Below are 110,919 nucleotides of genomic sequence, written 5' to 3'. Positions count from 1 at the left end.
CGAAGCAGACTAAAATGTACCGCCTTCTTTTCCGTCTTAATTCATATCAGCCAACTGTTTCTGTATTCTATTCATTTCGTGACGACATCCCCCCTACCCGCCTCCCGCACCTCTACCGCCTGGCTTTTCCGTATGGCGTGGCGCGACAGCCGCCGTAGCCGGGCGCGCCTGCTGCTCTTCATGGCCAGCATTATTCTGGGCATCGCGGCCCTGGTGGGCATCAATTCCTTCGGCGACAACCTGGCCCGCAGCATCAATTCGCAGGCCCGGGAGTTGCTCGGGGCCGACCTCGTGCTGAGCGCCAACCAGCCCTTTGATGCCAAGCTAGAACCGGCGCTGGCCCGCCTAGGCACGGCCCGCACGCGGGAAGTTTCGTTTGCCTCGCTGGTGCAGTTCCGGCCGGGCCGGGGCACGCGGCTGGCCCAGGTGCGCGCCCGCGACGGCGGCTTCTTCTACGGCGCCTGGGAAACGCAGCCAGCCAGCGCCGCCGCCCGTTTCGCCGATACCACGGCCGCGCCGGGCGCCCTGGTCGATGACGCGCTGCTGACGCAGTTCGGGGCGAAAATCGGTGATTCGGTGCAGGTGGGCAACGTGGTGCTGCCCATTATTGGGCGGGTGTTGAAGACGCCGGGGCAGTCGGGCATTACCTCGGCGGTGGCGCCGACGGTGTTTCTGCCTTTGGAAGAAGTGACGGCCACCGGGCTGGTGCAGCGCGGCAGCCGGGTGCGCTACACCCGTAGCTACCGGTTTGCGCCGGGCGCCGATGTGGCGGCCACTGTCAAAAACCTGCAAGCCCGGCTGGATGCGGCCGACATTGACACCGATACCGTGGCCGAGCGCCAGCGCCAGACCGGCCGCGCCTTCGCCGACCTCACCCGCTATCTCAGCCTGGTGGCTTTCGTGGCGCTGCTGCTGGGCTGCGTGGGCGTGGCCAGCGCCGTGAACTTGTATGTGCGCGAAAAGCTGGCCGCCGTGGCCGTGCTGCGCTGCCTGGGCGCCAGCGGCCACCAGGCGCTGCTGATTTACCTGATTCAAACGGCCGGCCTGGGCTTCATCGGCGCGGTGCTGGGCGCGGCGTTGGGGGCGGCCGTACAAGTGTTGCTGCCGCGCGTGCTGGGCGACTTTCTGCCCGTTGACATCACGGTGAGCATCTCCTGGGCCGCCATTGGCACGGGGCTGCTCACGGGGCTGCTGATGGCGGTGCTCTTCGCGCTGCTGCCGCTGCTGAGTGTCCGGCGCGTGTCGCCGCTGCGGGTACTGCGCACGGCGTTTGAGGACGACACGGCCGCGCCCGACCCGGTGCGGGGCGTGGTGCTGGGCGTCATCGGCCTGTTCATCCTCGCCTTCGCCTACCAGCAAACCCACGACTGGAAGCTGACGCTGGGCTTCGGGGCGGGGCTGCTGGCGGCGTTTGGGGCGCTGGCGGGGCTGGGCCGCCTGCTGATGGGAGCCGTGCGGCGCTTCTTTCCCGCCGGCTGGGGCTACGTGTGGCGGCAGGGCCTGGCCAATCTGTACCGCCCCCAGAACCAGACGCTCACGCTGGTCACGTCCATCGGGCTGGGCACTTTCCTGCTGGCCACGCTCTTCCTCACCCAGGCCATGCTGCTGGGCCGCGTGCAGATTGCCGGGCAAAAATCGGACGCCAACCTCGTGCTCTTCGACATTCAGCCCGAGCAGCGCGCCGGCGTGGAGGCCCTGCTCACGGCCCAAAAGCTGCCCGTGCTCCAGCGCGTGCCCATCGTAACCATGCGCCTGACGGCCATCAACGGCACGTCGGTTTCCGTTATTAAAAAGGACACGGCGCGCGGCATTCCCGCCTGGGCCCTCACCCGCGAATACCGCGTGACCTACCGCGACTCGCTCAACTCTTCCGAGAAGCTTACCGCCGGCACCGCGCCCCAAATTGGCCCCGATAAAATCCCGCGCATTTCGGTGGAAAGTGGCTACCTCGAACGCGCCAAGCTCCACCTCGGCGACACGCTCGATTTCAACGTGCAGGGCCTGCCGCAGCGCACCATCATCGGCGGCACGCGCGAGATTGACCGCAGCCGGGTGCAGCCCAGTTTCCTGGTCATCTTCCCGGCGGGGGTGCTGGAAGGGGCGCCCCAGTTCCAAGTGGTGCTCACGCACACGCCCAATACCGCCGCGCTGGCCGCGGTGCAACAGCAGCTGGTGCAGCGCTTCCCCAACGTGTCGGCCATCGACCTAGGTTTGATTCTGAACACGCTCAACGACATCGTCGACAAAATCTCTTTCGTCATCCGCTTCATGGCCGGGTTTAGCATCCTCACCGGCTTGCTGGTGCTGAGCAGCTCGGTGGTCATCAGCCGCTACCAGCGCGTGCGCGAAAGCGTGCTGCTGCGCACGCTGGGCGCCAGCCGGGCCCAGATTCTGCGCATCACGCTGGTTGAATATGGCCTGCTGGGGCTGCTGGCGGCGCTGGCCGGCATCGCCCTGGCGGTGCTGGCGGCGTGGGCGCTGGCCGTGTGGGTGTTCGAGGCCAGCTTCGGGCCGGCGGTGGGGCCGCTGCTGGGGCTGGCGGCGCTGGTCACGGCCCTCACGGCGGGCATTGGCCTGCTCAACAGCCGCGACGTGCTGCGCCGCTCGCCGCTGGAGGTGCTGCGGGCCGAGGGGTAGCGGAAAGGCTATTGGGGCCAGGAAAACCAGCGCCTTGCGATTGGTTAGCATCCTGTGTCGCAGCAGAAACCTTATCGGAAAAGGCGCAGTAAAAAACCTCTCACCATCCCGCAAAAGCCATGACTGTTACGAATCCTGAAGAGGAAGCTCAAGTTCGTAAGGCAATTGACGAGCTGACCGAGGCCCTGCGCACCAAAAACGTTGACCAAATCAGCGCCGCCTACGCCCCCGAAACCGTGATGTACGTGCTGGCCCCGCCCCTGCAAAACGTGACGGGCCAGAACGCGCCCGGCGCGGCCGGCGTGCGGGAGTGGCTCGGCAGTTTCCGGGGGCCGCTGGGCTACGACAGCCGCGACCTGCACATGGCCGTGAGCGGCGACCTGGCCCTGGCCTACCGCCTCATCCACATCAGCGGCACCCGCACCGATGGCAACGCCACCGACCTCTGGGTGCGCGAAACCCTGGGCTTCCGCCAATTGGATGGAGCCTGGAAAATTATCCACCAGCACCAGTCGGTGCCCATGTACATGGACGGCAGCAACAAAGCGGCGGTTGACCTCAAGCCCTGACCGCGCCCGACACCTACGTATCACGCTAATTTTCATTCTTATGCACATCATTCTGGGAGCAGATGGCCACGTGGGCTCGGCCACGGCGCAGGCCCTGCTGGACCGGGACGAACCGGTAACGGCAGTATTGCACAGCGACCGAAAAGCGGCCGAATGGCAGCAGCGAGGGGCCCAAGTGGCGGTGGCCGACGTGCACGATGTTGACGCATTGCGCCGGATATTCCGCCAGGGCCGCCGGCTGTTTTTGCTCAACCCACCCGCCGACCCGGCCACCGATGCCGCCACCGAAGAGCGCAAAACCGTGGCCGCCATCGTCGCGGCCCTGGCTGATTCGGGCTTGGAAAAAATAGTGGCCGAATCGACCTACGGCGCGCAGCCCGGCGACCAGCTGGGCGATTTGGGCGTGCTCTACGAGTTGGAGCAGGCGCTGGCGGCGCAGTCCATTCCGGCCAGCATCATCCGGGGCGCCTACTACATGAGCAACTGGGATGCGGCGCTGCAAACCGCCCGGCAGTCCGGCGAAGTCCACACCTTCTACCCGCCGGATTTTAAGCTGCCGATGGTGGCCCCGCAGGACCTGGGCCAGGCGGCCGCCCGCCTGCTGCTCGAACCCGCCACCCAAACCGGTCTGCACTACGTGGAAGGCCCCGCCCGCTACTCCCCGGCCGATGTGGCCGCCGCCTTTGCCGCCGCCTTGCACCGGCCCGTGGTGGCGGTAGAAACCCCGCGTGCCCAGTGGCCGGAGGCACTGCACAAGATGGGCTTCTCCGACAAAGCGGCCGAGTCTTTCGCGGCCATGACAGCCCTCACGCTGGGCGCTGACTTTCCGCCGCTGTCCGCCGTTGAGCAGGGGCCTACCACGCTGCCGCAATACGTGCGGGAGCTGGTGCAGCAACAACCGCCGGAAGCCGGCCACTAACGATAAAAGGCCCGTTTTCCGGTTGGAAACGGGCCTTTTTTATGAAGGAGTTTAAAGAAGACAGCACTCAACTGCCTCACCGCCCCGCGTACAGCATGCGCCGGTAGCCCAGCGTCAGCACGGCCGCCACCACGGCCGCGTACACCAGCAGCGTCTGGCTGATGTGCAGCCAATCGTAGCTAGCATAAACCTGGGGCGCGAAGCGGGGAATGGCGTCGGCATCGGCCGTGGTGAAGGTGCGGTAGGTTTGCTCCGAGGCCATTTTGGGGTAGAAGAAGCGCTGCTGCTGGAGGCGGAACTGGTCCACGTCGAGGCTGAACTGGTTGAACTGGTGCCAGTGCGTGCCCGCCAGCGCCGACAGCACCTCCTGCAGCAGCAGGGCCGGACTGATGAGCTGCCAGCGCCGGATGGCCGCCTGCTGCCGCTCAATCTGGCCGTAGAGTCGGCGCTCGGCCACCCGGGTGGCCTGGTCCTTGATTTCCTGGCTTTTATACACGATGACGCCGTAGCCGTACACCATGCCGGGCGTGACCACCGAGGCTTGCCGAATCTGGGTGCGGGGGCTGCTGAACACGTCCTTCGTGAGCAGTTGCCCGTCCTTCTTGAAGTAGTTGTTGATGGCGTTGCGCTCGTCGGTGCTCAGCGTGATGCGGCTCGGGATGGGGTAGGCCCGGTTAAGGCCGATTTGCAGCAAGTTAGGCACCAGCAAACCCAGCAGAAGCCAGCCGAAAATCAGCGTCATGGCGTTCACGTTGGAGCTGAGCGAGAAGCTGTTGACCCAAAACGCGACCGCAAACCAGAACGCGAAGTACAGCGACACGAACCCCACCAGCCACCACCAGTTGCTGGTAGCCAGGAAGGCCGGCCCAATCAGCAGCGCCAGCACCGGCCCCACTATCAGCCAGAAAAAGCCCGTGAACAACCCATACCGAATGCCGATGCGATAGAGCAGTAGCCGGGCAATGGACTGGTTGCTGGTTTTGAGCAGCACCCAGGTGCCCTGCTCCTTTTCCGATGACAACACATTATAAGTGAATACGATGATGAGCAACGGCAGCAGGTAGATGACCACGAAGGCGAAATCGAACGTGCCCACGAATTGCAGAAAGCCGTTGTCAATTTCGCCCTCATGCACCAGATACTGCTTCTTGTTGATGTACACCTTGTAGTAGAACGGCTGCACCTCGCTCTGCCCCGTAACCAGGGCCTGTAAGGCAAAAGGCTGCTTCACGGCGTATTGCGGGCCTTCGTTGCGGGCCGTGTTGTAGGCAAACGTGGGGTCGTCCCAGATGAAGCCGGGGTAGCGCATCCCGGCGGCCTCGACGCGCCGGATGCGGGTTTTAAGGCTGTCCGTCTGCTCCACGCCGTGGGCCCGAATGCGGCCAATGGTGCGCTGCTGCTGCCGGAGCAGGCTGCTGCCAATCCAGAGCGAAGCCAGCAGCAACGCCAGGATGAGAGAGAAAAGCGTGACCAGCACCCGGTTGCGGTACAGCAGCGTCAGCTCGTGGCGCCACAGCACGCGGGAAATAGAGACAGGCATGTTTTTGATAAGCTATTAGCTCTGTTTTAAGAAAATGGAGAATCAGGCGGTCTGTATCAGGACGATGTAGGGGCGGGGCTTGCCCCCGCCCGCCGTTGAACGGAATCGACCAACGGATGCGAATAGCTGGGCGGGGGCAAGCCCCGCCCCTACATCGTTCTGATAGACCACCCAAAAAAATCAAACCCTCATGCGCCGGTAGGCCAGCAGCATCAGCCCCAGCGCGGCCAGTAGCCAGCCGAGCAGGATGGCCATGGGGGCCGCCGCGTTGCTCAGCCGCCAGCCGAGGCCCGGCGCGGCGTAGGCGAACTGCGGCAGCGTTTTCCAGAAGTCGTTGCTGGCCACGGTGTTCTTTTGGTAGAAGCTGTCCACCAGCACACCCATTCGGCGGCGGTGGGCTTCGGCCTGCTGCGCGAAATCCTGGTGGGTATTCATATCGGTGGCCGTGAGGTGCAGCGAGAAGTCGCGGAAGGCCAGGAAGGGCGAGAGCAGGGCGCTGGCCAGCACCAGGCGGTTCTGGCGGCCCTCGTTGGCCTCGATGGCGTTGTAAGCGTTTTCCATCACCCGGCCATCCGTTTCCTCGAAGTATTCGATGGTGATGGGAATGAAAAACACCGGCAAATCCTCCAGGCGCTTGACGTGGTACTGCTGCATCACGCTGTCGGCCAGGTGCTCGCGGCGGAAGTCCTTGGTGCCCTCGCCCCCCACGCCGTACTGCTTGTCGTGGAAGGTCTGGTCGTCAAACGCCACCGACGACACCGCCGGGTGCACCTGCCGCGCCAGCTGGCTCGCCAGCCGGGGCACCAGGAACACGCCCAGCAGCCAGAAGCCCGTGAGCGCCACCAGCGCCAGCGACGAGCTGCGCGCCAGCAGCGACACCGACACCCCCAAAATGGTGAGCAGCAGCGCGTACAGCACCAGTCCGCCCGCGTAGCAGCCGTACGAGGGCAGCACGCCGCCCGCGCCGGGGTGCGCCAGCAGCAGCGCCAGCGGCACCAGCACCAACACCGCCAGCACGGCCAGCACCAGCAGCCAGCAGGCCAGCAGCTTGCCCGCAAACAGCTGCCGGGCGCTCACCCGCGCGCTCAGCACCATCTTGATGGTGCCGTTTTCCCACTCCTTGGCAAAAATGTTGTGGGTGATGAGGAAGATGAACAGCGGCAGAATGAACTGGGCGAAGTAGCCGATGTTCAGGAAACCGAAGGCGCGCAGCCCCGTGGCGTCGCTCACTTCCCGGAACTTCACCACGCCGCGCTGGTGCGGCTCCAGGTAGAAGGACGTGCCGGTGTAGTTTTCCAGGCCGTTGTCGAGCAGGGCCAGGTCGGCGGTGGGCTTGTAGGCGTAGAAGCCGAAGTGCGCGCCCAGGTGCGGGTTTTTGTCGCCCTGCGTAATGAACTGCTGGTAAGTGGTTTGCTGCGACTCGCGCAGCAGCGCGCTGTGGGTGGTGAAGTACGAGTAGCCGTTGTAGAGGGCCAGGCCCACCAGCACGCCCACGCCTACCAGCAGCCAGGCCACCTTGCTGGTCCGAACGATTTCGCGCAGCTCTTTCTTGATAATCAGGCCAATCATTAGGCGGGCTGGTTAACGGTGGCGAGGTAGAGGTCGGTCAGCGCCGAGTAGGAGGCGTCGGCCGAGCGCAGTTCCTGCTCCAGCACGCCCTGGTGCATGATGCCGATGCGGTGGCCCAGGTTTTTGGCCATCAGCAGGTCGTGGGTGGCCATGAGCGTGCTCACGCCCTGCCCGCTAAGCCGGGTGATAATCTGCGAAAACTCGTTGCTGGCGTGCGGGTCGAGCCCGGAAGTAGGCTCATCCAGAAACAGCGCCTTGGCCTGCTTAGCCAGCGCGATGGCGATGCCCACCTTCTGGCGCATGCCCTTGGAGTAGGAGCCCACGCGCTTATCCAGCGCCTCGGGCTGCAGGCCGGCCGTTTGGGTGAAAGCTGCCAGCTCGGCTCGGCTGTAGGTGAAGCCCGAGAGGCCGCTGAAAAACGCCAGATTTTCCAGCCCCGTCAGCGTGGGGTAAAGGTTCACGATTTCGGGAATGTAGGCCACTAGGTTGCGCGTGGCGTGGTTGTTTACCGATACTTCCACCCCGTCAATCAGCGCCCGCCCGCTGGTGGCCGGAATGAAGCCCAGGAAGATGTTGATGGTGGTCGATTTGCCGGCCCCGTTGGAGCCCAGCAGGCAGTAGATTTCGCCGGCCCGGATTTCCAGGTCCAGGTTGTCGAGGGCGGTGTGGTCGCCGAAGCGCTTGGTGAGTTTTTCTGCTTTCAGCATGTAAAGGGGTTGGTATGTAACAAGTAAGGTTGGTGAACGGTCATGCTGAGCGGAGGCGCAGCCGTAGTCGAAGCATCTCTACCGCAGCAATAATCAAAGCCGCCAGCAACGAAGCGGTAGAGATGCTTCGACTGCGCTCAGCATGACGGCCTTTAAGTCTTCATGACGGCCGTTGTACCCATCAATTAAAAAGCATAGCCCAGCGACAGCCGGCCGTTGATACCCGCCTGCGGCACCCAGTAGTAGAGGCCGCTGCGGAACCAGGGCGTGGCAATCAGCTTCTCATCGAGCAGGTTATTAATCAGCAGATTGACCCGGACGTGCTCCGAATGCCAGCCCACGCCGCCGTCGAGGCGGAAGTAGTTGGGAATGGCGCGCGCAGTGGCCGTCACGAACCGCTCGCCCCGGTCGGCCTGCCACTGGTAGCCCAGCGAAAGCGTGAGGCCGCGCACCAGCCGGGGCGGCAGCTCGTAGTTGAGCCAGGTGTTCTGCACGTGCTTCACGAACATGGGCGTACGGGCGCCCACCAGCAGCGGGTTCAGGTCCTTGTCCACTTTCGAGTCGTTATAGGCGTAGTTTACCACCACGTTCAGGCCCTTCAGCACCTGGCCCACGATGTCCACGTCCACGCCCTGGGCGTGGTTTTCGCCGGCCACCAGGCGGTAGCGGCTGTCGGTGGGGTCGGGGGCGATGATATTGGAGCGGGTGATGTAGTACACCGCCACGGCCGAGGTCCAGCGCCCGTCCAGCCAGTTTTTCTTCACGCCGACTTCGCGGTTGATGCCCTTGAGCGGGTCGATGGACGCGCCCGCGCTGGTCACGCCCGCCTGCGGCACCAGCGTGCGGTCATACAGCCCGTACACCGATAGGCTGGGCAACAGGCTGTAGCTGAGGCCCACGCGGGGCGTCACCACGTTATCGGAGGCGCTGGTGCTCAGGCCCGACACCTCATTCTTAACCCGCACCGAAGTATAGCGGGCCCCCAGCGTCACGCGCAGCTTGTTGCTGAACAAGCCCAGCTCATCGAGCGCGTAGCCCGAGAAGTAGCGGATGGACTGGTCGGTGTTGTGCGTGTCGAGCCCGCCGGGCGAGGTATAGTCGCGGATTTCGGCGCCGTACTGCGGGTTGCGCAGGTCGAGCGGATAGAAGGTGAGGCGGGTCTGGCCGGCCGCGTTCAGGTAGGTGTCGTACTCCACGTAGTTGGCGGCCAGCAGGCTTTTCTGGTTCACGTCCACGCCGGTCAGCAGCTGGTGCGTCACCGGCCCGGTCGTGAACGTGCCGTTCACGAAGGCCTGCTCCGAGAACACCAGCGAGCGGGTGAGGTCGTACTTGGGGTTGCGCAGCAGCACGTTGGGGTCGGCAGCGTTCACGCCCGTCACCCACAGGTAGGTGCCCTCGCTGTCGTGGCGCAGGGCCGAGCCCCGGGCCGTCAGCCGCCAACTCGTGTTGAACTGGTGGGTGAAGGTGAGAAACGCCGACTGGTCGGTGACGTGGTAGGGCCGCAGGTTCTCCTCGGTCAGGGTGAAGTCGGTGGGCAGGCTGGCAAAGCCGTTGGGCGTCATCACGATGGGACTCTGCATGGCGTACTGAAACCGCTGGTACATGTACTCGGCCGAGAGGGCGGTGCGGTCATTGAACCGGTATTTCAGCACCGGAGCCACCAGCAAGCGCCGGTTGTAGTCGTACTTCACGAATGACTTCGTGCTCATGCCCATCGTGTTGAGGCGGTAGAGCAGCTTGCCCGCTTTGTCGAGTTTGCCGTCGAAGTCGGCGGCCAGGCGGTAGAAGTTGTAGCTGCCCAGCATGGCATTCACCGCGTAGCGGGTGGCGCCGGTGGGCTGCTTGGTGGCCACGTTGAAGGTGCCGGCCGGGTCGCCCACGTTGTTCATGAACAGCGACGGCCCCTTCACGAACTCCACCCGCTCGATGATGGCCGCGTCCTCGGGCGTGGGGCCCCGGTAGAGCGGCGTCACGTCCACGCCATTGCGCAGGGTGCTAATCTGCCCGCCGCGCATAAACAGGTTGGGCCCCAGGTTATTGGACACTTCCTGCCGAATCACGCCGCTCACGTTGCGGCTCACCCCGTCGGTGGTGTTGAAGCTGGCCTGGTCGGCAATCACCTCGGGCGTAATCACCTGAATATTCTGCGACAGGTTAATCAGCGGCGTTTGCAACCGCAGCACGCTGGAGACGGAATTGGTGCTGTATTGCTTGTAGTAGCGCCCCTGCACCGTCACCTCGCTCAGTTCTTTGGTCGAGACTTTCCGCACCGTATCGGCGGGCGTGCGAGTGGTCTGGGCTTGGGCCACCTGGGCCGCGCCCAGCACCAGCAAAAGCAGCAACATTTTGCTCCAAAGACACTTAATCTTCGCTGCCTGCTCGAGCTTTGGCAACGGCATATAAGTAATAGCGCCTCCGGCCCTTGCCGGAGGGTAAATGGGTACCATAAATTTCATAAACGCCGAAAAATGACGTAGCCGGACCCGCAGGCGCAACGGCACACGTCAGATAAATGGATAAGAAGAAAGGCCCAAGCACGTGGTGCTCAGCCGTTAGCAGTCCCTTGATGGACGCTTCTCTTATCCCCGGCGGGGCGGCAGGTCGATTTCGCCCCGATAGCCGGCGGGCACTACGGCCGGGCGTGCCGCCAAACGGGCGGGGCCGGCACTGTACAGACGCGGGGCGGTGGTCACGGGCCCGGCACTCGTGGGTAGGCAGTGCAAGTCCAGGCCTTTGAGGCTGGTGAGCAGCTGGGTGAGCGGCGGCCGCTCGCCGGTTTTCTGCACTTTATACTGCACGCCGTTGCAATCGTCGAAGCAGGCTAGCCGCATGGTGTGCTTCAACTGGCAATCCTGGCTGTGCCGGTAGGCGAAGGGCCGGTCGATAACCTGCGCCGGACGCTCCACCAGGCCGGCCCCCACTACCAGCAGGTAGTTGAGCAGCAGCAGCAAAACGAGGTACGAGCGGGCCACGGAGTCGGAATTTTCCAGACAGACAAGGCGCAACGCACGCCGTTTTCTGAGGGCAAGTACGGAAAATAGTTTGACATAGGTTGTCAGAACCGCCCGCTAAGCTGAAACTAATTTACAATCCGTGACCGTCGCCAACGCCATGTTATTCAGCAGCCAGCAGAGGTGCGCAGACCAGGTTTGATTCCAGTATATTAGGCGCACAATTCCAATTCTCACCCCCCAACCCATTTCCAATTCAATTTCATGAAAAAGCTTACTACGCTGCTCGCCGCGCTCGCTCTGCTGGTTTATTGCACCGCCGCTCAGGCCCAGACCGCGCCCGCCAAAATGGACAAGCCAGGCAAAATGGCTCACCAAGGCCACGGCAAAATAGAGCACAATCACATGATGATGCACGACGGCAAAATGATGATGATGCAGAACGGGCAAATGGTACCCATGACCGAAACCAAGACCCTCGCCAACGGCACGCAGGTGATGGCCGACGGCACCGTGATGATGAAGGACGGCAAAAAAATGATGCTGAAGGACGGCCAGGAAATCGGCACCGATGGCAAAGTACACATGGACAAAATGCACGACGGCAAGATGAAAGGCGGCAAAGGCAAACCCAAAATGTAAGCCAGCATCCGCTGCTCTACCAACGTGGGCCTACCTGCTGATAGCGGGTAGGCCCTTGCTGTTTAGAACTTCAAGGTTTACCCGCTGGCTCCCCTTCCCACTAGGTAGCTACTTCGTTCCTGCCGGCAGCCGGCGGCGTGAAGGACGACGGCAGGGGCTGGAAGCCCTTGGAAAGCACATTTGCGTATAAAAGCGCCGGCCCTTCGCCAACATCCCATTTCCACCTTGCCCTCGCTCCCGTCATGCACTTCCTCCCCACCCTCCTGCTCGCCGGCGCGGCCGTGCTGGCGGCCCCCGGCCCGCGCTACCTGGTGGTGCCCGGCCGCAGCATCGGCACCGTGGCAATCGGCTCCGACCCGCTCAAATCCCTCGCCTCCCTCGGGCCGCCCACCCACGCCGAAGGCGCCCTGGGCGAGTCGTGGAACACCTGGGTGGGCAAGGAAACCGTGGCCGGCAACCGCCCCAGCCAGCTCGATGTGTACTGGGCGCGCCCGGCCGAGGCCGCGCCCAACTCCAAGGCCCGTACCGTGCAGCTCATCCGCACCACGTCGCCGGCCTTTAAGCTGGCCAACGGCCTGCACATCGGCTCGCCGGTGGCCGATATTGCGCCCCTCTACCCGCGCCACGACAAGGCCTTCAACCTGCAGCTCGGCACTGAGGAGCCCCGCTCGCTCCTCGATGCGCCCTTCGACGGCATTGGGTTCGAGCTCAGCCGCCCCACACGCGGCCACTCGGCCGCCATCGTGGCCTTCATCGTCCACGCGCCCGGCGTCATGCTCTACAAACAAGACTTCGGTCTGAAATCCTACCTCGAAGCCCAGGCCAGAAAGTAGGATAGTGAAAGCTACGCCGCTTCCAGAATAAAATCGGCCGGAATATTCAGCGTTTTATGGAGCTTCTTGGCCAAGCTCATCGTCACGCTGGTTTTGCCGTTGAGCAAGTCGCTGAACCGGCTGGCGGGAATGCCCAGCAGCTCGGCCATCTGCTTGCGGTTGAGCTGGCGGTTGAACATCTCAATTTCCAACCGGCCAATCAGCGTGTCGGGCCGCAACGGGCCGTGACCGGCCTTGATTTCGAAATCGTCAATGGCTTCGGCCAAGGCCGCAATGGCCGCGTCGCCTTCGGGAGCCGTGGTAATAAGCCGCTTCAGTTCCAGTAGCGCGGCTTGGTATTCGGTGGCGGTGCGAATAGTCATAGCAAGAAGAAAGATTAAAGTGCGCTTACGTCGGTTTTATCGTAGTCGGCATGCGTACCGATGAACAGGATATATAGCGTGCGGGTGCTGAAATGCACCAGCGTCACCACCCGCAGGCGGTTGCCGCACACGTCAAACACCAGCCGGTCGGGGGCCACGTAGTCGGTATTCCGATACGTTTGCTTCACGGCCAGGAAATCCTTCCAACTGGCGGCGCGGGTCACATCGTACCACTCGTTCAGCGCCCTGACGCAGCCAGGATAGCGAATGGCCGCTTCCTTCACCGCCGCTTTAGCCAGCACCACCATGCGATTACAGATTTTGTAATTCCCTAACGTTTCCGCGAAGCTAACAGTTTGCGGCTGGCCAACAAAGCGCGCTTGCATCGTTCCCGCCGCCCCCACGCCCCCGCCGCGACAGGGCGTGTCGGCCGCCGCGAAAGGGGCGGCAGAAACGTTATGAATTTGTTGGGGCTTGAGAAGTGTCTCTACAAGAAGTAAATTCGTTGCAGACCAGAACTTACCATCTGTGCGTCGTAATCTATGAAAAAACTTCTATTTCTTGTTTTGTCAATTGTCTTATTTACTCAAGAAGTAGATGCACAAATTCGCGTCGAAGGGGTAGTATGGCCGCCACCATCAACTCAAGCGCAAATTGAAGCAGCAATCGAAGATGGATTTCATTCTGGCAGAATTGAAAATGGTGGGGCCGCATGGAGCAATCTGATGAAACAAATACTTGTTAATGACCACCGTCCTATCGCACCTTCCGTTTCTGTCGACTTGTCCAGCTTAAGTGAGCGAGGGTACTACCTTGACAGAACAGGAACCAAGAACTACTGCATTAGCCAGCCAGAGTCCGGCCTGCTTTTTTTAGTACGAGTGGTTAGCTGTGACGACCTATTTCATTATGGGGGTTGCGCACTTGGCATTATTTCAATTTGCCGCTCAGATGATGTCGGCCCTTATCAAAAATTATCAAAAGCACAAAAGCGTGCTTATAAGAACCAGTTGAAACAGTATTTGCTGAGTCCCGGCCGGCTTGCACTCAAATACTGATTCGCTGGGAAGCGTTAAATGCCGCTTCTTGGTTGACAGCTAATCAAACGTCCCCGCCCGCCCCGGCCGTACCTTTGCGGCCTATGAACCTGTTATCCGCCGAGAACATCTCGAAGAATTACGCCGACCGCTGGCTGTTTAAAGACCTCAACTTCGGCCTCAACCTAGGGCAGCGCGTGGCCTTTGTGGGCATCAACGGCACCGGCAAAACCACCCTCATGAAGGTGCTGGCCGGCCTCGAAGCCCCCGACACCGGCTCGGTGAGCGTGCGCAAGGGCATCCGCGTCACCTACCTGGGCCAGAACCCCGTGTTCGACGAAAGCCTGAGCGTGGAGGCCACCATCTTCGCCAGCCAGAACGACACGCTCCGCGCCATCCAGGAGTACGAGCACGTGGTGAACGACCCCGACCACAAGCCCGACGACCTGCAGCGCGTGCTCGAACGCATGGACGCCCTCAACGCCTGGGACTACGAAGCCCAGGTGCAGCAGATTCTGGGCAAGCTCGGCATCCTCGGCGAGCTGCTCACCCGCAACGTGAGCCAGCTCTCGGGCGGGCAGCGCAAGCGCGTGGCCCTGGCCCGCGTCCTCATCGAAGAGCCCGACGTGCTGCTCCTCGACGAGCCCACCAACCACCTCGACCTGGCCACCATCGAGTGGCTCGAAAACCGCCTGAACTCGCCCAGCCTCACCCTGCTGATGGTGACCCACGACCGGTACTTCCTCGACAAAGTGGCCAACGAAATCGTGGAGCTCGACAAGGGCCAGGTGTACCGCTACCAGGGCAACTACGCCTATTTCGTGGAGAAAAAGGCCGACCGCGAAATGCGCGAAACCGTGGAAGTGGAGAAGGCCCGCCAGCTCTTCAAAAAGGAATTGGAATGGATGCGCCGCATGCCCCAGGCCCGTGGCACCAAGCAAAAAGCCCGCATCGACGCCTTCTACGTCACCAAGGAAAAGGCCAGCACCAACCTCAACAAGCAGCAGATTGAGCTGAGCGTGAAAACCACCCGCCAGGGTGGCAAAATCATCGAAGCCGACCACCTGAACAAGAAATTCGGCGACAACGTGGTACTCGACGATTTCAGCTATGTGTTCAAGAAGAAGGACCGGATTGGCCTCGTCGGCCCCAACGGCGCGGGCAAGTCCACGCTGCTCAACATGCTCACCGGCAAGCTCCAGCCCGATTCCGGCACCATCGACGTGGGCACCAACACCGTGTTCGGCTACTACACCCAGACCGAGCTGGAATTCGACCCCTCGCAGCGCGTCATCGACATCGTGAAGGAAGTGGCCGAAGTGGTGGAGCTCGCCAACGGCGACGTGCTCACCGCCAGCCAGTTCCTCAACCTGTTCCTGTTCCCGCCCGCCCAGCAGTACACGCTGGTAAGCAAGCTGAGCGGCGGCGAAAAGCGCCGCCTGCAGCTGCTGCGCGTGCTCATCAAAAACCCCAACTTCCTCATTCTTGACGAGCCGACCAACGACCTGGACCTGGCCACGCTCAACATCCTGGAAGACTTCCTGCTGCACTTCACCGGCTGCCTGCTCATCGTCAGCCACGACCGGTACTTCCTCGACCACCTCGCCGAACACCTCTTCGTGCTCGAGCCCGGCGGCGCCGTCCTCAACTTCCCCGGCAACTACACCGACTACCGCGAGTACCTCGAAGAGCGCGAAGCCGAAGCCGCCCTCATTGAAGAAGAAAAGGCTGCCAAAGCCGCCCGCGCCGCCGCCAAGCTGGCCGCGCCTGTAGCCGTGAGCACCGCCGTAGCCCCCTCGCCCCAAAAGCGTCGAGCCACCTTTGCCGAGAAAAAGGAGTACGAGCAGCTCGAAAAAGCCATGGCCACGCTGGAAACCGAGAAGCAGGACATCACCGCCAAACTGAACGGCGGCAGCGGCTCGCCACAGGATTTCGCCGCCTGGGGTGCCCGCCTGTCGGCGCTGAATCAGGAGCTGGAGGAAAAGGAGCTGCGCTGGCTGGAGCTGGCCGAGCTGGGGTAATCCAGAAAGGCACAGGAAACGAACGTCATGCTGAGCGCAGTCGAAGCATCTCTACCACGCAACGTAATCATTTACTATTGCGGTAGAGATGCTTCGACTGCGCTCAGCATGACCGTCTGACGCACCGCCAAGAAAATCAAAAAGCCCGTCAGACCGGATGTAACCGGGACTGACGGGCTTTCTCTATTTACAGCCGGCCGAGTGTTACTCCACCACCACGCGCTGCACCAGCGGCTGGCCGGTGGCGGGCACGTACTGGAGCAAATACACACCCGAAGCGGCCGGCGCCACGACCGGCTGCCGGACGGGTGCCGCGCCGGCCGGGGCCGTGCCATGCCACACCTCGCGGCCCAGCGCGTCGAGCAGGCGCAGGGTGGCGGGCGCAGGGCTGGCGGGGGCTTCCACCGTCAGGGCGTGGCGGCCGGCCACGGGGTTGGGCCAGGCCAGCAGGCCGGCGGCCGTGGCCTGGGCCGAGGTGGCGGCCGTTATCACCTGCGCGTCTACGCGGTAGTCGTCAATCCAGACGATGTTGCTGTTGCCGTTGTAGAATTCGAACGCCAGCACCACATCTTGGCCCCGGTAGGCCGACAGGTTGACCTGCTCGGTGCGCCACTCCTGCGCGCCGGCCGGGAAGAAGTAGTCTGGGGTGGGTGCGGCGGTGGCCAGCTGCGCGCCGCCCTTGCGGTACACGGTGCCCAGCACCTGGTGCGGGGCGCAGCGCGAAAGCACCCGCACCAGCAACGAATCGGTATAGCCCGGGTAGGGCGCGTAGGCCACCGCGAAGCGGAGCGTGGCGCGGGGCAGGCTGGCGGGCAAGGCCACCGGCACGCTCAGCAGCCGGTCGCGCTGGCCCACAGCGGAATAGTCGTAGCCGTTTACTCCCACGGAGCTGCCCGGCTGGCCGTTCGGGCCAATGGCGGGGAAGCTAATCCACGAAATGGCGTTATCGGGGTTCACGATTTCCCAATAGTCCGGCACGGGGGCAGTGTTGAAGGGCTGGATGGCGGTGGGCACGGCCACGGTGGGCTTCACCTGCACGCGCAGGGTCTTCACGCTGTCGCTGCCGGCGGCATTGGTGGCCGTCAGCACCACGGTGTAGATGCCGGGCGTGGCGTAGCTCACGGTGGGGTTGGCGGCGGTGCTGCGGGCCGGCGTGCCGCCGGGGAAGCGCCAGCTGTAGCCGCCCGGGCAATACACCGCCGAAGCCGTAAACTGCACCGCCTCGGCGGGACACACCCGGGTTTTGGAGGCCGTGGCCACGGGCACGGGGGCCCGGCCGGGCAGGCGCACGTAGGCCGTGTCGGTGAGCGTGACGGCGCTGCTGCCCGTGCCAATGGTCAAGCTCACGTTATAGGTGCCGGCCGTGGCGTAGGTGACGACCGGGCTGGCGGCCGTGCTGGTGGCCGGCGTGCCACCGGGGAAGCTCCACTGCCGGGCCGCGCCGGCCGGGGCGTTGAGCGAGGCATCGGTGTACGTCACCGTTAGGCTGGGGCAGGTGGCGCTGGTCGCCGTGGAGGTGAAGAGCGGCAGCACCCCGGCCGGGCCGGCCGTCAGGGCCACGTCATCGAAGGCCCAGCCGCCGCGGGCCGCGCCACCCGTCGAGTCGGCCGAGGTCAGGCCGCTTTGCTGGAAGCGCAGGCGCACGTTGCTGCCCAGCGTGAGGCTGTTGGCCTGGGCGAAGGCGCTCAGGTTGGTGCTTTGCACCTGGTAGGTGGTGTTGGTGAGGGTGGTGAGGTCGACCAGCCGGTACCAGGTCTGGCCGCCGTCGGCGCTCAGGCTCACGCCGTCGCCGTAGGCCGCGGTGCTGAACTGGGCGGGCAGCTGCTGGTTGGTTTCGCCCGCGATGCGCTTGTGGCGGAAGGTGAGGTACCAGCCGGTGGCCGGGGCCGTGCCGCTTAGGTTGGCGTGCAGCGTGGCGGCGGCGGTGTTCTGCCCCATCGCTACGCCCCGCAGGCCGGTGCCCTGGGCGCTGGCGTCGAGCACCAGGTGGTAGCGGCCCGAGGCCGGCCCGATTTCCGAGCGCACCCAGGGCCGGGCGGGGCCGGTGGCCGTCACCACCCAGGCGCGGCTCAGGCCGCCGCGGTTCATATCGTCCACCCAAGGCTGGGCGGCGGTGGGCACGGCCGGGCGGGCCGTGGTGCCGTAGATGGCGGCGTAGGCGTCCACCACGCCAGCCCCGGTCAGGTCATCGAAACCCGCCGCGACGATGTCGCGGGCCGTGCTTTGCAGGCGGGCCAGCAGCTGGGCCACCGTGAGCGTGGGCTGGGCCTGCCACAGCAGCGCGGCCACCGCCGCCGCGTGCGGAGCCGACGCCGAGGTGCCGAAGAAGTTGGGGTAGCCGTTGGCCGGCCGGTCGGCGCGGGGCAGGGAGGGCGCGTCGAAGGCGCGGGTGTCGGTGCCGTCGAGGGCGGCCAGCTCCGGCTTCAAAAGCACCTGGGGCGTGGCCAGCGGCGTCCCATTAGGGTTGAACAGGAGGATGCCGCCGCTTTTGCTGGTGAAGAATTCGGGCTGGTTGGCGTCGTAGAACGGCGCGGCCCCCACCGTAATAGCCTCCGGGGACCCGGCGTGGCCGGTGGTCGAGTAGCCGTTGTTCATCCACTCGTCAGCCACGGTGCCGTAGTAGGTCAGGCGCAGCCGGGCCGGGGTGGCCGTGCCGGCCCGCCGCACCAGGTGCAGGTAGAAGTTGGTGGTGTGGGTTTGGCTGGTATCGTTGGTGAAGCCGGCAAATTCGGTCGGCAGCTGGTTGGTGCGGTTGGCCTCGGTGCTGGTGGCCACGGTGTCGCCCCGGCTGCTGAGCAGGTACAGGTCCAGGTCGGTTTGCACCCCGGCCGTGGTGTAGTACGGGTCGCTCCACCACAAGCGGGTGGCGTATTCCTGGCCGTCCCGCACCGTGACGTGCTGCCGCAGGGCCGCCGCACCCGTGCCGGTACCGTTGAAGTTGAGCCGCGCCGCGCCGTTGGCCTGCGTCACAAAGGCCGGCGCATTGTTCAGGTAGGTATCGTCCCCAAAGTTACACGCCGAGGTAAAGTAGGCCACGCCTTGGGCCCGCACGTCGGCAATGGCCTGGCCGATGACACTGCGCTGGTACACGGGCTCGTAGGAGAAGTAGAGGTCGTCCACGATAATCCGGCAGTTGCCCTCGGCCGGGTCGGCCAGCCGGCGAATCTGGTCGGCCATGTCGCCGTCGCCGAAGGTGCCGGAGCTGAACGCCAGCCGCGCGCCGGGCGCCAGGTCGTGAATCAGCTCGCTCATGCCCTGGCCCTCGTCGTAGCTGGCCCCGGGAAATTCCTGGAGCACCTGCACGCCCTCGGCCGGCAGGTCGCCAGCCGCGATGGCGTCGGCGGCCGTGCTCAGGTTGTCGTAGCTGTCGCTAATCACCCCAATGCGCAGGCCCCGGCCGTCGTAGCCGCCCAGCGCCCGCACCCGCTCGGCCTGCATCAAATAAGCCGCCTGGCCGATGACGGGGCCGTTGGCCGTGCTGCTGGTGCGGGCCACCTGGCGGGCCACCGCAGCGGCCGCGTCGCTTCGGTTGGTGCGGCCCCGCTGCACGGGCATTACGCCCAGCAGCCCGCGGTCGGCCAGCGCGGCCAGCCCGTCTTTGCCAGGGGCCAGCTGTGCCAGCGGCAGGTAGCCATCCACGAAGTGCCGCTCGGGGTGGCTCGATTTCACCACGAAGCCGCGCCCGGCCAGCGCCTCGGTCAGCGTGGCCACGTCCTGGGCCGTGATGCGGACCAGCACCGTGCGGCTGTCGGCGCTCAGCAGCAGTTCGGGGAAGGCGGCGCGCAGCGCGGCCGGGGTGGCCTTGGGCTGGCCCTCGGTGCCGGTCCAGCGGCGGTAGAGCCGCTGCAAGTCGCCGCCGATGCGCGAGTTGGGGTCGGTGCGCTGGTAGGGCTGGTACGCGGCGGGGGCGGGCGTCCCGGGCAGGGTTTGGGCGGCGGCCCGGCCGGGCCCGGCCAGGGCACCCAGCAGCGCGAGGCCGTGGGCAAGCAGGGTAGTTTTTTTCATATGGCTGATGAAAAGGTGAGGAATGGAAGGAGATAGACGGCCGGCCTGAGCAGCTGCCGACGCCGCAAATGGAGCGCAGAAACTACCGGCGTGAAGCCGCTTATTAGCCCAAAAAATCAATAGTTTATGAAGGCAAAACTATACCCTTCCCCCACCGGCAGCAATCCCCCAAATTGGGTGATTTTTGCCGCCGCTCTTTCTAACCGTCTCACTATCCGCTACTTTTAGCAGACTACTCCCCTTCTTTCATGCTGACGGATACCCCAGTCACCTTCTTTCTGCCGGCCGCCCTGCGCGCCGATAAAACCCACCCCCGCTACACCGAATTTTACGTGGTGGCCACTACCTGCGTGTTTGGCATCGCGCTGCTGTTTGTGGGGGCCGCCGTGATGCGGTACGTTGGCTTGCCCCCGCTGGGGCTTTACATCAATGCGGCCCTGGCGGGCGGCATTTTATTGTCGATGCGCTGGTTTGGGCACTACCGCATTCCCATGTCGCTCACCGCCATTGGGTCGGTATTCATCATTTATGGGTTCATCCGCAACACCGGAATGATATTCTCCATCAATGTGAACCTGCTGCATATGTACCTGGTAGTGGCGCTGCTGGCGGACAAGAAATGGGGCTGGACCGGGGTCTTGGTCTGCCTGGGCGCGCTGGTGTATGTCTACTTCCAGACCCCAGCCGTGCCGAGCGGGATGCACCCCGCTTCGCTCACCAGCAATCCGCTCTACGCGCTGTCCCTGCACGTTTTCATCGCGGTTTTTATCGGGGGTGCCCTTGCGTATGGGCACTACACCGGCGAGCAAAGCCGGCTCACCATCCACGCGCTGCAAAACCAAAAAATCAGCCTGCTCGACGAGGCCGTGCGGCAGCGCACCGAGCAGCTGAACACCATGCGGCAGGCCGTGGCGGCTGATTTTCATGATGAAACCGGCAACGTGCTGGCCGCCATCACCCGGCAGGCGGCGCTGCTGGAAATGCAGCTCTGCGACCAGCCCGAGGTGCTGCCCATCCTCAAGGCCATCAGCGACAACAGCAACCGCCTCTACGCGTCCAGCAAGGATTTCCTCTGGGATTTGCACCACGAAAGCGACCAGCCCGAAGTCCTGTTTCAGTACCTGACCGCCTACGGCCAGCAGTATTACAACCAGTTTGATATCGCCTTCTCAGCCGAGCTTATCGGGGAGGACGGTGGAGGCCAGCTTCCCCCGTTCGCTTCGCTTAATCTGATTTACATCTTCAAGGAAGCCATGGGCAACGTCGTCAAGCACGCCGGCGCCACCGAAGTCACGCTGGCGCTGCGCCCGGCCGCCCACGAGGTCACCTATATTTTGCAGGACAACGGCCGCTGGGCCGAGCCGGAGGGCAGCACCGGCCACTACGGCCTGCAAAACATGCGTCACCGCTGCCAGAAGCACCATCTGGGCTTCGGGCTGCACACGGACGCCAACGGCACGCGCATCGAAATCACGGCCCCGGTACACACCACTTTTATCAGCTAATCGGGATGGAAACGACCAGCAAGCGGCTCCTCATCGTGGAAGACAATCCGCTCATCCGCCAGGGCTTCGCCAAGGTTATCCAAAGCGCTGGCACCTACCAGGTGGTGGGCCAGTACGGCACCTGCGAAGAAGCCCTCCGCAACCTCGACGCCGACCGCCCCGACATCGTGCTGATGGACATCGACCTGCCCGGCATGAACGGCATCGCCGGCACGGGCCGCATCAAAAAGCTGCGCCCCAACTGCATTGTACTCATCATTACCGTGCTGGAAGACAGCGAGAAAGTGTTCCAGTCGCTCTGCGCCGGGGCCGGCGGCTACCTCGTGAAAAACGCCAGCGTGGGCGCGCTGGTGACGAGTATCGACGAAGCCGTGGCGGGCGGCGCGCCCATGAGCCTGCACATCGCCAGTTTGGTGGTGAAGTCCTTCGCCATCAACCACAATTCGCCCCTGAGCGCGCGCGAAACCCAGGTGCTGCAAAGTATCGCGCAGGGCAAAACCTACACGAAAATTGCCACCGAGTTGTTCATCAACAAGGAAACCGTGCGCAGCCACATCCGCAGCATCTACCACAAGCTGGAAGTCAACAACAAATCGGACGCTTTGCGCAAAGCCGGCGACAAAAAGTGGCTGGCCGCCACGCCCTGACGGCGCCTACTGCCGCTTGCGCACCTGCGCAAACTCCAGCGGCACCACGCTACTGCCCACGGGCGCCTTCAGCACGAAGCCGTCGGCGGCGTCGTAGCGGGGGAAATAGAGGTAGCCCCGCACCTGCTGGCCGGGCTCTAGGGTCACTTTGCGCAGGGCGTATTCCTGCAACATGACGGCGCGCTGTTGCAGGACGTCGGCAGCCACTGCGTGCTCGACTTTTACGGCGGAGGAGATGACGTTGTACGTCACAGCCGCGTCGTGGATAGCGGCGCGGTTCTGGTATTGGGCGGGCGTTTCGCGGCTACCGATGCTGGCAATATCAGTGGCCAGGCTGGCGGCGCCCAGGGCCAGGCCCAGCCAGTCGACGCGGGCAGCTTTTTGGGCTTCTTTGTCGGCTTTGGTGCGCAGGGCGCTGATTTCCGGCTCGGGGTCGAAGGCCGGTACGGCCTGGGGTGGCAGTGGCGGCAGCGGCAAGGCCATGCTGGCGGCGGCAATGGCGGCCGTTACTTCGGCGCCGGGCAGGGGCTTGGGGCGCTTGGCTTTGGGGTCGGGCGCGGGGGCGGCCACCCGGTTGGCCTCGTATTGAAACGCGGCGGGGTCGACCACCAGCGAGCGGCGGGTAGGGTTGCGGTATTCAGCCTCGAAAACCACGCGGTTGGCCTCGTAGCACACGAAGCTGAGGCGCACTTCCACACTGTCGGCCACGGCCTGGGCCTGCTCGCGACCTTCAGCAAACAGGCCGGTTGATTTGGTTGGCTTCAGTCCCAACTGATAAGTGGGGGCGCAAGCCGTGGCCGCACCCACCAGGGCCAGCCAGCACAACGGACGTAGGTAAAAAGGCGGCATAAATTGACGATTTAAGGTATTGCTTCTGGGCGGAAGATGCAGCTTGGGAAGCGGAGGTTGCACGGCAATTTAAAAACTATTTCTTATCATCGGCCAGCTCGTTCGGCAGCTGAAAATCACCTACGTTATCGGCCTCAAACGGCCAGCTGCGGCGCACCGCCGCTAACGGCACCGGCCCAAAAACATGGGCAAAATGCTGCCCGCGGCTGGCCACCCATTCGCGTTCCACGCGCACGCCGGCGGCCATCAGCGCCTCCTCATCCCATTCCAGCAAAACCAAATCGGCCCGCCCGGCATAGCACCGGCGGGCCGTTTCGAGAATCTGGTGCTGCTCGGAGGAATGAATGAAGCCCTCGGCCGCGAGGTCGGTACTGGCGAAAAAGCCGGTTTGCTGGGCGTTGTGCCAGTCGGCGGGCTCGGCGAGGCGGTAGAGCATAAGATTTTCGGAATAGTTGAAAAACAGAACGTCATGCTGAGCGCAGCCGAAGCATCTCTCCCGCCATAGTAAATAGATTACTTGCGCGGGAGAGATGCTTCGGCTGCGCTCAGCATGACGTTCCAGATTTTTTCTTACGAAACTGCCAGCCTTACGCCTTCCACAGCTCCTGTTGCACCTGCTTGCCCACGGTGAGCATGATGCGGACGGGATTGGGGATGAGCGTGATGCGGGCTTCCTTGCCGGGGTATTTTTCCGAATCAACCCAGACGCCTTCTTTGGGAGTGGGCACGGAGCCGGGGTTGCTGGGCAGGTAGGCGGTGGGCAGCAGCACGTCGGTGTCCGATTTGAGGTCGGTGTGCACTTTGTCGAGGGCCGTTTCGAGGAAGTCGCCGTACTCGTCGTTGAAGTCGTCTTCGAGGTCGTGCAGGGCTTCCTCCACGTCGTCGTAGCGGGCGTCGTCGTACTTGAGGGTGTGCAGCTCGGCCTTTTTTTCAATCAGGGCCACGAGGGCGCGGTTCAGTTCTTCGGTATTCATAGGATGCCTGGGGCAGATGATTGGGCACAAAAATGGGAATGATTTGGCAAACCTACGCCGCCCGGCGGTCGGCGCCGCGGCCCAAACGGCGAATTCATCCGCGGAACCAATCAAAGCCGTATTTTTACCCCGTTCATCCCCCACCCGTTTCCCCTCCTAACTCCACCTCATGCATACCATGACCTCGCCCGAAGTGCTGGCCCAGCCCGCCCAGGACTTCCTCCCCCTCAAAGGCACCGACTTCGTCGAATTCTACGTCGGCAACGCCAAGCAGTCGGCGTATTATTACCAGGCCGCCTTCGGCTACGAGCTGGTGGCTTACGCCGGCCCCGAAACCGGCCTGCGCGACCGCGCCAGCTACGTGCTGCAGCAGGGCAAAATCCGCCTCGTCCTCACCACCTCCCTCCTGCCCGACTCCGAAATCACCCAGCACGTGGCCAAGCACGGCGACGGCGTGAAGGTGATGGCCCTGTGGGTGGACGACGCCCGCCAGTCGTACGAGGAAACCACCAAGCGCGGCGCCCGCTCGGCCTTCGAGCCTTATACCATTGAGGATGAGCACGGCAGCGTGACGCTGGCCGGCATCTACACCTACGGCGAGAGCATCCACACCTTTGTGGAGCGCACCAATTACACCGGCCCGTTCATGCCCGGCTTCGTGGCCAAGAGCAGCCTGGTGCCGCATGGCACGCCGGTGGGCCTGCTGCACGTCGACCACTGCGTGGGCAACGTGGGCTGGGGCGAAATGAACCAGTGGGTGAAGTTTTACGAGGACGTGATGGGCTTCAAATTGCTCCTCACCTTCGATGACGAAGACATCAGCACCGAGTATTCGGCCCTGATGTCGAAGGTGGTTTCCAACGGCAACGGCTACGTGAAATTCCCCATCAACGAGCCCGCCGAAGGCAAGAAAAAGTCGCAGATTGAGGAGTACCTCGACTACTACCACTCGCCCGGCGTGCAGCACATCGCCATCGCCACCAACGACATCCGCAGCACTGTGACGGAGCTACGCCGCCGCGGCGTGGAATTCCTGACCGTACCCAACGCCTACTACGAGGACCTGCTGGAGCGCATCGGTGCCATCGACGAGGATTTGGAGTCGCTGAAAGCCTTGAACCTGCTGGTGGACCGCGACGAGGAAGGCTACCTGCTCCAGATTTTCACCAAGCCTGTGGAGGACCGGCCTACCGTGTTCTACGAAATCATCCAGCGCAAAGGCGCCAAGAGCTTCGGCAAAGGCAACTTCAAAGCCTTGTTCGAGAGCATTGAGCGCGAGCAGGCGCTGCGGGGGAATCTGTAGAATCGTAAAGTTTCGGCTGATGTGAGAACGTCATGCTGAGCGCCGCCGAAGCATCTCTACCGGGTAACGCAATTCATTTACTATTGCGGTAGAGATGCTTCGGCGGCGCTCAGCATGACGTTCTGTTTTTCTGTCGGTATGTTCAAAACCCTTACTCTTCACCTTCTATTCCTACTGGTGGCGCAGGCCACCGCCACCGCACAGGCCCAAAGCGGCTGTACCGACCCGCGCGCCACCAACTACAACCCGGCTGCCACCGTCAACGACGGCTCGTGCCTGTATGCCGCCACCAGCGCGACGCTCACTACGAAAGCGGCGCTGGCCAGCGCCGTGCCCGAAAGCTCGGGCCTGCAATACACCGACCGGAACCTGTGGACCTTCAACGACAGTGGCAACACACCCAGCCTCTATAAGATTGATTCGACCTCGGGCGCGCTGGTGCAGCAGGTCGTCATCACTAATGTCATCAACGTGGATTGGGAGGACATTGCCACCGATGCGCAGTACCTCTACGTCGGCGACTTTGGCAACAACAACGGCGACCGGCGCGATTTGCGGGTGCTGCGCGTGGCCAAAGCGGCCGTCGGCACCGGGCCTTCGGTGTCGGTCACGGCGCAGTCCATCAACTTCAGCTACCCCGACCAAACCAACTTCAGCCCCGGCACCAACAACCACAATTTCGACTGCGAAGCCTTCTTTTACGCCAACGACTCGCTGCATCTTTTCACCAAAAACTGGGCCGACCTGCGCACCAAGTACTACACCATTCCGGCCCAGCCCGGCGCCTACGTGGCGCACTTCAAAGGCAGCTTCAACGTGAACGGCCTCATCACCGCCGCCGACCTCAACGCCGCCGGCACCGGCGCGGGCCTGTTGGGCTACAACGCCAGCACGGGTGCCACCTTCCTGTGGCTGCTCTCGGACTTCCGCGGCGGGCAGTACCTGAAGGGTAACAAGCGCCGAATTGAGCTGCCCAACGCCCTGTTCATTGGCCAGGCTGAGGGCCTGTGCTTCGTGAACCTGTACCGCGTGTTCATCTCCAATGAGCAGGTAACCAGCATCGTCACCGTTCCGGCTCGGCTGTATGCCCTGAACACGCGCCCTTGGCTGGCCCCGGCAGCGCCCACTGCCACCACCCGGATTCAGCCCAGCCTTTTCTCGGTGGCGCCCAACCCCGCCAGCCACACCCTGCGCATTGAGCGGGCCGGCGGCTTTGCGGATGAGCTTACACTGGACCTGTGCGATATGGCAGGCCGAAGCGTGGCGCACGGCCGCTTGGCCGCCGGCAGTGCCCGACAGGAACTGGCGGTATCGGCGTTGGCGGCGGGCTTGTACGTATTGCGGGTCGAATCGGCGGCCGGGGCCTTCACGCGCAAAATCGAACTCCGCCGACCTGCTGCCCCTTGATTTCGCAGCCCGGCATGGCGGGGCAGAAACCAGCGCGCGGTTTCCTTTAAAACACTTTCCTTTACGGCCCGTTTCCAGACCACCTGAACTCATTTCTTTCTCCTCATGGCCCTCACCCCCGAAATCCAGAACACCATCAATACCTGGCTCACGCCCGCCTACGACGCCGACACCCAAGCTGCCATCCGCCAAATGCAGGCCGACGGCCAGGACGACCAGCTCACCGACGCCTTCTACCGTACCCTCGAATTTGGCACCGGCGGCCTGCGCGGCATCATGGGCCCGGGCTCGAACCGCATGAACCGCTACACGCTGGGCATGGCTACGCAGGGCCTGTGCAACTACCTGCTGCAGAGCTTCCCCGGCCAGCAAATCAAGGTGGCCATCGCGCACGACTCGCGCAACAACAGCCGCGCTTTTGCCGAAATCGCCGCCGGTATTTTTTCGGCCAACGGCATCATTGCCTATCTGTTTGAAGCCCTGCGGCCCACGCCGGAGCTGTCGTTTGCTATTCGCGAGTTGCAGTGCCAGAGCGGCTGCGTCATCACGGCATCGCACAACCCCAAGGAGTACAACGGCTACAAGGTGTACTGGAACGACGGCTCGCAGGTGGTGGCTCCGCACGACCAGAACATCATCGCCGAAGTCAACAAAATCACCACCCCCACGGAGGTAAAGTTTCAGGCCGACCCGTCGAAAATCATCAGCATTGGCGCCGACATCGATGCGAAATATTTCGCTGCTGCCAAGAAGCTCAGCATCGACCCGGCCGCCATTCAGCGCCAGCACGATTTAAACATCGTGTACACGCCCATCCACGGCTCGGGCATTACGCTGGTGCCCGGCTTGCTGCGCGAATTCGGCTTTACGAACGTGAACGTGGTGCAGGCCCAGGCCACGCCGGATGGCAACTTCCCCACCGTGCAGTCGCCGAACCCGGAGGAAAAAAGCGCCATGCAGCTGGCCCTCGACCAGGCCAAAGCCACCAACGCCGACATCGTGCTGGCCACCGACCCCGACGCCGACCGCGTGGGCGTGGGCGTGAAAAACGACAAGGGCGAGTGGGTGCTGCTAAATGGCAACCAGACCGCCGCCGTGCTCACCAACTACCTGCTGAGCGCCCGCCACCGCGCCGGCCAGAGCACGCCGCAGGACTTCATCGTGTACACCATCGTGACGAGCGAGGTGCTGGGCGACATCGCCCGCCACTATAATGTGAACAGCTACCGCACGCTCACCGGCTTCAAGTACATCGCCGGCCTCATCCGCGAGAAGGAAGGCCGCGAGACGTACATCGGCGGCGGCGAGGAAAGCTACGGCTTCCTCATCGGCGATTTTGTGCGCGATAAGGACGCCATTTCGGCCTGCGCGCTGGTGGCCGAGATGGCCGCTGTGGCCAAAGACAAGGGCCGCACACTCTACCAGGAAATGGTGGACATGTACGCCCAGTACGGCCTGTACGTGGAGGATTTGATTTCCCTTACCAAAAAAGGCCAGCGCGGCGCCGAGGAAATTCAGGAGATGATGGCCGGCCTGCGCGCCAACCCGCCCGCCACCATCGCGGGCATGAAAGTGGTGGAAATCCGCGACTACAAAACCGGCCGCATCCACGACCTCAGCACCGGTCTGGCCACCGACACCGGCGTGGAAAGCTCCAACGTGCTCCAGTTCCTCACCGACGACGGCAGCAAAATATCGGCCCGCCCCAGCGGCACCGAGCCCAAAATCAAGTTCTACTTCAGCGTGAAACAGCCGCTGAAATCAGCCGTGGATTTTGACTTGGCGCAGCGGAAGGCGCACGAGAAAATCCAGGCCATTATTGCGGATATGAAACTGCAGTAACATGCTTAAAATAGCATTACCACGCACCTGGAACTATGTTCTGGGTGCGTTTATTTTTGCTTTTTCTGCTTATGCCCTTATTAACAAGGAATTCTATCTAGGTATTACAAGCCTACTATTGACTACTGGTACCGCTACAACTTATAATTATATCGCACTTGATTTTGCGGCTGGCTATAAGGGAGATTTTACTTGTTTATTCGGCCTTATCCCACTTGGTGGCTGGGAACGACTACCAGCTATTAACCACGTATTTCTCAAGCACTTTTCTGAAATCGCAAAAGACGAAATAAGTGATTCAGGCGTTTATCAGACGCTAAAGCGACAGCGCTACCTAGTTATGTTTTCCGTTCCTAATTCCAGTGTGGGTTGGCTTTTATTAGAAGTTCAGAATGTGCATAAGGCAAGAGCAATAGCCAAAGATATAGCCACAGCAGGCGCTTTGGAGTTGAAGGATTATACCTGTTAAAATGTCAGGAAACAACTGCGGTAGTGGCATTTCGATGAACATATCAATGCTCGGACCTAGCAGGTAGGGTGCCCAGCCGAAACCCGTTGCCACGTTTGCCCAAGGCGCGTTACCTCAGCTTACCTTTACCAGCTATTCCAGTCATTTTTTTAACTTTTTTGATGCGTTCACTTCTACTCTTTCCGCTTCTACTGGCTTCATCGGTTGGCTTCGCCCAGCAGATTCAGCCCAACTATGTGGTGACCACCACGGGGGATACCTTGCGCGGCCAGGTGCAACAGGTGGGCCGCCACTTCAGCCGCGTGCGTCTTCACCGGCCCGGCCAGTCGCCCGCGGAATACAGCGCCTCGGAAATCACTTCCTTCGGCAGTGGCAAAGAGCCGGAGCGCGTGAGCCGGGCCGACGGGCCGCACAGCCAGCCGCGGTTCGTTCAGCCGCTGGTGACCGGCTACGTGAGCTTGTTTGGCGGTGAGAACGAGCAGCAGGAAAAGCGCTACTACCTGCAAGTGCCGGACTCTACCTACCTGATTGAAGTAGCCCCCACTACCAATCAGCTGACGCTGGCCCGCAACTTGGTGGGTTGCGCCACTTTTGACTTTGGCAGCAATGCGTTTCAAGCCCGCTACCCCTACTCCACTACTGGCCTCACCAAGCTCGTGATGGATTATAACCGCTGCAAGCAGCCGCAACTGCCCAGCCGCGTGGTGAAACACAGCACCGGCGTGCAACTGCACGCGGGCCTGAAAGCCGGACTGAACATTCTGAATTGCGATTTGGCACCCGAGACGCTCAAATCAACGATTCACAACAACGTCGGTTTCCAAGGCGGATTCATTGTGAACATGGCTACGCGGACGCCGTTCTCGGTGCAGGCCGAGGTGCTGTATCTATCGTACCGCAGCGAATACGGCCCCGCAGAGGCGACGGGCTACAACAGCGGCATTGCGAGCAACACTATTTCCGCAACGCTGAAATTTTCTCAAATTCAAATCCCGCTGCTGCTGCGCTATACCGTGGGCCGCGGTGTCCTCCGGCCATTCGCCAATGCCGGGTTCGTTTTCGGCAACAACCTGAGCAACAAGTCAACCTACCATTACCCCAAAAGCCCTTCCACGCCCGAACTGCCCATCGGCGTCGCGCAAACGGTCTTCGGTTTTGCCGGCGGCGCCGGCCTGACGCTGCATCGCGCCGGCCAGCCTTTCCTCACGCTGGAAGCACGGTACAACCGCCTCGAGCCAAACGTCAACAATAATATCAACGCAGAAGCCATGGTGGGCAATCTGCGTGTGCTACACCTCGATGCGGGCCTGTATTTTTAAGCACCCTCGCCGCTGTTGCCGATACGCACGACAACAGCGGCGAAGGAATTGATGGCTACAGGCGCACCCCAATGCCCGGTCCCAGCATGAAAAACCACTGGGTGGTGCCCAGCAGGTAGCCGCCGCCCAGGTAGAGCGGAAAGGTGAACTTGGCCTCGCGCCGCGTGGGATATACTGAGCCAAGGATGACGACGCCCAGGTCGCGGTTGGCAGTGCTGCTGCCGAGGTTGAAGGCGTTGAGAGCCACGAAGCCAGCGCCGATTTTATAGGGGCGCAAGCGGTTGATTTTGTTGGGGCTGTAGAAGCTGAACTGCGCCAGCGTGGCCAGCGAGATGCCGCCCAGGTCGCCGAATTTATCCTCTTTCTGCTTGCGCGTGAGCAGGCCGGCCGGGAAGCTCACGTCGATGTCGAACTTGTAGCTGCGCTTGAGCACGAGCTCCACGGTTTGGGTATAGCCGGTTTCGCTGTACTGGCTGGCCTGATGCTTCACCGTGACGAAAATGCGGCTCCACTCGTCGAGGTCGTAGGTTTTGCGACTCAGGATAGAATTGATGCTGAGCGGGTCAGTGCGGCACTGCTTGTCGGCGTAGAAGGCGGCGCGGGGCGAGTTGTCGCCGGGACAAATAACGATATTGTCGATGTTGCGCAGTTCAATCAAGTCGCCCTTGGCGTTGACGGTACGGATTTCGAAGCTGAGAAACTGCTTGCCAAACAGCACGTCGGCCTGGTCGATGCCGGCCGGGTTGAACTGAAACACCACGTCGCGGATAGTGCCGTCGTAGAGCACCGGGCCGTTGAGGCGGGTGATGGGCCGGGCCGCGTCGCCATACGTCACCGACACGAAATCGAGCGAGTGCGGACGCTGGAATTCGCGCACGCTCAAGGCATAGCCCGTGGGCTGGCCCAGGTTGTAAATCGTGCTTTTGCGCTTGTCGAAATTCACCGGCACGCGCACCCGGAACACCAGCCGCGCATCGGTTCGCACCGACGAATCGGAGGGAATGACGGGCAGGTCTTCGAACGACACGCGGGCCTTTTGCAGGCCCTCGCCTTCGAGGCGCACGTCCACGGTTTCGCCGGGACTCACGCTCAGGCCGGGCGTCCACTCGCCGCCGCGGTGCAGCACCTGCACGTTCCGAATCACGGTTTGGGGCGTGATATCGAGGTTGGTGAGGTAGCGGGCGGCGTCGTTTTCCTTAATGTAGAGGTAGCCTTCGGTCTGGCGGTGGGTGTTGTAGGGGCGCAGGTAGCACAGCACCCGGTCGTTGCTGAGAAACTGCCGGGTGTAGATGTCGGCAATCAATTCGCCGCCGGGCTCTTCCTGGTCTTCCACGCGGTAGGTGCGGTGCAGCTCGAAGCTGCGGCCGTTGTCCAGTATCAGCTCCACGCCTTTGCGGCGGCTGATTTCGTCCATCGTCACGGTGCGCTTGTCGGGCGAGAGGAAGCGCAGGCGGCTGGCCTTTACGTTGAATTCCTGCTTGAGCACCGGCAGCTGGTAGCTGAGCTTGTTGCCGGGCATGAGCGTGGGCCGCTCGGTTTGCAGCTTGAGCTGCAAGGTGCGCAAACCCAGCTGGTTGGGCAGCACGTGCAGGCGCAGCGTGCCGTTGGCTTCGGCCACCAGGCGGTAGTCGAACTCGGGGCCGCGCACCCACTCGCCGGCCGCATGCACGTTGCGCGGGTTCGAGCTGGTGAGCTCGAACACCTTTTCCTCGCCCACAAACAACTCGTTATCGGGCACGCGCAGGGCCAGTGTGGTGCGGGCCAGCGGCAGCAGCGGCACCACCTGGCGCAGGGCCGGCCGGCCGGCGGTGTCGGCCGCCTGCTCCACCACCAGCCGCAAAAACTGGCTGCTGGTCAGGTTCTGGAACTTGAGCCGCGTGCGAAACCCGCCGTCGTCTTCTTTGGTCAGCGAGTCGAGCTGCTGGTAGTCGGGCGTGCGGCGCAGACGCAGCGGCTTGGCGCTGGCCGGATAAAGCCGTAGCTCCACGGTTTCATCGTCGCGCCGAAACCAGAAATACAGCGCGGGCGAGTTTTGCACAAGGGCCGTGTTGCGGCTCAGAAAATAGGTGCTGGTGTCGGTACGGATGCTGGCTTCGCGCAGCACTGGTGGGCCGGTGGGGGCCGTTTGGGCCGTTGCTAGCTGTGGCATCACTCCCCATAAAATCCCAAAAAAGATTAGAATTAAGCGGAAAGATGACGAAGCCGGCATGTGAGCGCGCAGGCAGAAATAGGGCCTACGGCGCAAAGGTCGGGCTTGACTAGCCGGGCTTCAAAGTTCCAGCGCCAAATTCTTGCTGGGGCCAGTCCAAAAAGCTGGGCTGAGCTTGCGCAGCTAAGGAGTAGTTCGGAAGCATGCGTGAACGACGTAGGGGCGGGGCCTGCCCCCGCCCGGCTATTTGCGCCGTCTTAACGGAATCGTTCAACGATAGGCGGGGGCAGGCCCCGTCTATACGTCGTTCAGACTTACGCCTAAAACACGAAGTTGAAGGCCACCTGCCCCAGCACCCCGCGCAGGTCGCGGCTGCGGTCGTTGAGCGGCACGAAGTAGCTGGCTTTGGTATCAATGAGTACGTGCCGCGTTTTCATGATTTCCAAACCAATCCCAATGTTGGCGTTGGAAATGAACTCGTTGCCTTTGTCGCTGTTGCGGTTCAGGATGAAGCCACCTAGCTGGTAGCAGGTATAGAGGTTGAAGTAACGCCGCCGGCCCCGGCCGAAGTTGCGCGGATAAAAATCCTGCCCGAAGTTGATGACAAACAGCTCGTTTACAAAATCAGACTCGCCCGTATTGCCCGACACCGGCCGGTAAAAACCCAGGTTGAAGTAGCTTTTGCCCCGCGTCACGAGGTACTTGAGGGCGTAGCCCTGGTAGGCGGCGCTGGTCAGGCCCACTTTGGGGTTATCGAGACGCAGGTAGCCGTACTCCACGCCGGGCATGTTCACGAAACTCACGCGGCGGTTGCCGGTGGGGAAGCTCACCTCATCGAACAGGCGCAGCGTGACGTAGGCCTGCCCCGCGTGGTCGGCGATGCCGGCCAGCTGCTGGCGCGTACTCGTGAGGCGGTCGGTGGCGCGGTCCAGGTCGCGGCGCAGGCTGGCCTGCTCCTCCAAGGTGCCCAGGGTGCGGCGCGGCTCCATGGCGGCCACCTGCTCGGCGGTGCGCTTTTCATCGGCCCGCAACTCGCCGATGCGGCCGCTGAGGTCCTGGGAGTTGAGGTTGTTTTCGAGCACGTAGCCCAGCGCGGCGGCCAGTGAATCGAGGCTCACCAAGTCGGGGCTGGCCAGGGCAAATTCGGCAATAAGCTGCTCGGGCGTTTCCTCCTGCTTCTGCACGCGCACCGCCCGCCGCCGGATGAAGCCCGACACCGCCGTACGCGCATCGGCAAACTTCGTGACGGCTACCGTGAGGTGCTTCTGCGTGTCGTAAGAAGCTTCTTCGCCGGAAGTGGCAGTGGTGCGGACTGGCAACTTGGGCTGGGCCATGGCAATGGCCGGCGACAGCAGCGCGCCGATGAAGAAAGCAAGGCTGAAGCGCCGGCCCCGGCCAGCAGTAAGGGTATCCATCATTTCTTTCGCTTGGAAATCCTGCCAATGGCGACAGGCAGCGAAAGGTAGCGGGGCCTCAAAGCAGCCGGCAATTCAAAATTGCCAATCCAGGGACATTAACCCAATTCCAAACAATAACTCAAATCATTGTTATTCAAGCACTAAAAATTCTAATTTAAACTTAAAACGGGACTTTACAATTCCTCATTCCCTACCTTTAAACCTTGCGAAACCTCTTTTAACCTCGCGAAACCTTGCGCTCACTTCTCCTTCCGCCCAGTGCCGAGCAGCAGCAAAATCAGCAGCATGAAGCCCGTGGCGCCCAGGCTCCACCACGTGATTTCGGGCACGCCGCGGTGGTAGGGCATGTCGGGCGAGTAGCGGCCCAGCAGCGTGAGGCCCGAAAACAGCAGCCCGCCCACGCCCAGCAGCGCCAGAATGGTGCGGCTCACCAGTTGGTCGGCCTTGCGCATGAGGGTTTGGTAGCCCACCAGCTCAAACTTCAGCCGCAGCTCGCCCTTGCTGATTTTGCGCACAATCTGGCGCACGTCCGAGGGCAGCGTCTGGAGCAGCGCCAGCAGTTGGGTGCCGGTGTATTCGGCCTCGCTGAGCAGGTTTTGGCGGGAGTACTGCTCCTTGATAATCCTGGCCCCGTAAGGCGCCACGAACTCGAAAGTGTTAAAATTCGGATGCAACACCTTGCCGATGCCTTCCAGAATCACCAGCGCCCGCAGGATGAGGAACACCGCACCCGGCACCTGTAATTTGTAGTTATAGATGATGTTCTGGAGGGCGTCGGCGAGGTCGCTCATGCTCATCTCCTTCACGTCGAGCATCGCAAAATCCTCAATTAGCTGGCTCAGATCGGCCTCGAAAGCCCGCATGTCAGGGATTTCGGCGGTGAGGGCCAGGCGCCGGAAGTTGAGCGCCATGCTGCGGGCATCCTGCCGCGCCATGCCGATAAACACGCCCGCGAAGGCGTATTTCTGCTGCTTGGTGAGGCGGCCCACCATCCCGAAATCGATGAGGACAATGGTGCCATCAGGGCGCACCAGCACATTGCCGGGGTGCGGGTCGGCGTGGAAAATTCCGAACTCAAAAATCTGAGTCAGGTAGATGTCCATGCCGTTTTCGGCCACCGTAGCGGGGCTGAGGTCCCAAGCCAGCAGCTGCGGCTTGTCGGTGATTTTGCAGCCGCTCACGAACTCAATCACCAGAATGCGCGCCGTACTCAGCTCGCGGTAGGGCTTGGGTACGTAGAAGGTGGTGTAGTTTTCGTAGAGCTTGCGAAACTGCTCCATGGAACGGGCTTCGGCCGTGTAATCCAGCTCCTTGCTCATGCTGCGCTCGAAGGCGTCCACGATGTCCTGTGGGTTGGCCAGGCCCTGCTTTTGCAGGAAGCCGGCCGTGAGGCGCACCAGCTCGTGCAGCAGCGCCAGGTCGGATTTCACCTTTTGCTGCACGCCGGGGCGCTGCACTTTCACCACCACTTCTTCGCCGCTCAGCAGCCGCGCCCGGTGTACCTGCCCGATGCTGGCCGAGCCCAGCGTCACGTCATCAAACTCGCTGAAAACCTCCGAAATCGGCCGGCCCAGCTCCTCCTCGATAATCTGGCGGGCCAGGGCCGTTTCGAAGGGCGGCACGTTGCTTTGCAGCTTCTCAAACTCGTCAATCAGGGCCTCGGGCAGCAGGTCGGCCCGGTTGCTCATGGCCTGGGCCAGCTTGATGAAGGTGGGGCCCAGCTCCTCGATAATGAGGCGAACCCGCTCCCAGCGCGTGGTTTCGAATACCTGCCGGTCTTCGCGCTGCCAGCTCAGGCGGCGGCTCTGGCTCACAAGGCGGCGCAGCGGCGTGGTCGTCACCACGTCCTCAAAACCGTAGCGCAGCAGCACTTCTGCTACCTGCCGGATGCGGGAAAGGTTGGAAATCGTGTTTTTGAACATCAACAGCGAATGTAGGGCTTTTGCTGTAGCGCGAACTTTGTAGTTCGCGCCCCTGGGCCGACCAAACAAGGTCGTTCGGGTATGCGAACCACAAAGTTCGCGCTACGAAAAAGCCCCGCTCACGAAACGCAAACGGGGCTTTTGAGCAATGAGGCAAGCCTTATGCCTGGCCTTCGGAATTGGCAGCCGGGGCAGCGGGCTTCTTAGCGGCCGGCTTTTTGGCAGCGGCAGGCTTGGAAGCGCCGGCTTTAGCGGCAGCCGATTTCTGGGCCGTGCCAGCAGCGCTGCTCACCTTGTCGGCGGCTTTTTTCACAGTGCCGGCAGCTTTGCTGGTGGCGCTGGTCGCAGGCTTGGCAGCGGCTTTGGGAGCGGGCTTTTTGGCGGCGGGCTTGGCTTTGGCTTTCGAATCGCCCAGACCGACGGTGGTTTTCACGCGGTCGGCTAGGCCCTGGAACTGCTTTTCAAGCTCGGCGCGCTTGGTTTCGCCGCTTTTCAGCAACTCATCCACAATTTTCTTGCCTTCCTCCTGGGTCATCTTGTTGTCCTTCACCAGCTTCTCGATGGTGCTCTGCACCGTCTTGCTGCCTTGGGCAATGTAGCCGACGCCGGCATTGACGAACTTCTTAAACAAATCTTCCATGGGGTTGAAACGGGTTGAAGTGAAAGGGTAAAAAGGCGAAGTGGTTGAAGTAAAAGCCCTTGATGCACAAAAGTAGTATGCAAGCCGACTATTTTCGATGCAAACCTACGAACACGCTGCAATATAGTTGAGTTGTGTACGCTGTTTGGGCGTTAAAGTGACTGGAAACCATGAAAATGCGGCATATTTTTTCTTCACAGGGTAAACCTCAGCCTGCGATGTCCAGAACGATGTAGAGACGCCACACCTCGCGTCTCATGGTTGAACATTCGGCCCGAACAATCCGGGCGCCGAGACGCGAAGTGCGGCGTCTCTACATCGTTCTAAGCCGCCATTCGTCCACGAGCCTGACGACTCGTAGCGGCCGCTCGCCGCTGCTCTGCTTCTACCTGTGGCCATCGTTTCTCCAGAAAAGCCGCTACCTGGTCAAGCGCCTGACGGGCCTCGGGCACAATGCGCCAAAACAGGTGCCACCAATGCACCAGGCCTTCAAATGGTTGCAGCGTGACGGGTACGCCGGCGGCGCGGGCTTTGTCGGCAAAGCGCAAGGCGTCGTCGTAGAGTACTTCGGCGGTGGAAACCTGAATGAGCAGCGGTGGCAGCCCGTGCAAATCGGCCTGCAGGGGCGAAAGCAGCGGATGCGAAAGCGCCGTTTTGTGAGCGTAGAGGGGGCCCCAGTTGCGCATTTGCAGGGCTTCGAGCAGGAGGCCTTCTTCGCGGGCCACGCGGCGCAGGGCGGTGATGGGCAGGTTGAGGTCGGTCCAGGGCGAGAGGCCGATGCCGGCGGCGGGCAGTGGTTCGCCGGCGTCGCGCAGAGCCAGCAGTAGGGCCAGCGCCAGGCCGCCGCCAGCCGAGTCGCCGGCCACCACAACGTCGTGCGGCTGATAGCCGTGGCGCAGCAGCCAGCGGTAGGCGCGCCGGGCATCATCGAGCGCGGCAGGAAAGGGGTGGTCGGGCGCCTTGCGGTAATTGATGGTGAGCACGTTGAGACCGCAGCGCTGGGCCAGGCTGCCCACCAGGCTGCGGTGCGTGTTGAGCGAGCCCAGCACGTAGCCGCCGCCGTGCAGGTAGAGCATCACCCGCGTGGGGTGGGCGGCGCGGGGCCGCAGCCACTCGGCTTCGAGGCGTTTGTCCAGCTTCAGACTTTCCAGATTCACCTTCCAAGGCATGAAATTGAAGAGCGAGCCGGCCTCCATGGCCAGGCGCATGGCGCCCACGCTGGGCTTGCGGCGGGCCAGCGGCGCGGCCGCCGCCGTGAGGAGCTGCTTGAGCAGCAGGTGCTGGAAGGAGGGCATTGGGTGGGATTTTGGGGAAGGGAGGAAAGCGGGAACGGGCAAAACGGGAACGTCATGCAGAGCGTAGCGAAGCATCTTGCCTGCAACAAGTAAACCAATCGGCAGGCTTAGTAGTGGCGGTAAAGATGCTTCGCTACGCTCTGCATGACGTTCTTTTAGAACTGTTCTAACTACTACGGTTTCTGCCCCAGCTTATTGCCTTTGTAGCCTTTGATAGCCAAGGGAATCCAGCCTAACAACGGGATGAAATAGGCCAGGGTTATGGGGTTGCGCCAGAGCATGCGCAGCCAGGCGCCGGGCCGGTCGAGCTGCATGCGGAAGTTACGTTGGCCCTCCTTCACGTAGCGGCGCTCGAACTCGGTGAAGACGGCCGGCCAGGCGAAGGGCAGAAAAAATGGGAAGAAGCGGCGGTTTTCCTTCATGCGCTGCCACAGCTCGCCCCAGCGGTAGGGCTTCTGGCCGTGGGCTCGCACGGCGGCGTCCATCTCCGTTTGCATTTGCTGGCGGATTTGCTCGCTCAGGGCCAGGTATTCTTCGCGGCTCAGCTCATCCACCGTTTTATTGGTGAGGTCGGAAGGGCGGATGCGGGTGCCCATCACGAAGGTAAGCTTGGCGGGCAGGGCCAGGTAGAAGGCCCAGGGCTGGATGAGCACCAGCAGCAGCAACACCGTGAGCGGCAGGAACGGGATGCCGATTTTTTTGGTGAGGCGGTTTATCCAATCCACGCTGTAGGCGTAGGGATTGAGGTATTCGGCGTTGATGGTGTAGAAGGGCACGATGTCAGTGCCGTGTTGCAGGCCCAGGCGCACCATGCTGGTGGCCAGGCGCTGCAACTCGTACTTGCGGTTGAACCCCTTGCCGATGCCGGGCACGCCCTCCGGGTAGAGCATCAGGTTGTGGTCCTGGTAGTACATCATGGTTTCGAAATTCAGCGTCGTGGCGTCCACGCAGCCGCATTTCTTCCAGAAGTCTTTCACCAAATACGGGTTCATCAGAGCCGTTTGGGAGAGCAGCGGGGCCGAGAGCGGGCGCGGCAGGTCGCTCATGCGCTCGTGTTTGGGCAGGTAGCGGAACAGGTGCGACAAGGCCACGATGGCATCCCAGGGAAAGGCCATGCCCGAGTGATTGGAGGCAAAAATCAGGGGCCGGTCGGGGTTGTTGCGTTGCGGGAAGTCCTCAAAACCGACCAGTTCCGACCGGAACCAGACGCGGTCGAGCAGCTGCAGGATGTTTTCGTCCACCGTGCGGGTGAATTCCTCCTCGAAATAGTCGTCGTAGATGTGCTGGTTGGCCTGAATGGCCGGCGGCGGAGGCGAAGACGCGGTGGTGGCGGGCATGGGTGGGCGGTGCAGCAGACGGAGGGCGGAAGATAGGCGAATTTCCAGCGTCGCGCTTTGAGGACGTGCTGAAAGCGGTTCCCGCAGGGGCGCAGTGGTTCACGCAGAATAGCGCAGGGCGCGAAATGCCCCTACCCCCTACTACCGAAAATGGCGCTGCCCACGCGCACCAGCGTGCTGCCTTCGGCCACGGCCAGCGGGTAGTCACCGCTCATGCCCATCGAAATATCCCGAAAAGCCTCATCGGCCGCGAAATACGTGGCTTTCAGGTGCGCAAAGTAGCCGCGCAGCTGCTGAAACTCCTGCCGCAGTTGGGCATCGTCATCGGTGAAGGTGGCCACGCCCATCACACCGGTCAGGCGCACGTTCTGGAATTGGCGGTATTCGTCGGACGTGAGAATTTCCTCGGCTTCGGCCAGCGTGAGACCGGATTTAGTTTCCTCCCGGGCGATGTGGAATTGCAGCAGGCCGTTGATAACGCGGCCATTGGCGGCGGCTTGCTTGTTGATTTCGCGCAGCAATTTCAGGCTGTCGATGCTTTGGATGGTGTGCACAAACGGGGCCAGCAGCTTCACCTTGTTGGTCTGGAGCTGGCCGATGAGGTGCCACTCCACATCCGCGGGCAGTTGGGGCTGCTTGGCGGCCATTTCTTGGGGCCGGTTTTCGCCGAAGCAGCGGGCGCCGGCGTCGTAGGCCTCCTGTAGCTTTTCGATGGGGTGGGTTTTCGTCACCACGCACAGCCGGGCGGGCGTGCCAGCCAGCTCGGCGTTGAGGCGGTGGATGTTATCGGCGATGGACATTAGGGAATAGGTTGATTTAAACGAATCAGAAAGGTCGTGTTTACCGGCTTCCAACCGGCGCCTATTGTAGCGTGGACTCTGCGAGTCCGCGCCTTAGCGAACGTCCCGGCAAAGCGCGGACTCGCAGAGTCCACGCTACAACAAACCGCCTCACTGCTTCACTTCTTTGAACCCCATTTTCTTCACCTCTTCCTCCGAGAGGTTTTTTACCTCCGAAATCACGTTCACGTCGGATTTCTGCACCAGCGGGGCGGCGGTGGCGGCGGCGGTACGGGTTTGCTGCTGCTGTTGCTGCTCGGAGCTGGCCTGCACCACTTTGGTGTTACTTTCGGCCTGCTTGAACTCGATATTGACTTGGTTGACACGCTGCTGGGCCACGACGAGGTCGCGGCGCAGGCCTTCTACTTGGTGGCGGTATTCGTCGGTGGTCATCGACTGCTTTTTCAGGTTTTCCTGAATTTCGGCCACCTTGCGCTTGAGGTCGTCGGCCTCGGCTTTGGCGGTTTTCAGCTCGCTTTCCTTCTGGCGGCGCTCCTGCTCGGCGCGGTCGGCGTCCTGACGGGCGCGGTCCGACTGCAGGCGGCCGGCCAGCTCGTTGCTGCTGATGAGGTTGTCGCAGTTTTTGGTGAGCAGCAGGTTGTTCAAACTCACCAGGTCCACGCTCACCACGTAGTCGGTCTTGAACTGGTCGGAGCTGCTGTACACCTTGCCGCCGGCGCTGAACACCGTGCCCGACACGCCGGACTCGGCCCCGACTTCTTGGTACACGCGGCTGTGCACGCTGCTGAGCTTGGCCGAGCGGATGTAGTAGATGCGCTTTTTCAGCTCCGGAGCCACGTTTTTGGCCGCCTTGCAGATGTCGAGGTAAGGCACAGCGGTTTCGGGCACCAGCACGCCGCCAATGTCGGTAATTATGAGCTCCACGATGGAGGCGTGGTTGGCGGCCACCGAGGCCACCATGTAGCTGCCGTTCATCTTGAAAGCGGTGCTGATTTTGGAGCTGTAGAGCACGTCGGCCAGCGTCTGGTTGCGCAGGGGCGGCTCGCCGGGCTTGATGTACTGGCCGATGATGCTGGCCTTGTCGCGGTCTTCGAGCAGGATGAGGCAGCCGGTGAGGTCCTCAATCTTGTTACGGTACATGGCCAGGCCCTTGATGAAGGTGCGGTCGGTGTAGTCGCGGGGCAGGTTGGCGTTGAGGGTGGGCGCGCCATCGGTGAGGCGCACCCGCATGATGTGGCCCTGGGCAACTGCGGGCAGGCGGTCCAAGGTCATCAGCAACGTCAGGCCGAGAGCCAGCAAGCTTTTATTCATGAGAGCAAGACAGCCAAAGGGAAAGCGTGGCAGGCTGCCTGAGCAAAAGTAGGGCGACGCGCCGGTGGTTCGTACCCCGAAGCTGTGCTTCGGCCCCCGCAGGGTGGTTTCATCGAGGCTAATTTTGAGGCTTTGCTCCGCCGGAGCCTGAACCGGCGCGGCCGACAAAAGCTCCGACGCGAGCCAAAGCGCAACTTCGGGGTACGGGCTCAATCCTCCAGCGGGTTGCTCATAAACGTGCTTTTCAGGGCCAGCCAGGCCAGCCACAGGGCAATGGCCAGCCACAGATACGGCCGGTAAAAATCCCGGGTGTTGCGGAAGCGCAGCTGCTTAATTTCGGACTTTTCGAGGCGGTTGATTTGGTTAAAGACTTCGCGCAGGGCGCCATTATCGGTGGCCCGGAAAAACTGGCCGTCGGCCGCCGCCGCCAGCTCACGCATGGTGGTTTCGTCGAGGCGGGTTTGCACGTAGCGGGGCTTGCCGTTTTCGTCCTGGCCGTAGGGCACGAAGCCATCCTTACCCAGCCCGATGGTATAGATGCGGATGCCAAAGGCATGCGCCAGCTGCGCGGCCAGCAGCGGGTCGAGGCTGCCAGCGTTGTTTTCGCCGTCCGAGAGCAGAATGACTACCCGCGAGCGGGCTGTGGACTCGCGCAGGCGGTTGGTAGCCACGCCCAGGGCCGAGCCAATGGCCGTGCCGTCGTTGTCAATCATGCCCATGCGCAGGCTGGCCAGGTCTTCGCGCAGCAGGTCGTAGTCGGTGGTGAGGGGAGCCAGCGAGTAAGCGTCGCCGGCGAAGGCCACCAGGGCCAGACGGTCGCCCACGCGGCTTTTGAGGAAGTCGGTGGCCAGGCGCTTGGCGGCTTCGATGCGGCTGGGGCGTAGGTCCTGAATGGCCATCGAGCCCGACACGTCGAGGGCCAGCACAATGTCGATGCCCCGGCCCGACTGCTCCACCCGCTCATCCGTGCGCTGGGGGCGGGCCAGCGCCACTACGCCAAACGCCAGCGCGAAACCCAGCAGCACATCGGGCACGAAGCGCAGGGCCGCCGTCCAGTCGCGCCCGCCCTCGCCCGGCCCGAAGGCCACGCCCACCCGCGCCCGGCGCCGCGCCAGCAACCGCCGCAGCAGAAACAGCAGCGGCACGGCCCCCAGCAACAGCAGCAGCCGGGGGTGCTGCCACTGGTAGTTGGCCAGCGTGGCGTAGCGCAGAAGGTTGAAAAGGTCGTTCACGCGGGGGCGAAAGTAGCGCGGACTTTTAGTCCGCGTCCGGGAATGGAGGATGATTGGACTCGCGGATTAAAAGTCCGCGCTACTCCGTTACCGATGCATACCGGCGCTCGGCAAAGCCGCGCAGGCGCTGGAAGGCACGGTCCACCTCCTTGGCGTCTTCGCTTTGCAGGTTGCCGTAAATCACCTTGTCGGTGGCGGTGAGGGCTTTGCGCACATCGGTGTCGTTTTCGAAATATGCCACGATTTCGCGGGTCGTGAAGGAATTCAGGCCGCTGTTTTCGAGGCCGGCGAGGTAGTTTTTCCAGAGCACCACGGCGCGCTCCACGTTGGTGGCCGAGCGCGACAAATCGAACCGCTCGACGTGGCGCGCAAACTGGGCCAGAAAGTAGCCGTGGTTTTTGCGCAGCTTGTAGGCCTGGTAGCGCCGCGTGAGCGGCCGCCGAAACAGCAGGGCACTGCCCCCCAGCAGCAGCAGCACGGCCATGGCGCCCGCAATCCAGTAGGGATAATTGAAAACCGGCTCCACGGGCACCAGGGCCAGGTTTTGGCGCAGGGCGGGCAGCGCCTCCCCCACCGGCGGCGCGGCCGTGCGGCGCAGGCGCACGCGGCTGGCCGGCGGCAGCACGCTCAGCGTATCCTCGCCCTGGAGCACGGCCACGGGCAGGGCCAGCGTCTGTACCGAATCGAGCCGGAAGGTGCGCAGGTGGTAGATGGCGCGGTCGAGGCTGACGCCGCGGCGGGTGCGGGTGGGGAAGTAGGTTTTGCCCGCGTATTCAAACGGCGCGAACCGGGCCAGCGAATCCGGGAACACCACTTCCAGCCCAGGTGCGTGCTCGTAGCGCAGCTCGTAGTCGAGCGGCTCGCCCACAAGGACGGTTGGTTTCAGGAAGCGGCCCTGCGGCACGGGCAGCGGGGCCGGCTGGGCGTGGCTGCTTTGGCTGAATAAGAACGTCAGGCAGAGTGATACCAGGCAAAGCGCCCTATGCGTCGCCCTCCCCCCCGGCCTTTCTCCGAAAAATAAGGGAGCTGCGGCGCTGGCTTGTAGCGTGGACTCTGCGAGTCCGCGCGTTGCAGAACGTTCGCCCAAGCGCGGACTCGCAGAGTCCACGCTACAATCGGCAGGCTTTCCTCTCTTTTGGAGAGAGGCCGCGGGTGAAGACGACGCATAGGGCGACGCAAACTGCTGCGCAAGCGCCAAATAACCTTTTGATATCCAATTACCCTTACCCACGACGCCCAAATTGCTGACGGTGACGAAATAAATTCACGAGTTGAGGCACGAAATCGCCCTCCGTGCTCAGCGTCAGGAAGCCGGTGCGGGTGCGGCGGCACAGGTTCACCAGCTCGGCCTCTTGGCGGTCGGCGCCGGACTCGATGCGGGCCCGGAAATCGGCCGACGAGGTGTTGACCCAGCGCACCTGGCCGGTTTCAGCGTCGCGCAGCGGCACAATGCCCAGGGCCGGAAACTGCCGCTCGCGCGGGGCGCGCAGCTGCACCACAATCAGGTCGTGGCGCTGGGCCAGCATGGTGAGCTCGCGCTCGTAGTGGCCATCGATGAAGTCCGAAATCAGCACCACCAGCGTGCGGCGCTTGAGCAGCCCCAGCGCCTGCCGGATGCCCGCCCCCACGCCCGTGCCCCGCGAAACCGGCTCCAGCGAAAACAGCCGGTTGATGAGGGCATACGCCGCCCGTGCGCCCTTGGCCGGCGGCAAGTACAATTCCTTCTGGTCGCTGAACGCCAGCAGGCCCAGCCCCGAACCCTGCCGCGCGGCCGACAGGGCCAGAAGCCCCGCAATGTCGCGGGCCACATCGAGCTTGCGGCGCTGGCCGTCGCCCACGTCCAACGAGGCGCTCACATCCAGCAGCACCAGCACCTGCTGCTCCTTTTCCTCCTTGTAGGTTTTCACGAAGGTGCCGTGGCCTTTGCTGCTCACGGCCCAGTCGATGGCGCGCACCTCGTCGCCGTACTGGTAGAGGCGCACGTCGTCGAATTCGAGGCCCGTGCCTTTGAATACGGAGTGAAAATCGCCCTGCAGCTGGGCCTCCACCGCCTTGCGGATGCGGATTTCGAGGTGGCGCAGGCGGCGCACCAAGTCGGTGAGGGGGGAATTCATAGGGCACAAGGAGCAGAGGAAACGTCATGCTTCGCTGCGCTCTGCATAACGTTCTTTTCACCACTGAAGACGAAGCTACGGCGCAGGCGTAACTTTGCCCTTGTGAAAATCTTCCGTCGTTGCTGCTTGGGCCTGGTGCTGGCCCCTCTCCTGCTGGCGCTGCCCGCCTGCGACCGCCCCGAAGACGCGCCCCCGCCCGCCGACCTGCTGCCCCGCGAGAAAATGGTCCGCCTGCTGGCCGACCTGCACGTGCTGGAAGCGCAAGTCGAAAGCAGCCGCCTGCCACCCGATTCGGGCCGGGCCCTCTTCCTCTCGCAAAAGAAAACCCTGCTCTGGTCCCGCGAAGTCACGGACTCCACTTTCCAACGCAGCTACCGCTACTACGGCATCCACGGCAAGGACTTAAGCGAAATCTACAATTCGGTGGTCGACACGCTCAGCCAGCGCCAGAGCAAGTTGGGGCCGATTATCCCGCCGTCCGCCACCGCCCCGGCCGCTGCGGCCACGCCGCCACCGCCCGCCAACGCCGGCACCTTGGCTAAATAAGCCGGCTGCCGTTGGGCACCGGGCCGGCCACGGCGGCCAGCACAATGTGCCCGTCGGCATCGGCAAAGCCCGTAACCAGCACTTCGGAGCGGAATTTCCCGATTTGCTTGGGCGGGAAATTCACCACGGCCTGCACCTGGCGGCCCACCAGCGTTTCGGGTGTGTAGTGGTGCGTGATTTGAGCGCTGGACTTCTTCAATCCGATTTCGGGGCCAAAATCAATCAGCAGCTGGAACGCCGGACGGCGCGCCTCCGGCAATGGCCGCGCTTCCAGAATGGTGCCCACGCGCAGTTCGACGCGCTCGAATTCGGCCCAGATAAGCGGGGCCGGGGAAGGAGAATTCATGAGATGGAGAATAAAAAAACGTCATGTCTCGGCTACGCTCGACATGACGTTCTGGTTTGAGCGGGCTATTGTCAAAATAAACTAAGCACCCTACTCCACCGCAAATGCCTTGAGCTGCTCCAGTTTCACCTGGGTTTGCTTTTCCCAATAGGCTTGTTTGGCGGCGTTCAGGCCGTGGTTGGTTTCGGCGTCGTAGCGGTTTTGCTCCCGGTCCCACTGGTCGTACACGCCCTTGGTGAGGTTATTGAAGGCCGGCTGGAGCTTGTTGCAATCGGCCCGGGCCTGGAACACCAGCAGCTTCTGGCGCATGAGGCGGGCGTACACTTCGGTGATGTCGAAATGAATCTGCTCGTGGCGCAGCAGCGCGGCCGAAATAGTGGCAGGGTTCCGTATCCAGGAAGTATTAGGGTTGAAGGTGGCGCGGACGGTGCCGGTAAACACGAAGTCGCGGCAGGCGGCATCGGCCTTGAGGTCGGACGTGGTGAGGGCGGCCAGCTGGTCGGAAGGCCCGGGCCGGCCCAGGAAATCGGCCACCGTGAGGGGCCGTGTGGCCGACCATGCAATGGGTGCCGCCGGTGCAGGTTTGGCCGAGGGCGTTGCAGCAGGTTTAACCGCCGGCCCTTGCAGCAAACCAGCCAGCAGCAGTATCGAATTCAAAAAAGAAAGCATAAGCGAAGAGGTCGAAAGTCATCGTTAATTTGACGTGCCAAACACGGCCGTCCCAACAAAAATTGCTTTCGCCGTTAAATACCGCCCGTTGCGGCGCTAGAACACCCGCTCCGAGGCCTCAGCCGAAACGGGCACCACCGCCCCCGGTGCCGTTTCGCGCCGGAAGCGCAACAGCAGCACCACGGCCACGATGCTCAGCCCCGCGAGCAGGCCAATCCAGACGCCGGGCGCCCCCAGGTGCAGCCGGAAGCCCAGAAAGTAGCCCAGCGGCAAAGCCACCGCCCAGTACGCCAGCAGCGCCACCACCGAGGGCACTTTCACGTCTTCGAGCCCGCGCAGCGCGCCTAGCCCCATCACCTGCAAGCCATCGGATACCTGAAACAGGGCTGCGATGAGCAAGAGCGTGGCCGCCTGGGCCACCACGGCCGGGTCGTGGCTGTAGAGCAGCGGCGCCACATGCCGCGTGGCCACAAACAGCAGGCCCATGGTGCCCATAAATGCAAACCCCAGCGCGTAGGCCGCAAAACCTGCCTGTCGCGCTTCGGCCCGGTGGCCGCTGCCGTGCAGGTTGCCCACCCGAATGGTGGCCGCCGCCGCAATGCCGCTGGCCGCCATGTAGGTGAAAGACGCCAAGTTGATGGCCACCTGGTGCGCGGCCAGCGTGGTGGCCCCCAGCCAGCCTATCATGATGGCCGAAGCGGCAAAGGCGCCCACCTCAAAGGCCATTTGCACCCCGATGGGGGCGCCCAAATCGAAGAGGCGGCGCAGCGTGGCGGCATCGGGCAGCCAGCGCCCCACGGCGGCGCGGTAGGCGTGCAGGCGCGGCGCCAGCAGCACGTAACCCGCCATAAGCCCCGCCATGAGGATGCGCGCGATGAGCGTGGCCCAGGCCGAGCCCATCAGGCCCATGGCCGGAGCGCCCCAGTGCCCGAAAACGAGGGCGTAGCACAGGGCGGCGTTCACCACGTTGGCCAGCACCGACAGCCACATGGCCTGGCGCGTGAGCCCCAGCCCTTCGGCAAACTCCCGAAAACCCTGAAACACCATCAGCGGCAGCAGCGACCAGCTAATGACCCGCACCCAGGGCGCGGCCATCGTCACCACCTCGGGCGGCTGGCCCAGAAAGTGCATCAAAAAGGGCAGCTGCTGCCCCACTCCCACCAGCGCCAGCCCGGCCAGCGCACACAGCCACACCGACGACGCCAGCAGGCGGCCCAGGGCAGGAATATCGCGCCGGCCGTGGGCGGCGGCCACCAGCGGCACGCTGCCCATGCTCAGGCCAATGCCGAGTATCATGAGCACCGTGGTGCTGCTCACGCCCAGGCTCACGGCCGCCAGCGGCACCGTGCCCGTGCGCCCCACCAGCACCGAATCGACGAAGCTAACCGAGATGTGGCCCAGCTGCGAAAGCACCACCGGGTAGGCCAGCAGCAGCGTGGGCCGCACATGCGGGCGGATATTATCTAAAGTCTTTCCCATAAAATATTGCCCGGCAAAGGTACAGCTCGGGGTTTGGGACCGGTCGTAGAGTTTGCCAGGATGACAGGCGAAAACTATGTCCATACCGCCGCCAGCAGCTTCCGCAGCCGCACCAGCGCCTCGCGCAACTCCGCTTCGGCCACGGCATACGACATGCGCACGAAGCCGGGCGCGCCGCAGGTAGCACCATCTACCACCTCTACGCCGGCCGCCGCCAGCCGCTGCACCAGTTGCGCCGAGGCTTCCACCACTGGCACCCCTGCCGTGAGAAAGCGGGTGAAATCGGCAAATATGTAGTAAGTGCCTTCCGGTGCCACAGTGGCTGGTGCGCCCGGCAGGGCAGCCAGCGCCGCCAGCAGCAGCTCCCGATTAGGCGTTAGCTGCGCGCACAGCCCGGCCCCAATTTCCTCGGCGTGGCGGGTGGCAGCCAGCGCCGCCAGCTGGGCTGGCACTGGCACGGCCACGCCGGTGGCAAACAGCCGGGCCACCACCGCTCGGGCCAGGGCCAGCGGGGCCACCAAGCAGCCCACGCCCCACCCAGCCAGGGCCAGCGACTTCGAAAAACCGCTCACCACCACGTGCCGCTGCCCGGGGTCGGGCAGGGCCAGCAGCGTGGGCACTGGCACAGCCCCGAAGCAAATGCCTTCGTAAATCTCATCGCTGAGCACCCAAAGCTGCGGGAAATCGGTCGTCACGGCCAGCAGCGCCGCCCATTCGGCCCGCGAGTATACCCGGCCGGTGGGGTTGTTAGGGTTGCTGAGGATGAGCAACCGGGTAGCCGGCGTCAGGGCCGCGCGCAGCGTTTCGGGCGTGAGAGTATAGTTGTCGGCCGCCGCCAGCGGCCGAGTGCGCAACACGCCGCCGGTCCGCCGCACCAGTTCAAAAAATCCGAACCAGTTGGGCGTGGGCAGCAGCACGTCGTCGCCGGGCCGCAGTAGCTCGCTTAGCAGGGCGAAGAGACCGGTTTTGGCCCCGCTGGTCACCACCACCTGCTCCGCTACCACGCCGGTCGCCCCGCGCTGGCAGTAGCGCCGGGCCAGCGCCTCGCGCAGTTCAGGTAAGCCAGCGGCCGGGCTCACGGCCAGCGGCTCACCGGTCTGCCGGGCAGCTTCCAGCGCCTGCGAGGCCGCTGCCAAAGCCACTTCGGGCACCGCGAAGTTTCCGTAGCCGGAGGCCAGGGTGATAGGTTGCATTTTTTTATAGAAGTTCTCGAATGAAGTGAAGTGCCGTCATGCAGAGCGCAGCGAAGCATCTCGCGTGCAGTAGTAATCTAAGCGGCGCAACGAAGCATGCGAGATGCTTCGCTGCGCGCTGCATGACGTTCTCACAAGCCCCTATGCTTGCCGGGCCGCCAGCACCACATCGGCAAAATCGCCGGACGCGTCTGTGAAGACTTCTACCACCCGCAGGCCGACTTCGGCTGCGAGAGCTTCAATCTGAGGCAGGGTGAATTTGAAAGAATTCTCGGTGTGAATAATCTCCCAGGCGGCGAAATCAACGGTTTCGTCCAGCGCCGCGATGCGGACCTGCTGGGCGCAGGTACTCACCAGAAACGAGCGCACGGCGCCGGTCAGGGGGCTGTAGTCGGTGTAGTGCTGCCAGTGGGCTAGGTCGAAATCGGCGTCCAGCTCGCGGTTGAGGCGGGTGAGCAGGTTGAGGTTGAAGGCGGCCGTCACGCCCTGCGCGTCATCGTAGGCGGCCCGGATGCGGCGCGGGTCTTTCTGCAGGTCAAAGCCGATGAGCAGGCGGTCGGCCGGGCCCAGCGGGGCGGCCAGCTGGCGCAGGAAATCCAGCCGCTCGGCCGGGCCAAAATTGCCGATGTTCGACCCCAGAAACAGCACGGCCTTACTGCCGGGCCAAGTACGCAGTTGGGTGAGGGCCGTGGCATAATCTTCTACCACCGGCGCCACGCGCAGGGCGGGCAGCTCCCGGCGCAGCGTGTCCACCAGCCCCGTCATGGCGCCCGCCGAAATATCCACCGGCGCATAAGTGAAGGCCGTGGCGGTGCGCAGCAGCTCGCTTAGCAGCAGCTTGGTTTTGGCACCGTCGCCCGCGCCCAGCTCCACCAGCGAAAAACCGTCGCTGCCCGCCGGGCTCAGGGCCGCCGCCAGGGCCGGGCCGTGTTCCCGGAAGATGGCAAACTCGGCCCGCGTGGGGTAATATTCCGGCAAGTCCATGATTTGCTGGAACAGCCGGCTGCCCGCGTCGTCGTAGAAATACATCGACGACAGCGTTTTGGGCATTTTGCCCAGGCCCTCGGCCACGTGCTGCGCCAGCTCGGTTGTGACATTTAACATTTAGCAATAAACATTTAACACTCCATCGACTTGGCCACTGGGCCAGCATCAGACGAAAGGAGTTGAGCGAAAGGGTGGGATTGGAAAGAACGGAGGCCTGGGGCACCTCCAGGCGAGCGGCGGTTTGTTAAATGTTAACTGAATCGACCGACCGCGCCAGCCGGATGCCGGTGAACTGCCAGCGCTTGTCGGCGTGGAAGAAGTTGCGGTAGCTGACGCGGATGTGGCTTTCGGGCGTGGCGCAGGAGCCGCCGCGCAGCACCAGCTGGTTCACCATGAACTTGCCGTTGTACTCGCCCAGCGCCCCGGCGGCACGGGAGTAGCCGGGGTAGGCGTGGTAGGCCGAGTAGGTCCACTCCCAACAGTCGCCCAGCAGCTGGTGGCACTGGGCGGGGTCGGCGTCGGCGGGCAGTGGCTGGGGGTCGAACCGCTGGCTTTCCAGCCAGGTGCCGCCGGCGGGCGTGGCGCCGAAGTGGCGGGCGGCCGTCTCCCATTCGGCCTCGGTGGGCAGGCGGGCGCCGGCCCAGTTGGCGTAGGCATCGGCCTCATAGAAACTGATGTGCGTGACGGGCGCGGCCGGCGCCACCGGCTGCAGGCCGTGGTGTGTGAAGCGGTACCAGGCGCCGTCGCGCCGCGTCCAGTACAGCGGCGCTTCCCAGCCCTCGGCCTGGGCCAGGTCCCAGCCCTCGCCCATCCAGTAGCGGAAGTCGCGGTAGCCGCCGGTCTCAATGAAGGCCAAGTAGTCGGCGTTGGTCACCAGCCGGTTCTGCAGCTCGAAGGGCGCCACCAGCACGTCGTGCGCCGCCAGCTCATTATCAAAGCAAAATCCTTCTTCTTGAAAACCAATGCGGTAGATGCCGCCCGGCACAGGTAGCCAGGCCGCTTCTTTGGCGTGAAGAGGTGAAACAATAGCATCATCCGAGTCAGCGCTCGACGCACTTTTCAGATAAGCCGGCGCCAACGGGCTGGTGCTGAGGATGTATTTGATGTCGGTGGCCAGCAGTTCCTGGTGCTGCTGCTCGTGCTGCAGGCCCAGTTCCACCAACTCGTAGACGGCGGGCGGCAGGTCGGTGCGGGCGAGCAGGGCAGCCATGGCCGCGTCCACGTGGGCGCGGTAGGCCACCACGTCGGCCAGAGGCGGCCGCGAGAGCGTGCCGCGGTCGGCCCGGTTCACGCGCGAGCCCAGCGAGTTGTAGTAGGAATTGAACAGAAAGGCATATTCCGGGTGAAAAAGCTGGTAGCCGGGCGCGTACTCTTTCAGCAGGAAGGTTTCCCAGAACCAGGTGGTGTGGGCCAGGTGCCACTTGGGCGGGCTCACGTCGATGACGGGCTGCACCACAGTGTCTTCGGGCAGTAGCGGGGCGCACAGGGCCTGGCTTTGGGCGCGCACGGCCCGGTAGCGGGCCGGCCAGGGCGAAACGGCCGCACGGGGCGCGGCCAGGGAAGCAGAAGCTTGGGACATATGCAGTAGCAAGGGCAATGGCCACCACGGCCGTACACCGCACTAACCGGATTAGCACGCCCGAGGTTACGGCCCCGCCCAAATATCCCGCAATAGCCACCGACGAGCTACAGATTTCACTCAGAAATCCCATAAACACGCAGAGTCCGACAATAAGTACGTAGAAGCTCCTCAGTACAAAGTGGTATTTATGGCTAAAAACCTTATTAATCACAACATAACGGCCAAATTCGGGTACGACTACTGCCTGCAACCCTTACCATTGCATATCATTTAACCCCTTTCCAATAGTACCATGGCAACTTCATCCACCGTTTCCACTGCAGCCACTACCGCCGCCAAAGCTGCTACCCGCCCCGCCAACCGCGTGGGCACCAAGAGCCGCCGCGGCTTCGCCGCCATGAGCCCGGAGACCCAGCGCCGTATAGCCAGTGAAGGCGGCAAAGCCTCGCACGCTAGCGGCCGGGGCCACCGCTTCTCGGCCGAAGAGGCCCGCGACGCCGGGCGCAAAGGCGGCCTCGTGAGCCGGCGCGGCAAGACCAACAACAGCAGCAAGTAACGTCTGCCGGCTGCCCGCGAAGCGGAGACGAGGCCTGCCGCGCATCTTTGCGGCATGCTTCGTCTCCGCTTTTCGCAACGCGCGCTGCGCTTCAACTTTCCGGCCCGCACCTCGCGCGGGGCCCTGGCCGAACACGTGGCCTGGTACCTGCACCTCACCGACACGGCCGCGCCCCACCTCGTGGGCTTGGGCGAGGCCGCGCCCCTGGCCGGCCTCAGCCCCGATTACGGCCCTGATTTCCCGGCCGCAGTAGCCCAGCTCTGCGAGCGGTTCAATGCCGGCGCACGGGCCACCTTCGCGGCGGCCGATGCGCCGGCATTCGTGGGTCCGGGCCTGCCGGCGCTCACCTTTGCCCTCGAAACCGCGGCCCTGGACCTGGCCCACGGCGGCCGGCGCCAGCTCTACGCCAATGCCTTCAGTGAGGGCTCGGCCGCGCTCCCCATCAACGGGCTGGTGTGGATGGGCGACGCCCCCTTCATGCGCGAGCAGATTCGGCAAAAGCTGGCGGCCGGGTATTCGTGCCTCAAGCTGAAAATCGGCAGCCTTGACTTTGCCACGGAGCTGGAGCTGCTGGCCGAAATCCGCGCTGTGGCCGGCCCCGAGCGCCTCACGCTGCGCGTGGACGCCAACGGCGCCTTCGCCCCGGCCGACGCGCCGGCCCGGCTGGCGCAGCTGGCCGAGTTTGCCATTCATTCCATCGAGCAGCCCATTGCCGCCGGGCAAACGGCCGCGCTGGCAGCGCTGTGCCGCACCTCGCCCCTGCCCATTGCCCTGGATGAGGAGCTGATTGGGGTGAGCGAGCCGGCCCGGCAAGCGGCCTTGCTCGATGCAATCCGCCCCGCCTACATCGTGCTCAAGCCCACGCTGCTGGGCGGGCACGCCGCCACGCGCCGCTGGATTGCGCTCGCCGAAGCGCGCGGCATCGGCTGGTGGATTACCTCGGCCCTGGAATCGAACGTGGGCCTCAACGCCGTGGCCCAGCTCACGGGCGAGTACGACGTGCAGGGTTTCGCGCAGGGCCTTGGCACGGGCCAGCTCTACCACAATAATGTGGCCGCGCCGCTGCGCATCGACGGCGGCGCCCTGCGCTACGACCCGCTGGGAACCTGGGAACTACCGGCCTGAAGCGGCGCCGGCGGAAAAGGCGCGTCTTTGCCCTTACTTTAATGCCCCGGTAGCCTTTTTCTTTGCCATGTTTCTTCCGCGCTTTGTCTGGTTGGTGATTTTCCTGGCCTGGGGCGGGGAAATACAACAGGCCGCGCGCGCCCAGACGCAGGCAGCCGAGGCGCCGTTCGGGTTCAGCAACGCCAAGCGCCACCGCGCCCGGGTGCCGATACAGATGCAGCGCAACCTGGTGGTGGTCAGCTGCATGCTGAACGGCTTCGGCCCCTTCAATTTTTTGCTCGATACCGGCGTCAGCACCACCATCATCACCTCCACGGCCCTGGCCGACTCGCTGCAGCTGCGCCACGGCGAGCGGTTTCGGGTGGTGGGCGCGGGCGGCACCGACACCGGCCTACTGGCCTACCAAACCGACGGCGTGCGCTTTGCACTGGGCGGCGTGGAAGCGAAAAACCTCAGCCCGCTGGTGCTGGAGAGCGATGCGCTCAACCTGTCGGGCTACGTGGGCGTGCCCATCTACGGCATTCTGGGGTCGGAATTGTTCCGCAGCTTCGTGGTGGCGCTGCGCCCCGAGGAGTCGTTTATGGTGCTCAGCGAACCGGCCGCTTTCCGGGCGCCGCGGGGGCGGCAGTGGTCGAGCCTGCCCATTTCGCTGGAAAAAGGCAAGGCCTACTTCCACGCTCCGGTGCAGCTCAACGACTCGCTCACCCTCACCCTGAAGCTGGTGCTGGACACCGGCGCCAGCCACGCCCTTTCCCTCGAAACCGACTCGGACCCGCGCCTCGTGGGCCCCGCCCGCCGGCTGCCCGCCGAGCTGGGCCAGGGCCTCACGGGCACGGTGCGCGGCTACCTGGGCCGGGTCACGTCACTGCACCTGGGCCGCTACCGCCTCCGCTCGGTGCTCACCTCCTTCCCCGATGCGGCCGACGTGTACCGCCGCGTGGACGTGCCCCGCAACGGCAACGTGGGCTATGAGCTGCTCAAGCGCTTTTCGCTGATAGTGGACTACCCGCACCAGCGCCTGCTGCTGCGCCCCAACCTGCGCCTCCAGGAGCCTTTCGAACATGACATGTGCGGCCTCGACCTGCTGGCTACCGGCCCCGACTACCGCCGCTACCTGGTGCTGAGCGTGATGCCCGACTCGCCAGCCTACCGCGCGGGCGTGGAGCGCGACGAAGAAATCGTCAGCGTCAACTTCCTGCCGGTCAATTACCTCACTCTCACCCAGCTCAGCCGCATGCTGCGCACCGACGACGGACGCTTGGTGTTCATGGTGTTGCGCCGGCCCAACGGCGACCTGCACACCGTGTCGATACACCTGAAGCGCCAAATCTGAGCGGTGGGCGGCGCCTGCGGCCGTACCTTCGCGGCCGTTCCCGCTTCTCCATTTTTGCTGCTTATGACTGCTCGACTTCTGCTTCAACTCGCCGCCGTGTTTGGCGGCCTGGGCGTGGCCATCGGGGCCTTTGGCGCCCACGCCCTGCACGACACGCTGGTGAAAGCCGGCCGCCTCGACACCTTCGAAACCGCCGTGCGCTACCAGTTTTTTCACGTATTGGCGCTGCTGGCCGTGGGCGCGCTCTGGGCCGCCCGCCCCGAGCTGCGCGGCCTGGGCACCACCGGCTGGCTATGGCTGGGCGGCATTGTGGTATTCAGCGGCTCGCTCTACGGCATCTGTTTCACGGGCATCACCAAGCTGGGCGCGGTGGCGCCGCTGGGCGGCCTGCTGTTTCTGGCCGGCTGGGTGAGCCTGATACTGGCCGTGCGCGAGTTGTAGGCCTATAGAACGTCATGTCGAGCTTGCCGAGACATGACGTTCTTTTCCTAAGCTTTAGAACGAAAAAAGGGCAGCCCGCTTGCGCAGGCTGCCCTTTTCATATGTTCAAGGGCCAAAGCCCAAAAACTTACTTCATTTTGGTTTTCATTTTGGCGTCGCCAACTTTCTCTTTGGTCTTCTTGCCGTCCGTTTTCACGGTGGCCGAGCCGGCGGTGGTGGTTGCGGTCATGGCGGGGGTGGCATTGGCGGTGGCCGAAGCCTCTTTCACTTCGCCTACTAGCGACACGGTGGTGCTGCCAGCAGTGGCGTTCGACTCAATGGTCAGCACTTTATTCTGCATGCCCATTTTGCCAGCCGAGTTGAAGTGAGCGGCGATGGTACCGGTTTTGCCGGGCATCACGGGCTCTTTCGTCCACTCGGGGGTGGTGCAGCCGCAACTCACACCGATGTTCGAGATGACGAGGGGCGCGGTGCCGGTGTTGCGGAACTTGAAGGTGTGGTCGACCGTGCCGCCCTGCACCACGGAACCGAAGTCGTATTTCGACTCTTCAAACGTGATGGCGGGGCCAGCCGTCACGGCGGCTTTCGTGGTCGTGGCCTGCGCTTGTGCGGTGTAAGCAGCGGCGGTCAGGCTCAGGGCGAGGAGCAAGGTTTTTTTCATAAAATTCAAAGAGGGGAAACGTTGATGAGCGTTGGGTTTTAACAAATTTAGTGCTTTCGGACGCACTCACAAATTTCCGACCAAACTAGCCAGCCGAACCTGAATAAACGGTGAAGCCTGCTAAACGAAGCCGTCGGCCTTAAAATTCCACCCGCCGAATCCATTTTAATCCTCCTCCACGAGGTCGCTAATCAGCTTCTGCTGGAAGTTCAGCAAAAATAGCCGCTCCGAAGCCCGCGTGATGGCCGTGTAGAGCCAGCGCGCAAACTCACCGGCCAGCGGCTCATCGGGTTTCAGAAAGCCGTGGTCGACAAACACCGCTTGCCATTGCCCGCCCTGCGCCTTGTGGCAGGTGAGAGCGTAGGCAAACTTGATTTGCAGGGCGTTGAGGTAGGGGTCTTTGCGCATTTCCTTGTAGCGCTCGGCTTTGGTTTTGAGGTGGGCGTAATCCTCGCTCACCGCCATATACAGCGCGTTGTTACGGTCCGAAGGCAGGGCCGGGCTTTCGGTGTGCAGCGTGTCGAGCAGCAGCATTACCTCAATTTCGGGCTCGTCGGGGTAGTCTACCAGCCGCACCTGGGCGCGGGCAAAGTGGAAGCCGTACATCTCCTCGCGCCGGATGACCTTGCGGATTTCCAAAAAGTCGCCGTTGGCCAGGAAGCCGATTTCGGAATCTTTGGGCAGCCAATAGTAGTTGTTGCGCACCACCATCAGGTAGTCGCCGCCCTCAATCTCCTCCTCGGCATCGAACAACGCTCTACGGATGAGCTGGTTGTACTGGTTGGCGTTGCGGTTGGAGCGGCAGATGATGGTGGTGTTTTCGTGCCCGAACTGGCGGTAGGCCCAGCGCAGGCCGTCCTCCAGCTTGTCGCCGCCCATCTTGAAAATGTCGCGGAAGCCCTTGGTGTGCAGCTGGATATTGGGCGCCTCCTCGCGTAGCTCCTCGCGCAATTCGGTGGCATTCACCAAGATGCCCGACTGCTGGGCCTGGCGCATCACCTGGCGCAGTTCCACGCTGCCCACCGTGGCCCGGAAGCGGTGGGCCAGCAGTTCCGGGTCCAAGGCCGGGCTTAGGAGCTGGCCTACCGGCGGCAGCTGGGCCGTATCGCCGATGAGCAGCAGCTTGTTGCTAGTTTTCTCGAATACGAAGCCCATCAAATCATCGAGCAAACCGTTTTCACCGAAGGCCTTCTCGTCCGAAATCATAGAGGCTTCGTCCACGATGTACAGGGTTTGCTCCACCCGGTTGGGCTGGCGCTGGAAGTTGAGCCGTTCGGAGGGCGCGCCGGACGTTTGGCGATATATTTTCTTGTGGATGGTGCTGGCCGGCACGCCGGCGTAGCCCGCCATCACTTTGGCGGCGCGGCCGGTGGGCGCCATCAGCGTGTATTTGCGTTGCAGCTTGTGCAGCCACTGCACCAGGGCGCTCACCACGGTGGTTTTGCCGGTGCCGGCATAGCCGCGCAGCACGAAAATCTTGCGCCCCGGCAGCTGGTCCTTCAGAAAAGCGTCGAGCTGCGTGAACAGCAGGGCTTGGTCCTCGGTGGGTTCGTAAGGGAAATAGTCGCGGACGGAGGGGGTGCGGAGGGTGAGCATTTATTAATTTTTGAACTCAGTCAATAATGCCCACTTCTTTCACTTGGTAGGCAGCATTAAATACAATCTGGTAACTGTTCGAGGTGCCCGGCTGATGGATGTAGTGAAAAATATGGTCTTGCTTAATTGAATACCGACCGACAGGCAATCCCATAATTTGATTAACCCGCACAGAATCCATCCCAACTTCTATCTCCCTGATATTCTTAGCGTTTTTCTTTGCTAACCTGGCATTAACACTAAAATAAGAATCGTAATTCGCATACAAGATTAGAAACAGGAGAATGCCAATACATGCCCAAGCCATCGTGGCAGCAACCTTGGAAATACTCATCGGACAAACGTTTAAGTTGGCTCAATCACCGCCATGGTAGCGCTGGCTTTGGCAATGAGCAGCTCATCGCACCACACTTCGGCTTCGCAGAAGTGCAGGCGGCGCCCGGCTTTCAACACCCAGCCGATGGCTTTTAATTGCTTCCCCACGCCGGGGTGCAGGTACGATATTTTCAGGTCGGAAGTCACCACGCCGAAGTTGTCGGGCACGAGCGTGACGGCCGCGAAGCCCGCCACTAAGTCGGCCAGCGTGGCAATGAGGCCGCCGTGGGCGAAGCCGCGCTGCTGCAAATGCTGCTCGGCCAGGGCCAGCTCGGCCTCCACGCGGCCGGGCAGAATGGTGGTCAGGTCGGCCCCGATGAGGTGCATGAAGCGCTGCCCGGTGAGCTTGCGGCGGATGCGGGCTTCAAGGTCGGGGTGGGCGGCAGTAGCGGCGGAGGTTACGGAAGAATTGGTGGACACGGAAATCGGTTATGTTTGCTTGCAAATGGCGGACGGTAACATCACCCAATGAGCTTTGTACCCCGTTGTACTTTTCGAGAGGCCTTAGAACTTCTGAGTACCCAAAACCTGCATTTGCAGGACATAGAGTCACTTTGCTGTCCTTTCAGTCAAAGGTACTGGTTGAGGGCGGGCCCGGCGTTTTAATCCTCGCTTTTTCCCATCCCAAACCCATGGAACACATTCCGGCAATGCAATTTCTGGTAGCAGCCGCGCTGGGCCTGGGCCTGGCGGCGTGCAGCGGGTTTCGAGTGTTTGTGCCGCTGCTGGCGGCCAGCCTGAGCTACCACTTTGGCTACCTGACGCCGGCGGCGAGCTTCGTGTGGCTGGGCAGCTGGGCGGCGCTGCTCACGCTGGCTACGGCCACGCTGGTCGAAATCGCGGGCTATTACATTCCGGTGGTCGACCATGTGCTCGACACGCTCACCACGCCGGCCTCGTTCGTGGCCGGCACCATTCTCATGACGTCGGCCCTCCCCCACCTCGACCCTACACTGCGCTGGACGCTGGGCATCCTAGTGGGTGGCGGCACGGCCGGCCTGGTGCAAACGGCCACGGCCCTGCTACGGGGGGCCTCCACCGCCTCCACCGCCGGCCTGGCCAACCCCGTGCTGGCCACGGCCGAAAACACGCTGGCCATTGGCGGCGTGGCCCTTACGCTGCTGCTGCCGCTGCTAGCGGCGGGGCTGGTGCTCCTGCTGCTGGGGTTTGTGGTGCGCCGCCTGCGCCGCTGGCAAGTCCGGCGGCGCACCACCAAGGCCAACGGCTGAGTTTCATTTTCCCGCTCCCGCCTAAAACAAAGCCCGCTGCTCCACGTTTGCCTTGCACGCTCTGCGACCCGGGCGGTGTGCCCGACTTCTCTGGCTCGCCCGCCGCCCCTGAAACCACTGCCGCGCCTCGAAAACAAACGTTATTTTACTTTCCCGCTTACATGACCGATTTCAATACTCCTGATTCTGAGGCCCTGCTGGCCGCGTATTCGGGCAAGGTGCGGGTGCGCGTCGGCGGAGTGCTCCTGCGCGATGGCGCGCTACTGCTGGCGGCCCACCGCGGCCTGCTGCCGGCGGAAGCCCCGTTCTGGTCGCCGCCGGGGGGCGGATGGCAGTTTGGCGAAAGCATTCGGGCCGCCCTGGTTCGGGAGTTTCGCGAGGAAACCGGGTTGACGGTGCAGGTTGGCCGTTTTCTGCACCTGCACGAGTTCAGCACCAACCAGCTGCAGGCGCTGGAGCTGTTCTTTGAAGTCATTGCCGAAGACGCCAGCCAGCCCCAGCTCGGCCACGACCCCGAACACACCCCCGACCAGCAATTGCTCACGGAACTGGCCTGGCTTACCCCGCGCCAGCTCCAGCAAATTCCCCCCGCTCGGGTGCATCCGGTACTACAGCATTTGCTCAGCCCCGACGACGTGTTTGTGCCGCAGGTTCATTTTGTGAAGTGAGCAGTGAGGCGTGCGCCGGAAGAACGTCATGCTGAGCGTAGTCGAAGCATCTCGCGTGCTGAAGTAGACCTTTCGCTTGGATTACTCCGGCACGCGAGATGTCTCGGCAAGCTCAACATAACGTTTCCATGGCTTCCCATTAAATTCAGCGAAGCGTTATCTTCGGGCCCATCCGCCTCGAATTCGTGTCCGCTTCCACTGCCTCTGCTTCTTCTGTTCCAGCCGCCAACGCGCAGTTGCGCCTGCGGGACGAAACCTTCGACCCAACCAATCCGGGGGCTTACAACCTTTACCTGCTAGCCAGCCCCACCCGCCTGCAACTAGCGGCCGCCGATGTTGAGCGCAACAAATTTGTGGTACTGGAAGAGCATCCGCTGCCCCCGGGCGGCCTGCCCGCATTGGCCGCCCAGCACGATTTTCTGAGCCAACGGAGCTGGAACGCCGTGCGCCTCGCCGTCACGGGCCGCGCCTTCACGCTGCTGCCGGCACCCCTGTTCCGGGCCGGCGATGAGGAAGCCACACTACGCCTGCACCATACCCCCACCCCCTGGGAAACCGTGCGCCACACCACCCACCCGGGCCTGGAGCTGGTGAACGTGTTTGCCGCCGACGCGGCCCTGGCCGGCTGGCTGAGCGCCACGCACGGCGCCAGCGGCCGCCTGCTGCACCACACCAGCGCCCTGCTGGCCGGGCTGGTGCACCAGCGCGGGGCGGCCCCGCCCCGCCGACTCTACCTCAACCCTGGCCCGCAGGAGCTGACGCTGGTGGTGCTGGGCCAGCACCTGGAGTATTGCAACGTGTTCCCCTGCTCCACGGCCGAGGACGTGGTGTACTACACCATTCTGGTGATGCAGGAACTCGGGCTCAACCCTGACGAAGACGAAGTGACTGTGTGGGGCGAGCTAATGCCCGACTCCGCCATTTTCAGTTTACTCCGCACCTACGTGCGCAACGTGCGCTTCGGCGTTCGGCCCGGCAACGTGCAATACAGCTACCGCCTCAACGACGTCTTCGAGTACCGCTACTTCGACCTGTTCAGCCTGCACTTTTGTTAATTATGAATTAATAGTACCGCTCAAACGCTCAATAGCTGATAATTAATAACTCATAATTTATAAAACGCCTATGCCCCGCATTGCGCTTTTTCCCGGTTCATTCGACCCTTTCACCAATGGGCACCTTGATATTGTGCGGCGTGGAGCGGTGCTGTTTGATGAGGTAGTCGTGGCCATTGGCACCAACAGCAGCAAGCAGCGCTACCTGCCCATCGAGCAGATGGTAGCCCTGCTGGCCGAAGTGTTTCGGGATGAGCCGCGGGTGTCGGTGCGTACCTTCAAGGGGCTCACGGCGGAGTTTGCCCGCGAGGTGGGCGCCCGTTTTTTGCTGCGCGGCCTGCGCAACAGCCCCGATTTTGAGTACGAGAAGCCCATTGCCTTCGGCAACGAGCACGTCAACCCCGGCCTGGAAACAGTGTTTTTGCTCACTTCGCCGGCGTTGGGGGCCGTCAGCAGCACCATCATCCGGGACATTCACCGCTACGGCGGCAATGTGGATGCGTTTCTGCCCTATCCGTTGCCGCCATTGGCATCGTAAGCGGCAGTTGCTTACTGATTGAGGCCGGTGGTGAGCACCCGCAGGCCCATGAGTTGGGTGGGTTGGTGCGCCTGAAACACGGGCAGTACCAGGTAGCGGTCGGCGCCCAGTTGCAAATGGGCCCGGCTCATGAGGTCGTTTTCGTTGCTGCCTAGCAGCAGCAGGTCGTTCACATGGCGCGTTTTGTAATCATACGCCACCACCAGCGCCACCCCGCTGCGCCGAAACAGGGCCATCGAATCGAGGGGCGCGTTGTGTTGGGGCAGTGGGGCTACCGTGGGGTCGGAAAAGCCCACGGGCAGGGGCTGCGACGGCCCTACCCGCTGGCTCATTTCATCGAACGATAAGTTGAGCAGCGACGGCACATCGACGCCGGCCGTGGGGCGGCCGGGCGGGGCAGTGCGGGTGCCGGCGTGCTCGCGCGCGCGCTCGTGCGCCCCCGAGCACGCGCTCAGGCCCAATGCCGCCACTGTCACTACCACTCCTGCCAGAATCGGTCGCATAGACCGCAATATAACGCTATTTATTTGCCGGCGGCGGGCGTCTCTTTGGCGGGCTTGCCGGCCATCTCACTCAGGTAGTGCCGCACCACGAGGGCAATGGAAGCGTACGAATCTTCCAATTTGGCCAGCGCCTCCTGCGGCGACATCCAACGCACTTCCTCGATGTACTCCTCGGTCTGTGGCTTCATCAGGCTGTCGTCGAGGCACTTCATCAGGAACCAACTGGTTTTCTTCAGCATTTTGTTGCCCTTGTAGGCGTAGCTGTGCCAGGTGCTGGGCAGGGCTTCGCCCAGCTCGAGCTTGATGTTGGTTTCCTCCTCCACTTCGCGCAGAGCGCCAGCGGCCTGGTCCTCGTCGCTCTTGAGCTTGCCCTTGGGCAGGTCCCACTTGCCGAGGCGGTAAATCATGAGCACCTGGTCGCCCTTCACCACTAGTCCGCCGCCGGCCTTGGCGATTTTAAACTGGTCTTTGAGGTGCAGGATGAGGTGCTTTTTCTTTTTCACCAGCATGGTCAGCGATTTCAGCTTCTTGAGCTTTTTCACTTCCATAAGGCGCAGCAGGCGGTCGATGAAGAGCGGGCCGGCGTCCTTCACCAGCACGTCGCCAATCAGGTCCTTCGACGTAAAATCGTCGTCGGGGCTCAGAATGAGGTCGAACTTGTGCTTGTATACTTTTTCGCTGAGTTTTTTGATAACCAGCGGGATGTCGTTGATGAAAATATTCATCGGAAAAAGCGGCTTGGGGAAACGATAACGGGCAACGGGGCCGCCGAAATCAAGAAAGAATTGAGAATGGTGCTCTGGGCAGCGGGCGCAAGATACGGGGCCGGGCCGATTTGCCGGGCGGCCGCATCTTTGTGCCATGACACGCATCGGCCTACTTTCCGACACCCACGGCTACCTCGACGAACGAATCGCGCATCATCTGCGCGGCTGCGACGAAATCTGGCACGCCGGCGATTTCGGCGATGCCCGCGTGGTGGACGAATTGCAGGCCCTGGCGCCGCGCTTTCGGGGCGTGTACGGTAATATCGACGGCACGGACGTGCGCCGCACCCAACCGCTGGTGCAAGACTTTGAAGTTGAAGGTCTTCGCGTGCTGATGACGCATATCGGTGGCTACCCCGGCCACTACGCGCCGGCTGCCCGGCCCTTGCTAGCCGAGGCCCGGCCGGGCCTGTTCATCACCGGCCATTCGCACATTCTGCGGGTGATGCCGGACAAGAAGCTCGGCCTGCTTCACCTCAACCCCGGAGCGGCCGGGCGGCACGGCTTCCACCAGGTGCGCACGCTGCTGCGCTTCGGCGTCGATAATGGCAAGGTGGTGGATTTGCAGGCCGTGGAGCTGGGCAAGCGGGCCGGTTGAAAAACGTCATGTCGAGCTTGCCGAGACATCTCGCGTGCCACCACTAAATCTAATCGAAAGGATTACTTCGGCACATGAGATGTCTCGGCAAGTTCGACATGACGTTCGCTCGACATGACCCGTGACAAAACCAACAAGCCCCGCCACCTGCAAAACAGGTAACGGGGCTCGTGGAAACCGAAAGCTGCCGGCACGGGGCCGCAGCGAGGAATTACAGCGCGATTTCGGGCTTGGGGTGCTCGCCTTCCTGGCCGTCTTCGTTCACCGGCTTGGTTACGGCTTCGGCGTCGTCGAAAGCAGCAGCGTTGGCAGCAGTGGTGGTTTTAGCAGCAGGAGCAGCGGCGCCGCCGTTGGCGGTGAAGCGCGACTTCAGCTCTTCGATGTCCACGTTCTTGAGAACGGGCGTGCGGAGCAATTCCTTGATGATGTGCTGCTTGTTGTTGGCACGGGCAATGTTCTTGCGGTGCTTGCGCTTGAGGCGGGTAACGGTCATGGGGCCGGAATGATTAGAGTCTAGGGCTTACGAAACGGAGGGCAAAAGTAGGGCTTTCATTTTGAAAGTGCAAGCCCACGAGTCATTTTGCTGAATGACTGTGCTTTTGGCGCAGGCCGGCCGAAGCCTCGTTTCGGGGGCTACTTTTGTTGCCAAGGGCCTAGGGCAGTACCGCAGGGCGGTAGCAGGGCCCGCTTTCTGCTTTTCTCCTTTGATTTTCGACCTGTTTGCCATGACCACTGAAAACTCCACGCCGCCCGTCATCGACCTGCGTTCCGATACTGTGACCAAGCCCACGCCGGCCATGCTGGCCGCCATGATGGCCGCTCCGGTAGGCGACGACGTGTACGAGGAAGACCCCACCGTGCGACGCCTGGAGGAAATGGCCGCCGCCCGCTTCGGGCTCGAAGCCGGCCTGTTCTGCCCCTCGGGCACTATGACCAACCAGATTGCCATCAAGGCCCACACCGAGCCGCTGAGCGAGGTGATTTGCGAGCAAACGGCCCACGTGTATCTGTGGGAAGTGGGCGGCATTGCGTTTCATTCCGGCGCGAGCGTGGCGCTGCTGCCGGGCGAGCGGGGCCGCCTCACGGCCGCGCAGGTGGAGGCCGCCATCCGGCCCGAAAACGTGCATTACCCCACCACGCGCCTGGTGTGCCTCGAAAATACCCACAACCGCGGCGGCGGCAGTTGCTACGCGCTGGACGATTTGCGGGCCATCAGCGAGGTGGCGCAGCGGCACGGCATTGCGCGGCACCTCGATGGGGCGCGCATTTTCAATGCGCTGGTAGCGACGGGTCAGCGCAGCGAGGACTATGGGCAGCTGTTCGACTCGATTTCGGTGTGTTTGAGCAAGGGGCTGGGCACGCCGGTGGGCTCGGTGCTGCTGGGCTCGGCGGCGTTTATCAAGAAGTGCAAGCGCATCCGCAAGGTGATGGGCGGGGGCTGGCGGCAGGCCGGCTTCTTGGCGGCGGCGGGCATTTACGCTCTCGAAAACAACGTGGCGCGCCTAGCCGACGACCACCGCCGCGCCGCCCGCCTGGCCGAGGCTCTGCGCGCCCAGCCCTACGTGGCCGAGGTGTTGAACCCGGAAACCAACCTCGTCATTTTCCGGCTCGATGACACGCAGCCAGCCGCCGAATTTCTGGCCGCGCTGGAGCGGCACGGCATTCGGGCCAGCAGCTTCGGGCCGCAGTGGATTCGCTTCGTGACGCACCTGGACGTGGACGATGCCGGGCTGGCGCGCGTGGAAGCTGCGCTGGCGGGGCTAGCGGCTTGAGCCATCAGAACGAGCACCCTGAGCCGATTATTCGGCGTGAGGCTTATCGGGGGCTCTTCGCAAACCACATGCGGCTGTTCGCGTTATTCATTCCATGAACCTCTTCATCATCGGCGACGTGCATGGCTGCTTCCACACGTTTCAGGAGCTGCTGAAACGCTGGGACCCGACCACCGACCACCTCATTCAGGTGGGCGACCTCGTGGACCGCGGTGCCCACACGCCGGCCACCGTGGAGCTGGCCCGGGAGCTGAACGAAAAATACCCCGACACCACGACCTTCCTCATGGGCAACCACGAGGATGCCATGCTGCACCACTACGCCCCCCACGGCCCCTACCCGGGCTGGCTAAAATGGGGCGGCCGCAGCACCACCGAGCAGTATCGCGCCCAACCCACCCTGCTGGCCCGGCACCTGCCCTGGCTGAAAAAGCGGCCCGTGCTCTGGCAAAACGAGCATGTGCTGGTGAGCCACGCCGGCATCGGTCCCTCCGAATCGGCCTACGACCCCGACAGCTCCGACGGCCTGCTGTGGGCGCGCGGGCCGCTCCGCCGCCTCGGCAAGCTGCAGGTAGTGGGCCACACGCCGATGAGCGACGGCGAGCCCATCCTCGACCCCGATTCCCACACCATGTACATCGACACGGGCGCGGTGTTTGGGGGCAACCTCACGGGCCTGCGCCTCTCCCCCACCGGCGCGGTGCTGGACATTGTGCTGATTCCGGTTTTCCCACAGGACTTGCTGGAAAAGCCACGTTTCTCCTATCTAACGCCCCAATAATTAATGCTCAACCAAGCCGCCATCGAACACCTGAGCACCGCCGACCCGCTGCTCGGGGGCGTCATTGCCAAGGGCCGCGAAATCCCGCCCCGGCCCCACGAAGACCTGTACCTGGCGCTGCTGCGCGCCATCGTGAGCCAGCAGATTTCGACCAAAGCGGCCGCTGCCATCTGGAAACGGTTCCAGTCGCTGTTCCCGCCCGAGGGCTACCCCGAGCCGCGCGAGGTACTGGCCCTGACCGAAGACGAGCTGCGGGCCGTGGGCCTTTCGCGCCAGAAGGCTGGCTACCTCAAGGCCATTGCCGAATACAACGAGCGGGGCCTGCTCGATTACGAGCACCTCACCAGCCTCTCGGAAGAAGCTTTTACGCAGCACCTCACCGCCATCAAAGGCGTAGGCCGCTGGACGGCCCAGATGCTGCAAATGTTCGCCCTTGACCAGCCCGACGTGTTTTCGGAAGGCGACCTGGGCGTGCAAAATGCTATGCGCCGCCTCTACGGCCTCGAAGAAACCGGCCGCGCCCTTCAAAAGCGCATGCTTGTGATTGCGGAGGCCTGGCGACCCTACCGCACCCTGGCCTGCAAATACCTATGGCAGAGCCTGGACTAGGGCACGCAGGTTCCGCCGACGGTGTAGGCGGTGGAGTAGTGGGTTGGTGGATAAAAAAAGAACGTCATGCCGAGCGCAGCGAAGCATCTTTACCGCAATAGTAATTTGATTTACTGCTGCGGTAAAGATGCTTCGCTGCGCTCGGCATGATGTTTTTTGATTAACTCCTTACTCCACCAACCACTCACCCCAGCACCTTCTCGCCCATTTTGAACACTTCTTCCCGCACAAACAACTCGCCTTCCTGGCGCAGAATGGCGAGGTTGTCGATGATGAGCTTGAGGTTGTAGGTTTCCTGGTTGAGGTAGGCGAGGACGGGGCCGAGCAGGTCGGCGGTGGTGTCGTGCAGGGCCAGCGAGATGTGCGGCAGCCAGCAGTCGGGCCCGCTGAACTTATCGGTACGCAGGCACAGCGGCGCGGTGGCCGCCTGAATGCGCCGGTGCAGGGCATTGAGCGCATCGGAGCGCAGCACGGGGATGTAGATGACCGGGCGCTCGCCCGGAAACACGCCCAGACCGGTGGTGAAGGCTGGAAACGGCGCGGTGCGGGCCGCTACGTCGGCCAGCACTTCTTTCAACGACTCCAATTTCTTCACCCCCGCCAGCTGGTAGGTCAGGTGCGGGTCGAGGGTGGCCTGCACGTCGTCGAGGCCGAATTTTTCTTCCAGGCTTTTGATGATGTTGTTGATGCGCAGCGTGTGCGGCGGGCTGAGCAGGGAAGTAATGGCGAGCATGGGGCTGGTACGTTCGTTTTCGGCGTCGGGGTGAGGCGTGTCGGCAACTTTGTGGCGGAGCAGCGCGGGGTAGACGGGCGCCGGGTGCGCGTGCTCGGCGCGCAACTTGCCGTTGGGGTTTATACTCATGAAGCGGTTTTTTGGGCCATTTGCTGGTTAAACTGTACGCTCTGGCCCCGTGGAATGCTGAGCGACGGGAAGGCGTCGCCCCGAAGGTTTTTGGCCAGCTGTACGAGCTGGCCGCTGTGATAGGCGTAATGCGCCACCTGGCGCTGCACGGCGGCCAGCACCGTGTGGGCCTCGCCGCGAATGGTGACGGTGGCCAGCAAGTCGTTGGGCTGCAGCTCGTCCAGCAGCTCGAACAGCACGCGCCAGGCGGCTTTCCACTCTGCCCGCAGCGGCTCGATGGCCGCGACGGTGGCGGGCTCCTCGAACTCCTGGTCGCGCCGGCGGGTGGGCTTTTCGCCGTCCGAAGTCAGAAAATGGGTGAAGCGGGAGCGCAGGTTGCCGGCCATGTGCTGCACGATGACGGCGGCTGAGTTGCTGCCCGGCGCCGGCTGGTGCAGCCATTCGGCGTCGCTGAGCTGGGCCAGGGCGCGGTCGGCCAGGCTTTTGTATTGCTGGAAGCTGTGCCGAAACGAGGCCAGCAGCGCAACGCCCAGGGCGTCGGGAGCGGAAGTGGTAGGCATAACCCAAATGTACGGGCTGCCGCCAAACACCCGCGCGCGTTGAAACTTATCTATATCGCCAAACCTGCTGGTCGGTAAAACCGCATTCTCCATCGAGAACCCGCCCCGCCGCCCAACCCTGGCCGGTTGTTTTAGCGTTACGCTAGACTTGACCCTACTCCGTGCCCGAAATTTTTCCGCCCGTTAGCGCTTCGTCGCCCGCCTTGCCCACGCCCGCCGCGCCGGGACCGTCTCACCGCTGGGTGTGGTGGCTGCTGGGAATTTGCGGGCTGCTGCTCGGGCTGGGCCTGGTGGTGCAGCACTTTCTGGACCCCTGGTTGCGCCGGAAGCTGGAAAAGCAGGTAGCCACCCAAACGCACGGCCAGTACCGCCTGCACATCGACGCGCTGGAAACCAGCCTGTGGCAGCGCGCCATCCGGCTGCGCGGGGTGCGCCTGCGCCCGGCCGCCCAGGTGGCCGACACCCTGCCCCGCGTGCGCCTCGACGCCGCCCGGCTGCACCTGACGGGCATCGGCCTGCTGGCACTGCTGCGCAAAAGCGTGGTACCCATCGACAGCGTGGTGCTCGATTCGGCGCGTATTGAGGTGCTGGCTTTGGCCCAAAAATCTACCCGCAACGCCGGCCAGCCCTTGCACGAACGGCTGCCGCTGAAAATGAAAGGGCTGGAAATCGGCTACTTCGGCCTGCAGCACACGCAGGTCAACTACGCCCCCGGCGGCCAGTCCACGGCCCGGTTTCAACGCGCTGACCTGAGCGCTCACGACCTGCACCTCAGCTCGGCCGGCGCCGCCGACACCCAGCGCATTGCCTACGCCGCCGCCTGGAACCTAAAGCTGCTGCGGGCCCAGGCGCAAGCGCAGGGCCACCACCTAGGTGCAAAAAGCCTTACGCTTTCCACCGAAGACAAGGAAATCCAGCTCGACTCGCTGCAAATCCGGCCCGATGGCCCTGCGACAGGCAAGGCCGCGCGCGTCAACCTGAGCCTACCGCGCCTGCGGCTAACCGGGCTTCAGCCGGCCATCTTGCAGCACCGCCACCAGCTGCGGGCCGATTCGCTGCTGCTCCAAGACGCCCGTCTAACTCTGGTGCCACCCGCCGGTAAGTCCGGCGGCGCGTCGGATTTGGGCCGCTACGTGCGCAGCCTCGACCTGGCGCATGTGGTGGTGCAGCGCGGCTATTTCCACCTGGCCGATGACCAGCTTAATGCTACCGTGCGCGGCATTGCGGTGAAAGGCACGGGCCTGCACGTTGATTCGACGGGTGCGGGCGGCGGGCGGCGGCTATTTTTTGCCAAAGCCTGGGAGGTGGCCGCGGGCCGCAGTCAGGCCACGGGGGCCGCCCACGCCATCAGCCTCACCAACCTGAACTTATCGACCACGGCGGGCAGCTTCGACTTGCGCGGGGTGCGCGTGCGGCCCCCGGCGCCGGGCCAGGGCCAGCCCGGCGGCGTACGCGTCGACCTGACCCTGCCAAGTCTGGCCGTACGCGGGCTCGACGCGGCGGCGCTGCAGCGCCAGCGGCAGCTGCGGGCTTCTTCGGTGGTGCTGGCGGGCGGGCGGCTCATTTTTTCGCCGCCCAAGACGCCGCCCCCGCCGGTATGGAAGCTGCTAGCCAAAGCCGTGCGCCGCACCGACGTGGCTGAGCTGCGCGTGGAACGCAGCTTTTTCAAGATTGGCGGCCTGCGCCATTCGCCCGAAATCAACGACATCAACCTGACCGCCCGGGGCATCCGCATCGATTCGCTGGCCGCCCTCACGCCCAGCCGCATTATCTACGCCCGGGGCTGGAAGGGCTCGTCGGGGCGCATCTCGGCCCCGTTCGACCCGCCTTACTACCGCGCCTACAGCCAGCGCGCCCGCCTCGACACCGACGCCCGCACTTTTCATTTCGGGCAGATGGAGCTGCGGCCCCGCTTCACGCCCGTCCAGCTCAACCTGCGCAAGGGCTACCAAGTGTCAGCCCTGGCCATCCAGGTACCGGCCCTAGATTTCAGCGGGCTCGACTTCGCCGGGCTGGTGCGCCGGGCCGACGTGCGCGCCGCCCGGGTGGTGCTTACGCGGCCCACGGTGCGCATCTCGTCCGACGGGCGCGGCCCCATCAACCCGCACCGCTCCAAAATTTCGCCTGAGGAAATGCGCAAGCTGCCCGTGACGGTGGATGTGCGCCGGCTCGACATCGTGAACGGCAACCTCTCTTCTCGCTACCGCAGCCCGCGCACGCCCATTCCGGGCACGCTGGGCATCACCCGCTTCACCGGCACCTTCCGCAACCTGAGCAACGACCGCCGCCGCCAGACCCGCGCTACGCCACTCACCGGCCGGGCCACCACCTACCTGCAAAACCGCGTCCGGCTCGATGCCCAGGTGTCGATGTACCTGCTCGACCCCAACGGTCAGCACCGGGTATGGGGCACGTTCGGGTCCGGCCCGTTCAATATTCTGAATTCGATGACGGTGCCCACCCGCCTGGTGGAGTTTAAAAAAGGCGACGTGCAGCGCATTCGCTTCGACATGCAGGCCAACCGCCAGGGCACTACCGGCACCATGTGGGCCCAGTACTCGGGCCTGCAGCTGGAGCTGCTGGGCTACAAACAGGAGGAAATTAAAAAGACGCTCATCAAGCGCATCATCTCGAAGGCGGTGAACGTCATCGTCATCCGCGACCAGAACCCGCGCAAGCGCGGCAAGCTGGTGAGTGGCCAGATGATTTCGACGCGGGAGCCGCGCTTTTCGGTGTTCACACTCTGGCGCCAGGGCGTGGTAAGCGGCTTGTTCGACAACGTGGGCGTGCCCCAGAAGCTGGCCCAGAAACTGAGCGAGAGCAAAGACGAAGCCCCGCTGCCGAAGTAGGACCGGGCGGCCTGCCGCAGCTGGGTGGCAATTGCCCCCGACGTCATGCAGCGCGCAGCGAAGCATCTCGCATGCCACCACTAATCATTGACGGTTGAGTTACTACCACACGCGAGATGCTTCGCTGCGCGCTGCATAATTGTTTTGAAACGCACCGATAGGCCTCATTTATAAAAAGCTTAAACGATTAATTGACCCGCAACGCTACCTGGCCTATATTTGGCAGTTTCCCTTTTCACCCATTTTTCATTCACCTTCTTCTTCGTTTTTTTATGCGCAATACCTTTACTTCTTTCCGCGCTTTGGCGCTGCTCACGCTGGGCCTGGGCGCCATGCCGGCGGCCCACGCCGCGCTGGTGCCCGTAGCCGTGACTGGTTACAATGCTGATGTGGTGGCCGACGGCGCCGGCACCGTCATTTCTTCCACCACCGACGACGTGGACGGCGGCGCCGTGGGCAACCGCTTCAACTTCATGGCGCCCACATTCATCGGCTCGACTGGCGTTGCGCCCACCTCGTTCCTGCCGGCAAACGGCACTTTCACCAGTGCAGTCACCAGCGGCCTTACGTTCCGATTCGCCTCATACTCGGCCAACAACTCGCTGCGCATCAATGGTATCGGCTCGGGCACTTTGGGTTTTCCTACGCCGCTGGCCGCCTCTGATGTGTATTTGCTGGCGACTTCCGGAAACGGCATCAGCGGTTTCACGGCCACGGTCACCTTCACCGATGGCACCACGCAGGCCTTCACCGGGCTGTCGGCGGCCGACTGGTTTTCGGGCACTTCCAACATTGCCTTGCGGGGCTTCGGCCGCGTAGGCCGCGACAACAACGTCATCCAAAACAGTACTACCGACCCGCGCCTCTATGAGTTCCGCCTCACGCTGTCCAGCGCCAACGCCACGAAGGCGATTCAGAGTGTGGCGATTAATAAGCCTGCCGCCACAGGCACGCTCAATGTAATGGGTGTTACCGTCAACGCCAGCATGGCAGCCACGCAGCCCGGTCAGGAAGCCTTGGCCGTGAATGCCTTCCCCAACCCGGCGGCCAACCGCCTCACCGTGCAGGCACCGGCCGAAGCCAGCCCCAGCGCCACCGTGCAGCTGCTCGACCTGTCGGGCCGGGCCGTGCAAACGGTGCCCGTGCGCAACCGCGAAGCCCGCTTCGACCTCGAAAACCTGGCCGCCGGCCTCTACCTGGCCCGCTACCAGGACGGCGCCCGCACCCGCACCCTCAAGGTGGTGAAGCAATAAGGAAGCCGTTTGCGCCAGCCGAAACAGGCCGGAACGAATACCCCAAAGCGGTGCTTCGGCTCGCGGCCGAATCGTTTAACGAACCGAAGCACCGCTTTGGGGTACGTTCCGTCTGGCCTCGTGGCAATCCCCGCAGCCCCGGCTGCGGGGATTTTTTGTGGGGCGACCGTCGTTCAAATCGGTTGGGTTCGGCGGCGTTTACCACGCCCCGGGCCGTACCTTTGCCCTCGAATACCCCGATTCTATGATTTCCATTTCCGACCTCGACTTCCACTTCGGCTCCCGCACGCTGTACGACAACGCCAGCCTGCACATCAAGCCCAAGGACAAAATTGGCCTCATCGGCCTCAACGGCACCGGCAAATCGACGCTGCTGCGCCTGCTGGTGGGCGAGTACAAGGCCGACGGCGGCTCGATTTCGATGGCCAAGGACGTGAGCCTGGGCTTTCTCAACCAGGATTTGCTGAGCTACGACACGCACGAGAGCATTCTGCACGTGGCCATGCAGGCCTTTGAGGAGGCGCTGGAGCTGCAGAAAAAGATTGACGACCTGCTGGTGCTGTTCGAAACCGACTATTCGGATGACCTCATCGACAAGCTGGCCGCTATGCAGGAGCGGTTTGAGGCGCTGGGCGGCTACACCATGCAGGCCCGCGCCGAGGAAATACTCGAAGGCCTGGGTTTCAATACCGAAGAGCTGCAGAAGCCGCTAAAAAGTTTCTCGGGCGGCTGGCGCATGCGCGTGATGCTGGCCAAAATTCTGCTCCAGCAGCCTTCCCTGCTGCTGCTTGACGAACCGACCAACCACCTGGACTTGCCCTCCATCAAGTGGATTGAGAACTACCTGGCCGACTACGAGGGCGCCGTCATCATCGTGAGCCACGACCGCGCTTTCCTCGACCGCACCACCAACACCACCGTGGAGGTGATTGGTGGCAAGCTGGTGCCCTACGCCGGCAACTACAGCTACTACTTGGAAGAAAAAGAAGAGCGCAACCTCATTCAGAAAGGCGCTTTCGAGAACCAGCAGGCCCAGATTCGGCAGGCCGAGCGGTTCATTGAGCGCTTCAAGGCCAAGGCCAGCAAGGCTAAGCAGGCCCAGAGCCGCGTGAAAGCCCTGGACAAACTGGAGCGCATCGAGGACGTGGCGCAGGACGCGGCCAAAATCAACATGAAGTTCACCTTCAAAGTCGAGCCCGGCCGCCACATCCTCCGCATGGAGCACGTGACGAAGAAATACGACCAGAAGCTGATTTTTCGCGACACCAACGTGCACATCGAGCGCGGCGATAAAATCGCCCTCATCGGTGCCAACGGCAAGGGCAAATCGACGCTCATGCGCCTCGTGGCGGGCACCGAAGCGCCCACCAACGGCAAGCACCAGCTGGGCCACAACGTCATCATGTCGTTCTACGCCCAGCACCAGCTGGAGAGTTTAACGCTGGAAAACGAGATTTTGCAGGAGATGAGCGAGGCCGGCTCGAAGCGCAACGACATGGAATTACGCTCGGTGCTGGGCTCGTTCCTGTTCACGGGCGAGGAGGTTTTCAAGAAAATCAAAGTCCTCTCGGGCGGCGAGAAAAGCCGCGTGGCCCTGGCCAAAACCCTGATTTCGGAAGCCAACTTCCTGCTGCTCGATGAACCGACCAACCACCTGGACATGGTGTCGGTAAACATCCTGATTCAGGCGCTGGAGCAGTACCAGGGCACGTTCATCGTGATTAGTCACGACCGGTTTTTCGTGGAAAACGTGGCCACTAAAATCTGGTACATCGAGGATTTCCAGCTGAAGGAATACCCCGGCACCTACAACGAGTACGAGCAGTGGATGGAGGACCGCGAGAAGGCCGCCAAGAAGGCCGGCCTGCCCAGCCCCTCGGCCCCCAAGCCCCAGCCCAAGGAAGAGAAAAAAGCCGACGCCGCGCCCGCCAAAACGTCGTCGCCCGACCAGAAGAAAGCTCTCAAGGAACTGGCCGAAGTGGAAGCCAAAATCGACACACTGGAAAAGGAACTGGCCGGCTACGAAAAGCAGCTCGCCGACCCCAAAATCTACGAGAACTCAGCGCAGCTGAAAGACGCGACGATGAAATTCGAACAGGTGAAAAAGGAACTGGTGCAACTGAATGACCGGTGGGAAATGCTGGCCGAGGTGTAGCCAACCTCACAGATTAAAGAAAGCAAAAGCCCCGTTAGATAGTATCTAACGGGGCTTTTGCTTTCTTTGATACGACTCAACGCGTTGGCGCGGCTGGCTTACTCACTGCATTCAGTGATTTACTGCCCATCACATCGGCTTCCTTTTCCAGACCGGTACTGTCGTTCACGCTTTCCTTGCTTTTGAGCTGCATCGTGGGCTTTACCCGGCCCTGCTTCTGCTGCACCACGTGCCAGGCCTCGTGCGGCAGGTGCGTTTCCTGGCCCGGCGCGAGGTGAATATCGGTGCCCTGCGCATAGGCGTGGGCCTGCAGCTGCGCTGGCCTGGTGGAGTTGTAGTGCACCTTCACGTCATCGAGCGAGTGGCCGGATAGGTGCTCTACCCCAGCTTTCAGTTCGTCGGGCAGGCCGGTTCTGTTCGCTTTTCTCTGCACCGGCGCGGATACTGCCTTGAGCTGGACGACTTGCTGCTGCCGGGGGCTCTGCGCAACGCGGGCCTGTAGCGCAGCCGCCTGCTGCACCTGAGGCGACTGGGTTATCAGGCCCTGCAGCTGCCGTTGGGCAGCGGCCTGCGGGCGGTTGTCGGCCAAGGCGGTCGGCCCTTGGTGGCCGGGACGGGCGGGGGCCCGCTCGGAGGCGGTGGAAACCTTGGACTTTTCGACTTTGGGGGCGGGCGCGGGCATGGCGTGCTGGGGCTGGAGAGGTGCAACCGCCCAAGCATGAGCGGGAAGCTTGGCAGGTAAGGTACAACAATTGTACGAAGTACCGGAGCAGTTTTCGGGGCGGAGGTGGCGGCTACATTTGCGGCAGCTGCCGCGCCAGCCGCCCCGGCGCTTGTCCCGACGCAGTGCCCCGCTTATGCTCACCTTCAATTTTGCCCCCTTTCCCACCTTGCGCACCGAGCGCCTGCTGCTGCGCCAACTAACCAGCGCCGACGCCCCGGCCCTCTTCGCCCTGCGCTCCGACCCGCGGGTGATGCAGTATATTCCCCGGCCCCTGGCCACGTCGGTGGCCGACGCCGAAGCCCTTATTGCCACGGGAAACGACGCAACGGGCCGAAACGAACTGCTCAACTGGGGCATTGCGCCGCAGGCGTCGGCCGAAATTATCGGCACCATTGGCTATTACCGCCTGCAGCCCGAACACCACCGGGCCGAAATTGGCTACCTGTTGCACCCGGCCCATCAGGGCCAGGGTTTTATGCAGGAAGCCGTGGCGGCCGTGCTTGCTTATGGCTTCGAGACGCTGCGCCTGCATTCGGTGGAAGGCGTTATCGACCCGTTGAACGAGGCTTCGGCGCGGGTGCTGAAACGTGCGGGATTTGTGCAGGAAGGGCTTTTTCGGGAAAATGAATTTTGGGAAGGTCGTTTTCTGGACACAGCTTACTTCTCCCTGCTTTGCCCCGCCAGCCGGTGAAAAGCCGCCCCATAACCGGCGCACGGCGGTGCTGTTGCCGGGCCCCGAGCCGACCAACAACGCGCCCCGCCCGTACCTTTCGGCCTATGCGTTTTCTTGCCCTCGCTTCCCTCCTTTTCGCCACGGCCTGCGTGCCGCTGGGCACGCCCATCACCGACCCCAACGCCAGCCGCGCCGGCACTCAGAAGCCGCCCGAATACTACGCCGACAAAACCCTGAAATACCAGGACTACGCCTACTCGCCCGATGTGCGCAGCGTGCAGTGCTACGTGGCCACGGGCCAGCCCAACGAGGTGTTTCAGCCGGCCGTGGTGCCGCTGGGGCAGTCGTCGGCCATCATGCTGGAGTTTGACGTGCTGGGCGAGCAGAGCCAGCGCTTCACCGCCAAACTCATTCACTGCGACGTGGACTGGCAGCCGTCCATCCTCACGGACATGCAGTTCCTGAACGAGATAAACGAGTTTCTGGTGACGGACTACCGCGTGGGCACGGGCACCAAAACGCCGTATTTCCACTACCGGCTGCGGGCGCCGCAGGTAAAAATCAGTGGCAACTACCTGCTGGTGGTGCAAAGCCCGGGCGGTGTGCCGGTGGTGTCGCGCCGGCTGCTGGTGTATGAGAACCAGGTGAACGTGGGCCTGAAACCGGGCATTGTGATAGGCGGCAAAGAGCGATTTACCATGCAGCAGCTCGATTTCTCGGTGGGCTACGGCGCCGTGGAACTGGTGAACCCGGCCGTGGAAGTGAAGGTGGTGCTGCGCCAGAATTTTCGCTGGGACAACGCCAAGTACAACCTGCGCCCCACCTTCGTGCGCGACCTCGACCGCCGCCTCGAATACCAGTACTTCAACTTCGAAAACGCCTTCCCGGGCCTGAGCGAGTACCGCTTTTTCGACACCCGCTCGGTGCAGAGCGTGGGCATCGGCGTGCTGCACATCAACCCACAGGCCCGGCCCGTGACCACCGTGGAGCTGCAGCCCGAAACCTCGCGCGCCCTCACCGCCTACAACCAATACGTAGATGCCAACGGCCAACGCGTGTTCGAGAGCCGCGAGTACGGCAACGGCGCCACCAACGCCGACTACTTCGACGTCACGTTCCAGCTAAAGGCCGCCCAGCCGGCGCCCGGCCCGGTGTATGCCTTCGGGGCCTTCAGCGAATGGCAGCTCAAGGACGAATTCAAGCTGACCTACGACGAAACCAACCAGCTCTACACCGGCCACGCCCTGCTCAAGCAAGGCTACTACAACTACGATTTTGCCGTGGCCGGCGCGCGCGGCGCCAACGAAACCTACTTTGAAGGCAGCCACTACGAAACCGAAAACCAGTACGACCTGCTCGTGTATTACCGCCCGCCCGGCACCCGCGCCGACCTGCTCATCGGTTACCAGATGGTAGACATGAACAGCCGACAGTGAACGGTGAACCGCGAACAAAAGGAACGTCATGTCGAGCTTGCCGAGACATCTCGCGTGCCGAAGTAATCAAAATCGATTCAACGATGGAGTTACTACCACACGCGAAATGCCTCGGCAAGCTCGACATGACGTTTTTGCTTATTCCCAATTAATGCGAGGTTAGCGTCACACTAGTTTTCAGTGCAATGGGAGCCGACTGCTGTCCGCCGCCGCTGTAGCCGCCCCGGCCGCCGCCGCCACGCATACCGCCCCCACCCATGCTGCCGCCGCGCATGCCCCCGCCTCCCATGCCCCCGCCGCGCATGCCGCCCATACCCCCGCCGCCCATGCCGCCCTGGATGCCGCCGCTACCCGGCGCGGGCATGCTGAATTTGCCCCCGGCGAGCGTTACGCCCACCACGGCCGGCCGGCCCGTGAGCGCGGGCAGCTTGCGGTAGAGCAGCCGCATGGGCACGGCCAGCTCATAAATCAGGTTTTCCTGGTCGTCAAGCGCCAGGGCGGCTTTCACGCCCAGCTGCGACTGCGCGTCCGTCAGGGTCGGCTCGGGGTTGCCTTTATAGTTGAGCAGCTCCATTTCGCGCAGGCCGGTCAGGGCCTGGGTCATGCGCTCGCGGCGGGCCTCTTGGCGGTCGGAGGCGGGAGGGTTGGCGCCGGGGCGCGGGCTGCCGTCGTCGGTGCCGGGGCGGGCGCCCAGCGGACCACCAAGCGGAAAATGCACCCCAAACTGGTGCTGGTTGCGGCCCGTGGTGTCGAGCCACACCGTGAGGCCGAGACGCACGATTTTGGCCTGGGTGGCCGGGTCGGCCGCTTTCAGGCGCAGATACACCTGCCGGCCGTCGTTCAGCACCTGGTATTGCAGCTTGCTGACGGGGTCGTAGCGGAGCGAGTCGGTCCAGTCGGTAGCCTGCCCGTCGATGGTGGGCGGCGTGGGCACAAAGCGGCTGGCGCGGCTGGCCGTGGGGTGGCGGCTGCACGCCAGCAGCAAAAAGGCCAGGGGCAGGCAAGCGGCGGCCGAACGAATTATTTTCATAGCGAAACGGGCAAAGGGACAGGCAAAACCGCCGCAATAATCCCGGCCCACGGGTGTGTATTGCGTGAAATGGCCTTCCACCGCTCAATCTGGCAGGGAAATGGCTATTGCCAGTCTGCCGGCCAACCGGGCCCTGGCCGCGCTGCCCGCTACGGTGGCTAAGCGCAACCCTAGCCCCCACCCCTTCCGTTGCATGCCCATCTGTGGCCCTTCACCGGCATAGTCCGCTTTATTTACTCTCATGAATACTCCTCTTTTCCGTAGTGTGCGCGCTGGCGCCGTTCTGGCCCTGCTGCTACCCCTGGCCGGCTCGTCGAGCGTAACCGATTGGGCCGCCCGGCGCCCCACCGCACCGGCTGCCCCGGCCGCCCGGCCCCTGCAAGGTGCCAAGCCCGACCCGGCCGTGATTGCCCAATTCGGCCTCTACAACAACACCAAGCTTCAGCAGCTCATCACCGCCCGCGGCAAGCAGATGACGGCCATTTCGGACCGCCCCGGCGACTACGGCTTCACTGTCGTCGACTCGCCCATCATCAACGCCTTTGCCACCCCCGACGGCCACGTGTATTTCACGCGCGGCATTATGGCGTATTTCAACAACGAAGCGCAGTTTTCGGGCGTGCTTGGCCACGAGCTGGGCCACATCACCGCGCAGCACGGCAAAAAGCAGAGCCGCAACAACACCATCGCCGGCATCGGCATGATACTCGGTTCGGTGCTGGCGCCGCGCGTGATGCAGTCGGTGGGCGGCATTGTGCAGCAGGGCGTGGGGTTGTGGATGCTGAAATACAGCCGCGGCGACGAGAACGAGGCCGACGGGTTGGGCGTGAAATACTCCACCAAAATCGGCTACGACGCCAGCTACATGGCCGATTTCTTCCAAACGCTGGAGCGCACCGAGGCCCAGAGCGGCAGCAGCATCCCCACCTTCCTCAGTAGCCACCCCAACTCGGCCGACCGCTACACCCGCGTGAAGCAGCTGGCCGCCCAGGCCAAGCAAAGCGCCGGCCGCAAAACCTTCCTGGTGAACCGCGACCAGTACCTGCGCTCCATCGAAGGCCTGACCTTCGGCGAAGACCCGCGCCAGGGCTTCGTGGAAAACAGCACCTTTTACCACCCCGATTTGAAGTTCCGCTTCCCCATTCCCTCGGGCTGGAAGTCGAACAACTCGCCCGAGCAGTTCCAGATGCAGGAGCCCAACGGCAAGGCCCTATTGGTGTTCCTGGGCGCCAGCGGCAATTCGCTCGATGCCGCCGCCCAGAGCCTGGCCAAGTCCATTGGCGTAGCCAACGCGCAGGCCCAGAAAACGACCATCAACGGCTTCCCCGCCCTCGTGTTTGAGGGCGACCAGCAGGCGCAGGACCAGCAAAGCACGCCGGCCCACGTGCTGGCCCAGCTCATTCAGGACGGCAACAGCATATATGCCTTCGTGGGCCTGGCCTCCCCCACCACTTTTGGCACCTACGTGCCGCAGTTCCAGCAAGCCGCCCAGGGCTACGCCCGCCTCACCGAAGCCGACAAGCTCAACCGCCAGCCCGAGCACATCCACATCCGCACCGCCACCGGCACCCAAACGCTGGCCTCGGCCCTCGCCTCAGCTGGCATCCCGAGCAAGCGCTACGAGGAAATGGCCATTCTCAACGGCATGAAAACCACCGACAAGCTGCCGAAGGGGATGCTGTATAAAGTGGTAGGGAAGTAAGACCACGAATTCGCTCAGATTTCAAGGACTTTGTGAGCAATGGCCCAAAGAAAAAGCTGCTCGTACGAGCAGCTTTTTCTTTGGGCCATTTAATTTTTCGGTACAGTCTCAAATATTTTCCGAATACGAGCTGCGGTGATTAATCACCTTGTGCCTTATCAGAAATTCGAACGGCCCGCTGAATTTTAAATATTGGGTAAGGGCCTGCTATTCCTATTACGGTACCCGTGATTCTGTATCTTCTACGCCAATAGCTACCCTGACTCGCTCTCTCCTCGCTGTCTTTGCCATTTAAAAAGGCGACATTGCCATTGCGTGCGGACGGCGTGAACAATGAATCCCAAGCGGCTGGAGTTACGGCGCGTAATGATGACACTCGGTAGCCATTCGATGCTACCCTTTCAACAATTTTTTCTCGTGTTCCATACAGCTTCTGCCATTTGCTGAGCGCATCAATGTATGATTGGCGTAGTTGCTCAGGCACAATTACTTCGCCGCTGTCTACTGAAAAGTCACCACCGCCGGTGCAAGCACAGTAGCCGATTGTAACGGTGTATTGTGGTGGAAAAGGCCTTCTAGCAACAGGCTGGGAATACTGGCTAAGTGCCGGCAATGCACAAGCCGCCATGAACGGGACTATTCCTACGATTTTCATCCAAACGAGCTTCACTACAAATAAAATAGCCCCGGCCAGTGATGGCCGGGGCTATAAATTAAGCTCAAAACGCCAGACGAAGCTGTTTGAGCCAGCAATTAGACGTTGAACCGGAAGTGCATGATGTCGCCATCCTGCACCACGTATTCTTTTCCTTCCACGGCCATTTTGCCGGCTTCTTTGATTTTGACTTCGGTCTTGTACTCCTGGTAATCGGGGAGCTTGATGACCTCAGCGCGGATGAAGCCTTTCTCGAAATCGGAGTGGATGACGCCGGCCGCGGCGGGGGCTTTGTCGCCGCGGTGAATGGTCCAGGCGCGTACTTCCTGCACACCGGCGGTGAAGTAGGTAATCAGGTTCAGCAGCTCGTAGCTGGCCCGGATGAGCTTGTTCAGGCCCGACTCGGTGAGGCCGTACTCGCCCAGAAACATTTCTTTTTCCTCGGGGTCTTCCATGTCGGCAATCTGGGCTTCGATGGCGGCCGACACCAGCACCACCTGGGCGCCTTCGGCTTTGACGTGCTCGCGCAGGGCCGTCACGTGGTTATTGCCGTTGCTGGCAATGCTGGCCTCGTCCACGTTGGCCACGTAAATCACGGGCTTCACGGTGAGCAGCTGCAGGTCGGCAATGGCGGCCAGGTCGTCTTCGGAAGCGGCCACGGCGCGGGCATTCTGGCCGGCTTCGAGAGCGGCTTTGAATTTCTGCAGCGACACCACTTCCTTCTTGGCCACGGCATCGCCGGCCTTGGCGCTGCGCTCCGACTTCTGCAGCTTCTTCTCGACGCTTTCCAAATCCTTGAGCTGCAGCTCGGTGTCGATAACGTCTTTGTCGAACACGGGGTCCACGCCGCCGGCTACGTGCACGATGTTGGGGTCGTCGAAGCAGCGCACCACGTGGATGATGGCGTCCACCTCGCGGATGTTAGCCAGGAATTTATTGCCCAGGCCTTCGCCCTTGCTGGCGCCTTTCACGAGGCCGGCGATGTCGACAAACTCGATGATGGTGGGCAACACGCGCTTGGGGTTCACCAGCGCTTCCAGAATCTGGAGGCGCTCGTCGGGCACGGTGATGACGCCCACGTTGGGCTCGATGGTGCAGAACGGGTAGTTGGCCGATTCGGCCTTGGCGTTCGAGAGTGCGTTGAAAAGGGTGGATTTACCGACGTTCGGCAAGCCGACGATACCGCAGCGGAGGCCCATTTACTTAGGGTTGAGTGTTGAATGTTGAGTGTTGAATTGCGGGCAATTCGGCCGCAAAGGTACGGCTTGCGGCCATGGCTTTCGGAAAAAAGAACGTCATGCTGAGCGCAGCCGAAGCATCTCTACCGCGAGAGTAACTAAATTACTATGGCGGTAGAGATGCTTCGGCTGCGCTCAGCATGACGTTCTTCCGGACCGTCGGGCCGAACCGGTTAGTAGCTGTCGTCGCTACGATTGGGGTCGAAGGCGGGACGCTCGGCCTCGCGGCGGGGCTGGTCACGGTCGTCGTACTCGCGCGGGCGGTCAAGTTCGGCCACTTCTTCGGGGCTAAGCAGCTCTTCCCGCACGTAGTCCACGGCGTCCTGCAGGGCATCCACGAACTTCATGAAATCCTCCTTGTAGAGGAAAATCTTGTGCTTTTCGTACGAAACGGAATCGTCGCCGTTCTGGCGGCGCTTGCTTTCGGTGATGGTCAGGTAGTAATCCTGACCGCGGGTAGCTTTCACGTCGAAGAAGTACGTGCGCTTTCCGGCTTTAATGCGTTGGGAATAAATCTCTTCCTGGTCGTGACGGTCGTCCACGGCGTTGGGTTGGGGGTATGGGTGGGAAATAGAGTCGGTCGTTGAATGAGGGGACTAACTTACGAATTGTGCGGTAAAGATAAACGCCGGGGAGGGGGGCGGAGTTGGAGGATAGTATCGTATTAAAGAACGTCATGTCGAGCGCAGCCGAGACATCTCGCGTGCTGTCACTAATTCCGTTGATTGGATTACTTCGGCACGCGAGATGTCTCGGCTGCGCTCGACATGACGTTCTTTACATCTCCGCTCGTGACGCTTTCCTCCCCCGCCCCATGCCCCTCGACCTCGCCGCCATCCGCTCCTTCGAAAACCTCGAATTCCTGGCCCGCCAGTTGGTCGATGGGTTTATCACCGGCCTGCACCAGTCGCCCTACCACGGCTTTTCGGTGGAGTTTTCGGAGCACCGCCTCTATAATCCCGGCGAGAGCACGCGCCACATTGACTGGAAGGTGTTTGCCCGCACCGACAAGCTGTTTGTGAAGCGCTACGAGGAGGAAACCAACCTGCGCGCCCACCTGCTGCTCGACGTGAGCCCCAGCATGTACTACCCCGCGCCGGGCCACGACAAGCTCAAGTTCAGCATCCTGGCCGCCGCCGCGCTCACCACGCTGCTCACCCGGCAGCGCGACGCCGTGGGCCTCGTCACCTTCGCCGATACCATTGAGTTGCAAACGCCGGTGCGCTCCACCAGCACCCACCGCCACACGCTGCTGCTGGCCCTGCAGCAGTTGCTGGAGCGCCCGCCCACGCCCGCCACCCGGCGCGGCACCGACGTGGCCGGCACCGTGCACGCCATTGCCCAGCAGATTCCCAAACGCTCCCTCGTCATCATCTTCAGCGACATGCTGGGGCGCGGCGCGGCCGAGCAGGAAGCCGCCCTGGCGGCCCTGCAGCACCTCAAGCACCAGCACCACGAAGTGCTGCTTTTCCACATCCTCGACCGCGCCACCGAAGCCAACTTCGACTTCGCCGAGCGGCCCTACATTTTTGAAGATGTGGAAACCGGCCTCGAAATCAAGCTCCAGCCGTCTCAGATAAAGGACCAGTACCGCGCGGCCATGACGGCCTACGAGCAGGAGCTGGCCCAGCGCTGCGGCCAGCTCCGCATCGATTTCGTGCCCGTGGACGTGCGCGAGCCGTTCGAGAAAGTACTGTACGCCTACTTGGTGAAGCGCGGCAAGGTGCGGTAGGGCCCGGGTCGAAGCGGTAAAACGGTCATGTCGAGCTTGCCGAGACCTCTCGCGTGCCGCCACCAATCCTTACTGCCCCGAGCGAGATGTCTCGGCAAGCTCGACATGACGTTCAACAAAGTATAATTTACCCTCTTCCATCCCCGTGTTCCTTTTCCGCCTGTTGCTCATTTTTGCGGTGTCCTTTCTGGTATTCGCGCCCATCACCGGCTACATCGCCTACAACTACGGACGCTCGTTCTGGCGGTGGTTTGGGTTTGGGTTGGTGGTGCCGTTTTTCTCCGTATTTATCGCATTGTTCATGGCCATGCGCGACCGCCGGGCCGAGGAAAAAGCCGAAGAAGCCCAGCGACGCCAGCCACCGCACGGGGCCTAGCCTGCCCGGCGCCGTATCTTTGCGGACGTTGTATTACGGCTGTATTTCTTTATGCTCGAAGCACTCGTTGTTATTTTAACCCCGCTGTTTTTCATGCCGTTGATGACGGCGTTTATGGCCTACAACCACGGCCGCTCGTTCTGGCGCTGGTTTGGCATCGGGTGCGGGCTGCCCTACGTGTCGCTGTTCGTGATTATGTTCGTGGTGCACCGCGACAAGAAAAAGCTGGCCGGCGCGCTGGCTGCTTAGGCAGCAGCGGCCGCCTGCGGCTGAATTCCATTTGCTTACCCATTCCCTTTTTTATGTACCAAACGCTTCTCATTCTGCACTCCTGGTCCCGCTGGTTCGTGCTCATCTTCGGCCTCATTGCCGTGTACCGGGCCTACGTTGGCTGGTCGGGCCGCCGCCCCTTCGTGAGCGCCGACAACGGGATGAGTGCCGCCTTTTCGGGCTTTATGTGGCTGCAGGTGCTCATCGGCCTGGGCCTGTATTTCGGCCTGAGCCCCTACGGCCTGAACGGAATGAAAACCTACGGCCAGACCCACGACCCGGTGGTGCGCTTCTTCGGCATGGAGCACGCCGTGGTGATGCTTATTGCCGCCGCGCTGGCGCAGGTGGGCCGCATTGCCGTGAAAAAGACGGTCGACAGCACCCTCAAGCACAAGAAAGCCTTCACCTATTTCGGTATTGCGCTGCTGCTCGTGCTGCTCATGATTCCGTGGGGCATCTGGAACCCGGGCCGGCCGTTGTTTCATTTCTAAGTTTTAAGGCCTAAGTTTGGCTTCCCTACGTATCAGACGTAGCCCCTTTGCTATTTCGCCTGAGCACCTAGTATCCATCGCCAGTGTCTGCTGCATCCAAACGTTCCTACTCCGTTGAGGACTTTTCTGACCTGATAAATTCTCGTCTGCAAAAGTTGGAAGGCAAACGCGAAGCCCAGAAGCGCTACGGCAGCCTGCTGGCCGTGCTGCGCCAGCAAATTGACTCCTATCGGCAGCACCGGGGACCGGGCAAATAGCCGTTTCCCTTGCGATTCAACAGCAAAAAGCCTTCCCGCATCAACGCGGGAAGGCTTTTTGCTTTCATGGACCGACCGGCCTTAGATACCCTGCCCGCCCGATACCTCGATGCGCTGGGCGTTAATCCAGCCGGCCTCCGGGGTGCAGAGAAAGGCCACCACCGGGCCGATGTCGGTAGGCAGGCCCACGCGCCCTAGGGCGGTGAGGCTGGCGATGTGAGCATTCACGTCCTTGTTGTCGCGGGTGCGGCCGCCGCCGAAATCGGTTTCGACCGCGCCGGGGGCCACCACGTTGACGCGGATACGGCGCGGGCCCAAGGCCTTGGCCAGATAGCGGGTCAGGACTTCTACGGCGCCCTTCATGCTGGCGTAGGCCGACGACAGGTCGTTGGTCATTTTGGTGAGGCCCGACGAGATATTGACGATGCCGCCGCCGTCGTTGAGCAGCGGCAGGGCCTGCTGCGTCAGGAAATAAGGCCCTTTATAGTGAATGTTCAGCATCTCGTCGAACTGCTGCACCGAGGTGCTGGCAAACGGCTGGTAGAGGCCCGTGCCGGCGTTGTTGATGAGGAAATCGAACTTATCGGCGGCAAAAGTGTCGCGCAAAGCGGCCTGCACCTGCTCAAAAAAGCCGGCAAAGCTGCCCACGTCCGACGCATCGAGCTGCAGGGCCACGGCCCGCTGGCCCGCCGCCACAATCTGGGCCACCACGCCTTCGGCTTCGGCCTGCTGGGTGTGGTAGGTGAGAATGACGTCGAGGCCCTTTTGGGCCAGGTTCAGGGCCATGTCTTTGCCCAGGCCGCGGCTGCCGCCGGTCACGAGGGCTATTTTGGAGTTGCTCATCTGAGGAAATTGGTTGGGGTGAATGATGAGGCAAAGGTCCGGGCCGAAGCGGCCGGGTTTATGGTGAGTAGTTCAGTATTATCCGCTCAGGATGACAGTTCTTAATGCAACGCCTACCCAGCTTCCGCCAGCGCCGTGCGCTGGGTGGCCCACACCTGCTCGCGGTACTGCTTGGGCGTGCAGCCCTGGAAGCGCTTGAAGAACTTGGTGAAGTTGGATGGGTCGTAGGTGAGGTTGGCGGCGATGTCGGCCACCGAGCGGCGGGGGTCGCGGAGCAGTTCCCGCGAAACATCCATAATGCGCGCCTCAAAAAAGTAGCACGGCGCATGGCCGGTGGCCAGTTTGATGGTGTTGCTCAGGTGCGTGGGATGGATGCAGAGAATACCCGCGAAGTCGCGGATTTCGAACATCTCGGTGGCGCGGCCGGCCACAATGTCGGCTAGGTGCCGGTCGATTTCGCGCAGGAAATCGGCGGTGATTTCGTGCTGACGGGCTAAAAGGGCGGCGGGGAGGGCGGTGGGTTTACTCATGAAAGTAGCACTCATCATTAAACTACTAGATTTCGGTTATCCTGACTATTCGAGGCCCCTCATAAGCTAAACGCTATGCCCAGAAGGTACACTATAGATAACATCATAATACCCGACAACCCCTACTTGTTTCCGAGCATGGACCTGAATGTCCGTTGCATGGAAGCAGTGCGGCTTGCGTTGCCAAACATTCTGTTGGAGCTTCCTTCAACGGTTGAGTACGACTTGTTTCTCGTTCAGGGCCCGTATACGGCCGAAGATTCGGAGCCCACCTACCCCGTTTTTGGCGTGTATTGTCCGGATGAGAAGTCGTTGGCAGCATTGGCGACGCTTGATTATTGGGAGATGAATGAGCGGGTCAACAACTGGATAAACCAACTTGGGCAGGCCGAGCTATTGCAGCGTGCTTATTTCGTCGATTACGTTGACGTGAATCGGTTGAAAAGCCAGAAGGTTTATCCCATTCGCTAGTAAGCATACTGCAAGGGTCAACCCCGCGCCTCCGCCGCTCCCCCGCGGCGGGGCTTTTTTGATGCCTCTCGAAACAAAATCCTACCTTCGTCCCACTAATCTCCCCTCCCACCCAACCCCCACTTCATGCCCACCCTACACGACCACGCCCACATCGGCGGCCAACAGTTGCGCCCCGAAAGTTTGATGATGAGCTACGGCTATACCCCCGCCTGGAGCGAGGGCGCCATCAAGCCCCCCATTTTCCAAACCTCCACCTTCGTTTTCGACAGCGCCGAACAGGGCAAAGCCTACTTTGAGCTGGCCTACGGCCTGCGCCAGCAAGGCCCCGACGAGGAAATGGGCCTCATCTACTCCCGCCTCAACAACCCCAGCCTGGAGATTCTGGAGCACCGCCTCACCCTCTGGGACGGGGCCGAGGACGCGGCCAGCTTCGCCAGCGGCATGGCCGCCATCAGCACCACACTGCTGGCCCTGCTCAAGCCCGGCGACGTGGTGTTGCACTCCGAGCCCGTGTACGGCGGCTCCGATTTCTTCCTCAAAAACGTGCTGCCTAAGTTCGGCATCACGGCCGTGGGCTTCCGCCCCACCGCCACCCCGGAGGAACTCACGGCCCAGGTGGCTGGCATCGAGCAGGGCCGCCTGGCCATGATTTTCGTGGAAACGCCCGCCAATCCCACCAACCACCTCGTCGACCTGGAAGCCTGCGCCGCCCTGGCCCGCCAGCACGGCACGTCCGAGCACCCCATCCGGCTGGTGGTGGATAACACCTTCCTCGGGCCGGTGTTTCAGCACCCGCTCAAGCACGGGGCCGACGTGGTGCTGTACTCGGCCACCAAGTTTCTGGGCGGGCATTCCGACCTCATCGCGGGCGCGGCCCTGGCCAGCAAGCCCCTCATGAAGGAGATAAAAGCCATGCGCACCTTCATGGGCACCATGTGCGACCCCAACACTGGCTGGATGCTCATGCGCTCGCTCGAAACGCTGAAGCTGCGCATGGAGCGCGCCGCCCAGAGTGCCCAAATCATCGCCGACTGGCTCCGCGCCCACCCGCTGGTGCAGCGCACCTACTACCTCACGCACCTGGAGCACTGTCCCGCCCAGCAGGACATCTACCGCCGCCATTGCCTCTCGCCGGGCTCCATGATTTCGTTCGACATCAAAGGCGGTGAGCCCGAAGCTTTCCGCTTCCTCAATGCCCTGCGCCTCATCAAGCTGGCCGTGAGTCTGGGCGGTACCGAAAGCCTGGCCGAGCACCCCGCCACCATGACGCACTCCGACATCTCGGTGCCCGAGCAGGCCGAAATGGGCATCACCGCCCAAATGATTCGCCTCAGCATCGGCGTAGAAGACCCGCGGGATTTGATGCTGGACTTGGAGCAGGCCTTTGAAGCGGTCGGAATGGTAAAGGCCCGGGAATTGGAACTGGCGTAAATCCGAACTGTGGCAAGCCAACCGGCCATGATTCTTAACCATCTCAACCTGGCTGTCAGCGACGTGCCCCAAACCCAGGTTTTTTTCGAGAAGTATTTCGGTTTGCAAGCCGTTACGAAGTCGAATTCCGCCCTTGTTGTGCTGCGCGATGCGGCCGGAATGGTACTCACGCTCAGCAATTTTGACCGCGCCCCGGAAGTCCACTACCCCGAGCATTTCCACCTCGGCTTCATTCAGCAAAGCCCAGACCAGGTGAATGCGCTGTACCAGCGCCTCACCGCCGACGGCTTCACCATCGACCCGCCCCGCAAATTCCACGGTTCCTGGACGTTTTACCTGCGGGCCCCGGGCGGCATACTGGTCGAAGTATTGGCTGATATGTAGGCCATGCCATTCCCACAGAAACGAAAAGAGCCTGCCGCTTCATTAGCGGCAGGCTCTTTTTGTTGTAATTCAAACAGCAACTATTGTCCCAGCACGATGGCAAACACCAGCGGGGCCACGATGGTGGCGTCCGACTCGATGATGTATTTGGGGGTTTTCTCGCCCAGCTTGCCCCAGGTAATTTTCTCGTTGGGCACGGCGCCGGAGTAGCTGCCGTAGCTGGTGGTGGAGTCCGAAATCTGGCAGAAGTAGCCCCACAGCGGCACCTCGTGGCGCTGCAAATCCTGGTGAAGCATGGGCACCACGCAAATGGGGAAGTCGCCGGCAATGCCGCCGCCAATCTGGAAGAAGCCCACTTTGCTTTCCTCGGTGGCGTTGTTGGTGTACCAATCGGCCAGGTACATCATGTACTGAATGCCGGTGCGCATGGTGTGCACGTTCTTCACGTCGCCGGTCATCACGTGGCCGGCGTAGATGTTGCCGAGCGTGGAATCTTCCCAGCCCGGACAGATGATGGGCAGGTTTTTCTCGGCCGCGGCCAGCATCCAGGAGTTTTTGGGGTCAATCTGGTAGTACTGCTCCAGCTCGCCGCTCAGCAGAATCTGGTAGAAGAATTCATGCGGGAAATAGCTTTCGCCGGCCTTGTCGGCCTTTTCCCAGAATTTCAATACCGAGTGCTCCAGCCGGCGCATAGCCTCCTCTTCGGGGATGCAAGTATCGGTCACGCGGTTCATGTGGCGGGCCAGCAGGGCCTGCTCGTCGGCGGCGGTGAGGTCGCGGTAGTGCGGCACCCGCTCGTAGAAATCGTGGGCCACGAGGTTGAAGATGTCTTCTTCCAGGTTGGCGCCGGTGCAGCTGATAATCTGCACTTTGTCCTGCCGAATCAGCTCGGCCAACTGGATACCCATTTCGGCGGTGCTCATAGCGCCGGCTAGGGTTATCATCATCTTGCCGCCATCGGCGAGGTGCTTGTTGTAGCCATCGGCCGCGTCCACGAGGGCAGCAGCGTTGAAATGGCGGAAATGGTGGCGGATGAAGTTGGTGATGTGCATGGGTTGGGGGGATTGGGTTGTTTTCAGTATTTGAACGTCATGTCGAGCGCAGCCGAGGCATCTCGCGTGCCGAAGTAATTCTAACGATTGGACTACTACCACACGCGAGATGCTTCGGCTACGCTCAGCATGACGTTCGGGTTGACTGTTCTTTGAGCTGCCTACGACGGCGACTCAATCATCAAATTATGATTGGTGTAGATGCAGATGTCGGCCGCAATGTGCAGGCCTTCCTCTACCATCTGGCGGGCCGTGAGGTGCGGTGCGTGCTTCTTCAGGGCCAGCGCGGCGGCTTGGGCGTACATCGCGCCGGAGCCAATGGCGGCCACGTCGGAGTCCGGTTCCAGTACGTCGCCGGTGCCGCTGAGGATGAGCAGTTCGTCCTTGTCAGCCACCACCATCATGGCTTCGAGCTTGCGCAGGTACTGGTCTTTGCGCCAGTCTTTTGCCAGCTCGATGGCGGCGCGCTTGAGGTTGCCGCCGTAGCTGGTCAGCTTCTCCTCGAAACGGTCGAGCAGCATAAAGGCGTCGGCCGTGGAGCCGGCAAAACCGGTCACCACCTTACCATCAAGCAGCTTGCGGATTTTGCGCACGTTGTTCTTGGCCACGTGCTTGTCCATGGTAGCCTGGCCGTCGGCCCCCACGGCAATTTCGCCGTTGTGGCGGATGCCAAGGACGGTAGTAGAGCGAATTCTGGTCATTATAGTCTGGTTAAAAAACGGTCATCCTGAGAAGAGCGAAGGACCTTATCACGGCAGCAAGCTTCTTGAACGATTCCGTTCAATCGTGATAAGGTCCTTCGCTCCGCTCAGGATGACAACGATTTATCAATTACCTCAAATCATCAAACGCATGGGGTCTTCCAGCAGGCTTTTCAGCGTCTGGAGGAAGGCCGCGCCGGTGGCGCCGTCCACCACCCGATGGTCGCAGCTCAGCGTCACTTTCATGATGTTGCCGATAGCCAGCGCGCCGTCTTTCACAATGGCGGTCTGCTTGATGCCGCCCACGGCCAGGATGCAGGCATCCGGCGGGTTGATGATGGCCGTGAATTCGTCGATGCCGAACATGCCCAGGTTCGAGATGGTGAAGGTGCTGCCCTCCCACTCGGCCGGCTGCAGCTTCTTGGATTTGGCTTTGCCGGCCAGCTCCTTCACCTCGTTGGCAATGGTGGCGAGGCCTTTCTGGTCGGCGTTGCGAATCACGGGCACTAGCAGACCTTCGTCGACTGCCACGGCCACGCCGATGTTGATGACCTTGTTCTGGCGAATCCGGTCGCCGAGCCACGAGGAGTTCACGGCCGGGTGCGAGCGCAAGGCAATGGCCGCCGACTTCAGCACCAAGTCGTTGAAGCTCAGCTTCACCGGCGACAGCTCGTTGAGCTTCACGCGAGCTTCCATGGCCTTGTCCATGTTGATTTCCATCGTGAGATAGAAATGCGGGGCCGTGAACAAGCTCTCGGACAGGCGCTTGGCAATCACCTTGCGCATCTGCGACACCGGCGTGTCGGTGTAGGTATCGGTCGAGGCGCTGGCGGCCGGTGCGGCGGCCGGGGCCGCGGGAGCAGCCGGGGCTGGCGCCGCAGCAGTTGGAGCAGCTTGCGGAGCCGGAGCGGCAGCCGGCGCCGCAGCACCGGGCTGGAAGTTCTCCACGTCGCGCTGCACAATACGGCCGTTGTCGCCGCTGCCCACTACCTGCGAGAGGTTGATGCCTTTTTCCTTGGCAATGCTTTTGGCCAACGGCGAAGCCAGAATACGGCCGTTGCTGGCCGGGGCGGCCGGCGTTTCGGCCGGGGCCGGGGCCGGAGCAGCAGCCGGAGCGGCTTCGGCGGCAGGTGCAGCAGCGGGCGCGGGCGCAGCTTCGACCGGAGCGGCAGCAGGCGCAGCAGCCGGGGCCGAACCTCCACCGAGCAGGGCTTGGATGTCGGCGCCTTCTTCGCCAATGATGGCCAGGATGCCGTCAACGGCTACGGCTTCGCCGGCTTTGGGGCCGGTGTAGAGCAGGGTGCCGTCTTCGTAGTTTTCCAGCTCCATGGTGGCCTTGTCGGTCTCGACCTCGGCCAGCACGTCGCCCGATTTCACTTTGTCGCCCACGTTTTTCAACCAAGCGGCAATGGTGCCTTCGGTCATCGTGTCGCTCATCTTGGGCATGCGCACCACGGTGGCCTTCTTGCCATTGGCAGGTGCGGCCGGGGCGGATGGGGCTGGTGCGGGGGCCGCTGCAACTGGCGCAGGAGCCGGTGTGGGAGCAGCTTCCGGAGCTTTGGGAGCTTCGGCGGCGGGGGCCGGAGCGGGCGCAGCAGCAGCGGCCGGAGCCGGGGCCGCGCCGCCGCTCTGGCCGTTCAGCAGGCCCGAAATGTCTTCGCCTTCTTTGCCCACGATGGCTAGAATGCCGTCAACCGGCACAGAATCCTTCTCTTTCGGCCCGATGTAGAGCAGGGTGCCGTCTTCGTAATTTTCCAGCTCCATGGTGGCTTTGTCGGTTTCGACTTCGGCCAGGATGTCCCCGGATTTAACTTTATCACCCACTTTCTTGAGCCAGGCCGCGATGGTCCCTTCGGTCATCGTGTCGCTCATTTTGGGCATTTTTATGATTTCGGCCATCGGATATGGAAGCGCTAGAGTTGAGGAGGCCAAAATTAGCCCGAAAAGTTGGCCGTACAATGTTTGGCTTTGACCTCATGTCACAACAATTGTTACAGCAATGCAGAATGCAGAGGACAGGTTGTTACAGCAATGCAGGGGACAAGTCCGACATTGTACTACGTATCGAAACCAGTGATACAAGATTGTGGGAAACATAATCCATTAGCTTAACCCACCTGCAAATGCGCCACATCCAGAAAGTTCTTAATGGTGAACACCGACCCAGTGTACTCCAGCTTATACAGGCATAAATTGCTGTGCTCGAAGCCTTCCATGCAGCTGAGCGGGTAGTTGAGGAGCTGGCAGAGCATGACACGCAGGGCCCGGCCGTGCATGCAGACGAGAACGGTTTCTTCGTCGTCGCGGGATTTCAATAGTTCGATGAACGGGCGCTGGCGAGCAGCTACTTCGGCTGGGCTTTCGCCGCCGGTGAGGCGGGCGTTATCATCGCCGGCCACCCAGCCGGCCAGCACTTGGCGGTATTCGGCGTCCTCGTCCATGGTGATGCGGGTGCCCTCGCGCACGCCCCAACTGATTTCGTTGAGGGCGGTGTGGGCTTCGTGGGGCAGGCCGAGGTCGAGGAACTGCTGCACCGACTCGTGGGTGCGGCGCAGGGCCGAGGTATAGACTTTATCGAAGGGCACGTGCCCGTAGGCCGCGAAAAACTGCGCGGCCTGGCGCCGGCCAACGTCGTTGAGGCTAGAATCGACGCCGCTGCCCTGCACGATGCCGCGCACGTTGAAATCGGTCTGGCCGTGGCGCAGGAGGAAGATGGTCCGGGGCCTCACGTTGCGTGTAGTTTTGCGTAACAATCCGTCAACAATCCCTCAAAGTACGAGGTTTGATTTTTAGTTGTTCGTTGTTCGTTGTCAGTGGTTAGCCCGGTGAAGCCTGCTGGTTTCCTACTTTCCAACGACGAACAACTGACAACCAACAACTGACAACTAGCATATGACCCTGGAAGACGTACAGCAGTGGACCAATTCGCGCCCGAACCTGGCCCATGCCCTCGGCATTGAAATCACGGTCGTGGCCGATGACCACCTCGAAGGCCGCATGCCCGTGGACGGCCGCACCCATCAGCCCATGGGCCTGCTGCACGGCGGTGCTTCCGTGGCCCTGGCCGAAACCCTGGGCAGCATCGCCGCCACCCTGCGCGTCGACCGCACGAAGCAGGCCTGCGTGGGACTGGAAATCAACGCCAACCACATCAAAGGCGTGCGCGACGGCTGGGTGCGGGGCCGGGCCACACCAGTGCACATCGGCCGGAGCACGCAGGTGTGGGAAATCCGTATTACGCACGAAGAAACCGGCGCGCTGGTGTGCCTCAGCCGCATCACCATGGCCGTGATTGACCTGCCGGGCGCCGCCCTCAACGCCGCCTGATGCCCGTGCCCGAACTTCGCAAACTACGCTGGCCGGCCACCGCCGTCGGCCTCGATGTGCTGGGCCGCCTGCGCCACCTCGCGGCCGGCGCCCTGCGCACGGGCCGCCCGCTGGCGCTATGGCGCGAGCCCGGCGCCGACCACCCGCGCCTGCTGGTGGCGCGCTCGCTGGAAGCGGCCTTCACCGGCCTGCCGCCTGCGCTGGATGCCCAAGCGCCGGCCGGCTTCGCCTTTTTCCCGTTCCGCGATTCCGACCACAACCCGGCCCTGTTTCTGCCCGCCGACGTGACTTACGATGTGGCTGAACCGGAAACAGTGGCGGTTTCGGCTGCGGCCAATGACATCGTGCCCGGGCTCGCGGCGTGGATGGCCGCTCCTACGGTAGAAACATTGGCCTGGCACCGCAGCCAGCAGCCCGCGCCGCACGCCGCCACCGAGGCCGAATACACCGCTTTGGTGAGCGAGGGCGTGGCGGCCATCGAGAACAAGGAGGTGGTGAAGGTGGTGACGTCGCGGGCGGCGCGCCGGCCGTTGCCGCCGGGTTTTGATGCGTTTGGGGCCTTTGTGGAATTGATGGAGAAGTACCCGCGGGCGTTTGTGTCGCTGGTGAGCGTACCGAGCGTGGGCACCTGGCTGGGCGCCACGCCCGAGGTGCTGGCCGAAGTCACGGCCGACGGCACTTTCCACACCATGGCGCTGGCCGCCACGCAGCCCCTCACGGCCGAGGTGACGCCCCGCACGGCCATCTGGCGGCAGAAGGAGATTGAGGAGCAGGCGCTGGTGGCGCGCTACATCGTGAGTTGCTTCAAGCAGCTGCGGCTGCGCGAATACCATGAAACCGGCCCGCGCACCGTCATTGCCGGCCAGCTGCTACACCTGCGCACCGATTTTGAGGTGAACCTCAAGCACGTGCCCTTCCCCAACCTGGGCACCGATATGCTCCGCCTACTGCACCCCACCTCAGCCGTAGGCGGCATGCCGAAGCAGGCGGCCATGGAGTTTATTCAGCAGCACGAGGGCTACGACCGGGCCTACTACAGCGGCTTCCTGGGCCCGGTGAACGTGGCCGCGCCCGGCGTGGCCCGCCTCTACGTGAACCTGCGCTGCCTGCAGCTACGCGCCGATGAGGCCGTCCTCTACGCCGGCACCGGCCTCACCGTCGATTCCGACCCCGAGCGCGAGTGGCAGGAAACCCAAATGAAATTGCAAACCGTAAGCGCCGTTTTAATGAGGAATGAGGATTGAAGAATTGCTTCTCCTGATTCACCAGTCACAATTCTTCATTGCTCATTCTTCATTCCTCATTGAAAACCATGCAGGCCATTCATAACATCGCCGAAATCTGCGCCCGGCACGGCATCACCGACGTGGTGCTTTCGCCGGGCTCGCGCTCGGCGCCGCTCACGCTGGCCTTCGCCCGCCACCCCGATTTGACGGTGCGCGTGGTGCCCGATGAGCGGGCGGCGGCATTCATCGGCCTGGGGATTGCGCAGGCGCAGCGGCGGGCGGTGGCGCTGGTCTGCACCTCGGGCACAGCGGGGTTGAACTACGCGCCGGCAGTGGCGGAGGCATTTTTTCAACACATTCCGCTGGTAATTTTCACGGCCGACCGGCCGCCGGAGTGGATAGACCAACTCGACGGGCAGACTATCCGGCAGCGCAACCTCTACGGCGCGCACGCCAAGGGCGCGTTTGAGTTTCCGGTTGATACCTCGCACGCCGATGCTAAGTGGCACTCGGCACGCATCGTGAACGAGGCCATCAACCTGGCGCAGGCGGCGCCCGCCGGGCCGGTGCAGGTGAATGTGCCGCTACGGGAGCCGTTTTATCCGAAGGCGGGGGAGGAAATTGTCTATGAGCGGGATGTGCAGATTACGCATAACCACGATTCCAAACCGACACTTTCGCCGGCCGAAATTCTGGACCTGCGCCAGCAGTTGCGGGCGGCGGGCCGCGTGGTGGTGGTAGCCGGCCAGCAGCCCAGCAACCCCGGGCTGTTGGCGGCGCTCTATGAGTTTGCGCAGGCCCGGCAGGTGCCCGTGGTGGGCGATATTATTGCCAATGTGGGCGAGGTGTCGGCCGTGCAGCGGCAGGACATTTTCCTGGCAGGCCTGAGCAAGGATGACAAAGTCGCGCTAAAGCCCGATTTGCTTATCACCTTTGGCCAGTCGCTGATTTCGAAAAGCCTGAAGCTGTTTCTGCGCGATGCGGCCCCGGCGCAGCACTGGCATCTGCAAGCCGCTGGCGAAGCAGCCGATACTTTTCGTTCGCTGACGCGGGTCGTGCGGGTGCAACCGGCGGTTTTCTTTCAGCAACTGTCGGTCTTGAAAATCAGTGAGGGTGTTGTCTTTAAAGGTTCGAATCCCATCCTCTCAGCGCCCCAGATACTTTCTAAGCATTCGGACTTTGGTTCGAATCCAAACGGGGCCACTGATAATCCGGTGGTCACCAGCGCGAATTCAGAAGTGCGAAATGTGATTCAGCCCGTCACCTGGCAACATGCCGATGCTGCTGCCGCTAAGTTTCTAAGGCAATTTTTCACGGACGAAAGCCAGCCGTTCAACGAATTCTCCGCCTTCCGCCACGCCCTGGCGGCGCTGTTGGAAAGCACCGCTCTACACTTAGCCAACAGCATGGCCGTGCGCTACGCCAACATTCTTGGCCTGCCGCAAGGCCGGCAAATTGAAGTCTTCGCCAACCGCGGCACCAGCGGCATCGATGGCTGCACCAGTACGGCCGTGGGTGCGGCGCTGGCCCAGCCCGGGCGGCCGGTGGTGCTGCTCACCGGCGACGTGGCGTTTTTCTACGACCGCAACGCCTTCTGGCACAACTACCCGCTGCCCAACCTGCGCGTGGTGCTGTTCAACAACCACGGCGGCGGCATTTTCCGCATCATCGACGGGCCGCGCCAACAGCCGGAGCTGGACGAGTTTTTTGAGACGCGCCAGTTGCTCACGGCCGAGAACACGGCGCGCGATTTCAATCTGCGCTACTTCCCGGTTTTGAGCTTTGCCGAACTTGAAGCCGCGCTGCCGGTTTTCTTTGCAGCCGAAACCGGCGCGGCCATTCTGGAAGTCTTCACCGACTCGAAGACCAACGCGGCGTTTTTTGAGGAATACCGGGCGGCGGTGAAGGCTGCTTTTGCTTGAACATTAACCGAACGGTCATGCTGAGCGCAGCCGAAGCATCTCTACTGCGTAACTAATCAATACCAATTGCAACGAAGCGGTAGAGATGCTTCGGCTGCGCTCAGCATGACGCTCAACTTCACTCATTCTCTTCTCTATGACCGAACCCATCAGCTGGACCCCGATTAAGGAGTTCAAAGAAATTCTCTTCACGCAGTTTGGCGGCATCGCCAAAATCAGCATCAACCGGCCGCAGGTGCACAACGCCTTCACGCCGCTTACGGTGCAGGAGATGATTGATGCCATGCGCATCTGCCAGGACCGCACCGACATCGGCGTCATCATCCTCACCGGCGAGGGCGGCCGGGCCTTCTGCTCGGGCGGCGACCAGAGCGTGCGCGGCCACGGCGGCTACGTGGGCGAGGACACCGTGCCCCGCCTCAACGTGTTGGAGCTACAAAAAATCATCCGCTCCATCCCGAAGCCGGTGGTGGCCATGGTGGCGGGCTGGGCCATCGGCGGCGGCCACGTGCTGCACGTGGTGTGCGACCTGACCGTGGCGGCCGACAACGCCCGCTTCGGCCAGACCGGCCCCAACGTGGGCTCGTTCGACGGCGGCTTCGGCGCCTCCTATCTGGCGCGCATCGTGGGCCAGAAGAAGGCGCGCGAAATCTGGTTCCTGTGCGACCAGTACGACGCCCAGGAAGCCCTCGACATGGGCCTGGTGAACAAAGTGGTGCCCCTCGACAAGCTGGAAGAAACCACCGTGGCCTGGTGCCACAAGATTCTGCAGAAGAGCCCTTTGTCACTGCGCATGCTCAAATCGAGCTTCAACGCGGAGCTGGACGGACAGGCCGGCATTCAGGAGCTAGCCGGCAACGCCACACTGCTCTACTACCTGAGCGACGAGGCCAAGGAAGGCCGCAACGCCTACATGGAAAAGCGCCAGCCTGACTTCTCGAAATTTCCAAAATTCCCGTAAGCTCACCCCGGAGCTTAGCTAAAAAGCGCGTCTGTTTTCTACCTCACGGCAGAGAACAGACGCGCTTTTCTATTTGAGTAGGAGAACGATTAAAAACCGCTAGTAGCTGAACCCGATGGCGTGCAGGCACGCGCACCAGCTGAAAAAGAACCGCCGGTCTTCCTGCTTGCGGGCCTTTTTGATGGCTTTGGCGCGGGCTTTAATTTCCGACAGCTCGAAGCGACGGACTTTGGGAAGCGGGCTAACGACTGCGGAAGCCACACCAGCGGCGGGTTGCGGTTGGGCATTCATGGCGGAAAGGCGTTGATATAAGTCCTATATTAGTGATTACTCACTTAAAAGTCAAGCACTTTTTTCGGGATGGCGGACGGGCTCAACCCTTGTACGCAGGAAGTGAGGCTTGCAACTTTGCTGGCCTGGGGCCGCTCTTTGCTTCTGATTCCCGAAAAAGCCTTAAAGCCGGCCATGAATTCAACGCAGAAACTCCTGAGCTATTTCTTTCCGCAAACGCGCAAAATCAGGTCGGAATTCAACGGCGATTTGGAGGTGACGGTGGCGAACGGGCGCAAGGTGCTCGACAGCCTCAACGCCAATTATTCCTACGGCTCGCTGCAGCGCATTCTGAAATTTGCGCTCAGCCAGCTGGACCTGGCGGGCGTGCGCCACGTGTTGCTGCTGGGCCTGGGCGGCGGGTCGGCGGTGGCCACGCTGCGGCTCGATTTCGACTTCAAAGGCCGCATCACCGCGGTGGACATCGACCCGGTGGTGATACGCATTGCGCGGGAGGAATTTGGGATAATCGAGTCGGAGCAATTGCAGATTGTATGCGCCGATGCTTTCACCTTTGTCAAAACCCAACCGGAGCAGTACGAGCTGGTTATCATTGATTTATCCATCGACGACCAGGTTCCGGACAAGTTTATGGCCCCGGCCTTCTGGAAGTATGTCCGGCAGCGCGCACGGCCCGGCGGGCATTTGATTTTCAATACCATCGGCCAGACTGCGGGCGCTGAGCTGGTGAAAAGCGAACTGCTGCAAATGGGGTTCGAGGTGCGGGAGTTTGCGGCCGTGGAGGGCACCAATACCCTGCTAATTGCGGAGCGGCCGGAGTAGGCCGGCGCCGCATCGTCGGGCGGGCCGCCGAACGCTGGCGGGATGCGCCGCGTAGTTTTGCCCCATGACCTCTTCAGCCCTGCCCACCTGCCTCCTGCTCAACGGCCGCGAATTCACTTACGCGGCCATCCAGCAATACCCCGCGCAGCTCGACGCGCCCGTGAATGGCTACGAAGCCAAGGTGCTGGATTTTGTACGGCAGTGGCTGACGGGCACCCAGGAATTTGTGCTGCACACCTCGGGAAGCACGGGCACGCCGTCGGCCATCACGTTGCGTCGTCGGCAGCTTGAGGCCTCAGCCCGGCGCACGGCCGATTATTTTGACCTGGGTCCCGGCGACCGGGCGCTGGTCTGCCTCAACTGCGAGTACATTGGGGGCATGATGATGCTGGTGCGCGGGCTGGAGCGCAACGTGCACCTGACCATTGTGGAGCCGCACGCCAACCCGTTCGACTACGTGACGGCCGATGCGGAATTTGATTTTTCGGCCTTCGTGCCCCTGCAAATCAAGGCCGTGCTGGCGGCCGGCCTGGCCCCGCGCCTCAACCGAATGAAGGCCATATTGATAGGCGGCGCCCCCGCCGATGCCTCGCTAACGCAGGAGTTGCAGCCGCTGAGCGTGCCGGTGTACCTGACGTACGGCATGACTGAAACCTGCTCGCACGTGGCCCTGCGCCGCCTCAACGGGCCCGAGGCCAGCGCGCGCTTCCGGGTGTTCCAGGGCATTGCGGCGGGGCAGGACGAGCGCGGCTGCCTCACGCTGCGCGGCGACGTGACCGACGACCAGCTCATCGTGACCAACGACCAAGTGAATTTGCTTGATGCCCACACATTTGAGTGGCTGGGCCGGGCCGATTTTGTGATAAACACCGGCGGCGTGAAGGTGCCCGCCGAGAAAGTGGAGCTGGTGCTGGACGTGGCGCTGGCCGAAATCGGGCAGTCGCGCCGCTGCTTCGTAGCCGGGCAGCCCGACGAGCGCCTGGGCCAAGCCGTGACGGCTTTTATCGAAGGTCCTGCCCTGGCGCCCGCGGCCGAAAAGCAGCTGCAAACGCTTCTGGCCGAGCGCCTGGGCCGCTACGAGCAACCCAAGCAGCTGCGCTACGTGCCCGAGTTTCAGCTCACGGCCACGGGCAAGCTGAACCGGGCCGCCACGCTGCGCGGGGTGGAGTAGCGGGTCGGGGCTGGGACGCTTTTTGTAGCTTTACGGCTTCACTCCCACTCTCCTTATATGAAGCGAACCGTTTATTCGTTGGCGCTGGCGGCGTTGCTGGCTGGCCCGGCCGCGCACGCCCAAACTCCCACCCCCGCCAAATTTCAAGTAGCCACCGAGCAGTTTGCCGACCTGCGCATGCTGCGCTACCAGGTGCCGGGCTTTGAGAAGCTGAGCGCCCGGCAGAAGGAAATGCTCTACTACCTGTCGGAAGCCGCGCTGAGCGGGCGCGACATTGTGTACGACCAGAACTACAAGCACAACCTGCGCGTGCGCCGTACCCTGGAAACCATTTGGGCCGCCAACCAGCAGAACCTGAAGGGCGCCCAAGCCACCGAGGCCGAGAAGCTGAACGTGTACGCCAAGCGGGTGTGGTTTTCCAACGGCATTCACCACCACTACTCCACGCGCAAGTTTGTGCCCGAGTGCTCGAAGGCTTATTTCACCAAGCTGGTGAAGGGCGTGGACGCCAAGACCCTGCCGCTGGAAAAGGGCGAAACCGTGGACAAGTTCGTGGCCTTCCTCACGCCCATCATCTTCGACCCCAACGTGGCCGCGAAACAGGTGAACCAGGTGGCCGGCCAGGATTTGCTCACGACTTCGGCCAACAACTTCTACGAAGGCGTGACGCAGGCCGAGGCCGAGGCATTTTACGCCAAGATGATTGACAAAAAAGACCCGCGCCCCATTTCTTACGGCCTGAATTCCAAACTCATCAAGAACAAGAGCGGGCAACTGGAGGAGCGGACGTGGAGCGCGCAGGGCATGTACGCGCCGGCCATCAAGCGCATTGTGTACTGGCTGCAGAAGGCGGCCGACGTGGCCGAAAACGCCGAGCAGAAAGACGCCCTCACCAAGCTCATCAGCTACTACCAGACCGGCAGCCTCAAAACCTGGGACGACTACAACATTGCCTGGGTGAAGGACACGAAGTCGGCCATCGACGTGGTGAACGGCTTTATTGAAGTGTACGGCGACCCGCTGGGCTACCGCGCCACCTACGAGTCAGTGGTGAGCTTCCGCGACGAGGAGGCCACCAAGCGCATCAAGGCCATTGGCGACCAGGCGCAGTGGTTCGAGGACCATTCGCCCATCATGGACCAGCACAAGAAGAAAAACGTGGTGGGCATCACGGCCAAGGTCATCACGGTGGTGATGGAGGCCGGCGACTCGGCCCCGAGCACGCCCATCGGCATCAACCTGCCCAATGCCACCTGGATTCGCAAGGAATACGGCTCGAAATCGGTGAACCTGGGTAACATCGTGGAGGCTTACGACCTGGCCAGCGCCAGCTCGGGCTCGCTCACGGAGTTTGCCTACGATGCGGCCGAAGTGGCCCGCGCCCGCCAGTACGGCGCGCTGGCCGGCAAGCTGCACACCGACATGCACGAGGTTATCGGCCACGCTTCGGGCCAGATAAACGCCGGCGTGGGCACCACCAAGGAAACCCTGAAAAGCTACGCCTCGGCCCTGGAAGAAGGCCGCGCCGACCTCGTGGCCCTCTACTACCTGCCCGATATGAAGCTGCAGGAGCTGGGCGTGGCCCCCTCGCCCGACGTGGCCAAGGCCGAGTACGACAGCTACCTGCGCGGCGGCCTCATCACCCAGCTCACCCGCCTGCAGCCCGGCGAAACCGTGGAGGAAGCCCACATGCGCAACCGCCAGATGATTTCAAAGTGGGTGCTGGAGAAAGGCAAGGCCGACAACGTGGTGGAGCTGGTGAAGCGCGACGGCAAAACCTACGTGCACATCAACGACTACACCAAGCTGCGGGGCCTCTTCGGCCAGCTGCTGCGCGAGCTGCAGCGCATCACGAGCGAGGGCGACTACGCGGCCGGCAAAAACCTCATCGAAACCTACGGCGTGCAGGTCGACCAAGACTTGCACAAGGAAGTGCTGGCCCGCTACCAGAAACTCCACATCGCGCCCTATCAGGGCTTTATCCAGCCGAAGCTGGTGCCGGTGATGAGCGGCGGCAAAATCACCGACGTGAAGGTGGAATATCCCACCAACTTCGCCCAGCAGATGCTGGACTACGGCAAGAAGTATTCACTGCTGCCGGATTACAACTAGCCTCGGACGTCCATCAGGGCCGTCGTGCTGAGCGCAGGCGAAGCATCTCTATCGCGTAAGTAATTGATTTTACTTCGGCGGTAGAGATGCTTCGCCTGCGCTCAGCATGACGGCCTTCATTATTTAAAACCTACGTCTTTCCGCATGATAAAAAACGCGCTTGCCGCACTACTTGTCCTGTTCTTCGCCCAATCCGCCCAGGCCCAAACCCCCATCCCGACCGATACAACCCGTAGCGTCACCGCATCGAAGGCCGACACCACGGCCACGCCCGCCGTGGCCCCGGCCGCGGGCGGCGCGGCCGGGCTGCCGTCCACCGAGTTTGAAACCTATAACGTGCGGGGCCGCGGCATTCGCTACACGGCCTCACTCACCGGCCTCTACACCACGGGCACGGTGGAGCGCACGTTTCTGAGCACCAGCCACACGGCCAATTTCGCGTTTCGGGGCGGGCGGTGGCGCCTGCCGGTAGGCTTCAATTTCAGCTACGGGCGGCAGGATGGGCTGGTGAAGGAGCGCGAAACCTCGCTGCTGCTCACGCCCTCCTACCAGCGCGGGCGCTTCAAGGGCTACGCCCTGGGCAACGCCGAAAGCAGCAACCTGCGCGCCATTACGTACCGCTTGGTGAGCGGCCTGGGCGTGGGCTACCAGCTCTACGCCGACACGCTGGCCAACGAGCTCAACGTGAGCTATTTTCTGCTTTACGAAGACACCCAGTACTTTACCGAGCTGCACCGCCGGGTGTTGCGCCACTCGGCCCGCGTCAAGTCGCACTTCACGCTGGGGCCAGTGGTGCTCGATGCGCTGGTCTACTACCAGCCCGCAGTGCGGGCGCCCCTCGAAGACTACCGCGTGAACGGCAACGCCGCCGCTTCCGTGCGCCTCTCGCGCCGCCTGGCCCTCACCCTCACCTACACCTACTCTCTCGAAAGCATCAACGTGGCCGGCCGCAGCCCGGCCAATACCAATCTGTCGGCCGGCTTCACTTATTCGACGGGGAAATAATTTATCGACAGCTATAAAGCCCGTCATGCAGAGCGCAGCGAAGCATCTCGCTTGTGGCAGTAAACATGTCGGTTGAGTTAGTGAAAGCACGCGAGATGCTTCGCTGCGCTCTGCATGACGGGCTTTATAGCCTCTCACACCACTTAAACCCGCCCCCGCCCTACCGCATATTACTTTGGGTAAACAGCGGCTCCTTTTCCTTCCATATCTTTTTCAGTTCGCCCAGAAACAGGTTGCCCCGCAGGTAAAACACGGGGCCGTTGAGCTCTTTCTGGACGGAGCCGGGCACGAATACTGGCTGCCGCCAACCCACACCCGTGCCCACGCCGCCCCAGCGAAACACGCGGTACTGCGCCGCCAGCGTGGGCTCCAGAATGCCCATGAAATCGGGCAGCGTTTTGTCGTAAACGCCCTTGTCGTTTTCGTAGTGGATGTACACCGAACCCAGGCCCGCCTGCATGATGGCGCTCAGTTCCCAACGGCGGTTTTCGACCAGCACGTAGCCGGCATACGCGGCCAGGTAGCGGAAGCGCAGCTCGGCATCGGCGTCATCGGCGGCATTGTCGGGCGCCGACTGGCGGGTGGGCACGCCGGTGCTGAGGAAGTAGATGGCCGCCCCGGTCCGGAACCGGCTCTTGAATTCGATGCCCAACTTGAGGCCGTTGATGGTGGTGAGGTGGTGGTTGATGATGGAGTAGCGCGAGTCGTACTGCACCACGAAGCGGTTGCGGTCCAGGCGCGGGACATTGGGCCGGCCCACCACGGTATCGCGCGGCGCCGACAGGTCGACCTGCGCCCAACCCACCGCGGGCAGCAACAACCCTCCCCACAACACAAAACGCGACAACGGAACCATAGCGAGACGGAGTACGGCCCAGCTTCGGCGAAGTTGTTGCCACGCCGGGCAACCGGGCGCCCTGCCGTCAGCAGACGGATTGTTTGACCAAATACCTTAGCCGCTACCCGGCCAGCGCCGCATTGATAGCGGCCACGGCCTCGGGGCCGGCGCTGGGGCGCGGGGCGATGCGGGTGATGATGCGCCCGTCGCGCCCGATGAGCCAGTAGGTGGGGTAGCCCGTAACCTGGTAGCGGTTGGCCACGTCGTTGCCCTCGGGGCTGCGCAGGTGGACGCTGTTGGGGCTGGTGAGGCGCTCGGTGGCCAGCACTTTCTGCCACTTGTCTTCCTTATCGCCCACTGAAATGAAGACGAACGCCACGTCGCGGCCTTCAAATTTCTTCTTCAATTCGATGCTGGCGGGCATTTCCTGCATGCACGGCTTGCACCAGGTGCCCCAGAAATCGAGGTACACCACCTTGCCCCGCAGGTCCTGGAGCGAAACTTTTTTGCCGGTGTGGTCGAGCAGCTCGAAGGCCGGGGCGGGCATGGCTTCCCGCACGGCCAGCTGCTGGCGCAGGAGCAGGCGCAAGGTGCGGGCCGCCGTGGAGTCGCGGTTGTGGGCGCGGAACGTGGGGTAGGCGGCCACCACGCCGTCGAGGCTGGAATCGAGCTTCCAGAGGTAGAACTGCGACATGGCCCGGTCGATGCTGGCCGGGTTGGGGCCGAAGTCGGCCCGGGCCAGGGCGTAGTGGCGGGGCGCCTCGGCGGGGTCGGCGCTGAGGAGGCCGCCGGGCGCGAGGCGGTTGGCGTATGAGCTCAGAAAGCGCATCACCGCCGTGTTGCCCTTGCCGCCCCGCTCGCCGAGGTACTGGTCGAACTGCTGGAGCGGCAGCTGCTGCAGGAAGTCAAAGTAGGTGGCCGGCAGCACGGGCTCCTGCTTGGCCAGACTGCGGTAGGCGCCCGGGTATTCGAGCAGGGCAACGGCCCAGCCCAGGTCCATATCGAGCAGCTCGGCACGCTGGAAATCGGCCGGCAGCGGGTGGGCTTTGGCGTAGCTGGCCAGGAAAGCGCGCCGCGTCTGGCGGAAGGCATCGGCCTGCTGCCGCATCTGGGCGGGCGTGGTGGTGGGCTGGGGGCGCGCCGCGGCACTGCCCGGACCAAACTCAAACTGCCACAGCGACTCGGCCAGGTAGGTGTTGGCATCGGCGCCGCGGCCGGTGAAGCGCAGGCTTTCGTCGAAGGCCGGAAAGTCCAGGGTCATCCGCACGTTGTCGCCAGGCTGCAGGTAGAGGCTGGCGTGCTGGCGGGCGTAGTAGAAATCGACGGGCGTGCCGGCCTGCAGGTCGGGCACTTTCACCGTGAAATCGCCGGTGGGACTGAGCACGGCGCGCAGCTGCTGGCGGCCCTGGTGCGCGCCGTAGGCGAGGCGCAGGGTGTCGCCGGCCGGGGCGTGGTCGAGGTGGCCGCTGAGGGTGGCGGTGGTGGGCGGGGCGGGCAGCAGGCGCAGCGCGGCGCCTACCACCAGGGTGGACAAGGGAAAGAACATCAGCAGAAGGGCGCGTGAAAATGGGTTGGGAAAGATACGATTCGGCCAACGGCCAATTGGTTGCGTTGCTTCGCCCTGGCCGTTCCGACGCTTCGCCCCGCGCTTTCGCCGCTTGGCCCTCGTTGCGCTGGCAGCCGGCCGGGCAAGCGCGTAAGTTTGACCCAGTTGTTATGAAATAGGTATTTGGTGTTCGGTGTTTGGTGTTCGGTCTGACTGCCAAACACCGAACACCGAACACCAAGCACCAAGCACCGAACACCAAGCACCAAGCACCAAGCACCGAACACCAAGCACCAAGCACCGAACACCAAACGCCCATGCTCACGCCCGACCTCCTCTTCAAAATCGCCAGCAACGTGGCCGTGCTGGGTTGGCTGCTGCTCATCCTGGCCCCGCGCTGGCGCGGCACCCGCGCCGTGGTGCTCAGCGGCGCGCTGCCCTTGCTGCTGGCCGCTACCTACGTGGCTGTCATCGGCTACCAGACGGTGGCGCACCCGGCGCCGGGCGCGGGCTTCAACTCTCTGGCGCAGGTGGCTGCGCTGTTCCGCGAGCCGTGGGCCCTGACGGCGGGCTGGGTGCATTACCTGTGCTTCGACATGGCCGTGGGCATCTGGGAAAGCCGCGACGCGCAGCGGCGCGCGGTGCCGCACCTGCTGCTGCTGCCCTGCTTGGTGGCCACCTTCATGCTCGGGCCGCTGGGGCTGCTGCTGTACGCGGCGGTGCGGCGCTGGTACCCGCGTCCGGCGGTGCCGGCTATCTAGCGCGGTTTCGGGGCTGGTGGGGCAGTAGCGCGCACATCGTCGGGCGCGGCTCCTCGGCGTGGGCAAAAATGTGCTCCACCGCCGGCCCGCAACGCATTCATTACACACCCAATACGGAATAATCCCGATGAATACCCGCGTGCCCTCCACCAATGCCGAACCGACCTTCGAACAGCCCCGACAGCATATCACTGCGCGGCACGGGGGGCGCGGCTGGCTGCTACTGACGCTTTTGCTGCTGGCTTCGCCCCGGTGGGCGCGGGCCACGCCCCCGGGGGTTGCTACGGAAAATGTCCGGTTCGAGAGTGCGGGCGTGACGCTGGCGGGCACGGTTTTCACCCCCCGGCAGTCGGTGGCGGCGGTAGTCCTCGTGCACGGGTCGGGCCCGGAAAAGCGGATGACAGAGCTGGCGACGCGGCTGGCGGAAGAGGGCCTGGCCGTGCTCACGTACGACAAGCGCGGCGCGGGCGAATCGGGCGGGGTGTATGCCGGGCCGGAAGTGGGCACCAACAACATCGACGCCGCCAACCTGCGCCTGCTGGCCGCCGATGCCAGCGCCGCCACCACCGCCCTGCTGGCGCACCTGCCCGCCCGGCACGGGCCCGTGGGCCTGCTGGGGTTCAGCCAGGCGGGCTGGGTGATTCCGCTGGCCGCCAATCTGAACCGCGCGGTGCGCTTCCTGGTGCTGTTCAGCGGCCCGGTGATTACGGCCCGCGAGCAGCTGCGCTTCCAGTTTTTTACGGATGGGAAGCGCGATTTCTGGGCGACGCACACCGAAGCCGAGGCCCGCGAGCACCTGCGCCACGACCCCGACCGCTACTCCTTTACCGATACCGATGCCCGCGCGGCCCTCGCAACGCTCGACATTCCGGGGCTGTGGCTCTTTGGCGGCCAGGACATCCAGGTGCCGGTGCACCTGTCGATGGAACACCTCGATGCGCTCAAGGCACAGGGCAAGCCTTACGAGTACCGGCTGTTTCCGGCCTTGGGCCACAACACGGCTTTCGAGGCCTCGCCTGAACCGTTTGGCAGGGCGCTGCAATGGATGAAAGCCCTGGCCAAACACCCCCAGCGCAAGCGCGGCTGAAGGCCCCGCCCGTCGCTCCGCTGCCAATCAATTACGTCAACCAACGCCCTGAAAACGATGCTTCTCCCATCCTCCCTCCTCTCCGCCCCGGCCCCAGCCGGGTCCGTCTTCGCCTCGGTGGGCACGGCCCTGCGCACGCTGCACCGCGCCAACCCCGTGCTGGCCTGGACGGGCTGGGTCAACGTGGCCCTGGCCGTGCTGGCCCTCGCGCTCCTGCTCATCGACCACCGCCTGATAACCGGCGCGCCCGCCTGGATGAAGCCGCTGAAATTCGCGCTGTCCATTCTGGCCTTTGCCTGGACGCTGGGCTGGCTGCTGGCCGACCTGCCCCCGGCCGCGCAACGGGCCGTGCAGCTCCTGAGCTGGGGCGTGGCCGTGAGCATGGTGGTGGAGCAGGGCGTGATTTTCGTGCAGGCCGCCCGCGGCACCACCTCGCACTACAACGCCAGCTCGGCCCTGAATGGCGTGCTGTTTGGCCTCATGGGCATTTTCATCCTGGTGAATACGCTGATGACGGCCTGGGCCCTGTGGCTGGTGTGGCGGCACCCGCTGCCCGGCCCGGCCAGCTACGCATGGGGCGTGCGCCTGGGGCTGCTGTTGTTTCTCGTCGGCAGCGTGCTGGGCGGCATGATGATTCATCACAACCAGCACACCGTGGGCGCGCCCGACGGCGGCCCCGGCCTGCCCGGCCTGGGCTGGAGCACCCGCGCCGGCGACCTGCGCATTGCGCACTTCCTGGGCATGCACGCCCTGCAGGTGCTGCCGCTGCTGGGCTGGGCCGCCAGCCGCTGGGTGCCGCGCGGGGCCGTGCCCCTCACCTGGACGGGTGCCGCGCTGTATGCCGCCGCCGTGGGCGGGCTGTTTGCGCTGGCCCTGGCCGGGCGCCCGCTGTGGGCCGGCGGGCAGTAGCGGGCAGTAGCGCGAACTTTGTAGTTCGCGTCCCCGCGCCGTTCCAACGATTGGCAAACGGCGCGGGGACGCGAACTACAAAGTTCGCGCTACTGTGCTTCCACGCGCTGCATCACCAGAACTAAAAAACCCTCATGCCAACCCTCAACGACCGCCGCTTTCTGCGCTGGGGCATCCCGTTGCTGAGCCTGCTGATTACGGTCTTCACCCTGCCGGCGGGCGGGTATAGCGAGCTGCTGCTGCTTGGGCACTGGCTGATTTCGCTGTACTTCACCACCGGCTACTGGCTGAGCAACCGCCAGCTGTGGGCCGGGCTGCGGCGCCGCCTGCCCCGCCCCGAGCAGACGCCGCGCCGCCTCTGGCTGCTGGCGGGGCTGGCCCTGCTCCTCACCGCGCTGGTTTCGGTGGTGCTCTTTTTGCCCATGCACACGCTGCTGCCCCGCTTCTTTCCGCTGGCCTGGGACGCGCTGGGCGAGCAAATCCGCTTCAGCCTGGTGCCCACCGTGGCGGTGCTCACGCTCTACGAGGCCATGTATTTTTTCGAGCAGTGGAAGGACAACCTGCACCGCGCCGAGCAGCTGGCCCGCACCCAGACCCAGGCCCAGCTCGACGCCCTGCAAAGCCAGCTCGACCCGCATTTCCTGTTTAACAACCTCAACACGCTGGCCGCCCTCATCGAGCCCGACAATGCGCCCGCCCAGCAGTTTGTGGAGCAGCTGGCCGACGTGTACCGCTACGTGCTGCTGGCCCAGGGCCAGGCCACCGTGCCCCTGGCCGAAGAGCTGGCATTTGTCGAAACCTACCTGGGGCTGCACAAAGCGCGTTTTCGGGACAATCTGGTGGTGGAAACCGAGGTAGCGCCGGCGGCCCTGGCGCGGCACGTGGCGCCCCTCAGCGTGCAGCTGCTGGTGGAGAATGCGCTAAAGCACAACGTGGCCTCGCGCGCCCAGCCGCTGCACCTGCGCATCGCCGTCACAGCCGAAAATCCGGCAGTGCTGCTGGTCAAAAACACCCTGCGGCCCCGCACGGCCGGCCTCACGCCCGGCACGGGCACGGGCCTGGTCAACGTGCGCCGGCGTTACGAACTGCTGGGCGCTGCCCAGCCGGTAGAAACCTGCGTCACCAGCGACAAATTTGTGGTCGAACTGCCCCTGCTGCCCGCTCCCACTCCACGCCTGTCATGACCATTCTGATTCTCGAAGACGAGTACCCTGCCGCCGAGCGCCTGCAGCGCCTCGTGGCCCAGGCCGCACCCGAGGCCCAGGTGCTGGCCGTGCTCGACACCGTGGCCGACGCCCTGGCCTGGCTGGCCGAACACCCCGCGCCCGACCTCATTCTCAGCGACATTCAGCTAGCCGATGGCCTGAGCCTGGAAATCTGGGAGCAGGCCGTGGTACCCAGCCCAGTTATTTTCACCACCGCCTACGATGCCTATGCCATCCGCGCCTTCCAGGCCAACAGCGTGGCCTACCTGCTGAAACCCGTGAAGCTGGCCGAGCTACAGGCCGCCCTGGCCAAGCTGCGCCAGTGGCCGAAAGATTCGGCCATCGAGCGGTTGCTTGATGCCCTGCCGCGCCCCGGCCGGCCCTACAAAACCCGGTTTCTGGTGCGGCAGGGCGAGCAGCTGCTGCCCCTGCCCGTAGCTGATGCAGCCTGGTTTCTGAGCCGCCACGAAACGGTGACGCTGGTGGCTACCGACGGCCGGCGCTTCGTGCTCGACTACACGCTGGAGCAGTTGGAAGGCCTGCTCGACCCCGCCCAGTTCTTCCGGCTCAACCGCCAGCTTATTGCCCAGCTGCCCACCGTACGCCGCTTGCACCCGCATTTTGGAGGCAAGCTGCTGGTCGAATTACACCCCGCGCCGGCTGAGGAAGTGCTGGTGAGCCGCGAGAAAGCCGGCGCCGTGAAGGCGTGGCTGGAAGGGTAGCTTTGGGCGTATATTGTTGCTCTAATCCTCATTGCCATGACTGCCATTAAGCTAAAAAGCCCTGTACTCGAACGCCTCAGCGACGACGAGTTCTACCAGTTTTGCATGGACAACCGCGACCAACGCATTGAGCGCGATGCGCAACACCAAATCACCATCATGCCCCCTACCAATTCTGAAACCGGTGCGTCTAACAGCGAGTTAACCCGTCAATTGGCCAATTGGAACGTGGAAACTGAGTTGGGCAAGACCTTCGACTCCTCCGCCGGCTTCACCCTCGATACCGGGGCCATGCTCTCGCCCGATGCTAGCTGGATAGCCTGGGAAAACTGGAACGCGCTGAGCCCCGACGACCGGTGCGGCTTCGCCCGCATCTGCCCCGATTTTGTGGTAGAACTGCTCTCCCCTACCGACCGCCTCACCGATACCATGCGTAAAATGGAGCACTGGCTTGAAGCTGGGGCCAAGCTCGGCTGGCTCATCGCGCCGGACACAGAGTCAGTGTATATTTTCGAGCCCAGCCGGCCCGTGCGCCCGGTGGTGGGCTTCGACCAGGAGCTGGTGGCCGGGCCCGTACTACCCGGCTTCAAGCTGGAGCTGCGCCGGTTGCGAATGGGGTAGATTTTCTTATCCTTCCATTTCCTTTTTAAGCTCGGATAACACATCTATCAGCTGAGAAATATCACCTTTATCGAGAGTGATATAACCAGTCATCATACCGTCATCTCCTGCTGGACCAACACTTATAAACACCTTTTCTTCTTTGTTAAGATAACACTCCATTTCATTGTCATTGTCATCTGAGAAAATTATCCGGGTTGCCATATTTTCTGTTTTTATTATTGTGTGATTTAAAACTACATGTTAACTACTATCTCAAAGATGTCTCAGTGGTCATGAAATAAGAGGCAGCAAAATTACATCCTCAATATTAGTTAAAACTACCTGTCCAGCCAGCTCTTGAAGACGTTGACTTTCTCGCGGCTCACCAGCACCTGGGCATCGGGGGCGGTGGGCTTGAGCACGGTTTGGAGGCGGGAGTTGGTATAGTGGATGATGTCCTGGATGGCCGACTGCTGGGCCAGGTAGGCGCGGTTGAGGCGGAAGAAGCGGCGCGGGTCGAGCAGCGTTTCGAGTTGGTCCATGGTGTAGTCGACCACGAACTTGCGGCCCTCGGTGGTTTGCAGAAAGGTGGCTTTTTCGAGACTGAAAAAGTAGGCAATCTGGTCGAGGGGTACCACTTTCAGGTGCTCGCCCACGCGCACCACAAACTGGGTTTTGTAGCTGGCAGCGGGCGGCGCGCCCTGCTGCATCTGCTGTACCAGCTGGGCCAGTAGTGCGGGGTCGAAGGCGGGGGCCGGGGTGGCCGCGGGTGCGGCGGGCAGGCGTTCGCGCAGCTTGCGCAGGGCGGCCTGCAATTCCTCCTCGTCAATGGGCTTGAGCAGGTAATCGACGCTGTTGACTTTGAAGGCCTGCAGCGCATACTGGTCGTAGGCGGTGGTGAAGATGACCGGGCAGCGCACCGTGACCTGCTCGAAGATTTCAAAGCTCAGGCCATCGGCCAGGTGAATATCGAGGAACAGCACGTCGGGCGCGGGGCCC

107 protein-coding genes (1 of these 107 cut by a window edge) are annotated in these 110,919 nt (G+C 62.7%); 54 read left to right on the top strand and 53 right to left on the bottom strand.

Annotated elements, in window-relative coordinates:
• Nucleotides 1–78 precede the first annotated feature (78 nt).
• The 3 genes from Q5H92_RS17675 to Q5H92_RS17665 all read left to right on the top strand — a co-directional run bounded on the left by Q5H92_RS17675 (nt 79) and on the right by Q5H92_RS17665 (nt 4,125).
• Nucleotides 79–2,637, top strand: coding sequence for an ABC transporter permease (locus Q5H92_RS17675; RefSeq protein ID WP_369811162.1), 2,559 nt, complete (start codon nt 79–81; stop codon nt 2,635–2,637).
• A gap of 119 nt (nt 2,638–2,756) precedes the next feature.
• Nucleotides 2,757–3,206, top strand: a complete 450-nt coding sequence (locus Q5H92_RS17670) for a YybH family protein (RefSeq protein WP_305012880.1) — start codon at nt 2,757–2,759, stop codon at nt 3,204–3,206.
• Between the two features lie 40 nt (nt 3,207–3,246).
• The gene (locus Q5H92_RS17665) at nt 3,247–4,125 is read left to right on the top strand and encodes an NmrA family NAD(P)-binding protein (RefSeq protein ID WP_305012879.1); all 879 of its coding nucleotides are present in this window, start codon (nt 3,247–3,249) and stop codon (nt 4,123–4,125) included.
• Nucleotides 4,126–4,201: 76 nt separating this feature from the next.
• On the opposite strand, the gene Q5H92_RS17660 is transcribed toward Q5H92_RS17665, so the two are convergent.
• The 5 genes from Q5H92_RS17660 to Q5H92_RS17640 all read right to left on the bottom strand — a co-directional run bounded on the left by Q5H92_RS17660 (nt 4,202) and on the right by Q5H92_RS17640 (nt 10,913).
• Complete coding sequence (locus tag Q5H92_RS17660) at nt 4,202–5,665, bottom strand: DUF3526 domain-containing protein (protein WP_305012878.1); 1,464 nt, start codon at nt 5,663–5,665, stop codon at nt 4,202–4,204.
• Between the two features lie 180 nt (nt 5,666–5,845).
• The gene (locus Q5H92_RS17655) at nt 5,846–7,234 is read right to left on the bottom strand and encodes a DUF2705 family protein (protein ID WP_305012877.1); all 1,389 of its coding nucleotides are present in this window, start codon (nt 7,232–7,234) and stop codon (nt 5,846–5,848) included.
• A complete protein-coding gene (locus tag Q5H92_RS17650; RefSeq protein WP_305012876.1) occupies nt 7,234–7,941 on the bottom strand; it encodes an ABC transporter ATP-binding protein in 708 nt (235 codons plus the stop codon). Before Q5H92_RS17650 ends, Q5H92_RS17655 begins: the two co-directional genes overlap by 1 nt.
• A gap of 185 nt (nt 7,942–8,126) precedes the next feature.
• Nucleotides 8,127–10,286 carry a TonB-dependent siderophore receptor gene (locus tag Q5H92_RS17645; protein WP_305012875.1) on the bottom strand — a complete coding sequence of 720 codons (2,160 nt, stop codon included), beginning with the start codon at nt 10,284–10,286 and terminating at the stop codon, nt 8,127–8,129.
• Between the two features lie 234 nt (nt 10,287–10,520).
• On the bottom strand, nt 10,521–10,913 hold the full coding sequence (locus Q5H92_RS17640) for a hypothetical protein (protein WP_305012874.1): 393 nt from the start codon (nt 10,911–10,913) through the stop codon (nt 10,521–10,523).
• A 243-nt stretch (nt 10,914–11,156) separates the two neighbouring features.
• Between Q5H92_RS17640 and Q5H92_RS17635 the strand changes: the two genes are divergently transcribed.
• Entirely contained in the window at nt 11,157–11,534 is a 378-nt protein-coding gene (locus tag Q5H92_RS17635; RefSeq protein WP_305012873.1) for a DUF6799 domain-containing protein, read from the top strand.
• Between the two features lie 242 nt (nt 11,535–11,776).
• Nucleotides 11,777–12,367, top strand: coding sequence for a hypothetical protein (locus Q5H92_RS17630; RefSeq protein ID WP_305012872.1), 591 nt, complete (start codon nt 11,777–11,779; stop codon nt 12,365–12,367).
• A gap of 11 nt (nt 12,368–12,378) precedes the next feature.
• On the opposite strand, the gene Q5H92_RS17625 is transcribed toward Q5H92_RS17630, so the two are convergent.
• Both Q5H92_RS17625 and Q5H92_RS17620 read right to left on the bottom strand, forming a co-directional pair.
• Complete coding sequence (locus tag Q5H92_RS17625; protein WP_305012871.1) at nt 12,379–12,729, bottom strand: helix-turn-helix domain-containing protein; 351 nt, start codon at nt 12,727–12,729, stop codon at nt 12,379–12,381.
• Nucleotides 12,730–12,743: 14 nt separating this feature from the next.
• The gene (locus Q5H92_RS17620) at nt 12,744–13,037 is read right to left on the bottom strand and encodes a type II toxin-antitoxin system HigB family toxin (protein WP_305012870.1); all 294 of its coding nucleotides are present in this window, start codon (nt 13,035–13,037) and stop codon (nt 12,744–12,746) included.
• Nucleotides 13,038–13,271: 234 nt separating this feature from the next.
• Between Q5H92_RS17620 and Q5H92_RS17615 the strand changes: the two genes are divergently transcribed.
• Nucleotides 13,272–13,787 carry a hypothetical protein gene (locus tag Q5H92_RS17615; RefSeq protein WP_305012869.1) on the top strand — a complete coding sequence of 172 codons (516 nt, stop codon included), beginning with the start codon at nt 13,272–13,274 and terminating at the stop codon, nt 13,785–13,787.
• A gap of 83 nt (nt 13,788–13,870) precedes the next feature.
• Complete coding sequence (locus Q5H92_RS17610) at nt 13,871–15,787, top strand: ABC-F family ATP-binding cassette domain-containing protein (protein ID WP_305012868.1); 1,917 nt, start codon at nt 13,871–13,873, stop codon at nt 15,785–15,787.
• A 204-nt stretch (nt 15,788–15,991) separates the two neighbouring features.
• Here Q5H92_RS17610 and Q5H92_RS17605 read toward each other — a convergent pair whose 3' ends face one another.
• The gene (locus Q5H92_RS17605; RefSeq protein ID WP_305012867.1) at nt 15,992–19,792 is read right to left on the bottom strand and encodes a PKD domain-containing protein; all 3,801 of its coding nucleotides are present in this window, start codon (nt 19,790–19,792) and stop codon (nt 15,992–15,994) included.
• Between the two features lie 248 nt (nt 19,793–20,040).
• Between Q5H92_RS17605 and Q5H92_RS17600 the strand changes: the two genes are divergently transcribed.
• On the top strand, nt 20,041–21,297 hold the full coding sequence (locus tag Q5H92_RS17600) for a sensor histidine kinase (RefSeq protein ID WP_305012866.1): 1,257 nt from the start codon (nt 20,041–20,043) through the stop codon (nt 21,295–21,297).
• A 5-nt stretch (nt 21,298–21,302) separates the two neighbouring features.
• A complete protein-coding gene (locus Q5H92_RS17595; protein ID WP_305012865.1) occupies nt 21,303–21,944 on the top strand; it encodes a response regulator transcription factor in 642 nt (213 codons plus the stop codon).
• A 6-nt stretch (nt 21,945–21,950) separates the two neighbouring features.
• On the opposite strand, the gene Q5H92_RS17590 is transcribed toward Q5H92_RS17595, so the two are convergent.
• From Q5H92_RS17590 to Q5H92_RS17580, 3 genes are all read right to left on the bottom strand, one after another.
• Entirely contained in the window at nt 21,951–22,793 is an 843-nt protein-coding gene (locus tag Q5H92_RS17590; protein ID WP_305012864.1) for a hypothetical protein, read from the bottom strand.
• 76 nt (nt 22,794–22,869) lie between these two features.
• Nucleotides 22,870–23,229: a DUF952 domain-containing protein gene (locus Q5H92_RS17585; RefSeq protein WP_305012863.1), complete on the bottom strand. Its 360-nt coding sequence runs from the start codon at nt 23,227–23,229 to the stop codon at nt 22,870–22,872.
• 151 nt (nt 23,230–23,380) lie between these two features.
• On the bottom strand, nt 23,381–23,767 hold the full coding sequence (locus tag Q5H92_RS17580) for a hypothetical protein (RefSeq protein WP_305012862.1): 387 nt from the start codon (nt 23,765–23,767) through the stop codon (nt 23,381–23,383).
• Between the two features lie 169 nt (nt 23,768–23,936).
• Between Q5H92_RS17580 and hppD the strand changes: the two genes are divergently transcribed.
• From hppD to Q5H92_RS17555, 5 genes are all read left to right on the top strand, one after another.
• The gene (gene hppD / locus Q5H92_RS17575) at nt 23,937–25,070 is read left to right on the top strand and encodes a 4-hydroxyphenylpyruvate dioxygenase (protein ID WP_305012861.1); all 1,134 of its coding nucleotides are present in this window, start codon (nt 23,937–23,939) and stop codon (nt 25,068–25,070) included.
• Between the two features lie 138 nt (nt 25,071–25,208).
• Complete coding sequence (locus Q5H92_RS17570; protein ID WP_305012860.1) at nt 25,209–26,477, top strand: T9SS type A sorting domain-containing protein; 1,269 nt, start codon at nt 25,209–25,211, stop codon at nt 26,475–26,477.
• 105 nt (nt 26,478–26,582) lie between these two features.
• Complete coding sequence (locus tag Q5H92_RS17565; protein ID WP_305012859.1) at nt 26,583–28,319, top strand: phospho-sugar mutase; 1,737 nt, start codon at nt 26,583–26,585, stop codon at nt 28,317–28,319.
• A gap of 1 nt (nt 28,320) precedes the next feature.
• Nucleotides 28,321–28,788 (top strand): hypothetical protein, encoded by a 468-nt coding sequence (locus Q5H92_RS17560; protein ID WP_305012858.1) that lies wholly within the window; start codon nt 28,321–28,323, stop codon nt 28,786–28,788.
• 161 nt (nt 28,789–28,949) lie between these two features.
• Nucleotides 28,950–30,107, top strand: a complete 1,158-nt coding sequence (locus Q5H92_RS17555) for a porin family protein (RefSeq protein WP_305012857.1) — start codon at nt 28,950–28,952, stop codon at nt 30,105–30,107.
• Nucleotides 30,108–30,162: 55 nt separating this feature from the next.
• On the opposite strand, the gene Q5H92_RS17550 is transcribed toward Q5H92_RS17555, so the two are convergent.
• The 11 genes from Q5H92_RS17550 to Q5H92_RS17500 form a co-directional block, all read right to left on the bottom strand.
• Nucleotides 30,163–32,256 carry a hypothetical protein gene (locus tag Q5H92_RS17550; protein WP_305012856.1) on the bottom strand — a complete coding sequence of 698 codons (2,094 nt, stop codon included), beginning with the start codon at nt 32,254–32,256 and terminating at the stop codon, nt 30,163–30,165.
• Between the two features lie 320 nt (nt 32,257–32,576).
• Entirely contained in the window at nt 32,577–33,674 is a 1,098-nt protein-coding gene (locus Q5H92_RS17545) for a hypothetical protein (protein WP_305012855.1), read from the bottom strand.
• Between the two features lie 239 nt (nt 33,675–33,913).
• Entirely contained in the window at nt 33,914–35,596 is a 1,683-nt protein-coding gene (locus tag Q5H92_RS17540) for an ABC1 kinase family protein (protein WP_305012854.1), read from the bottom strand.
• A 160-nt stretch (nt 35,597–35,756) separates the two neighbouring features.
• A complete protein-coding gene (locus Q5H92_RS17535; RefSeq protein ID WP_305012853.1) occupies nt 35,757–36,236 on the bottom strand; it encodes a phasin family protein in 480 nt (159 codons plus the stop codon).
• A 323-nt stretch (nt 36,237–36,559) separates the two neighbouring features.
• Nucleotides 36,560–37,531 (bottom strand): alpha/beta hydrolase, encoded by a 972-nt coding sequence (locus tag Q5H92_RS17530; protein ID WP_305012852.1) that lies wholly within the window; start codon nt 37,529–37,531, stop codon nt 36,560–36,562.
• Nucleotides 37,532–37,704: 173 nt separating this feature from the next.
• The gene (locus tag Q5H92_RS17525; protein WP_305012851.1) at nt 37,705–38,868 is read right to left on the bottom strand and encodes a lysophospholipid acyltransferase family protein; all 1,164 of its coding nucleotides are present in this window, start codon (nt 38,866–38,868) and stop codon (nt 37,705–37,707) included.
• Nucleotides 38,869–38,999: 131 nt separating this feature from the next.
• Nucleotides 39,000–39,668: a YggS family pyridoxal phosphate-dependent enzyme gene (locus Q5H92_RS17520; RefSeq protein ID WP_305012850.1), complete on the bottom strand. Its 669-nt coding sequence runs from the start codon at nt 39,666–39,668 to the stop codon at nt 39,000–39,002.
• A 150-nt stretch (nt 39,669–39,818) separates the two neighbouring features.
• Entirely contained in the window at nt 39,819–40,979 is a 1,161-nt protein-coding gene (locus Q5H92_RS17515) for a hypothetical protein (RefSeq protein WP_305012849.1), read from the bottom strand.
• A 209-nt stretch (nt 40,980–41,188) separates the two neighbouring features.
• Nucleotides 41,189–42,211, bottom strand: a complete 1,023-nt coding sequence (locus Q5H92_RS17510) for a VWA domain-containing protein (protein ID WP_305012848.1) — start codon at nt 42,209–42,211, stop codon at nt 41,189–41,191.
• A 79-nt stretch (nt 42,212–42,290) separates the two neighbouring features.
• Entirely contained in the window at nt 42,291–43,115 is an 825-nt protein-coding gene (locus tag Q5H92_RS17505) for a hypothetical protein (protein WP_305012847.1), read from the bottom strand.
• Between the two features lie 319 nt (nt 43,116–43,434).
• Nucleotides 43,435–44,325, bottom strand: coding sequence for a DUF58 domain-containing protein (locus tag Q5H92_RS17500; protein WP_305012846.1), 891 nt, complete (start codon nt 44,323–44,325; stop codon nt 43,435–43,437).
• Between the two features lie 102 nt (nt 44,326–44,427).
• Between Q5H92_RS17500 and Q5H92_RS17495 the strand changes: the two genes are divergently transcribed.
• Nucleotides 44,428–44,871: a DUF4296 domain-containing protein gene (locus tag Q5H92_RS17495; RefSeq protein WP_305012845.1), complete on the top strand. Its 444-nt coding sequence runs from the start codon at nt 44,428–44,430 to the stop codon at nt 44,869–44,871.
• Here Q5H92_RS17495 and Q5H92_RS17490 read toward each other — a convergent pair.
• The 6 genes from Q5H92_RS17490 to egtB all read right to left on the bottom strand — a co-directional run bounded on the left by Q5H92_RS17490 (nt 44,864) and on the right by egtB (nt 51,124).
• Nucleotides 44,864–45,217 (bottom strand): tRNA-binding protein, encoded by a 354-nt coding sequence (locus Q5H92_RS17490; protein ID WP_305012844.1) that lies wholly within the window; start codon nt 45,215–45,217, stop codon nt 44,864–44,866. The genes Q5H92_RS17495 and Q5H92_RS17490 overlap by 8 nt on opposite strands.
• 90 nt (nt 45,218–45,307) lie before the next feature.
• Nucleotides 45,308–45,886 (bottom strand): DUF922 domain-containing protein, encoded by a 579-nt coding sequence (locus Q5H92_RS17485; protein WP_305012843.1) that lies wholly within the window; start codon nt 45,884–45,886, stop codon nt 45,308–45,310.
• Nucleotides 45,887–45,982: 96 nt separating this feature from the next.
• On the bottom strand, nt 45,983–47,365 hold the full coding sequence (locus Q5H92_RS17480; RefSeq protein WP_305012842.1) for an MATE family efflux transporter: 1,383 nt from the start codon (nt 47,363–47,365) through the stop codon (nt 45,983–45,985).
• Nucleotides 47,366–47,439: 74 nt separating this feature from the next.
• Nucleotides 47,440–48,558 carry a pyridoxal phosphate-dependent aminotransferase gene (locus tag Q5H92_RS17475; protein WP_305012841.1) on the bottom strand — a complete coding sequence of 373 codons (1,119 nt, stop codon included), beginning with the start codon at nt 48,556–48,558 and terminating at the stop codon, nt 47,440–47,442.
• 141 nt (nt 48,559–48,699) lie between these two features.
• Nucleotides 48,700–49,662, bottom strand: a complete 963-nt coding sequence (egtD, locus tag Q5H92_RS17470; RefSeq protein WP_305012840.1) for an L-histidine N(alpha)-methyltransferase — start codon at nt 49,660–49,662, stop codon at nt 48,700–48,702.
• Nucleotides 49,663–49,789: 127 nt separating this feature from the next.
• Nucleotides 49,790–51,124: an ergothioneine biosynthesis protein EgtB gene (gene egtB, locus Q5H92_RS17465; protein WP_305012839.1), complete on the bottom strand. Its 1,335-nt coding sequence runs from the start codon at nt 51,122–51,124 to the stop codon at nt 49,790–49,792.
• 295 nt (nt 51,125–51,419) lie between these two features.
• Between egtB and Q5H92_RS17460 the strand changes: the two genes are divergently transcribed.
• From Q5H92_RS17460 to Q5H92_RS17445, 4 genes are all read left to right on the top strand, one after another.
• Complete coding sequence (locus Q5H92_RS17460; RefSeq protein WP_305012838.1) at nt 51,420–51,683, top strand: KGG domain-containing protein; 264 nt, start codon at nt 51,420–51,422, stop codon at nt 51,681–51,683.
• A 54-nt stretch (nt 51,684–51,737) separates the two neighbouring features.
• Nucleotides 51,738–52,808, top strand: a complete 1,071-nt coding sequence (locus tag Q5H92_RS17455) for an o-succinylbenzoate synthase (RefSeq protein ID WP_305012837.1) — start codon at nt 51,738–51,740, stop codon at nt 52,806–52,808.
• A gap of 67 nt (nt 52,809–52,875) precedes the next feature.
• Nucleotides 52,876–54,141 (top strand): aspartyl protease family protein, encoded by a 1,266-nt coding sequence (locus Q5H92_RS17450; protein ID WP_305012836.1) that lies wholly within the window; start codon nt 52,876–52,878, stop codon nt 54,139–54,141.
• Between the two features lie 63 nt (nt 54,142–54,204).
• Complete coding sequence (locus Q5H92_RS17445; RefSeq protein ID WP_305012835.1) at nt 54,205–54,582, top strand: DUF423 domain-containing protein; 378 nt, start codon at nt 54,205–54,207, stop codon at nt 54,580–54,582.
• Between the two features lie 127 nt (nt 54,583–54,709).
• Here Q5H92_RS17445 and Q5H92_RS17440 read toward each other — a convergent pair whose 3' ends face one another.
• The 4 genes from Q5H92_RS17440 to Q5H92_RS17425 form a co-directional block, all read right to left on the bottom strand.
• The gene (locus Q5H92_RS17440; RefSeq protein WP_305012834.1) at nt 54,710–55,243 is read right to left on the bottom strand and encodes a DUF1573 domain-containing protein; all 534 of its coding nucleotides are present in this window, start codon (nt 55,241–55,243) and stop codon (nt 54,710–54,712) included.
• 165 nt (nt 55,244–55,408) lie between these two features.
• Nucleotides 55,409–56,839, bottom strand: a complete 1,431-nt coding sequence (locus tag Q5H92_RS17435; protein WP_305012833.1) for an ATP-dependent DNA helicase — start codon at nt 56,837–56,839, stop codon at nt 55,409–55,411.
• Nucleotides 56,840–56,855: 16 nt separating this feature from the next.
• Entirely contained in the window at nt 56,856–57,173 is a 318-nt protein-coding gene (locus Q5H92_RS17430) for a hypothetical protein (RefSeq protein ID WP_305012832.1), read from the bottom strand.
• Between the two features lie 11 nt (nt 57,174–57,184).
• Complete coding sequence (locus Q5H92_RS17425) at nt 57,185–57,634, bottom strand: PaaI family thioesterase (RefSeq protein ID WP_305012831.1); 450 nt, start codon at nt 57,632–57,634, stop codon at nt 57,185–57,187.
• A 212-nt stretch (nt 57,635–57,846) separates the two neighbouring features.
• On the opposite strand from Q5H92_RS17425, the gene Q5H92_RS17420 reads away from it, so the two are divergent.
• From Q5H92_RS17420 to coaD, 4 genes are all read left to right on the top strand, one after another.
• The gene (locus tag Q5H92_RS17420) at nt 57,847–58,443 is read left to right on the top strand and encodes a DUF4126 domain-containing protein (protein WP_305012830.1); all 597 of its coding nucleotides are present in this window, start codon (nt 57,847–57,849) and stop codon (nt 58,441–58,443) included.
• Between the two features lie 161 nt (nt 58,444–58,604).
• Nucleotides 58,605–59,111 (top strand): NUDIX domain-containing protein, encoded by a 507-nt coding sequence (locus Q5H92_RS17415; protein ID WP_305012829.1) that lies wholly within the window; start codon nt 58,605–58,607, stop codon nt 59,109–59,111.
• Nucleotides 59,112–59,296: 185 nt separating this feature from the next.
• Nucleotides 59,297–60,166, top strand: a complete 870-nt coding sequence (locus Q5H92_RS17410) for a DUF3822 family protein (protein ID WP_305012828.1) — start codon at nt 59,297–59,299, stop codon at nt 60,164–60,166.
• A 70-nt stretch (nt 60,167–60,236) separates the two neighbouring features.
• Complete coding sequence (gene coaD / locus Q5H92_RS17405) at nt 60,237–60,704, top strand: pantetheine-phosphate adenylyltransferase (RefSeq protein WP_305012827.1); 468 nt, start codon at nt 60,237–60,239, stop codon at nt 60,702–60,704.
• Nucleotides 60,705–60,715: 11 nt separating this feature from the next.
• Here coaD and Q5H92_RS17400 read toward each other — a convergent pair whose 3' ends face one another.
• Both Q5H92_RS17400 and Q5H92_RS17395 read right to left on the bottom strand, forming a co-directional pair.
• Nucleotides 60,716–61,207, bottom strand: a complete 492-nt coding sequence (locus Q5H92_RS17400; protein ID WP_305012826.1) for a hypothetical protein — start codon at nt 61,205–61,207, stop codon at nt 60,716–60,718.
• 20 nt (nt 61,208–61,227) lie between these two features.
• Nucleotides 61,228–61,932 carry an NUDIX hydrolase gene (locus Q5H92_RS17395; protein WP_305012825.1) on the bottom strand — a complete coding sequence of 235 codons (705 nt, stop codon included), beginning with the start codon at nt 61,930–61,932 and terminating at the stop codon, nt 61,228–61,230.
• A gap of 136 nt (nt 61,933–62,068) precedes the next feature.
• Here Q5H92_RS17395 and Q5H92_RS17390 point away from each other — a divergent pair, with 136 nt between their 5' ends.
• A complete protein-coding gene (locus Q5H92_RS17390) occupies nt 62,069–62,572 on the top strand; it encodes a metallophosphoesterase family protein (protein ID WP_305012824.1) in 504 nt (167 codons plus the stop codon).
• 211 nt (nt 62,573–62,783) lie between these two features.
• Here Q5H92_RS17390 and Q5H92_RS17385 read toward each other — a convergent pair whose 3' ends face one another.
• Entirely contained in the window at nt 62,784–63,065 is a 282-nt protein-coding gene (locus Q5H92_RS17385) for a hypothetical protein (protein WP_305012823.1), read from the bottom strand.
• Nucleotides 63,066–63,297: 232 nt separating this feature from the next.
• On the opposite strand from Q5H92_RS17385, the gene ltaE reads away from it, so the two are divergent.
• The 3 genes from ltaE (at nt 63,298) to Q5H92_RS17370 (ending at nt 65,734) form a co-directional block, all read left to right on the top strand.
• Nucleotides 63,298–64,344: a low-specificity L-threonine aldolase gene (gene ltaE, locus Q5H92_RS17380; protein ID WP_305012822.1), complete on the top strand. Its 1,047-nt coding sequence runs from the start codon at nt 63,298–63,300 to the stop codon at nt 64,342–64,344.
• Nucleotides 64,345–64,438: 94 nt separating this feature from the next.
• A complete protein-coding gene (locus Q5H92_RS17375; protein WP_305012821.1) occupies nt 64,439–65,125 on the top strand; it encodes a metallophosphoesterase family protein in 687 nt (228 codons plus the stop codon).
• Nucleotides 65,126–65,128: 3 nt separating this feature from the next.
• On the top strand, nt 65,129–65,734 hold the full coding sequence (locus Q5H92_RS17370; RefSeq protein ID WP_305012820.1) for a DNA-3-methyladenine glycosylase family protein: 606 nt from the start codon (nt 65,129–65,131) through the stop codon (nt 65,732–65,734).
• A 184-nt stretch (nt 65,735–65,918) separates the two neighbouring features.
• Here the strand turns inward: Q5H92_RS17370 and Q5H92_RS17365 are convergent, their stop codons facing one another.
• Both Q5H92_RS17365 and Q5H92_RS17360 read right to left on the bottom strand, forming a co-directional pair.
• Nucleotides 65,919–66,596: a 2'-5' RNA ligase family protein gene (locus Q5H92_RS17365; RefSeq protein ID WP_305012819.1), complete on the bottom strand. Its 678-nt coding sequence runs from the start codon at nt 66,594–66,596 to the stop codon at nt 65,919–65,921.
• A complete protein-coding gene (locus tag Q5H92_RS17360) occupies nt 66,593–67,156 on the bottom strand; it encodes a DinB family protein (protein WP_305012818.1) in 564 nt (187 codons plus the stop codon). The genes Q5H92_RS17365 and Q5H92_RS17360 overlap by 4 nt, the downstream gene beginning before the upstream one ends.
• A 161-nt stretch (nt 67,157–67,317) precedes the next feature.
• Between Q5H92_RS17360 and Q5H92_RS17355 the strand changes: the two genes are divergently transcribed.
• The 3 genes from Q5H92_RS17355 to Q5H92_RS17345 all read left to right on the top strand — a co-directional run bounded on the left by Q5H92_RS17355 (nt 67,318) and on the right by Q5H92_RS17345 (nt 73,413).
• Nucleotides 67,318–70,005: an AsmA family protein gene (locus Q5H92_RS17355; protein WP_305012817.1), complete on the top strand. Its 2,688-nt coding sequence runs from the start codon at nt 67,318–67,320 to the stop codon at nt 70,003–70,005.
• A gap of 272 nt (nt 70,006–70,277) precedes the next feature.
• A complete protein-coding gene (locus Q5H92_RS17350; RefSeq protein ID WP_305012816.1) occupies nt 70,278–71,258 on the top strand; it encodes a T9SS type A sorting domain-containing protein in 981 nt (326 codons plus the stop codon).
• 244 nt (nt 71,259–71,502) lie between these two features.
• Nucleotides 71,503–73,413 carry an ABC-F family ATP-binding cassette domain-containing protein gene (locus Q5H92_RS17345; protein ID WP_305012815.1) on the top strand — a complete coding sequence of 637 codons (1,911 nt, stop codon included), beginning with the start codon at nt 71,503–71,505 and terminating at the stop codon, nt 73,411–73,413.
• 76 nt (nt 73,414–73,489) lie between these two features.
• On the opposite strand, the gene Q5H92_RS17340 is transcribed toward Q5H92_RS17345, so the two are convergent.
• Nucleotides 73,490–74,095 (bottom strand): eCIS core domain-containing protein, encoded by a 606-nt coding sequence (locus tag Q5H92_RS17340; RefSeq protein WP_305012814.1) that lies wholly within the window; start codon nt 74,093–74,095, stop codon nt 73,490–73,492.
• Between the two features lie 175 nt (nt 74,096–74,270).
• On the opposite strand from Q5H92_RS17340, the gene Q5H92_RS17335 reads away from it, so the two are divergent.
• Together Q5H92_RS17335 and Q5H92_RS17330 are read left to right on the top strand one after the other, a co-directional pair.
• A complete protein-coding gene (locus Q5H92_RS17335; RefSeq protein ID WP_305012813.1) occupies nt 74,271–74,828 on the top strand; it encodes a GNAT family N-acetyltransferase in 558 nt (185 codons plus the stop codon).
• Between the two features lie 86 nt (nt 74,829–74,914).
• Nucleotides 74,915–76,246: a type IX secretion system plug protein gene (locus tag Q5H92_RS17330; protein ID WP_305012812.1), complete on the top strand. Its 1,332-nt coding sequence runs from the start codon at nt 74,915–74,917 to the stop codon at nt 76,244–76,246.
• Nucleotides 76,247–76,394: 148 nt separating this feature from the next.
• On the opposite strand, the gene Q5H92_RS17325 is transcribed toward Q5H92_RS17330, so the two are convergent.
• Nucleotides 76,395–77,276 (bottom strand): hypothetical protein, encoded by an 882-nt coding sequence (locus Q5H92_RS17325; RefSeq protein WP_305012811.1) that lies wholly within the window; start codon nt 77,274–77,276, stop codon nt 76,395–76,397.
• A 241-nt stretch (nt 77,277–77,517) separates the two neighbouring features.
• On the opposite strand from Q5H92_RS17325, the gene Q5H92_RS17320 reads away from it, so the two are divergent.
• A complete protein-coding gene (locus tag Q5H92_RS17320; RefSeq protein WP_305012810.1) occupies nt 77,518–78,978 on the top strand; it encodes a M48 family metalloprotease in 1,461 nt (486 codons plus the stop codon).
• 139 nt (nt 78,979–79,117) lie between these two features.
• Here the strand turns inward: Q5H92_RS17320 and Q5H92_RS17315 are convergent, their stop codons facing one another.
• From Q5H92_RS17315 to Q5H92_RS17305, 3 genes are all read right to left on the bottom strand, one after another.
• A complete protein-coding gene (locus tag Q5H92_RS17315; RefSeq protein ID WP_305012809.1) occupies nt 79,118–79,648 on the bottom strand; it encodes a hypothetical protein in 531 nt (176 codons plus the stop codon).
• A gap of 83 nt (nt 79,649–79,731) precedes the next feature.
• Entirely contained in the window at nt 79,732–80,832 is a 1,101-nt protein-coding gene (ychF, locus tag Q5H92_RS17310) for a redox-regulated ATPase YchF (protein ID WP_305012808.1), read from the bottom strand.
• Nucleotides 80,833–81,044: 212 nt separating this feature from the next.
• A complete protein-coding gene (locus Q5H92_RS17305) occupies nt 81,045–81,413 on the bottom strand; it encodes a DUF3276 family protein (RefSeq protein WP_305012807.1) in 369 nt (122 codons plus the stop codon).
• Nucleotides 81,414–81,685: 272 nt separating this feature from the next.
• On the opposite strand from Q5H92_RS17305, the gene Q5H92_RS17300 reads away from it, so the two are divergent.
• The 4 genes from Q5H92_RS17300 to Q5H92_RS17285 all read left to right on the top strand — a co-directional run bounded on the left by Q5H92_RS17300 (nt 81,686) and on the right by Q5H92_RS17285 (nt 83,740).
• The gene (locus Q5H92_RS17300) at nt 81,686–82,603 is read left to right on the top strand and encodes a DUF58 domain-containing protein (protein WP_305012806.1); all 918 of its coding nucleotides are present in this window, start codon (nt 81,686–81,688) and stop codon (nt 82,601–82,603) included.
• A gap of 145 nt (nt 82,604–82,748) precedes the next feature.
• Complete coding sequence (locus Q5H92_RS17295) at nt 82,749–82,979, top strand: hypothetical protein (protein WP_305012805.1); 231 nt, start codon at nt 82,749–82,751, stop codon at nt 82,977–82,979.
• A 51-nt stretch (nt 82,980–83,030) separates the two neighbouring features.
• Nucleotides 83,031–83,228: a hypothetical protein gene (locus Q5H92_RS17290; protein WP_305012804.1), complete on the top strand. Its 198-nt coding sequence runs from the start codon at nt 83,031–83,033 to the stop codon at nt 83,226–83,228.
• Nucleotides 83,229–83,281: 53 nt separating this feature from the next.
• Nucleotides 83,282–83,740 (top strand): hypothetical protein, encoded by a 459-nt coding sequence (locus tag Q5H92_RS17285; protein ID WP_305012803.1) that lies wholly within the window; start codon nt 83,282–83,284, stop codon nt 83,738–83,740.
• 338 nt (nt 83,741–84,078) lie between these two features.
• Here the strand turns inward: Q5H92_RS17285 and Q5H92_RS17280 are convergent, their stop codons facing one another.
• Together Q5H92_RS17280 and Q5H92_RS17275 are read right to left on the bottom strand one after the other, a co-directional pair.
• Entirely contained in the window at nt 84,079–84,840 is a 762-nt protein-coding gene (locus Q5H92_RS17280) for an SDR family NAD(P)-dependent oxidoreductase (protein ID WP_305012802.1), read from the bottom strand.
• 113 nt (nt 84,841–84,953) lie between these two features.
• The gene (locus Q5H92_RS17275) at nt 84,954–85,370 is read right to left on the bottom strand and encodes a helix-turn-helix domain-containing protein (protein WP_305012801.1); all 417 of its coding nucleotides are present in this window, start codon (nt 85,368–85,370) and stop codon (nt 84,954–84,956) included.
• A 138-nt stretch (nt 85,371–85,508) separates the two neighbouring features.
• On the opposite strand from Q5H92_RS17275, the gene Q5H92_RS17270 reads away from it, so the two are divergent.
• From Q5H92_RS17270 to Q5H92_RS17260, 3 genes are all read left to right on the top strand, one after another.
• Nucleotides 85,509–85,841 (top strand): hypothetical protein, encoded by a 333-nt coding sequence (locus Q5H92_RS17270; protein WP_305012800.1) that lies wholly within the window; start codon nt 85,509–85,511, stop codon nt 85,839–85,841.
• Between the two features lie 126 nt (nt 85,842–85,967).
• Complete coding sequence (locus Q5H92_RS17265) at nt 85,968–87,275, top strand: cystathionine gamma-synthase family protein (protein ID WP_305012799.1); 1,308 nt, start codon at nt 85,968–85,970, stop codon at nt 87,273–87,275.
• 27 nt (nt 87,276–87,302) lie between these two features.
• Nucleotides 87,303–87,659: a VOC family protein gene (locus tag Q5H92_RS17260; RefSeq protein ID WP_305012798.1), complete on the top strand. Its 357-nt coding sequence runs from the start codon at nt 87,303–87,305 to the stop codon at nt 87,657–87,659.
• Between the two features lie 80 nt (nt 87,660–87,739).
• Here Q5H92_RS17260 and Q5H92_RS17255 read toward each other — a convergent pair whose 3' ends face one another.
• From Q5H92_RS17255 to Q5H92_RS17240, 4 genes are all read right to left on the bottom strand, one after another.
• On the bottom strand, nt 87,740–88,711 hold the full coding sequence (locus Q5H92_RS17255) for a deoxyhypusine synthase family protein (RefSeq protein WP_305012797.1): 972 nt from the start codon (nt 88,709–88,711) through the stop codon (nt 87,740–87,742).
• Nucleotides 88,712–88,872: 161 nt separating this feature from the next.
• Entirely contained in the window at nt 88,873–89,412 is a 540-nt protein-coding gene (hslV, locus tag Q5H92_RS17250) for an ATP-dependent protease subunit HslV (protein ID WP_305012796.1), read from the bottom strand.
• Nucleotides 89,413–89,547: 135 nt separating this feature from the next.
• Complete coding sequence (locus Q5H92_RS17245) at nt 89,548–91,311, bottom strand: pyruvate dehydrogenase complex dihydrolipoamide acetyltransferase (RefSeq protein WP_305012795.1); 1,764 nt, start codon at nt 91,309–91,311, stop codon at nt 89,548–89,550.
• A 209-nt stretch (nt 91,312–91,520) separates the two neighbouring features.
• A complete protein-coding gene (locus Q5H92_RS17240; protein WP_305012794.1) occupies nt 91,521–92,141 on the bottom strand; it encodes a histidine phosphatase family protein in 621 nt (206 codons plus the stop codon).
• Between the two features lie 163 nt (nt 92,142–92,304).
• Between Q5H92_RS17240 and Q5H92_RS17235 the strand changes: the two genes are divergently transcribed.
• The 4 genes from Q5H92_RS17235 to menB all read left to right on the top strand — a co-directional run bounded on the left by Q5H92_RS17235 (nt 92,305) and on the right by menB (nt 96,848).
• Entirely contained in the window at nt 92,305–92,739 is a 435-nt protein-coding gene (locus Q5H92_RS17235) for a hotdog fold thioesterase (RefSeq protein ID WP_305012793.1), read from the top strand.
• Nucleotides 92,740–92,744: 5 nt separating this feature from the next.
• Nucleotides 92,745–93,983, top strand: coding sequence for a chorismate-binding protein (locus tag Q5H92_RS17230; RefSeq protein ID WP_305012792.1), 1,239 nt, complete (start codon nt 92,745–92,747; stop codon nt 93,981–93,983).
• Nucleotides 93,984–94,051: 68 nt separating this feature from the next.
• Complete coding sequence (menD, locus tag Q5H92_RS17225; protein ID WP_305012791.1) at nt 94,052–95,887, top strand: 2-succinyl-5-enolpyruvyl-6-hydroxy-3-cyclohexene-1-carboxylic-acid synthase; 1,836 nt, start codon at nt 94,052–94,054, stop codon at nt 95,885–95,887.
• Nucleotides 95,888–96,023: 136 nt separating this feature from the next.
• Nucleotides 96,024–96,848, top strand: coding sequence for a 1,4-dihydroxy-2-naphthoyl-CoA synthase (gene menB, locus Q5H92_RS17220; protein WP_305012790.1), 825 nt, complete (start codon nt 96,024–96,026; stop codon nt 96,846–96,848).
• A 99-nt stretch (nt 96,849–96,947) separates the two neighbouring features.
• Here the strand turns inward: menB and Q5H92_RS17215 are convergent, their stop codons facing one another.
• Nucleotides 96,948–97,139, bottom strand: coding sequence for a hypothetical protein (locus Q5H92_RS17215; RefSeq protein WP_305012789.1), 192 nt, complete (start codon nt 97,137–97,139; stop codon nt 96,948–96,950).
• Nucleotides 97,140–97,313: 174 nt separating this feature from the next.
• Between Q5H92_RS17215 and Q5H92_RS17210 the strand changes: the two genes are divergently transcribed.
• From Q5H92_RS17210 to Q5H92_RS17195, 4 genes are all read left to right on the top strand, one after another.
• Nucleotides 97,314–97,961, top strand: coding sequence for a spermidine synthase (locus tag Q5H92_RS17210; RefSeq protein ID WP_305012788.1), 648 nt, complete (start codon nt 97,314–97,316; stop codon nt 97,959–97,961).
• Between the two features lie 64 nt (nt 97,962–98,025).
• The gene (locus Q5H92_RS17205) at nt 98,026–99,132 is read left to right on the top strand and encodes an AMP-binding protein (protein ID WP_305012787.1); all 1,107 of its coding nucleotides are present in this window, start codon (nt 98,026–98,028) and stop codon (nt 99,130–99,132) included.
• 57 nt (nt 99,133–99,189) lie between these two features.
• On the top strand, nt 99,190–101,244 hold the full coding sequence (locus Q5H92_RS17200; RefSeq protein ID WP_305012786.1) for a dipeptidyl-peptidase 3 family protein: 2,055 nt from the start codon (nt 99,190–99,192) through the stop codon (nt 101,242–101,244).
• Between the two features lie 144 nt (nt 101,245–101,388).
• Nucleotides 101,389–102,249, top strand: a complete 861-nt coding sequence (locus tag Q5H92_RS17195) for a DUF481 domain-containing protein (protein ID WP_305012785.1) — start codon at nt 101,389–101,391, stop codon at nt 102,247–102,249.
• A 160-nt stretch (nt 102,250–102,409) separates the two neighbouring features.
• Here Q5H92_RS17195 and Q5H92_RS17190 read toward each other — a convergent pair whose 3' ends face one another.
• Both Q5H92_RS17190 and Q5H92_RS17185 read right to left on the bottom strand, forming a co-directional pair.
• On the bottom strand, nt 102,410–103,105 hold the full coding sequence (locus tag Q5H92_RS17190; RefSeq protein ID WP_305012784.1) for a hypothetical protein: 696 nt from the start codon (nt 103,103–103,105) through the stop codon (nt 102,410–102,412).
• Nucleotides 103,106–103,208: 103 nt separating this feature from the next.
• A complete protein-coding gene (locus Q5H92_RS17185; protein WP_305012783.1) occupies nt 103,209–104,633 on the bottom strand; it encodes a TlpA family protein disulfide reductase in 1,425 nt (474 codons plus the stop codon).
• 317 nt (nt 104,634–104,950) lie between these two features.
• On the opposite strand from Q5H92_RS17185, the gene Q5H92_RS17180 reads away from it, so the two are divergent.
• The 6 genes from Q5H92_RS17180 (at nt 104,951) to Q5H92_RS17155 (ending at nt 109,938) form a co-directional block, all read left to right on the top strand.
• Nucleotides 104,951–105,394 (top strand): ABA4-like family protein, encoded by a 444-nt coding sequence (locus tag Q5H92_RS17180; RefSeq protein ID WP_305012782.1) that lies wholly within the window; start codon nt 104,951–104,953, stop codon nt 105,392–105,394.
• A gap of 127 nt (nt 105,395–105,521) precedes the next feature.
• Nucleotides 105,522–106,481 carry an alpha/beta hydrolase family protein gene (locus tag Q5H92_RS17175; RefSeq protein ID WP_305012781.1) on the top strand — a complete coding sequence of 320 codons (960 nt, stop codon included), beginning with the start codon at nt 105,522–105,524 and terminating at the stop codon, nt 106,479–106,481.
• 57 nt (nt 106,482–106,538) lie between these two features.
• A complete protein-coding gene (locus Q5H92_RS17170) occupies nt 106,539–107,390 on the top strand; it encodes a hypothetical protein (protein ID WP_305012780.1) in 852 nt (283 codons plus the stop codon).
• A 134-nt stretch (nt 107,391–107,524) separates the two neighbouring features.
• The gene (locus Q5H92_RS17165) at nt 107,525–108,574 is read left to right on the top strand and encodes a sensor histidine kinase (protein ID WP_305012779.1); all 1,050 of its coding nucleotides are present in this window, start codon (nt 107,525–107,527) and stop codon (nt 108,572–108,574) included.
• Nucleotides 108,571–109,317, top strand: a complete 747-nt coding sequence (locus tag Q5H92_RS17160; protein WP_305012778.1) for a LytR/AlgR family response regulator transcription factor — start codon at nt 108,571–108,573, stop codon at nt 109,315–109,317. The genes Q5H92_RS17165 and Q5H92_RS17160 overlap by 4 nt, the downstream gene beginning before the upstream one ends.
• A gap of 36 nt (nt 109,318–109,353) precedes the next feature.
• Nucleotides 109,354–109,938, top strand: coding sequence for a Uma2 family endonuclease (locus Q5H92_RS17155; protein ID WP_305012777.1), 585 nt, complete (start codon nt 109,354–109,356; stop codon nt 109,936–109,938).
• Between the two features lie 6 nt (nt 109,939–109,944).
• On the opposite strand, the gene Q5H92_RS17150 is transcribed toward Q5H92_RS17155, so the two are convergent.
• Together Q5H92_RS17150 and Q5H92_RS17145 are read right to left on the bottom strand one after the other, a co-directional pair.
• Nucleotides 109,945–110,142, bottom strand: coding sequence for a hypothetical protein (locus tag Q5H92_RS17150; RefSeq protein ID WP_305012776.1), 198 nt, complete (start codon nt 110,140–110,142; stop codon nt 109,945–109,947).
• Nucleotides 110,143–110,258: 116 nt separating this feature from the next.
• Nucleotides 110,259–110,919, bottom strand: partial view of a LytR/AlgR family response regulator transcription factor gene (locus Q5H92_RS17145; protein WP_305012775.1) — the 3' portion only. 140 nt of this gene lie beyond the right edge of the window; the window shows 661 of its 801 coding nt (coding positions 141–801); the start codon falls outside the window, past its right edge — the gene reads right to left on this strand; the stop codon is at nt 110,259–110,261.

The organism is Hymenobacter mellowenesis, assembly GCF_030581005.1.
Taxonomy (GTDB): Bacteria; Bacteroidota; Bacteroidia; order Cytophagales; family Hymenobacteraceae; genus Hymenobacter; species Hymenobacter mellowenesis.
This window is presented reverse-complemented; position numbering and strand designations above follow the sequence as displayed.

Bases quoted from the DNA above. Each gene is read 5' to 3' on its own strand.
- Q5H92_RS17670 (WP_305012880.1), top strand. From the start codon at position 2,757: ATGACTGTTACGAATCCTGAAGAGGAAGCTCAAGTTCGTAAGGCAATT.
- Q5H92_RS17665 (WP_305012879.1), top strand. From the start codon at position 3,247: ATGCACATCATTCTGGGAGCAGATGGCCACGTGGGCTCGGCCACGGCG.
- Q5H92_RS17660 (WP_305012878.1), bottom strand. From the start codon at position 5,665: ATGCCTGTCTCTATTTCCCGCGTGCTGTGGCGCCACGAGCTGACGCTG.
- Q5H92_RS17655 (WP_305012877.1), bottom strand. From the start codon at position 7,234: ATGATTGGCCTGATTATCAAGAAAGAGCTGCGCGAAATCGTTCGGACC.
- Q5H92_RS17650 (WP_305012876.1), bottom strand. From the start codon at position 7,941: ATGCTGAAAGCAGAAAAACTCACCAAGCGCTTCGGCGACCACACCGCC.
- Q5H92_RS17645 (WP_305012875.1), bottom strand. From the start codon at position 10,286: ATGTTGCTGCTTTTGCTGGTGCTGGGCGCGGCCCAGGTGGCCCAAGCC.
- Q5H92_RS17635 (WP_305012873.1), top strand. From the start codon at position 11,157: ATGAAAAAGCTTACTACGCTGCTCGCCGCGCTCGCTCTGCTGGTTTAT.
- Q5H92_RS17630 (WP_305012872.1), top strand. From the start codon at position 11,777: ATGCACTTCCTCCCCACCCTCCTGCTCGCCGGCGCGGCCGTGCTGGCG.
- Q5H92_RS17625 (WP_305012871.1), bottom strand. From the start codon at position 12,729: ATGACTATTCGCACCGCCACCGAATACCAAGCCGCGCTACTGGAACTG.
- Q5H92_RS17620 (WP_305012870.1), bottom strand. From the start codon at position 13,037: ATGGTGGTGCTGGCTAAAGCGGCGGTGAAGGAAGCGGCCATTCGCTAT.
- Q5H92_RS17615 (WP_305012869.1), top strand. From the start codon at position 13,272: ATGAAAAAACTTCTATTTCTTGTTTTGTCAATTGTCTTATTTACTCAA.
- Q5H92_RS17610 (WP_305012868.1), top strand. From the start codon at position 13,871: ATGAACCTGTTATCCGCCGAGAACATCTCGAAGAATTACGCCGACCGC.
- Q5H92_RS17605 (WP_305012867.1), bottom strand. From the start codon at position 19,792: ATGAAAAAAACTACCCTGCTTGCCCACGGCCTCGCGCTGCTGGGTGCC.
- Q5H92_RS17600 (WP_305012866.1), top strand. From the start codon at position 20,041: ATGCTGACGGATACCCCAGTCACCTTCTTTCTGCCGGCCGCCCTGCGC.
- Q5H92_RS17595 (WP_305012865.1), top strand. From the start codon at position 21,303: ATGGAAACGACCAGCAAGCGGCTCCTCATCGTGGAAGACAATCCGCTC.
- Q5H92_RS17590 (WP_305012864.1), bottom strand. From the start codon at position 22,793: ATGCCGCCTTTTTACCTACGTCCGTTGTGCTGGCTGGCCCTGGTGGGT.
- Q5H92_RS17585 (WP_305012863.1), bottom strand. From the start codon at position 23,229: ATGCTCTACCGCCTCGCCGAGCCCGCCGACTGGCACAACGCCCAGCAA.
- Q5H92_RS17580 (WP_305012862.1), bottom strand. From the start codon at position 23,767: ATGAATACCGAAGAACTGAACCGCGCCCTCGTGGCCCTGATTGAAAAA.
- hppD (WP_305012861.1), top strand. From the start codon at position 23,937: ATGCATACCATGACCTCGCCCGAAGTGCTGGCCCAGCCCGCCCAGGAC.
- Q5H92_RS17570 (WP_305012860.1), top strand. From the start codon at position 25,209: ATGTTCAAAACCCTTACTCTTCACCTTCTATTCCTACTGGTGGCGCAG.
- Q5H92_RS17565 (WP_305012859.1), top strand. From the start codon at position 26,583: ATGGCCCTCACCCCCGAAATCCAGAACACCATCAATACCTGGCTCACG.
- Q5H92_RS17560 (WP_305012858.1), top strand. From the start codon at position 28,321: ATGCTTAAAATAGCATTACCACGCACCTGGAACTATGTTCTGGGTGCG.
- Q5H92_RS17555 (WP_305012857.1), top strand. From the start codon at position 28,950: ATGCGTTCACTTCTACTCTTTCCGCTTCTACTGGCTTCATCGGTTGGC.
- Q5H92_RS17550 (WP_305012856.1), bottom strand. From the start codon at position 32,256: ATGCCACAGCTAGCAACGGCCCAAACGGCCCCCACCGGCCCACCAGTG.
- Q5H92_RS17545 (WP_305012855.1), bottom strand. From the start codon at position 33,674: ATGATGGATACCCTTACTGCTGGCCGGGGCCGGCGCTTCAGCCTTGCT.
- Q5H92_RS17540 (WP_305012854.1), bottom strand. From the start codon at position 35,596: ATGTTCAAAAACACGATTTCCAACCTTTCCCGCATCCGGCAGGTAGCA.
- Q5H92_RS17535 (WP_305012853.1), bottom strand. From the start codon at position 36,236: ATGGAAGATTTGTTTAAGAAGTTCGTCAATGCCGGCGTCGGCTACATT.
- Q5H92_RS17530 (WP_305012852.1), bottom strand. From the start codon at position 37,531: ATGCCCTCCTTCCAGCACCTGCTGCTCAAGCAGCTCCTCACGGCGGCG.
- Q5H92_RS17525 (WP_305012851.1), bottom strand. From the start codon at position 38,868: ATGCCCGCCACCACCGCGTCTTCGCCTCCGCCGCCGGCCATTCAGGCC.
- Q5H92_RS17520 (WP_305012850.1), bottom strand. From the start codon at position 39,668: ATGTCCATCGCCGATAACATCCACCGCCTCAACGCCGAGCTGGCTGGC.
- Q5H92_RS17515 (WP_305012849.1), bottom strand. From the start codon at position 40,979: ATGAATAAAAGCTTGCTGGCTCTCGGCCTGACGTTGCTGATGACCTTG.
- Q5H92_RS17500 (WP_305012846.1), bottom strand. From the start codon at position 44,325: ATGAATTCCCCCCTCACCGACTTGGTGCGCCGCCTGCGCCACCTCGAA.
- Q5H92_RS17490 (WP_305012844.1), bottom strand. From the start codon at position 45,217: ATGAATTCTCCTTCCCCGGCCCCGCTTATCTGGGCCGAATTCGAGCGC.
- Q5H92_RS17485 (WP_305012843.1), bottom strand. From the start codon at position 45,886: ATGCTTTCTTTTTTGAATTCGATACTGCTGCTGGCTGGTTTGCTGCAA.
- Q5H92_RS17480 (WP_305012842.1), bottom strand. From the start codon at position 47,365: ATGGGAAAGACTTTAGATAATATCCGCCCGCATGTGCGGCCCACGCTG.
- Q5H92_RS17475 (WP_305012841.1), bottom strand. From the start codon at position 48,558: ATGCAACCTATCACCCTGGCCTCCGGCTACGGAAACTTCGCGGTGCCC.
- egtD (WP_305012840.1), bottom strand. From the start codon at position 49,662: ATGTTAAATGTCACAACCGAGCTGGCGCAGCACGTGGCCGAGGGCCTG.
- egtB (WP_305012839.1), bottom strand. From the start codon at position 51,124: ATGTCCCAAGCTTCTGCTTCCCTGGCCGCGCCCCGTGCGGCCGTTTCG.
- Q5H92_RS17460 (WP_305012838.1), top strand. From the start codon at position 51,420: ATGGCAACTTCATCCACCGTTTCCACTGCAGCCACTACCGCCGCCAAA.
- Q5H92_RS17455 (WP_305012837.1), top strand. From the start codon at position 51,738: ATGCTTCGTCTCCGCTTTTCGCAACGCGCGCTGCGCTTCAACTTTCCG.
- Q5H92_RS17450 (WP_305012836.1), top strand. From the start codon at position 52,876: ATGTTTCTTCCGCGCTTTGTCTGGTTGGTGATTTTCCTGGCCTGGGGC.
- Q5H92_RS17445 (WP_305012835.1), top strand. From the start codon at position 54,205: ATGACTGCTCGACTTCTGCTTCAACTCGCCGCCGTGTTTGGCGGCCTG.
- Q5H92_RS17440 (WP_305012834.1), bottom strand. From the start codon at position 55,243: ATGAAAAAAACCTTGCTCCTCGCCCTGAGCCTGACCGCCGCTGCTTAC.
- Q5H92_RS17435 (WP_305012833.1), bottom strand. From the start codon at position 56,839: ATGCTCACCCTCCGCACCCCCTCCGTCCGCGACTATTTCCCTTACGAA.
- Q5H92_RS17430 (WP_305012832.1), bottom strand. From the start codon at position 57,173: ATGAGTATTTCCAAGGTTGCTGCCACGATGGCTTGGGCATGTATTGGC.
- Q5H92_RS17420 (WP_305012830.1), top strand. From the start codon at position 57,847: ATGGAACACATTCCGGCAATGCAATTTCTGGTAGCAGCCGCGCTGGGC.
- Q5H92_RS17415 (WP_305012829.1), top strand. From the start codon at position 58,605: ATGACCGATTTCAATACTCCTGATTCTGAGGCCCTGCTGGCCGCGTAT.
- coaD (WP_305012827.1), top strand. From the start codon at position 60,237: ATGCCCCGCATTGCGCTTTTTCCCGGTTCATTCGACCCTTTCACCAAT.
- Q5H92_RS17400 (WP_305012826.1), bottom strand. From the start codon at position 61,207: ATGCGACCGATTCTGGCAGGAGTGGTAGTGACAGTGGCGGCATTGGGC.
- Q5H92_RS17395 (WP_305012825.1), bottom strand. From the start codon at position 61,932: ATGAATATTTTCATCAACGACATCCCGCTGGTTATCAAAAAACTCAGC.
- Q5H92_RS17390 (WP_305012824.1), top strand. From the start codon at position 62,069: ATGACACGCATCGGCCTACTTTCCGACACCCACGGCTACCTCGACGAA.
- Q5H92_RS17385 (WP_305012823.1), bottom strand. From the start codon at position 63,065: ATGACCGTTACCCGCCTCAAGCGCAAGCACCGCAAGAACATTGCCCGT.
- ltaE (WP_305012822.1), top strand. From the start codon at position 63,298: ATGACCACTGAAAACTCCACGCCGCCCGTCATCGACCTGCGTTCCGAT.
- Q5H92_RS17375 (WP_305012821.1), top strand. From the start codon at position 64,439: ATGAACCTCTTCATCATCGGCGACGTGCATGGCTGCTTCCACACGTTT.
- Q5H92_RS17370 (WP_305012820.1), top strand. From the start codon at position 65,129: ATGCTCAACCAAGCCGCCATCGAACACCTGAGCACCGCCGACCCGCTG.
- Q5H92_RS17365 (WP_305012819.1), bottom strand. From the start codon at position 66,596: ATGAGTATAAACCCCAACGGCAAGTTGCGCGCCGAGCACGCGCACCCG.
- Q5H92_RS17360 (WP_305012818.1), bottom strand. From the start codon at position 67,156: ATGCCTACCACTTCCGCTCCCGACGCCCTGGGCGTTGCGCTGCTGGCC.
- Q5H92_RS17350 (WP_305012816.1), top strand. From the start codon at position 70,278: ATGCGCAATACCTTTACTTCTTTCCGCGCTTTGGCGCTGCTCACGCTG.
- Q5H92_RS17345 (WP_305012815.1), top strand. From the start codon at position 71,503: ATGATTTCCATTTCCGACCTCGACTTCCACTTCGGCTCCCGCACGCTG.
- Q5H92_RS17340 (WP_305012814.1), bottom strand. From the start codon at position 74,095: ATGCCCGCGCCCGCCCCCAAAGTCGAAAAGTCCAAGGTTTCCACCGCC.
- Q5H92_RS17335 (WP_305012813.1), top strand. From the start codon at position 74,271: ATGCTCACCTTCAATTTTGCCCCCTTTCCCACCTTGCGCACCGAGCGC.
- Q5H92_RS17330 (WP_305012812.1), top strand. From the start codon at position 74,915: ATGCGTTTTCTTGCCCTCGCTTCCCTCCTTTTCGCCACGGCCTGCGTG.
- Q5H92_RS17325 (WP_305012811.1), bottom strand. From the start codon at position 77,276: ATGAAAATAATTCGTTCGGCCGCCGCTTGCCTGCCCCTGGCCTTTTTG.
- Q5H92_RS17320 (WP_305012810.1), top strand. From the start codon at position 77,518: ATGAATACTCCTCTTTTCCGTAGTGTGCGCGCTGGCGCCGTTCTGGCC.
- ychF (WP_305012808.1), bottom strand. From the start codon at position 80,832: ATGGGCCTCCGCTGCGGTATCGTCGGCTTGCCGAACGTCGGTAAATCC.
- Q5H92_RS17300 (WP_305012806.1), top strand. From the start codon at position 81,686: ATGCCCCTCGACCTCGCCGCCATCCGCTCCTTCGAAAACCTCGAATTC.
- Q5H92_RS17290 (WP_305012804.1), top strand. From the start codon at position 83,031: ATGCTCGAAGCACTCGTTGTTATTTTAACCCCGCTGTTTTTCATGCCG.
- Q5H92_RS17285 (WP_305012803.1), top strand. From the start codon at position 83,282: ATGTACCAAACGCTTCTCATTCTGCACTCCTGGTCCCGCTGGTTCGTG.
- Q5H92_RS17280 (WP_305012802.1), bottom strand. From the start codon at position 84,840: ATGAGCAACTCCAAAATAGCCCTCGTGACCGGCGGCAGCCGCGGCCTG.
- Q5H92_RS17275 (WP_305012801.1), bottom strand. From the start codon at position 85,370: ATGAGTAAACCCACCGCCCTCCCCGCCGCCCTTTTAGCCCGTCAGCAC.
- Q5H92_RS17270 (WP_305012800.1), top strand. From the start codon at position 85,509: ATGGACCTGAATGTCCGTTGCATGGAAGCAGTGCGGCTTGCGTTGCCA.
- Q5H92_RS17265 (WP_305012799.1), top strand. From the start codon at position 85,968: ATGCCCACCCTACACGACCACGCCCACATCGGCGGCCAACAGTTGCGC.
- Q5H92_RS17260 (WP_305012798.1), top strand. From the start codon at position 87,303: ATGATTCTTAACCATCTCAACCTGGCTGTCAGCGACGTGCCCCAAACC.
- Q5H92_RS17255 (WP_305012797.1), bottom strand. From the start codon at position 88,711: ATGCACATCACCAACTTCATCCGCCACCATTTCCGCCATTTCAACGCT.
- hslV (WP_305012796.1), bottom strand. From the start codon at position 89,412: ATGACCAGAATTCGCTCTACTACCGTCCTTGGCATCCGCCACAACGGC.
- Q5H92_RS17245 (WP_305012795.1), bottom strand. From the start codon at position 91,311: ATGGCCGAAATCATAAAAATGCCCAAAATGAGCGACACGATGACCGAA.
- Q5H92_RS17235 (WP_305012793.1), top strand. From the start codon at position 92,305: ATGACCCTGGAAGACGTACAGCAGTGGACCAATTCGCGCCCGAACCTG.
- menD (WP_305012791.1), top strand. From the start codon at position 94,052: ATGCAGGCCATTCATAACATCGCCGAAATCTGCGCCCGGCACGGCATC.
- menB (WP_305012790.1), top strand. From the start codon at position 96,024: ATGACCGAACCCATCAGCTGGACCCCGATTAAGGAGTTCAAAGAAATT.
- Q5H92_RS17215 (WP_305012789.1), bottom strand. From the start codon at position 97,139: ATGAATGCCCAACCGCAACCCGCCGCTGGTGTGGCTTCCGCAGTCGTT.
- Q5H92_RS17210 (WP_305012788.1), top strand. From the start codon at position 97,314: ATGAATTCAACGCAGAAACTCCTGAGCTATTTCTTTCCGCAAACGCGC.
- Q5H92_RS17205 (WP_305012787.1), top strand. From the start codon at position 98,026: ATGACCTCTTCAGCCCTGCCCACCTGCCTCCTGCTCAACGGCCGCGAA.
- Q5H92_RS17200 (WP_305012786.1), top strand. From the start codon at position 99,190: ATGAAGCGAACCGTTTATTCGTTGGCGCTGGCGGCGTTGCTGGCTGGC.
- Q5H92_RS17195 (WP_305012785.1), top strand. From the start codon at position 101,389: ATGATAAAAAACGCGCTTGCCGCACTACTTGTCCTGTTCTTCGCCCAA.
- Q5H92_RS17190 (WP_305012784.1), bottom strand. From the start codon at position 103,105: ATGGTTCCGTTGTCGCGTTTTGTGTTGTGGGGAGGGTTGTTGCTGCCC.
- Q5H92_RS17185 (WP_305012783.1), bottom strand. From the start codon at position 104,633: ATGTTCTTTCCCTTGTCCACCCTGGTGGTAGGCGCCGCGCTGCGCCTG.
- Q5H92_RS17180 (WP_305012782.1), top strand. From the start codon at position 104,951: ATGCTCACGCCCGACCTCCTCTTCAAAATCGCCAGCAACGTGGCCGTG.
- Q5H92_RS17175 (WP_305012781.1), top strand. From the start codon at position 105,522: ATGAATACCCGCGTGCCCTCCACCAATGCCGAACCGACCTTCGAACAG.
- Q5H92_RS17170 (WP_305012780.1), top strand. From the start codon at position 106,539: ATGCTTCTCCCATCCTCCCTCCTCTCCGCCCCGGCCCCAGCCGGGTCC.
- Q5H92_RS17165 (WP_305012779.1), top strand. From the start codon at position 107,525: ATGCCAACCCTCAACGACCGCCGCTTTCTGCGCTGGGGCATCCCGTTG.
- Q5H92_RS17160 (WP_305012778.1), top strand. From the start codon at position 108,571: ATGACCATTCTGATTCTCGAAGACGAGTACCCTGCCGCCGAGCGCCTG.
- Q5H92_RS17155 (WP_305012777.1), top strand. From the start codon at position 109,354: ATGACTGCCATTAAGCTAAAAAGCCCTGTACTCGAACGCCTCAGCGAC.
- Q5H92_RS17150 (WP_305012776.1), bottom strand. From the start codon at position 110,142: ATGGCAACCCGGATAATTTTCTCAGATGACAATGACAATGAAATGGAG.